The following is a 110,506-nucleotide window of genomic DNA, read 5'->3' on the forward strand; positions in this document are numbered from 1 at the left end:
GCGCCCTGGTGATCGCCCAGGCCGACGGCCCGGCCGCGGAGTCCGAGATCGAGGCGATCGGCGAGGTGCTCGGTAAGGAGGCGACCTGGGTCGAGCAGGGCGTCGACGAGGAGACCTCGGCCCGGTTGGTCGAGGCCCGCCGCCTCGCCCTGCCGTCCATCGAGACCAAGGGCTCGGTGCTGATCGAGGACATCTGCGTCCCTCGCTCGCGCCTGGCCGAGGCGTTCGTCCGCGTCGAAGAGGTCGCCCGGCGTCGCGGCGTACGCATCTACTCCTTCGCCCACGCCGGCGACGGGAACCTGCACCCCCTGATCGGCTACCCGACCGGCCCGGTCCCGAAGGAGGTCCTCGCCGCCGGCGACGACATCTTCGGCATCGCGCTCGACCTCGGCGGCACCGTCACCGCTGAGCACGGCATCGGCCTGCTCAAGCGCTCCTGGCTCGCCCGCGAGGTCGGCCCCGAGGCCCTCGGCGTGCATCGCGCGATCAAGGCCGCCCTCGATCCGCGTGGCATCCTCAACCCGGGCAAGGGCTACTGAGGCGGTTGGGATCGCGGCGGGTCAGGTACTTGCCCAACCGGCGGCTTCGGCGCTCAGGTGTCGGCAGACGTGGCCGACGGCCGGTGGTGCGCTGGCGCCGGTGACGAGCCAGAGGGTGTTGAGCGGCCCGAGCCTGGGTTCGTGGAGGCGTACGACCGTGCCGTCGGCGAGGGCTCCGTCGACCAGGTAGCGGGGTAGCACGGAGGCGCCGATGCCGGCGACGACGGCGCGGAGGATGCCGCGCAGGTCGGGCAGGACGAGCGCGGTGCGGTTGGTGGGGCGCTCGTCGAACTCGGTGAGCCAGTAGCGCCGGATGATCGGCAGGTCGGGGGAGTAGGCCGCCAGCGGTACGGCCGCGAGCGCGCGAACCGGGTCCTGTGCCAGCTCGGCGGGGTCGACCTGTCCTGCGATCGCCGGCGCCGCGACCAGAAGGAACTCCTCGTCGACCAGTGCCGCCGACCGCAGCCGCTCGTCGCCGGGGCGTACGGAGGAGACGACGAGGTCCAGGCGCTCCTCGGCCAGGTCGTCGAGGAGTGCCTGCGCGAGTCCGGTGGTCACCGAGACGTCGAGGCCGTCGCGGACGAGCGGGGCGAGGGCAGGCACGATCCGGGTGGCCATCACGTCGGCCGCGCCGCCGATCCGGATGCTCGCCGGGCCGATCGACGGCTCGGTGCCGACGGCGCCGCGCAGCTGGTCGACCAGTGGCGTGATCCGGGCGGCGAGGGCGTCGGCACGCCCGGTGGGCACCAGCCCGGTGCGGGAGCGCTCGAACAGGACCGCGCCGAGATCCTGCTCGAGCTTGCGGATCCGCGCGGTCACCGCGGGCTGGGAGAGATCGAGGCGACGGGCCGCGGCGCTGATCGAGCGCTCCCGGTAGGCGTGCGTGAACGCTTCCCAGAGGTCGAGCGAGGTCATAGAAATCATTATGACCGCCCGACGAGGTTCGGGAGTGAACCCGGCGAGGGTCGTCGTTACGTCATCACCGAACCGAACAAGAAGGAAGAACCTCATGACTCGCGTACTGATGGTCGTCTCCGCGGCCGACACCCTCGTCCTCGCCGACGGCACCGAGCACCCGACCGGCTTCTGGGCCGAGGAGGTCGCCGCCTCCCACGAGACGCTCGCCGCGGCCGGCGTCGAGATCGACATCGCCACCCCCGGCGGCAGGGCGCCGACGGTCGACGCGCTCTCGCTCAGCGAGCAGGGCGGCGTCCAGCCCGAGGACGCCGAGCGGTTCCGTGCCTACCTCGACACTCTCGAGAAGCAGCTCGCCCACCCGCTCGATCTCGCCGACATCGACCCGGCCGCGTACGACGCCGTCTACATCCCCGGCGGCCACGCCCCGATGACGGACCTGGTCGAGGACGCCTCGCTCGCCGTGCTCCTGACCGCCACCGACTCCGCCGGCCGACCGGTCGTCGCGCTCTGCCACGGCGTCGCCGGCCTCCTCGCCGCGACCGTCGAGGGAGGCTGGCTCTTCCGCGGCCGCCGGATGACCGGTTTCACCGACACCGAGGAGCAGCAGGGCGGCTACGGCGACAGCATTCCGTTCTCGGTCGAGCAGCGGATGCGTACGGCCGGCGGCATCGTCGAGACCGGTGAGCCGTGGAGCGACACCGTGATCGTCGACGGCACCCTGATCACCGGGCAGAACCCGCAGTCCAGCGTCTCGACCGCGAAGGCGCTGCTGGAGCGGCTCGCCTGAACCCAGTGGCCAGGCCCGTCAGGAGGCGACTTCGCCGTCGGTGGCGAAGTCGGCCTCCACGATGGAGCGCTCGAGCTTGCTGAGCAGCCGGGCGAGCTCGTCGCGCTCCTCCCTGGTGAGGTGATGGAGCAGCGCGTTCTCCGCGCGCAGATGGTCCTCGATCGCGCGGTTGATCACCTCGAGGCCCTGGTCGGTGAGCTGGGAGTAGACGACGCGGCGATCCTCGGCGTCGCGCTGGCGGGTGATGAGCCCGGCTGCCTCGAGGCGGTCGAGCCGGAAGGTCACGCCGGCAGAGGAGAGCAGCGAGCCACTCGCGAGATCGCGGCCGGCCTTGCGATACGGCGCGCCCGCGCGGCGCAGCGCCGCGAGGACGTCGAAGGAGGCGGAGTTGAGGTCGTGGCGGCCGAAGACCTGGGTGAGCACCGCCTGGTAGCGCAGGTAGATCCGATGCACCCTCCCGAACAGCGCGATCGGAGAGGGGTCGAGGTCGGGGCGCTCGTGCGTCCACTGGGAGACGATCGCGTCGACCGCGTCATCGCTGCCCGAGGGCTGGTTGACGCCCGATCCGGTGTGACTCATGGTCGCAGTGTACGAGCCGACTCGGGCTCCGCGAGACAGGAAGTTAACACAGAGGGGGTTGACGGAGGATCGTGACGCACCGCACACTCTTAGGACTTAACGATTAAGCACTTAGGGATTATTCCTTGTCGAGTGCTGTGAACCGAAAGTTCCCCTCACATGGTCAACATCACCCCGGTGCCGCCGGCTGTCACGGCGGAGCAGATCAGTGCCAGGCTCGAGCGACTTCCGCTCTCGCGCTGGCACGTCAAGACCCGCGTGCTCGTCGGCGTGGCCACCTTCTTCGACGGCTTCGACCAGCTGATGATCGCCTACGCGTTGCCCGTGCTCATCCCGTTCTTCGGCCTCGATCCCGGGATGATCGCCTGGACGATCGCCATCGGCGGCATCGGGATGCTGCTCGGCGCGCTGGCCGGTGGATGGTTGGCCGACCGGGTCGGCCGAGTGCCGGTCCTCATCGGGTCGCTGGTGCTGTACGCCGTGATGAGTCTGCTCATGGCGGGCACCTCCACCCTCTGGATCTTCCTGGTGCTCCGGTTCGTCCAAGGCTTCGGGCTCGGTGCGGAGGTGCCGGTCGCGGCGACGTACATCGGTGAGATCACCCGCGCCCACCGCCGCGGTCGCTTCGTACTGATCTACGAGCTGATCTTCCCGGCCGGGCTGGTGGCCTCGGCGCTGGTCGCGGCCTGGGTCGTGCCCGCCTTCGGGTGGCGATGGCTGTTCGCGCTGGGCGCCATCCCGCTGATCCTGGTGCCGTTCATGCGTCGCGTCCCGGAGTCGCCCCGCTGGCTCGCCGCCCGCGGCCGCTTGGAGGAAGCCGATCAGGCGACGCGCCGGATCGAGGCGGAGGTCGCCGCGCAGAAGGGTGAGCTGCCCGCCCCTGCGACCAGCGCGGCGTCGACGGTCCGGCAGGGCCGGGCCCGCCTCTCGGAGCTGTTCCAGGGCGTCTACCTGCGGCGCACGCTGATGTTGGCGACTGCCTGGCTCACGGCGTACTTCGTCAACTACGGCATCGCCGCCTGGCTGCCCACCATCTATGGCGAGGTCTTCCATCTCGACGTCGACACCGCACTGCGCTACAGCGTCGCCACCAGCGTCGCCGGCATCCTCGGCTGCGTCGTCATCGCGCTGACCATCGACATCGTCGGTCGCCGGGTGGCGATCACGGTCGCGATGCTGGGCAGCGCGGCAACCCTGTTCGTGCTGGCCTCGACCGGAGCGACCAGTGCCAGCACCGTCCTGCTCTGGTCGGCGGCCTCGGCGATGTGCATCTTCGCGGTCAACCTGGCGCTGTACGTCTACACCGCCGAGCTCTATCCGACCCGGATGCGGGCGCTGGGCGTCAGCGTCGGTGGGGCGTTCGGCAGGCTCGGCATCATCGTCGGCCCGCTGGTTGTCGGCGGATTGATCAGCCGCGGGTTCTCGATCGCCGACGTGTTCATCGTGATGGGTGCGGTCGCTGTCGTCGGCGCGCTCACCACGGCCGTGTTCGCGGTCGAGACGCGCGAGCGCACGTTGGAGGAGATCTCCCAGTGAGCGCTCCGGACTGGACGGACGTGGTCGTCCCGGCCGACGAGATCCTGGTGGCAGGGGAGTGGCGTCGCGGCGGTGGGTCGGGGTCGGAGAGCATCGATCCTGCCGACGGCAACGTGATCACGACGGTGCACCACGCCTCGGAGGCCGATGTCGACGAGGCGGTCACCCGCGGGGCGGAGGCTGCCGCCGCGTGGGGCAGGCGGCTCCCGCATGAGCGGGCGCGTCACCTGCACCGGATCGCCGACGGGATCGAGGGATCGGCTGAGCGTCTGGCTCGGCTGCAGACCCGTGACACCGGCAAGACGCTGACCGAGACCTCCGCCCTCGTGGCGAGCGCGGCCGGAACCTTCCGCTACATGGCCGCGGCCCTGGAGACCTTCGACGAGGAGCTGACCACGCAACGGGGCCGTTCGCTCACGATGAGCGTGCACGAGCCGATCGGCGTCATCGGCGCCATCACCCCGTGGAACTCGCCGATCGCCAGCGATGCCCAGAAGATCGCTCCCGCCCTCGCCGCCGGCAACGCGGTGGTGCTCAAGCCTGCCGAGTGGACACCCCTGGTCTCTCTCGCCCTGGGTCGCATCATCACCGACTCCGGCCTTCCGCCCGGCCTGGTCTCGGTGCTTCCCGGCCGGGGGTCGGTCGTCGGCGACGCCGTCGTGCGCCATCGTGGCGTCGGCAAGGTGTCCTTCACCGGAGGCACGACGACGGGTCGCCTCATCGCCCACGCGGCGGCCGACAAGCTGATGCCGGTGACGCTCGAGCTGGGCGGCAAGTCCCCGACCATCGTCTTCGAGGACGCCGACGTCGAGGCCGCGATCGCCGGGATCCTGTTCGGCATCTACTCCAGCTCCGGGCAGAGCTGCATCGCCGGATCGCGGTTGTTCCTGCCGTCCTTCCGCGCCGAGGAGTTCCTCGAGCGTCTGGTCAAGGCGGTCGCGCGGCTGCGCATCGGCCACGGCCTCGACCCCCTCACCCAGGTGGCGCCGCTGGTCCATCACCGGCATCGCGACAGTGTCGCGGGCCACGTCGAGCGTGCCCGTGCTGCCGGCGGTGAGGTGCTGGTCGGTGGTGAGGTTCCCGAAGGCGGCGCCTATGCCGCCGGCGCCTACTACCTGCCGACCGTCATCGCCGGTCTGGACAACTCCTCGCCCACCTGCCAGGAGGAGATCTTCGGACCGGTCCTCTCGGTTCTCACCTACGACGACGAGGACGATCTGGTCGCCCGCGCGAACGACTCGGTCTACGGGTTGGCGTGCGGCCTGTGGACCCGTGACTACCGGACCGCGTGGCGGGTCGCCCGCCGGATCGAAGCCGGGACGGTCTGGATCAACACCTACAAGCAGTTCAGCATCTCCACTCCGTTCAGCGGGATGAAGGAGAGCGGCCTCGGCACCGAGAAGGGTCGCCGCGGCATCGCGGAGTACACGCGCCAGAAGAGCCTCTACTGGGGACTCGACGAGGCGCCGCACCCCTGGGCCGGCTGACCGGGCGTCTAACCCGTGATCTGGGCCACGGTTTCCCTTGACATGAAAAAGCCTAAGCGCTTAAATATTAACTACTAAGAGAAAGGGGTCGGGATGTCGATCGCCACACTGCACTCACTGCGCAGCGTCCAGCTGCAGGTGCCGACGCTCACCGAGTCGACGGACTTCTATTCCGAGGTCTGGGGCCTGTCGGTCGTCGAGCAGGACCACGACGACGCCTGGCTGCGCGGCACGGGGGAGAACCACCACGTCCTCCAGCTGACCCGCGCGGAGCGCAACGGTCTCGGTGCGATCTCGTTCGCGGTGCGTACGCCGGCCGAGGTCGACGAGGCCGCCCGCCGGCTCGCGCTCCGTGGGATCCCGATGCTCACCGAGCCGGGCGCTCTGGACCAGGCGGGCGGCGGCTACGGCATCCGCTTCGCCGACCCGGAGGGCAGGGTGATCGAGCTCGTCGCCGACGTCCACGCCGTGAAGCCGCTCTACCGGGACCGTCCGGTCCCGATCGGGGTGACGCACGTCGTGCTCAACACGGTCGACATCGACCGCGCGGTGGCCTTCTACACCGACGTCCTCGGGATGCGCGTCTCCGACTGGTCCGAGCACCAGATGGCGTTCCTGCGCTGCAACACCGACCACCACAGCATCGCGTTCAATCAGGCAGCGTGGACCTCGGTCAACCACGTCGCCTACGAGATGCCGAGCATGGACCACTTCATGCGAGGCATCGGCTCGCTCAAGCAGCAGGGCGTCACCCCGCTGTGGGGTCCGGGCCGCCACGGCCCGGGCAACAACACCTTCTCCTACTTCGCCGACCCCGCGGGGCTCGTGTGCGAGTACACCTCCGACGTCGCCCAGGTCGTCGAGGACCAGTGGCTGTGCAAGGTCTGGCGCCGGGTCCCCGAGCTGTCGGACCTGTGGGGGACCGCGGGCCCACCGTCCAAGGACGTACGCCGCCACATGGCCGGCATCGAGGACGCGGGCGTCTTCGCCGACCGTCCCGATCTGGCCGCGTCCTACGCCCCGGCAGCCGCGCGCGAGCTGGCGGAGGTGGCCCGATGACGAAGGTCAGCATCATCGGCGCCGGCGCCATCGGCCGCCCCGTGATCGAGGCCCTGGTGGCCGGAGCGGTCGAGGACGTCGAGGTCGTGGGAGTCGTCAACGACACCCCTGTCGGCGAGTGTCCGGTGCCGCAGATCAGGCTCGCCAAGGCGATGGAGACCAGCGACGTGATCGTCGAGTGCGCTGGTCAGGCGGTCGTCTCCCGGCACGGAGCCGAGATCCTCGAGGCCGGGCGCGACCTGCTGATCACCTCGGCCGGCGCGTTGGCCGACCAGGAGCTGGTCGCCGCGCTCAGGGCTGCCGGCCCGGGGCGGATGTTCATCACCTCCGGCGCCATCGGCGGCATCGACCTGCTGGTCAGCGCCGCCAGCCACGGCGCCGTGCACCGCGCGTCCGTGACCACCACCAAGCTGCCCGCGACCCTGCTGCAGCCGTGGATGGACGACGAGACCCAGGATCGGGTCCGCGCCACCACCGCCCCGACGACGATCTTCGAGGGATCCGCTGCGGAGGCCGCGCGCTACTTCCCGCGCTCGCTCAACGTCGCGGCCACCGTCGGGCTCGCCGTCGGCGACCTTGAGCTGGTCGAGGTCCGCCTCGTCGCCGACCCCGGTGCCGAGCTGACCAGCCACGTCATCGAGGCCGATGCGGACGCGGGCAGCTACCGGTTCGAGATCCGCAACCATCCTTCGGCCGCCAACCCGCGTACCAGCGGCGTCGTCTCGCGCGCCGTGGTCCGGTCCCTGTCCATGCTCGTCGGCCGCCCGGTCGGCGCGGTCAGCATCATCTGAGGCCGCGATGACCACCACCACGCTCCGTGACACCGGGGTCCACGTCGAGGACACCGGCAGCGGCCCGACCATCCTGTGCCTGCATGGCATCGGATCCAGCTCGGCCTCGTTCGCACCCCAGGTCGCGGCGCTCGCCGGCGAGTTCCGACTGCTGGCCTGGGACGCACCCGGCTACGCCCGGTCCACCGACCCCGAGGAGGATGTCGACCTCGACGGCTTCGCCGACGCGGCGGCAGCCGTCATCGAGGAGTACGCAGCAGGTGGCCCGGTTCACGTCCTGGGCGTCTCCTGGGGCGGCGTGATCGCCGTCCGGCTGGCGTCACGCCACCCCCGGCTGGTCCGCAGCCTCGTGCTCGCCGACGCGAGCCGTGGCTCCGGCACTACACCGGAGAAGGCAGCGGCGATGCGTGGCCGGGCCGCCGAGCTCGACAGCGCGGGCAGCACCTCCTTCGCCGCCCAGCGCGGCCCGAGACTCGTCAGCGCCGAGGCTCCCGGCGAGCTCGTCGACCGGGTCGTCGCCACGATGCGCGACTCGATCCGGCTCCCCGGCTACGGCCGGGCGGCCGAGTCGATGGCCGCCACCGACCTGACGCCCGAGCTCGCCGCCATCGACATCCCGACGCTGGTGCTCTGCGGCGACCAGGACCAGGTCACCGGGATCACCGAGTCGCAGGCGCTCGCCGGTGGCATCCCCGACGCGGTCCTGGTGACGCTGCGCGGCGCCGGCCATCTGGCCAACCAGGAGTCGCCCGAGGCGTTCAACGCCTGGCTCTCCTCCTTCGTCGGGATCGTCGAGCGCCTCTACGGCTGACGACCCTGACCATCCTCGAACCCGAGAACGAACACCGCACCGAAAGGAACGATCCCATGTCGATCACCCAGCAGCCCCTCACGTACGAGACCGCCGAGAGCCTGGAGGAGTTCACCGACTCCATCATCCTGACGCGCGCCTCGCGCCACGAGGACTGGGACACCCTCGGCTTCCAGGCCAAGGCGGGCGACCAGTTCAAGCGCGCCCAGATCCGCTACGTCGGCTCCGGCGCGACCGGCAACCACGAGAACGACAACCGCACCATCAAGTCCCAGGGCTTCACCTTCTCCAACATGCTGCTGCCCCCGGGCGGCGAGGGCCCCGAGCACACCCACCACGACGCCGAGGAGGCCTTCTTCGTGCTCGAGGGCGAGGTCGAGGTCGGCGTGCACCGCGACGGCCAGGTCGTCAAGCGCACCCTCGGCTACCGCGACATGATCGTGGTGCCCGCCGGCGTGCCGCGGAGCCTGAAGAACAACGGCGACACCGACGCGCTCTTCTGCGTGATCATCGGTGCCCAGAAGCCGCAGGTCCCGACGTACCCGGAGACCTCCGCGATGCACGGCGTCACCCGGGACTGACCGATGAGTCTTGACGGTGCACCGGTTCTGGTCACGGGCGCAGGTCGCGGCCTCGGCCTGGCGATCTCGCGGCGCCTGGCCCAGACCGGTGCCCGGGTCTGGCTCGCCGACATCCGCGAGGACTGGCTGGAGGCGGCCGGAGCCGCGCTCCGCGAGGAGGGCCACGACGTCTCGACCGTTCCGGTCGACGTCACCGACCACGCGTCGGTGCGGGCGATGGTGAAGGCGACCGGGCCGGTCTACGGCCTGGTCAACAACGCCGCCCGCGCCGACGGGGTCGGCGGCAAGCCGGTCCACGAGATCGACCCCGCCGAGTGGGACTCGCTGATGGCGGTCAACCTGCGCGGTCCGTGGCTGGTCAGCCGCGAGGTCGTTCCGGGGATGATCGAGGCCGGCGGCGGCCGGGTCCTCAACATCGGCTCGGACTCGGCGCTCTACGGCTCGGCGAACCTCGCCCACTACATCTCCTCCAAGGGCGGTCTCGCCGCGCTGACCCGAGCTATGGCGCGTGACCTCGGCCCGTACGGGATCACCGTGAACACCCTGGCCGCCGGCCTGACCACCACCGAGGCCGCGCAGCAGATCCCCGAGCACCGCCACCAGCTCTACCGCGACAACCGGGCGCTGACCCGGGACCAGGAGCCCGCCGACGTCGTCGGGGCCGCGGCCTTCCTGCTCGGCCCCGAGGCCGCGTACATCACCGGCCAGCAGCTCGTCGTCGACGGCGGCTTCGTCTTCCACTGACAGGACCAACCATGGATCTCCACCTCGCCGATCGCACCGTGCTCGTCACGGGCGGCAGCTCCGGCGTCGGTCTCGCGACCGTCGCCACCCTCCTCGAGGAGGGCGCGAACCTCATCACCTGCGCCCGCCGACTCGACGTGCTCGAGAAGGCGCTCGCCGACCTCGGCGCGCCGGCCGACCGGGTGCTCGCGATGAGCTGCGACGTACGCGACACCGACCAGGTGAACGCGCTGGTCGAGGCGGGCGTGGCCCGGTTCGGCGGGATCGACGGGCTGGTCAACAACGCCGGCCAGTCCCGGATGCTCGGTCTCGACAAGGCGAGTGTCGAGGACTTCCGCGACGAGCTCGACCTCAAGTTCGGCGGTGTCCTCAACGTCACCGGCGCTGCGCTGCCGCACCTGCGCGCCTCCGACGCCGCCGCGATCGTCACGATCAACGCGGTCCTCGCCCGCCAGCCCGAGCCGCGTCTGGTCACCACCTCGGCCGCCCGTGCCGGGCTGCTCAACCTGACCAAGTCGATGGCCTCCGAGTACGCACCGGACATCCGGGTCAACAGTGTCTGCCTCGGGCTGATCGACACCGGCCAGTGGCGCCGGCGCTTTGAGGCGGACGAGCACGCGGCGTCGTACGAGGCCTTCGAACGTGAGCTCGCCGACGACCGCGGCATCTCGCTGGGCCGGTTCGGCCGGGCCCATGAGGTCGCCGCGATGGTCGTGACCCTGCTGTCCCCACGAGCGTCGTACGTCACCGGTGCCGCTCTCGACGTGTGTGGCGGCGTTGCCCGCTACCTGGCCTGAGGAGATCGAGATGACCAACCTGACCACTGCCCCCGCACCCGACGTCGTGACGTACGCCGATGGTGGCGCCCTGCTCGTCGCGGTGCTCCGCGAGGTGGGCGTCGACACCGTCTTCGGCGTCATCTCCGTGCACAACCTGCCGCTGGTCGAGGCGGTCTCGCGCGAGCTGCGGTTCGTGCCGGTCCGCCACGAGGCGAGCGCGGTCAACGCGGCCGACGGCTACGCCCGGGCCACCGGCGGCCTCGGCTGCGCGCTGACCAGCACCGGCACCGGCGCGGGCAACGCGGCCGGCTCGCTGATCGAGTCGCTGAGCTCGGCCACCTCCGTGCTGCACGTGACCGGGCAGGTCGAGTTCGCCTACCTCGGCTCCGGACGCGGCTTCATCCACGAGACCAAGGACCAGCTCGGGATGCTGCAGGCGGTCTCGCTCGACGCCGTCACGGTGCCCTCGCTCGAGGAGTCGGCCGGCATCCTGCGCGGCGCGGTCGACCGGGCCCTCGGCGGTCCTCGCCGGGCCGGCGGACCCGTGAGTGTCGAGTGGCCCATCGACCTGCAGTACCTGCCGCAGCGTGAGGTCGTCGCCCCGGCCCCCGAGGCGCCGACAGTGTCGTCGGCGCCCGCGGGCCTCGATGCGCTGACCGAGCTCGTCGCGGCGGCCGAGCGGCCGCTGATCTGGGCCGGTGGCGGCGTCGCCGGGTCCAGGGCGGCGCTCACCGAGTTCATCGACACCTGGGGCGCGGGCCTGCTGACCTCCAACTCCGGCCGCGGAGCGGTCCCCGAGGACCACCCGCTGGTGGTCGGCAACTACGGTGCCACTCCTGGCGGCGGCGAGCTGCTCGCCGAGGCCGACCTGCTGCTCAGCATCGGCACCCACTTCCGCTCCAACGAGACCCGCGACTACGACCTCACCCTCCCGGCTGTGCACGTCCAGGTCGACCTCGACCCGGCCGCGCTCGGGCGGGTCTTCCCGATCGCGGCCGGGGTGGCCGCGGACGCCCGCGATGTGCTGCCCACGATCACCAGCGCCGTGCGCGAGAGCGGCCGAGTCGCGGAGGAGTGGCGAGCCAGGGTCACCCGGGCACGCGAGGACGTACGCGCCACCCAGCGTGAGGGGCTCGGCGACCACGCCGTGCTCGCCGACGCGCTGCGCTCCGCGCTGCCGCGCCGGTCGGTGCTCGCTCGCGACGTCACCATCGCCTCCTCGTCCTGGGGCAACAGGCTCTTCGAGGTCTACGACCCCCGCGACAACGTCTTCCCGCGCGGCGGCGGCATCGGCCAGGGCCTCGGCATGGGGCTCGGTGCGGCCATGGCCCGTCCCGACGAGCCGACCGTGGTGATCGCCGGAGACGGCGGCCTGGCCGTACATCTCGGCGAGCTGCTGACCCTCGCCCAGGAGCGACCCTGGCTGGTGCTGCTGGTCTTCAACGACGGCGGCTACGGCGTGCTCCGCAACATGCAGGAGGCGCGCGGCGTCGACCGCGCCGGCGTCGACCTGACCACCCCGGACTTCGCCGGGCTCGCGGGCGCGCTCGGGCTGCCCTATCAGCGGATCGGCACCGCCGCCGAGGCCGCGCCCGAGCTCGAGCGGGCCGTCGCCCGGCGCGCACCGGTGCTGGTCGAGGTCGATCTGGCCTCCTTCGGCCCGATGCCGCGGCCGTTCACACCACCGGTCAAGGTTCCCGACCCGACCACGAGGAGGTCGTCATGAGTCTCGCCACCGAGGAGCAGGAGCTGGAGCTCCTGGTCAAGCAGATGACGCTGGAGGCCGACGGCGTACTGTCGCTGCGGCTGGTCCACCCCGACGGCGGCCCGCTGCCGGAGTGGAGTCCGGGAGCACACGTCGACCTGACCCTGAAGGGGTCGCTGGTGCGGCAGTACTCGCTGTGCGGCGATCCCGCCGACCGCGGCAGCTACCGGGTCGCGGTGCTGCGTGAGCAGGCCGCCCTCGGCGGTTCGGAGTACGTCCACGAGGGGCTGCGTCCCGGACACCGGCTGCGTGTGGTCGGTCTCCGCAACAACTTCGACTTCCTCCCCGCCAAGCGGTACGTCTTCGTCGCCGGCGGCATCGGCATCACCCCGCTGCTCGCGATGCTCACCGAGGCCGAGCGGCAGGGCACCGACTGGGAGCTCTGGTACGGCGGCCGCCGCGAGGACTCGATGGCGTTCCTCGACGAGCTGGCTTCGTACGGCGACCGGGTGCGGGTCATCCCCGAGGAGACCCACGGCCGGCTCGACCTCGCCACCGCGCTGCCGACGCCCGAGCCCGGCACGCTGGTCTACTGCTGCGGACCCGAGGGCCTGCTGGCCGCCGTCGAGGAGCACGCCGCGAGCTGGCCCGAGGGAACGCTCCAGGTCGAGCGCTTCAAGGCAAAGCAGATCGACGTCGACCCCGACGGCGAGCAGCCGATCTCCGTCGACTGCCGGCGCTCGGGCCGCGTCGTGCAGGTGCCTGCCGACGTACCGGTCATCGACGCCCTCGAGAGCGCCGGGATCACCGTCTCGAGCTCGTGCCGGGACGGCATCTGCGGCACCTGCGAGACCAAGGTGCTCGCCGGCATCCCCGACCACCGCGACTCCCTGCTCAGCGACACCGAGCAGGCGTCGGGCACCACCATGATGATCTGCGTCTCCCGGGCGCGGACCCCCGAGCTGGCGCTCGACATCTGACGCGCCACATCGACTGCACACGAGGGAGAACAGAGAAATGGGCTATCTACAGCCAGTCCAGGCGGCGGTCGCCGAGACGACCCCGTGGGAGACCAAGCTCGCCGGCGCCATCGAAGAGGTCTTCGGGGGCGGCCGGCACGACCTGCCGGGTCTCGTCGACGGGCTCAACGAGCTCGGCATCCCGGCTCCCGGTGGTGGTCAGTGGACCCCCGAGGGATTCACGACAGCGATCGCCGCGCTCGCCGCGGCGGGGAAGCAGGAGGACTGAGCCATGGGACCGATGGTGAAACGACAGCTGAGCGCGGAGCAGATCCTCGCGACCGGACTGCGCAACCAGTGGTACGCGATCTGCCCTTCCGACATGGTGCCGCAGGGCGGCGTCCATCGGGTCCGCCGGCTCGGGATCGACTGGGTGCTGTTCCGGGAGTCCGACGGCACCCTGCGGATGCTCGAGGATCGCTGCCCCCACCGGGGCGCGCCGCTCTCGCAGGGACAGCACCTCGGCAGCAAGATCGCCTGCGCCTACCACGGCGTCCAGGTCGACGGCACCGGCAAGGTCGTCTCGGTGCCCGGTCTGCCCGGCTGCAACCTGGAGGGCAAGACGCTGGTCCCCAGCCCGCCGCTGCAGGAGCTGGGCGGCGCGATCCTGGCCTACATCGGCGACGAGCAGCACCCCGACCCCGCCCCGGTCGCGCTGCCGGACCCACTGGTCGACGAGGAAGTCTCCTCGTTCCTCTGCTACGCCGAGTGGGACACTCCGTGGCGCTACGCCATGGAGAACCTGCTCGACCCGATGCACGGCGCGTTCCTGCACCGCGAGTCGCACTCGATGTTCGGCGGCGACACCGAGGCGCGGTTCCGGATCCGCGAGACCGACCGCGGGTTCTTCTTCGAGAAGACCGACCAGCGCGGGGTGAACTTCGACTGGGTCGAGTTCTGCCGCACCGGCATCGACTGGGTCGACCTGTCCATCCCGTACCCGCCGACCGCGGGCCCCGGCGGCTCGTTCGGCATCGTCGGCATGGGCACCCCGATCGACGCGGGCACCACCGCGGTGTTCTTCTGGCGCTACCGCAAGGTCAGCGGCTGGGAGCGCGACGTGTGGCGCTTCCTCTACCGCACCAGGCTTGAGGCCCGCCACTGGCACGTGCTCGAGCAGGACCGGGTCATGCTCGAGGCGATGGCCGACGACGCCGACCAGGCGGAGAACCTCTACCAGCACGACCTCGGGGTGGTCCGGCTGCGCCGGCTCTACAAGAAGCTCGCCGAGGAGCAGGCGGCAGCGCTCGCGCCTTCGCCCTCACCTGAACCGGTTCCGGCCGGGCGCGCCTGAGGCGAGCCCGGCCGGAAGGCCGTCGGTGGGGGTCAGCGGACCGGAGCACCCGGGCCGAGCGGGATGCCGAGGGCCCACCAGAGGAAGAACAGGGCGGTCCAGGCCAGGCTCATCGCGATGGCGAGCGGCAGCGTGTACGAGGCGAGGGTGCCGATGCCGGCGTCCTTGCGGTAGCGCTGCAGGAAGCCCAGGGCCATCACGAAGTAGGGGCTCATCGGGGTGATCGCGGTGGAGCCGGAGTCGGCGATCCGGAAGAGCGCCTGGGTGGTCTCCGGCGGCACCGAGAGCAGCATCAGCATCGGCACCAGTACGGGCGCGGCGATGGACCACATCGCCGAGCCGCTGGTGACCATGATGTTGACGATGCTGAGCAGCGCCAGGACGAGCAGGAAGACCACCCACACCGGGATGTTGCTGGTCTCCAGGGCCTCGGCCGAGTTGACCGCGAGCACGTCGCCGAGGTTGGACCACTCGAAGTACGCCAGGAACTGGGCGATCGCGAAGAACAGCACCAGCACCGGGGCCATCTGCTTGATCCCCTGGCCCATCAGCGCCGGCACGTCGCCGGCCTTGGTGATCGAACCGGACAGCGTGCCGTACACGGTGCCGGCGAGGCCGAAGAGCACCGCGACGATCGCGGCGATGCCGGTGAGGAACGGCGACTCGGTCAGCGACCCGTCCTCGCCGCGCAGGGGAGAGCCCGGCGGGATCACGACGGCGGCGACGACCACGATCGCGACCAACAGGCTCAGCAGGGACCAGCGGAGCGCCCGGCGCTCACGGCCGTCGAGCTCGAGGGTGCCGAAGTCGCCGTCGTCGGCGTCCTCGTCGGCGTCGAGGTCGGGCCGCTTGGAGAGGACGAGCTTGGTCATCAGGGTGATCACCGCGGCCAGCAGCACCGAGGACGCGATGTTGAAGAACCAGTTGCTGACGGGGGAGACGTACGCGCTCTCGTCGACGATCTGGGCCGCGGCGGTGGTGATGCCGGCGAAGATCGCATCGTTGGGTGTGGGGATCGGGCTGGCGTCGTACCCGCTGGCGATCGCGGTGTAGGCGACCACGATCCCGAGGATCGGGGAACGACCCACTGCCCGGAAGGCGAGGCCGCCGAGCGGGACCAGGATGATGTACGCAGCGGCCGAGGCCACGTGGGCGACGGTTCCGGTGAACGCGACGGCGAAGACCACCCAGCCGACGGGCACCCGGGAGATGCCGGTCTTCATCGCGGCGGTGAGGAACCCGGTGCGCTCGGCGACGGCGACACCCATGATGACCACGACGATGGTCGCCATCGGCGGGAACTCGGCGAAGTTGGAGACCATCGTGGAGACCGCCATCGCCAGGCCCTCGCCGCTGAGCAGGCTCTGTACGACGACCTCCTCCCCGTCGGTGGGGGAGATGACCGAGACGCCGGCGGCCGCGCAGATCGCACTGATCACGGCGAGGATCGCGGCGAGGATCCAGAAGAGCCAGAACGGGTGTGGCAGGGCGTTGCCGACGCGCTCGATCACGCCCATGGCGCGGATGATCCACGGCAGCCTGTCGCTGCCGGTGGGTGTGGTGGTGCTGGTCATGGGGGTCACCCTTCGCTGGTGAGGCGGTGGCGGGAGAAGAAGTCCCAGATCACCGTCGCGGACTCGATGGTGTGGGTGACGTGGCCGCCACCTGAGTAGATGTCACCGCCCGGCCAGACGTGGCCGCCGCCTGCGACGGCGACGTGCTGGACCTCGGCGCCGTGGTCGCACCCGGTCCACCGGGTGGTCTCGACGTCACGGTTGGTGCGCGTGGCGGAGGCGGTGCAGCCGTTGTGGTCGGCCCAGCCCTGGACCCACTCCGGGATCGCGGGCAGGTCACGGTCGGCGTCGCCCGCGTAGGGGATGGTCGCGTCGGCGACGCCGTGGATCTCCAGGATCGGCGTCGGCGGTGCCTCGGCGCAGCCGGTCCGGGTGCCCGGGTAGAGGGCGGGCGCGACCGGGGCGACGGCGGCAAACGTGTCCGGCAGCCGGCAGGCGAGCAGGGCGGCCAAGCCGGCGCCGTTGGACTTCCCGGTGGCGTAGACGCGGGACGTGTCGATGCAGTGGTCGGCCTCGATGGCGGCGAGCAGGTCGGAGGTGAAGGCGACGTCGTCGACGCCGGGCGCCTCGTACGGTGCGCCCTGCCATGCCTTGCGATAGCCCGACCCGGTGCCGATGGCTCCGTCGGGGTAGGCGACGACGGCGGGAAGGTCGGAGAGCTCGGAGTAGCCCTCGACCTCGACGCCGGTGCTGCCACGGCCGTGATAGGCGACGATCAGCGGCCAGTCCGCGCGCCGCTCGTAGCCCTCGGGCAGGCGGAGCACGTAGCTGCGCTCGATGTCGCCGCTGGTCAGCTCGTACTTCTGGCTGCTATCGGACTCCTGGTCCGTGGGCTTGGCGCAGGGCACCGGAGTGCTCTCGCCGCCTGCTTGGCCTTGACCGGAGGCGTGGGTGAGGGCGGAGGTAGCGGTCGGAACCAGGGACAGCGCGGCCACGGCCGCGACCGCGACGGCCGGGGCCAGGAGGCGGGATCGTCGTGGGGACATGGGTGCTCCTTCGGGGCAGATCGGTGCGTTTTCGGGTGTGCTGGATCGCCCGGCGACGCGGTGTGTGCGTCCCGGTCGGGTCCCGAGCTGGAGTGGGCGGGTGGCCTAGGTGTCGAGCCACTCCTTGATGAAGGCGACGATGCGGTCGGTTGCCTCGGCGAGGATGGCGCGGCCGTCCTCCGCGGTGGCGCGCCGCGGGTCGCCGAGCACGCCGCTGGGGGAGAGGCGGTCGTAGGGGAGGGCCACGGCCGGGTGGGTCACCGAGCGGGCCAGCCGGGCGAAGGGGTCGAGCTGGTCGGGCGAGGTGGTGCCCGGGACGAGCAGGTCGTGGCGTACGAGGTGGGGGGCGATGTGCAGCATCTGGGCGGTCTCGGCCTCGCCGCTGTGACCGGAGACCTCGCTCAGCTCCATGCCGGACACGGTGTCCTTCGCCAGCGCGGTCACCGGCGCCCAGGCGAGCTCCAGGTCCGGCCGGTCGCGCAGCAGCTCCTGGGCCAGGGTGCCGAGGGTGGCGTTGTTGCCTCCGTGCCCGGTCACCACGAGGAACCGGCGCCAGCCGTGGCCGGCCAGCGACTCGACGTACTCACGTACGACGGCGGCGAACAGCGCCGGACGCAGGCTCACCGTGCCGGCGAAGGCCTGATGGTGGGGCGAGACGCCGACAGGTACGCCCGGGCCGATGACGACCTTGCCGGGCAGGGCCTCGGCGACCGCGTCGGCGACGGCCTCGGCGCGGATCTGGTCGGTGGCCAGAGGCAGTCCGGCGCCGTGCTGCTCGAACGCGCCCACGGGGATCACCGCGACCGTCCCGCTCGCGGCGGCGGTCGCGGCCTCGAGGGTGGTCATCTCGGCGAGCTTCGCGGTCATCGGGTCTGTTCCGGGCCGAGGGTGGACGCGATCGCCTCGCGGATGGCGAGCAGGTGCTCGCGGGTGAGGGTGGCCGCGGCGTCGGGGTCGCCGTCGCGTACGGCCTCGACGATCCGGAGGTGGTCGGCGTGGTCACGGTCGCGGTCGGTGTAGCGGTGCCTGATCTCGATCTGGTCGCGGGCCCGCACCTGCAGCAGCGCCTCGATCGTCTCGCGCAGCAGCAGGTTGCCCGAGGCACCGGCGAGCGCGACGTGGAAGTGCAGCTCGGGCCGCTCGTCGGCGTACTGCGGCTTGAGCGAGTTGTCGGCCGAGAGCGTGAGCGCTGCCAGATCGTCGTCGGTGCGCGCCGCGGCCGCGGCCGCCGCGACCGGCGGCTCGAGCACGATCCGGGCGTCGAGGAGCTCGAGGACCGACTCGCTGCGCGACTCCGAGACATGCGGGTTGACCAGCAGGCGCCGGTTCACCCCGCCGCTCACGTAGGTGCCCGACCCGTGCCGGAAGCGGATCACGTCGGTCGCCTCGAGACGGCGCAGCGCCTCCCGGATCGTCGGCGTGGTCACCTCGAACCGCTTGGCCAGCTCGCGCGAGGAGGCCAGGGCGTCGCCCGGCTCCAGGCCCGCGGCCTCGATCATGGCGACGATGCCGTCGGCGATGCGTTCAGAGAGCGATGATGTGTTGCTGGTCACAGAAAGTGACTAAATCACTTATTGAATTGGGCGTCAAGGAGACCATCGCTTGCAGACAGCTTGCGTAAAGCAGTTATATTCTTGCGTTCATGAGTAGACGTCTTGCCGACGCAGCCGCCCGCGCCAAGGTCTCCGAGGCGACCGTGAGCCGGGTGCTCAACGGCAAGCCGGGGGTCTCGGAGGCGACCCGTGAGCGGGTGCTGACCGCGCTCGACGTGCTCGGCTACGAGCGGCCGGTGAAGCTTCGCGGCGAGCGCGCCAGGCTGGTCGGCCTGGTCCTGCCCGAGCTGCAGAACCCGATCTTCCCGGCGCTCGCCGAGGTCCTCGGCGCCCATCTCGCTCAGCAGGGGCTCACTCCGGTGCTGTGCACGCAGACCGCCGGTGGCGTGACCGAGTCGGAGTACGTCGACCTGCTCCTCGAGCAGCAGGTGGCCGGCGTCGTCTTCGCCGGCGGCGCCTACGCGCAGCGGGACGCGGACCATGCCCACTACGACCGTCTCGCCGGCCGCAACCTTCCTGTCGTGCTCATCAACGCGGCCATCGACGATCTGCCATTTCCGCGGGTGGTCTGCGACGACGCCGATGCGATGGAACAGGCGGCCGAGCACCTGATCTCGCTCGGGCACGAGCGGATCGGCCTGGTCCTGGGCCCGCGCGACCACGTTCCCTCCGAGCGCAAGCTGGCCGCCTTCCGCACTGTCTGCGACCGGACCGGCGTGCCGTTCGAGGAAGATCTGGTCGTACGCAGCCTCTACTCGCTCCAGAGCGGGCAGGCCTCCGCGGCGCGGCTGGTCGAGCAGGGTGCGACCGGCATCGTGTGCGCCAGCGACCCGCTCGCTCTGGGGGCGGTGAGGGCGGTCCGCCGGGCGCGGCTCTCGACGCCCGCCGACGTGTCGGTGATCGGCTTCGACGACTCGGCGTTCATGGCGTTCGCCGACCCGCCGCTCACCACGATCCGGCAGCCGATCGAGGCGATGGGCAGGGCGGCCGTCGACTTCCTGGTGAGCCAGATCGACGGCACGCTCGGGCCGGTCGACGAGCTGCTCTTCGAGGGCGAGCTGGTGGTCCGGCGCTCGACCGGACCCGCAAGCCAGCGCGCAAAGTCCTGAAATTAATTACGCTCTGTCAAGTTCTTGCGCACCTTCATCGGCTGGCTTTACGGTCGCTGCACGCTGTCAAGGTGACGGCGGTCACATGAACGTGTGAGTTGCTGAGAACGGAGTGCCCGTGACCGCCACGGAACCTCGACGGAGCGAGCCGGCACCGGTGGCGCTCCCGGTCTTCACCGAGCGCCCCGCCGACTGGTGGCGCTCCGCGGCGATCTACCAGATCTACCCGCGCAGCTTCGCCGACGCCAACGGCGACGGCACCGGCGACCTGGCCGGCGTACGGGCGCGTCTGACGTACCTGCGCGACCTCGGGGTGGACGCGATCTGGTTCACGCCGTGGTTTCCGTCGCCGATGGCCGACGGGGGCTACGACGTCGCCGACTACCGCGCGATCGACCCGATCTTCGGCGACCTCGCCGAGGCGGAGGCGTTGATCCAGGACGCTCTCGAGCTCGGCATCCGCACGATCATCGACATCGTCCCCAACCACGTCTCCGACCAGCACCGATGGTTCCGGGCCGCGGTCGCCGCCGGACCCGGTGCACCCGAACGGGAGCGGTTCTGGTTCCGGGACGGCCGCGGAACCGATGGCGAGCTGCCGCCCAACGACTGGACCTCGGAGTTCGGCGGCACGCCATGGACCCGGCTGACTACGCCCGACGGCGTCCCCGAGCAGTGGTACCTGCACCTCTTCTCCGCCGAGCAGCCCGACCTCAACTGGCAGCACGAGGACGTACGCCGCGAGCACGAGGAGATCCTGCGGTTCTGGTTCGACCGGGCCGTCGCCGGGATCCGGATCGACTCCGCCGCCCTGCTCGCCAAGGACCCGGCCCTCCCCGATGTCCCCGCCGACCCGCGACCGGGCGAGCACCCGTACGTCGACCGCGAGGAGCTCCAGGAGATCTACCGCGGCTGGCGCCGGATCGCGCAGGAGTACGGCACCGACCGGGCTCTGATCGGCGAGGTCTGGCTTCCCGACACCGCCCGCTTCATCCGCTACCTGCGCCCCGACGTCCTGCACGCGGCGTTCAACTTCGACTTCATGACCGCGCCGTGGGACGCCGAGGCGCTGCGTACCTCCATCGAGACGACGCTGCGCGTGCACGGCGAGGCCGATGCGCCCGCCACCTGGGTGCTCTCCAACCACGACGTCACCCGGCCGGTGACCCGCTACGGCCGTGCGGACACCGCGTTCTCGTTCGAGACCAAGCGCTTCGGCACCCCGACCGACCGGGCCCTCGGCGAACGGCGGGCGCGGGCGGCGGCGATGCTGGCGATGGGGCTGCCCGGGGCGTACTACCTCTATCAGGGCGAGGAGCTGGGCCTGGACGAGGCCGACATCCCGCCGGACCGGATCCAGGACCCGATGCACTTCCGCAGCGGCGGTGTCGACCCCGGCCGGGACGGCTGCCGGGTGCCCCTGCCGTGGAGCGGGGACCGGCCGCCGTACGGCTTCAGCCCACCGGGCGTGAAGACCTGGCTACCGCAGCCCGAGGGCTGGGCGCGGCTGACGGCGCAGGCCCAGTCGGCCGACCCCCGGTCGATGCTGTCGCTGCACCGGATGGCGCTGCTGATCAGGCGTACGCACCCCGACCTGGTCACCGGCGACTTCAGCTGGATCGACACCGACCCCGGGATCCTCGCCTTCCGCCGCGGCACCCACTTCGCCTGCGTGGTCAACCTGACCGATACCCCCGTGGAGCTGCCGAGCAGCGACCACGTCTGGCTGGCCAGCTCGCCGCTCGAGGCGGGCCGGCTCCTTCCCGATGCCGCGGTCTGGCTGCGGCCCACGACCTGAGACCCCACCACAACATCCAGGAGACAGACCATGAGAACCACTCGGTTGCGCAGCGTCGCGCTCGCCGCGGTCGCGGCTGTCGTGCTCGGCTCGCTCACCGCTTGCGGTGAGACGTCGGACGACGGCGACGGCGTCACGATCACCGTCGAGGGCTGGCGCCCCGGCGACAAGCAGGCCACGATCGACGCCGTCAAGGCGCAGGCGGCGGCCTTCAACAAGGAGCATCCCGACATCACCGTGAAGCCGGTGGAGTGGCAGTGGAACGCGCAGACGTTCCCCGCCCAGCTCGCCGGCGGGACGCTGCCGATCTCGTTCCGGGTGCCGTTCACCGACACCAAGGGTCTCGTCGAGCGCAAGCAGGTCGCCGACGTCGACGCCGAGATCCGCGAGCTGCCCTACTTCGACAAGCTCAACCCGACGGTGCTCGCCGCGGCGCAGGGCACCGACGGAAAGGTCTACGGGCTGCCCTCCGACGTCTACGCCAACGCGCTCCACTACAACCGCGACCTGTTCACGAAGGCCGGCCTCGACCCCGACAAGCCGCCGACCACCTGGGAGGAGCTGCGCGCGGCCGCCAAGCAGATCCACGACAAGACCGGTGCCACCGGGTACGCCGAGATGACCAGCTCCAACACCGGTGGCTGGATCCTCACGACCCTGACCTACGCCCTCGGCGGCCGGATGGAGACGCAGGACGGTGACACCTTCACCGCGACCGTCGACAACCCGCAGACCGAGGAAGCGCTGCAGCTGCTGCACGACATGCGCTGGGCCGACAAGTCGTTCTCCGGCAACACCTCCTACGACTGGAACAGCATCAACCAGGCGTTCGCGGCGGGGAAGGTCGCGATGTACATCAGCGGATCCGACGTCTACAACTCCCTCGTCACGACCTCGGCGATCGACCCGGAGACGTACGGGCTCACCGCGGTCCCGATGGGCGACTCGGCCGAGGCCGGCGCGCTCGGCGGAGGCTCGGTCAACGTCGTCAGCGCCAAGGCGACCGAGGCGGAGGCCGAGGCGGCCGTGGCCTGGGCGGACTTCTTCCGGGTCCGCAAGTACACCGACGAGTCCGCCGCCGTCGCCGACGCGAAGACCCAGACCGCGGCCGAGCAGCCCGTGGGGACGCCGACCTTCCCGATCTTCGACGAGGCGTCGTACACCACCTACCAGGGCTGGGTGAAGGACTACGTCAACGTGCCGTTGGAGCAGATGACCGGCTACACCTCGAGGATGTTTGACCTCACGCTGGTCGCCGAGCCGCCCGCGCAGACGCAGGCCGTGTACGGCGCGCTCGACCCGGTCGTGCAGAAGGTGCTCAGCGACGAGAACGCCGACATCCCCGCGCTGCTGAAGGATGCCGACGCCTCCGTGCAGCAGATCCTGGACAAGGGCTGAGCGTGGTCGCTGACATGTCCCGGGTGGGTGGGCCGGCCCTCGTGAGAGGGCCGGCTCGCCGGCGTACGTCCTTCGTCTCCATCGTCGCGAGCTGGTGGCGCGGCAGCGCCGCGACCCTGGTCTTCCTGCTGCCGATGCTGCTCGTCTTCGGGCTGTTCTCGTGGTGGCCGATCGCCCGGACCGTGGTGATGAGCCTGCAGGAGACCAACCTCGTCGGGCCTGCGGAGTGGGTGGGCCTGGAGAACTTCCGCACGGTGCTCTCCGACCCGCTGCTGCCGGTGGCGCTGCGCAACACGGCGGTCTTCGCGGCGATCGCGTTCGTCTTCGGCTATCCGATCCCGCTGGTCATGGCGGTGGTCTTCAGCTCGCTGCGGAAGCTGCGTGGCCTCTACGCCTGCCTGGCCTACCTGCCGGTCGTGGTGCCGCCCGCGGTGGCGGTGCTGCTGTGGAAGACCTTCTACGACGCCGGGTCCGGGGGAGTGTTCAACACGATCCTGGGCTGGGTCGGGCTCGGGCCGGTGCCGTGGCTGGAGTCGGCCGACTGGGTGCTGCCCTCGCTGGTGATGGAGGCGACCTGGGCGGCGGCCGGCGGCACGGTGATCATCTATCTCGCGGCGCTGACCACGGTGCCGCAGGAGCTTTACGACGCCGCCTCGGCCGACGGAGCGGGAGTGCTCGGCAAGGTCTGGCACGTCACCCTCCCGCACCTGCGCCCGGTGCTGCTGATCACCTTGATCCTGCAGATCATCGGCACCGCCCAGGTCTTCCTGGAGCCCTACCTCTTCACCGGCGGTGGGCCTTCGCACGCCTCGTTGACGCTGCTGCTCCTGATCTACGAGTACGCCTTCGGCAGCAGCACCACCGGCGGCGGCGACTACGGCCCGGCGACCGCGCTGAGCCTGATGATGGCGGTCGGGCTGGCGCTGCTGTCGTGGGCCTACTTCCGGCTGACTCGCGGATGGGGCGACTGATGAGCTTCGTCTCCTCCCTCGACCGGCGGCGTACGTCGGTGCGCTGGGGTCTTCGCGGCGTACAGCTGGCGACGCTCCTGGCGCTGGTGGTGGTCTGCCTCGGGCCGCTGCTGTGGCTGGCGAAGTCGGCGGTCACGCCCACCCAGGACACGCTGCGCTCGCCGATCTCGCTGTGGCCGAACGGGCCGGATCTCTCGATCCTGTCGCAGGCGTGGACCGAGCTGGGCCTGTCGGCCTACCTGGTCAACACGGTTGTCATCGCCGCCGGGTCCTGGGCCGTGCAGGTGGTGGTCGCCGCGACTGCGGGCTATGCGCTCTCGGTGCTGCGGCCGCGGTTCGGACGGATCCTCTACGGAGCCGTGCTCGCCACCATGTTCGTGCCGGTCGTGCTGCTGCTCGTCCCGCTCTACCTCACCGTGCTGAGCCTGCCGGTCGTGCACTGGTCGCTGGTCGGGACGTACGCCGGAGCCTTCCTGCCGGCCGGCGCCTCGGCGTTCAACGTGGTGATCATGAAGCGGTTCTTCGACAGCCTGCCCCGCGAGATCCTGGACGCAGCGCGGATCGACGGCGCCGGGGCGTATCGGCTCTTCTGGTCGGTGGTACTGCCGATGTCGCGACCAGTGCTCGGGGTCGTCTCGGTCTTCGCCGTGCTCGCCGCGTGGAAGGACTTCATCTGGCCGCTGATCGTGCTGCCCGACCCGGCCAAGCAGCCGATCGCGGTCAGGCTGCCCTCGATCGCGCCGACCACCGACCTCTCGGTCCTGCTGGCCGCGATGGCGATCTCCGCTGCGCTGCCGATCCTCTTCTTTCTCGCCTTCCAGCGGCTCTTCCTGCGCAGCGAGGGGTTGGAAGGAGCGGTGAAGGGATAGCGGCGGCGCGACCAGGTCGCGAGGTCACCTGGCGCCCGGGACCCGTCGCTCCGGCGACTCCGCGGCGGCGTCCCGGTTTCGGATGCCGAGGACGGCGTAGGTGCCCGCCACCGCGGCGACGACGACCAGGAGCAGCAGGCCGATGGTGTAGGAGTGGGAGGCCTCGTCGTACGTGGCGCCGAGAACGAGCGGGGGGAAGAAACCGCCCAGGCCACCGGCAGCGCCGACGATGCCGGTGACGGAGCCGACGCGAGCAGGTGGAGCGAGCTGGGCGACCCAGGTGAAGACAGCGCCGGCGCCGAGACCGAGGCACGCGGCCATCAGCACGAAGACGATGCCGGCCGGGATCTCGAGCGGAGGCTGGAGCGCCATCGCGACCGCAAGGACGGCAGCGCCGCCCAAGGCGACGGCGGTGACCAGCTTGGGCCCGAGGCGGTCGGAGAGGATGCCGCCCAGCGGGCGGCAGACGACCGCCGCGACCGCGAAGCCGGCGGTGCGGGTGCCGGCGGCGGTCAGGTCGAAGGCGTACACGTCCTTGAGGAAGGTGGGCAGGTAGGTCGAGAACGCGACGAAGCCACCGAAGGCGACCGCGTAGAGGAACGACATCTGCCAGGTGACCGGCAGCTTCGCCGCGGCGACCAGCTTGGGGACGACCGGGTCGTGGTTGGGACGCCACGAGGGTGCGTCACGCAGGGTGAACCAGACCAGCACGGCCGATGCGACCAGGGCAGCGGTGACGATCACGTGCGTGCCGACGTACCCGAACCAGGAGACGAACCGTGGGGTGAAGAAGGCCGACAGCGCCGTGCCACCCATCCCGGCACCGAAGACACCCGTGGCGAAGCCGCGCCGCGACTTCTCGTACCAGGCGTTCGCGAACGGGATGCCCACCGCGAAGGTGGTGCCGGCGATGCCGAGGAAGAACCCGAAGACGAGCAGCAGCACGTACGAGTCCAACGACCCCGCCAGCGCGACCAGCATCACGAACGGCGCCGCGGCCAGCATCAGCACCGGGAACATCACCCGGGCGCCGTATCGGTCTGCGAGGGCACCGGCGAGGATCCGGCCCACCGAGCCGACCAGCACCGGCGTGGCCACGAGCACCGATTTCTGGGTGGCCGAGAGCCCCAGCGACTCGGTGTAGGTCACCCCGAGCGGGGCGATCATGTTCCAGGCCCAGAACGAGATGGTGAAGGCCCAAGTGGCCAGGAGCAGGTTCTTCAGCTGCATCGGAACTCCTCAACGGTGCCGGTCGGAGGTGCCGACCGGTGACCAGCCGGGCCGGTCGGGGCGGCTGCGTGGGGTGGGCGCCTCATCGCGGCTGCGGTAGACGATGTAGGGCCGGAACAGGTAGTGCAGCGGCGCGGTGAACGCGTGCACCAGCCGGGTGAACGGCCACATGGTGAAGAGCAGGAGCCCCACCAGTACGTGGATGTGGAACTGCACCGGCGCGGCCGCCATCGCTGCCACGTCGGGCTGGAGGATGAACAGCGAGCGGAACCACACCGACACCGTCTCGCGGTAGTCGTGGGCGTCGTGCCCCGCTCCGATGCTGACCAGCGTGGTCCACAGGCCGAGCACGATCGCGGCCACCAGCACGACGTACATCACCTTGTCGTTGGCGGTGGTGGCCATGAAGACCGGACCCGTCGTACGCCGCCGGTAGACGAGCAGCAGGATGCCGGCGAGCGTGCAGACCCCCGCGATCGCTCCCCAGAGCAGCGCGTTGACGTGGTAGACGCCCTCGGATATCCCGACCGCCTCGGTCCATGACTTCGGGATCAGCAGGCCCGCGACGTGTCCGACGATGACGACCAGGATGCCGAAGTGGAACAGCGGCGACCCGATCCGCAGCAGCCGCGACTCGTAGAGCTGGGACGAGCGGGTCGTCCAGCCGAACCGGTCATAGCGGTAGCGCCAGATCGTCCCCGCGACCAGGATCGCGACGGAGAGATAGGGGAGTACGCCCCACAACGCGGTATCCACTAGCGGGCCCCCATCATCGTGGCTGGGCTCGTTCCTGGGCTCGTCGGGAAGGGCAGATCGATGCCGACCGACTCCCGCGGAGGCTCGGCCCGGGCCATGGCCAGAGCCTCGCGGCGGTCCTTCGCCGACGGCCCCGGAAGGGTCGCGCACACCGCGGCGAGGACATCGGCGTACGCCGAGCCGCGCTCGGTCAGGGAGAGCCGGATGAGCTCCAGCGCTGAGCGGTTCTCGATCATGAGCTCCCGTCCGCCGGCCGGATCGGCGAGCGCGGCGTACTCCAGCACCATCGGGAGATGGTCGGGCAGCTCGCCGCCGGTGTTGACGAGCCAGTCGCCCTTGGCCGACCCCTCTCGTAGCCGGGCCTTGAACGCGGCCAGCGACTCACCGCGACGCCGGGTGTCGCCGTCGCGCCAGTAGGAGAGGTGCAGGGTCTGGTGGCGGCGCAGGTCGAAGAGCTCGACGTAGACGTGCTGCAGCGCATGCGGGTCCTGTTTCGCGAGGGTGTCGACGAAGCCGCGCAGCAGTCGCACCGGCTCCGATGAGGGCTGCTCGGCGAGTGCGCTGCGCAGCAGCGGGAGCTTCGCGATCAGCTCCTCGTCGGGGTAGCCCAGGCACCAGGCGGCGACCTGGTGCACCACCCGCCAGTCGCGTCTCATGCCTCCTCCTTCGTCGGCGGGAACAGACCGTCAGGACGACCGTGGCCGTCCCAATTGAGGAGGTTGACGCGGCCGCGGAGAGTGCTGTCGGACGCGGGGGCATCGGAGGTCTGGCGCTGTTGCAGCGCGTGGAAGGTCTCCACAGAGACCGGGGTCAGCGGGCCGGAGGCTTCGCCGAGCGGCCCCGATTCGTACATCCCCGGGCCGTCGTCGTAGTCGAGCGAGCAGGCCATCTCCTCCAGCTCGTGGGCGCGCTCGGCGTGGGCGGTCGGGATCACGTAGCGCTCGGCGTACTTGGCGATACCGAGGAGGCGGTACATCTCATAGACCTCCTCCTCGCTCATGCCCACCGACGCAGGGATCGACTCGGCCGGCTCGCGACCGAGGGTGACCTCCCGCATGTACGCCCGCATCGCCGCTAGCCTGCGGAGCACCCCGGTCACCACCTCGGTGTCGCCGGCCGTGAACAGCTCGGCCAGATACTCCACCGGGATCCGCAGCGCCTCGATCGCGCCGAAGAGGGTGCCGGCGGCCTCGGCGTCGTGGCCCTGGTCACGCAGCAGGTCGACGACGGGGGAGAGCGGCGGGACGTACCAGACCATCGGCATCGTCCGGTACTCCGGGTGCAGCGGCAGCGCGACCTGGTAGTCCTTGATCAGCCGGTAGGTCGGGGAACGGCGCGCCGCGTCGAGCCAGTCCTCCGGTATCCCTTGCTCCCGGGCAGCCTTCAGCACCGACGGGTCATCGGGGTCGAGGATCACGTCGAGCTGAGCGGCGTAGAGCTCCTGCTCGTCCTCGGTCGAAGCGGCCGCGGTGACGGCGTCGGCGTCATAGAGGACCAGTCCCAGGTAGCGCAGCCGGCCGACGCAGGTCTCGGAGCAGACGGTCGGCAGCCCGACCTCGATCCGTGGGTAGCACATCGTGCACTTCTCGGCCTTGCCGGACTTGTGGTTGAAGTAGATCTTCTTGTACGGGCAGCCGGTGATGCACTGGCGCCAGCCGCGGCAGCGATCCTGGTCGACGAGCACGATGCCGTCCTCGGCGCGCTTGTAGATCGCCCCTGACGGGCAGGAGGCCATGCACGAGGGGTTGAGGCAGTGCTCGCAGATCCGGGGCAGGTAGAACATGAAGGTCTGCTCGAGCTCGGCCTTGACCTGCGCGTTCGATTCGGCCCGGAGCTTGGCGACGATCGGGTCCTTCTCGAGGTGCTCCGCGGAGCCACCGAGGTTGTCGTCCCAGTTGGCCGACCAGGTGATCTTGGTGTCGTCACCGGTGATCAGGGACTTCGGCCGGGCGACCGGGAAGTCGTCGCCGAGCGGCGCGTCGATCAAGGTCGCGTAGTCGTAGGTCCATGGCTCGTAGTAGTCGCCCAGCTCGGGCTGCACGGGTGAGGAGAAGATGGTGAGCAGCTTCTTGATCCGGCCGCCGGCCTTGAGCTCGAGCCGGCCGCGGCGGGTGAGGGTCCACCCGCCGCGCCAGCGCTCCTGGTCCTCGTAGCGGCGCGGGTAGCCCTGACCGGGCCGGGTCTCGACGTTGTTGAACCAGACGTACTCGGTGCCGGCGCGGTTGGTCCAGGCCTGCTTGCAGGTCACCGAGCAGGTGTGGCAGCCGATGCACTTGTCGAGGTTCATCACCATCGTCATCTGGGCCATCGGTCTCATCGGGTCGCTCCGCTCCGGGGCATCAGTAGGTCACTTCCTGCGATCGTCTGCGGATGGTCGAGACCAGGTCGCGCTGGTTGCCGGTCGGGCCGAGGTAGTTGAACGTGTAGGAGAGCTGGGCGTAGCCGCCGATCAGATGGGTCGGCTTGACGAGAAGCTGGGTCACGGAGTTGTGGATGCCGCCACGTCTTCCGGTCGCCTCCGAGAGGGGTACGTCGATGGTGCGCTCCTGGGCGTGGTGGACGTAGACGACCCCCTCGGGCATTCGGTGGGAGACGATCGCGCGCCCGACCAGCACGCCGTTGGCGTTGGTGGCCTCCACCCAGTCGTTGTCGCGGACGTCGATGGCGTCGGCGTCCTGCGGGGACATCCACACCGTCGGGCCGCCGCGGGAGAGGGAGAGCATCAGCAGGTTGTCCTGGTACTCGGAATGGATCGACCACTTCGAGTGCGGCGTCAGATACCTCACCGTGACCTGCGCGGACCCGTCCGCGCCGAGCCGGGGCTCGCCGAAGAGACGGTGCATGTCGAGCGGTGGCCGGTAGATCGGCAGCCCCTCGCCGAGGTCGGTGATCCAGTCGTGGTCGAGATAGAAGTGCATCCGGCCGGTCAGGGTGTGGAAGGGCTTGAGCCGCTCGATGTTGACCGTGAACGGTGCGTACCGGCGCCCGCCGGTCTCCGAGCCCGACCACTCCGGGCTGGTGATCACGGGCACCGGTGCCGACTGCGTCATCGCGAAGGTGATCCGCTTCTCCTCCGAACCCTCGGCCAGGTCGGCGAGCCGCTTGCCGACGCGGGTCTCCAGATCGCGGAAGCCCTGCACCGCGAGCTCACCGTTGGTGGTGCCGGACAGCAGCAGGATCGCCTCGGCCATCCGCTCGTCGGTATCGATCGCCGGTCGCCCGGCCGCCGGCCCGCTCGGCATCACGCCGTGCTGCCGAGCCAGCCTTCGGGTCTGTTCGGCCACCCGATAGGCCACGTTCTTCACCGTGAAGCCGAGCGTGTCGGCCAGCGGCCCGACGCTGGCCAGCTTGTCGGCGATGGCGGTGTAGTCACGCTCCACCACCTGGAACAGGGGCGTGGTGGCGTACGGGTCGAGCGGGGTCTCGCCCGGGGTGTCGTGCTGCAACGGCACGCTGACCAGGTCCTTCCGGACCCCCAGATGCGTCTTCGCGAGGTCGGAGAGCTTCCGGGCCAGGCCGTGGAACAGCTCGAAGTCGGTACGCGCCTCCCAGGGCGGGTCGATCGCCGGGGAGAAGGCGTGCACGAAGGGGTGCATGTCGGTCGAGGAGAGATCGTGCTTCTCGTACCAGGTGGCCGCCGGGAAGACGACGTCGGAGAGCAGCGTCGTCGAGGTCATCCGGAAGTCGGCGCTGACCAGCAGGTCCAGCTTTCCCTCCGGCGCCTCCTCGTGCCACGCGATCGTCTCCGGTCGCGGCGTCTCGGGTGACTCGGTGCCGAGCACGTTGTGGTGCGTGCCGAGCAGCGTACGCAGGAAGTACTCGTTGCCCTTCGCGGAGGATCCGAGCAGGTTCGATCGCCAGAGCATGAGCGTGCGCGGCCACGCGGTGGGGGCGTCGATGTCGTCGATGGCGGCTTTGAGGTCGCCCGAGGCCAGGGCGGCGTTGACGTGGGCCGGGATCTCCTCGGGCGAGGAGACCGCCGCGGCCACCTCGTCGGCGACATCGAGCGAGTTGCGGTCGAACTGCGGGTAGAACGGCATCCAGCCGCGCTTGGCGGACTGGGCGATCACGTCGGCGGTGTGCCCGCGAAGATGACCCTTGGCAAGGGGCGTGGCCAGGGAGTCGGCCGAGTAGCCGTCGGTGCGCCACTGGCCGGTGTGCATGTACCAGAACGAGGTGCCGGTCATCGTGCGCGGCGGTCGCGACCAGTCCAGCCCGTTGGCCAGCGAGATCCAGCCGGTGATCGGCCGGCACTTCTCCTGGCCGACGTAGTGCGCCCAGCCGCCGCCGTTGCGGCCCATCGCGCCGGTCAGGATCAGCAGCGCCAGGATCGACCGGTAGGTCGTGTCGCCGTGGAACCACTGGCAGATCCCGGCACCCATGATGATCATCGACCGCCCCTGCGACTGCGCCGAGTTCGTGGCCAGCTCGCGAGCGATGCGCGCGCACTTCTCGGCCGGCACCGAGGTGACCTCCTCGGCCCACGCCGGTGTGTAGGGCACGCTCGCGTCGTCGTAGCCGCTCGGCCACTCTCCCGGCAGTCCCGCCCTGGCCACGCCGTACTGGGCGAGCATGAGGTCGAAGACCGTGGTGACCAGGTGGTCGCCGACCCGGCGGGCAGGTACGCCGCGGCGCATCACCTCGCCGGAGCCGTCGGGCTGCGTGAAGGCGGGCAGGAGCACCTCGACCGGCTCGTCGCCGATCATCGTGAGCCGCGGGGTGATGCCGTCGAGATCGAGGTTCCATCTGCCCACACCGGAGTCGGCGTAGCGGAACCCCATCGACCCGTTCGGCACGACCGGCTCGCCGGTGGTGTCCATCACCACCGTCTTCCATCTCGCCTCGGGTGCATCGTCGCCGAGGTCGGTCGCGGTGAGGAACCGGCCCGGGACGTACGCCCCGTCGTGCGCCTCCAGACGCACCAGGTGCGGCAGGTCGGTGTAGGTCCGCACGTACGACTCGAAGAACGGGGTGGTCCCGTCGACGAAGAACTCCTTCAGGATGACGTGGCCCATCGCCATCGCGAGCGCCCCGTCGGTGCCCGCGTGCGGGCGGAGCCACTCGTCGGCGAACTTGGTGTTGTCGGCGTAGTCGGGGCTGACCGAGACCACCTTGGTGCCGCGGTAGCGCACCTCCGCCATCCAGTGGGCGTCGGGCGTGCGGGTCACGGGAACGTTGGAGCCCCACATCATCAGGTACGTCGCGTCCCACCAGTCACCGGACTCGGGCACGTCGGTCTGGTCCCCGAACACCTGCGGGCTGGCCACGGGAAGGTCGGCGTACCAGTCGTAGAAGCTCGTCATCACCCCGCCGATCAGCTGGGTGTAACGCGTGCCGACGCAGTGGGAGACCATCGACATCGCCGGGATCGGGGAGAAGCCGATGTTGCGGTCGGGCCCGTGGGCCTTGATCGTGTGCACCTGCGCGGCGGCGACCATCTCGGTCGCCTCCTCCCAGCCGACCCGCACGAAGCCGCCCTTGCCGCGGGCGCGCTGGTAGCTGCGTCGCTTCTCCGGTTCGGCCTGGATCGAGGCCCAGGCGTCGACCGGGTCCTTCCCCTCGGCCCGCGCCTGGCGGTAGAGGTCGACCAGTACGCCGCGGGCGTAGGGATAGCGCACTCGCGTGGGGGAGTAGGTGTACCAGGAGAACGCGGCGCCCCGGGGGCAGCCGCGGGGCTCGTACTCAGGCCGGTCCGGGCCGACGCTCGGATAGTCGGTCTCCTGGGTCTCCCAGGTGATGATGCCGTCCTTGACGTACACCTTCCACGAGCACGAGCCCGTGCAGTTGACTCCGTGGGTGGACCTGACCACCTTGTCGTGGCTCCACCGGTCCCGGTAGAACACGTCGCCCTGACGGCCGCCGCGACGGAAGACGGCCCGCCCGTCCTCGCTCTCCTCCCATCGGGTGAAGAACCTCCCTGCCTTGAGCAGGGCCTGCGACGCCGTACCCGCGATGTCGGTCACCTCTTTACCTTGCGACCGTCGGCATCGTCAGGACAAGGACTTTCGGCCCGGAACCGGCCCCCGTTGGGCGAGGCCCTCTCGTGGCGGTGTCGCCGAACATCGACTCGTACGCGACCGCTGCTGGCATCTGGCTCACGTCCTTCCACCGGCCGCGCCCTTCGCCTCTGCCAGTGGCACCAGCCTTGATTCGTACGCCTGCGCGCCGGCAGTGGCTCACGTCCCTCACCGGAGGACCTTGGTCCGATGCCGTCGCCATCCGAAGGACGCTCGCCTGTGCTGCTCGACCTACTCCCGAGCCGGTGCGATGCCTCCAGCCAAAGCGGTGTGAGGCTCGATCCGGGAGGGAGCCTGGGCGGCCAGGGCGCGGCGGAGCCGGGCGATCGGCCCTGGGCTGTCGATGCCGACCGCGCCCACCTCGATGCCGTCTCGCCGATACACGATGAACCCGGGCTCGCGCTCCTCCTCGTCGGCGGCTGTGGTCTCGCCGACGACCTGGATCCGGTGCCCGTGCCAGGTCGACCAGGCGAAGGGGACGGAGGTGAAGAGCTCGCCGGCTCCGGCGGCGTTCGCGCCGGCCACCCGACCCTGCTCGCCGGCGGCGGTCCAGTGCTCGCTGCGCTCGCCGTCGACGCACGCCACGTCGCCCGCGGCCCAGACCTCGGGTGCGCTGGTGGCGAGGCTGCGGTCGCAGAGAACCCCGCCTGAGCGTGGATCCAGGGCGACGTTGCTGCCGGCGAGCCACGCCGTCGCCGGGCGGGCGCCGATCCCCAGGACCACGGCGTCGGTCGTCAAGGTCTCGCCGGTGCTCAGCTCGACCTCGTCGACACCACGCTCGGAGGTGCGTACGCCGGACACGGTCGTCCTGGTCAGCAGCCTGACGCCGGCGTCGGCGTGCAGCCCCATCAGCAGCGCGGCCGCGAGCGGCCCGACCGCACGCTCCAGCGGACGGCCGCTCGCCTCGACGACAGTGACCTCGATGCCGCGGGCGCGGGCGGCCGAGGCGATCTCCGAGCCGATGAACCCGGCCCCGAGGATCACGACCCGGCGCGAGCGGGCCAGGGAGGCACGAACGGCGAGCGCGTCGTCGTAGCGACGCAGCACATGTACGCCGGGGAGTCCGGTCAGCCCCGGCAGGGTCGTCGTCGCGCTGCCGGTGGCGATCACGAGCGCGTCGTAGCCGAGCTCTCCGGCGCTGGTGGTCACCGTCCGGCCCTCGGTGTCGAGGCCGTGGACCCGGACCCCGGACAGATGGCGCACCCGCAGCTGCTCGACCACCTCGCTCGACCGCAGCACCGGCACACCGGGTGGCTCCTCGCTGAGGAGCGCTGCCTTCGACAGCGGCGGCCGGTCGTAGGGCGGGTGCGGCTCGTCGCCGACGATCGTGATCGGTCCGGACCAGCCGGCTCCGCGCGCACCCTCGGCCGCGCGGAGCCCGGCCAGGCCGGCACCGACGATCAGGAGATGACGGTCAGGGAGAGTGGACATGCTCACCCCTTGAAGCGGAGCGCGGAGACCGGGCAGGAGTCGATGGCGGCCCGGACGTACCCACGGTCGGACTCGGGCACGTCGGAGGTGAGGACCTCGACCAGGCCGTCGTCGCCGACCTGGAAGTAGTCGTCGGCCTGGGTCTCGCACATCCCGATGCCCTCGCAGATCGCTTTGTCCGCTTCGATGGCGCTCATCGCGCTGCCTCCTTCAGGTCGTGGTCCTTCAGCGGGATGAAGTCGACCTTCTCGCGTACGCCGCAGTCCGGGCAGCACCAGTCGTCGGGGATGTCGCGCCAGGCGGTGCCGGCCGCGAAGCCCTCGAGCTCGTTGCCGACCGCGACCTCGTAGACGTAGCCGCAGCCGGGGCAGCGGCCGGCGGCGACCTCGTCGTCGAAGCTCTGCCGGGTGATGTCGCCGAGCTCCTCGGCGGGCGCCTCGGTGGTCGGCGGCGGGAAGGTGGCGAGCAGCTTGTCGAGCCGGCCGGGGCGGACGTTGGCGAGGCGTACGTCGCCGTCGAAGTGCGCGACCACGCGCTTGTCCATCACCCGGCGCCACAGCGGCGGGACGAGGGCCAGCACGATCATCCCGGCGTAGCCGGTCGGCAGGGCCGGGGACTCCCGGTAGTCCCGCAGGGTCTGGTAGCGGCGGGTCGGGTTGGCGTGGTGGTCGCTGTGCCGCTGGAGGTGGTAGAGCAGCACGTTGGTCGCGATGTTGTTGGAGTTCCACGAGTGCATCGGCAGCACCCGCTCGTAGCGCCCCGACGTGGTCTTCTGCCGCAGCATCCCGTAGTGCTCCAGGTAGTTCACGATCTCCAGCAGGGAGAAGCCGATGACGGCCTGGAGGACGAGGTAGGGCAGGATCCCGACGCCCAGCCACAGCGTCATCGCGGTCCACAGGGCCACGCTCATCAGCCAGGCGTTGAGGACGTCGTTGCCGAGGTGGAACGGGTGGGTGCCCTTGCGGCGGTAGCGCTTGGCCTCCAGGTCCCAGGCGCTCCGGAGCGACCCGGACACGGTGCGGAACCAGAACGTGTAGAGGTTCTCGCCCATCCGGGAGGAGGCCGGGTCCTCGGGGGTCGCGACGCGGACGTGGTGGCCGCGGTTGTGCTCGATGTAGAAGTGGCCGTAGAAGCTCTGCGCGAGGGCGATCTTCGACAGCCAGCGCTCGTGGCTCTCTCGCTTGTGGCCGAGCTCGTGGGCGGTGTTGATGCCGATGCCGCCGATGAAGCCGATGGTGAGGGCCAGGCCGATCTTGTGCGCGAGCGGCCACTCCTGGGTCGCGATCAGGTACATCGCGAAGGCGAACCCGGCGTACTGGATCGGCAGGAACGCGAAGGTGATGTAGCGGTAGTAGCGGTCCTCCTCGAGCTCCTCGATGATGTCGTCGGGCGGGTTGGAGCGGTCCAGGCCGGCCGCGAAGTCGATGGCCGGGACCACGAGGAGCACCACGATCGGCCCCGTCCACAGGAACACGCCCCAGCCGGTCAGCGCGTAGCCGCCCACGGCGATGAAGGCGAAGGACGGGACCACGAGCCCGAGGAGCCACAGGTAGCGCTTCCGGTCCCGCCACGTCGTCGTGGAGCCCCGGTCGACGGTGCCGCTGGCGTCGAGTGTCATCTGCTGCCTCCTGTGAGGTCGGTTACGTCTCCTGTCAGAATGGACGTACGCAGCAGGGAAGTCTCTGGCCGATCAGGCCGAATCGCTCACGGATTACTGTGAATATTCACAGTCGTCGCCGCAGGAAGGCGTCGTGGTAGTCGAGCGCCAGGAGCAGGTCGCCGGCCCGCTCGCGCGGCGGGCGGCCGAGCAGCCGCTCGGCCTGGGCGAGGCGGTAGCGGATGGTGTTCTTGTGGATGCCGAGCCGCTCGGCGAGCCGGTCCGCGGTGTCGGCCGAGGTGAGCACCTCGCGCACGGTCTCGCGCAGGCGCTCGTGCGAGGGGTCGGCCAGGCCGCGCAGCGTGGTGCGGGTGAACCGTTCGGCGGCGGCCGGGTCGTGGGCGACCAGGACCAGGGCGGCCACGTCGTCGTAGACCGTCACCGCCTGCTGCCGCCCGGGCGCCAGCGCGACCCGCTGGGCCGCGAGAGCGTCCCGGTGCGCCGCGACGAAGCCGTCGAGACCCCCTCCACCGACACCGACGGTCACCCGCACGGAGCCGGCGTCGATGCCGGTCCGGTCGAGGGTCTCGGGCCGTTCCCCCTGGGCGATCCAGGCCCACACCTCTCGGCCGCCGGGCCGCACCAGGACCGACCGGGGGTGGCCCGGCTGGCGGGCGATCAGGCCGATCGCGGGCTCGAGCTGCTCGATGGCGTCGGCGGTGAGCGCATGCGCGACCAGCGCGACGTGCCCGGGGATGTTGATGGGGTGACCGTCGAGGGCGGCGGACAGCTCGGCGGGCGAGACGCTGCGGTCGCCGAGCGCCTGGGAGACCATCTCGAAGCGGCGAGCGTCCCCGCGCTGACGGATCCGGTCGGTCTCGGTCTGGTGGAGCAGCACCGACTGCTCGACCGAGGAGCCGAACCATGCGGTCGCCTTCGTCCAGAACCAGACCAGCAGGCCTGCCCGGTCGAGGTCGCTCGGAGCCTCCTCGACGATCTGCACCGCGAAGTCCCAGCTCGCCTCCTGGGCGCGCTGGTAGATCTTGAGCAGCAGCGGAAGACCGAGATGGCGGCGCGCGATCTCGAGCGCCACCGTGCGCGCGGTCGGGACCAGCTCGAACGGTCCTGCCGGCAGGGTGAGGCGGTCCAGGAAGGCGTACCAGTGCTCTTCGACTGCCTTCAGGAGGAGGGGCCTGAGGTCGGCCAGGTCGATCTCGCCGTCCGCGAGGATCGCATCCGCGGTCGACGCTGCCCAGCGGGCGACCTCCTCGGGCCGGCGCTGCTCGGCGGCGAACGACGTCACCCAGGCATCGAGCTCGGTCATCGCGTTCACCTCTTCTGCCCTGGGCGTCGGATGCCAGGGCAGTGTACAAATCCGGGAACCGAGGCGAGCCGCGCCGGGCGGTCAGGAGGGCATCGGCAGCACGTCGACCGGACAGTCCGCCTCACGGAGGAGGGCGCGGGTCACGCCGCCCAGGTGCGGGAACGCGTTGAGGTGCGAGGCCCGTCCGACGACGATCAACCGGGCGGTCTCGCTGGCCGCGACCAGCGCGTCCGCGGGGCCCTCGGCGAGCACCTGGCCCTCGAGCCGAGCCGGCGGGGTCCCTCCATCCTGCGCCCGGGCGCGCTGGATCAGGTCGGCCACGTACGTCTCCTCGCGCGTGGTCCATTCCCGGGTCATGGTGTGGTCGGCCAGCTCGGCGTGGAGTGCCATCAGGTCGAGGCCGTGGAGGGCCGTGACCGGCTCGTCCATCCGGCCCGCCTCGTCCAGGGCGTAGTCCAGCACGTCGTCGTCGGTCTTGTCGTGGCCGACGCCGGCGACCACTGCGGTACGTCCCTCCGCCGACCAGCCCTCGGGCACCACGGTGACGGGGCAGTGGGCGTGACCGGCGACGCGTGCGGAGACGGACCCGGTGAAGACCCTGCGGGTACGGGAGATCCGCCGGCGCTGGAGGACGACCCGGTGCGCGTTCTCGGACTCCTTGATCAGGACGTGTGCGGCATGACCGCGCAACAGCTCGCCGGAGACCTCGACCGCCTCGCCGACGACCTCGCGGGCGCGAGAGACGGCCTCGTGGAGCCGCTGCTCGGCGAGCCGCCCGACACCGGAGTCGTCGATGATCATCGACTGCGGCTGCATCGCTCCAGGGAGGCCGAGGATCGGATCTCCGAAGACGACGTTGGCCTGGAACACGTAGACCAGGCGCAGCGGGCGGCCGCAGCTCACGGCCAGCAGGGCAGCCTGCTCGATCAGCGCGGTCTCCGTCGACGGGTCGAGGATGCCGACGAGGACGGGCGCGGTGGAGACAGGGGCGGTGGGCGTGCTCATGCCATCACGCACACGTGGTCGCCGGTGAGGCCGTGGAACCCCCGGGTGCCTGCCCGGGTTGTGCGTGCCGTCGTCAGGACTCGCTTCATGGTGAGATCACTCCTCGGAGATCGGTGAGAGTTCTGGTCGGTTGATGCGCACCCGGGTGACGCCGGCGACCGTCGCCGCGGCGGTCTCGGCCAGGGCTCGCTCCTTCGGCGTCGCCGGCCCTGTCATCGCGGCGCACCCGTTGGCGACGACGACGAGCCAGTCGGGATGGCCGAGCTCGCTGACGAGCTCCGAGAGCTCCTGCTCCAACGCCTCGTCGTCCCGCGCCAGGGCGCGGGCCACGTCGCTGCGGCTGATGACGCCGACCAGGAGGTCGTCGTCGTCGAGGACCGGCAGGCTCTTCAGCGACCGCTCGGCCATGGTGTCGACGACGACGGACACCTCGGCGTTGTCGCGTACCGCGACGGTCACCGAGCTCATCACGTCCTCGACGTGTGCCGGAGGCTGATCCGTCTCGGAGGCGGGTGGGCGCACGTGCGCGCGGGGATCGGGCAGGACCCGGTCGCGGATCAGGTCGATCTCGGCCACGATTCCGCAGACCCGGCCCGCGGACGTCACCACCGGCATCGCGGTGATCCGATGGTCACGGAGCTGCGCGAGCGCCACCTTGACGGGGGTGCGCCGGCGTACCGTGACGGGGGACGTCGTCATGATCTCTCGGACGAGCATGGTCATCACCTCTGGGAGTGCTCGTAAGTCATGACACGAGCCTGACTCCGGGAGCCCTGGCGTTCATGTGCGCAAGGTCCCGGACCGGCCAGACCTTCGGCCTACCCCGTCCCTGCGTCCCGGACCTAGGTCCTTGGCTCGCGGCACCGATGACCCTGACGCGCATCGTGAACCACGGGGAGATTGGAAGCATCGCCGGACGCGCGCCGAGTCCCCGAGGAGGGAACATGACCAAGCATGACCGGATCCTGGTCGGCATCGACGGAGGAGAGGGCGGCAGGGCCGCCCTTCGCCATGCCACAGAGCAGGCCCGCCGGAGCGGGGCCGACCTGTGGCTCGTCCACGTGATCGATCTCGCCATCGCCACGGGGGTCTTCTACCCGTACGGCTACTCGGGGCTGGCGGACCAGATACGTGAGGCCGGCACCGGCATCCTGGCTCGCGCGGAGAAGGCGGTGGCCAAGCACATCGGTGCCGACCGGGTGACGACGACGCTCCGCGACGGGGGAGTGGCCGCCGAGCTCGTCCACGCGGCCGCCGACGCCGCGATGGTGGTCCTCGGCGACGAGCGCCACCTCAGCCTGGCGCGCGTCGTGACCGGATCGGTGACCGGCAAGGTCGCCTCGCGCGCGCCGGTGCCGGTCGTCGTCGTGCCGACCGCGTGGACGGCCGTCCCGGACACCCACCGGGTGGTCGTCGCCGTCGCGGACTGCGACGCCTCCACCGAGCTCGTCGCCCGGGCGCTGCGAGAGGCGGCGGACCGCGATGGCGAGCTGGTGGTCGCTCACGCCTGGGAGGTGCCGGCCGTCTACTACGAGACGACCCTGGGACAGCTGGACGCGGCGGGCTGGGAGGCGGACGCACGCCGCCGCCTGGCGAAGACCGTCGAGCGGGCACGGCGCTTGGTCCCGTACGCCGTGGGCACCGAGGTCCGGATCGAGATCCACCGGGGTCAGGCCGCCCAGGTCCTCACCCAGGCGTCGAGGGGCGCGGATCTCCTGGTCGTCGCCAGACGCGGTCGCGCCTTCCCGCTGCGCCGCCTGGGTGGCACCGGCCACGCCCTGATGCGGGAGTCTGCCTGCCCCGTCGAGGTGGTGCCGCCCGCTGTCGAGGTGCACGACGAGAGCGTCGTGATCGACCATCCCGCTGACCGGGAGCACGAGGCGGCACGGTGAGCGCGAAGAGGTGGCCCCGGAAGGAGTCGCAGCCGGCTGTTGTCGATGGCCTGATGCGCGACGGCACGATCGCGGGCATCCGCGATGCGGTACTCGTGGATCGGGAGCGCCTGGTCGAGCTGCACGACGAGCTCTCGGACCTCGGCCGCTACCGGCGCTTCTTCCACGTCGGTCACCTCGATGCTGTGCGGTTCGTCGACGACCTCCTGCCCCGGCTGGGCCGCGGCGAGGCGATCGCGAAGGTAGCCGTGGTCGACGGGCGGGTCGTGGCGCTGGCCAGCTGCACGAGGACCGAGACCGGCGGGGAGGCCGAGCTGGCCCTGGTCGTCGCGGACCGCTTCGCCGAGAACGGCCTGGCCACCCTGCTCCTCGAGCACCTGGCCGTCGCCGCGACCGAGGCGGAGGTGACGGAGTTCGTCTCCTACCTGCTGGCAGACAACGCCCCAGCCTTCGACGTCATGCGGGACTCCGGATTCGAGCTCACCGCGGTGCCCCATCAGGACACCGTCGAGGTCCGCTTCCCCGTGCGGCTCACCGAGCGCGTGCTGGAGGCGATGATCGAACGCGAGCAGGAGGCCGACGCCGCCTCCCTCGGCGCGGTGCTGCGGCCGCGGTCGGTCGCGGTGATCGGCGCCGGCCGGCGCGATGAGAACCCCGGCCACCAGGTCGTCCGCAACCTGCGGCGCGCCGGCTTCACCGGAACCGTCCACCCGATCAACCCGCACTGCGACTACCTGCTCGGCCTCAGGTGCCATCGCTCGATCCTCGAGGTCGCGCCCGTCGACCTGGCGGTCATCGCGGTGCCTGCGGCCGAGGTGCTCGAGGTCGTGCGTGAATGCGCCCGTGCCGGCGTACGCGACCTGGTGATCCTCTCCAGCGGCTTCGCCGAAGCGGGTGCGGACGGACGACGTCTTCAGGACGAGATCCTCACGGTCGCCCGCAGAGCCGGGATGCGGGTGGTGGGCCCCAACTGCCTCGGTATCGCCAACACCGACCCCGAGGTACGCCTGGACGCGACGTTCTCGCCCATGACCGTCGGTCGTGGCCGGGTGGCGATGATGGTGCAGTCCGGCGCGGTGGGTATCGCTGCGCTGCAGCGGGCCGACGACCTGGGTCTCGGTGTGTCGAGCTTCATCTCCGCCGGCAACAAGGCCGACATCAGCGGCAACGACCTGCTCATGTACGCCGCGGAGGACGACGCGACCGACGTCGTCGCGCTCTACCTGGAGTCGTTCGGCAACCCGCGCAAGTTCTCCCGGCTGGCGAGGCGCCTGGCCGTGCGCAAGCCGATCGTCGCGCTGGTCGGCGGCAGCAGCCGGACCGGCCGGCGTGCCGCGGTCGATCACACCGCCTCGGCGGTGACCTCGTCGGCCGCTGTGGAGGCGCTGTTCGAACAGTGCGGTGTGATCGGTGTGGACGGCCTCGAACAGATGCTGCAGACCACCAGCGTGCTGGCGAACCAGCCGCTGCCCGGTGGTCGCCGGGTCGGGATCGTCAGCAACGCCGGTGGCGCCGGCGTCCTCGCTGCTGACGCCTGCGAGGGTGCCGGGCTTCGACTGACTGCGCTGAGCGAGGAGACGACGGCCAGGATCCGCGAGATCGTGCCGGACGCGTCGTCGGTGCAGATGCCGATCGACCTGGGCTCGGGAATCGGCTGGGAGGCCTATGCCGAGGTGGTCTCGACGATCGCCCGCAGCGGTGAGGTGGACATGCTGATCGCGCTGCGTACGCCCCTACCCGCGCTCTCCTATGCCGCCCTCGCGCGTGCGCTGCGCACGGCGTTGCGCACGGTCCCGGGAGAGGCGAGCCCGCCGGTCACGACCGTCGCCGTCATGCTGGATCCCCACGGTCCCGGCCGGCCGATCAGCGCCGGGGAGCACCACGTGCCCGTCTTCGCGTTCCCCGAGGAGGCCGCGCGTGCCCTCGGACCGATCGTCGGGTACGCGGAGTGGCGGGCCCAGCCGCGCCGCCCCGCGGCCGAGGCCGCCTCCGGCAGCCGCGAGGTGGCTCGCGACGTCGTCGTCCGCGCGCTGCGGACGGCACCGGAGGGCTGCCGGCTGGCGGCCCCCGACGTGCGACAGCTGCTCGCTGCGTACGGGATCGGCGTGCTGCCGAGCGTGCTCGCCGACGGCGCGGAGGAGGCCGTCGACGCGGCCGAGTGGCTGGGCTACCCGGTCGTGGTCAAGCTGGCCGATCCCGAGGTCGCCCATCGCACCGACGTGGGTGGCGTACGCACCGGGCTCGGCAATCCCGACGAGGTGCGCGTCGCGGCGCACGAGGTGCTCCGGGTGCCGGGCGAACACGCCGGTCTGCTCGTCCAGCGCCAGGTCTCGGCCGGGGTCGAGCTCATCGCCGGTGTCGTGCAGGACCCGGTCTTCGGACCGCTGGTGATGGTCGGCTACGGCGGCGCGTACACCGAGCTGATCGGCGACCGCAGCTTCCGGCTCACCCCGCTCAACCGGGCCGACGCCGCCGCGGCGCTCGCGGAGCTGCGTACGGCGCCGCTGCTCGCCGGCTACCGCGGCGCGCCACCGGCCGACGCGGGCGCCGTCGAGCATCTCCTGGTCACCCTCGGTCGCCTCGCCGACGACTTCCCCGAGATCGCCGAGATCGACCTCGATCCCGTGATCGTGCACGAGCGCGGCGTCTCGGTCGTCGACGCGAAGGTCCGGCTGCACCCGGCTCCGCCGGCCACCGCCTCCGACCTGAGAAGCCTGCGCCCACCGGTCGGGCCGAGTGCGGGCACCTGATGGCGACGATGCGCGGGTGGCGGACGACCGGCGACGGTCGGCTGTCGAGCGGCGAGTTCGATGTGCCCGAGCCGGCGTCGGGGGAGGTTCTGATCGGGGTCGAGGCGTGCGCGGTGTGCCGGACGGACCTGCACGTCGTCGACGGCGACCTGCCGCGGCACCGGAGCCCGGTGGTGCCGGGCCACGAGATCGTTGGCCGGGTCCTCGCCGGGTTCGACCACGAGGCCGACGGGCCTCGCGTCGGCACTCGGGTCGGGGTGCCGTGGCTGCGCTCCACCTGTGGCCGCTGCCGATGGTGCCGTTCCGGTCGGGAGAACCTCTGCGAGCGGTCTCGCTACACCGGCTGGGACGCCGATGGCGGCTATGCCGAGTACGCCGTCGCGCCGGCCGCCTACGTCTACCGGATACCGGACGCGCTGGAGCCGTTCCAGGCCGCGCCGCTGCTGTGCGCGGGGATCATCGGCTACCGCGCGCTGCGGCGCGCGGCACTCCCTCCGGGAGGACGGCTGGGTCTGTACGGATTCGGGGCCAGTGCCCACCTGACCGCGCAGATCGCGATCCGCCAGGGCGCGGAGGTCCACGTCGTCACCCGCGGCGATCCCGCGCGCCGGCTCGCACTCGACCTCGGCGCCGTGACCGCCGTCGAGCCCGGTCGTGCGGTTCCGCCGCTCGACTCGGCGATCGTGTTCGCCCCGTCCGGAGAGGTCGTACGTGAGGCTCTCGCCGCGCTGGACGCTGCGGGAACCTGCGCCGTGGCCGGCATCCACCTCTCCGACATCCCACCGCTCGACTACCAGCACCAGCTCTTCCGCGAGCGCACGCTCACCAGCGTCACCTCGAACACCCGCGCCGACGGGGTGGAGCTCTTCAGGCTCGCCGGCCGGCTCGACGTCCGCGCCGAGGTCACGCCGTACCCGATGAGCCGGGCCGACCGGGCGCTGGCCGACCTCGCGGCAGACCGGGTGCGCGGCGTCGCGGTCCTGGACGTCACCCGCTGAGGAGGTCGTGCTGCAGCGTACGCCGGGTGGAGCCGATGGCGTCGTTGGGGAGCCGGGACCTCTCAGGCCACCTGCTGCATCAGCTGGTGGCCGAGGTCGGTGGCCCAGTCGCCGGCACGGGCCTCTTCCTCGTGGGCGAGCGGACCCTCGATGGAGGAGACGTAGAAGCTGGCCGCCGGGGGTACGTCGTAGCCGCGGCGGCGCAGCAGATGCGCCACGTGCCGGGCGGCGGAGCCGGGCAGGTGCCGCATCGAGCGCGCCCGGGTGTCGAAGGCGGCGAGGTGGACGTGCTCGGCATCCTGCACCTTCTCGAGCCACTCCCGTACGCCGCGGGACTCGACCTCCGCGGGGGCGCCCCGCAGCACCGCGTCGGCGCGCGTGTTGGGGCGGCTCATCCCGAGCGCGTGCGTCGGTGCCCCGATGACGACCAGGTCGTGGGTGCGGAGCACGTCATCGCCGGCCAGCGTCACCGGGATCACCTTGACCTCGATGCCGGCCTTCCGCAGCCCGTTGGCGACCGAGGTCGCGATGGTCGCGGTGTTGCCGAACATCGACTCGTAGACGACTGCGGCTCGCATCTGGCTCACATCCTTCCTCCGGCGCCGCGCTCCCTGCGCCCGCCATCGGAACCACCTTCCGACGGAGCCCACACGCACGGTCAGTGGCGCACGTCCCCGACCCGAGGACCTTGGTCCGATGCCGTGGACCGGAGCCGCGAGGACCCTGGAGGTATGAACACACTCGAATCACCCGTCGTGGCGGAGGGTCGCGGCGTACATCTCCGTGATGACCGACCCGAGGAGGCGTCGCCGCCCACGGTCAACCCGGTCGGGACGGGGCGGTCGTGAGCGCGGCTGCGCGAGTTCGTCGAAGGACTTTGGTCCTCGGCCTACGGGCCCGACGGGCATTGGCGAGCGCTGTCCGCGGTCGTAGATTGAACACGTGACCGAATCAGCATCGCCGGAGCGCGCCGCGGAGCCCATCCGGGTCTTCCTGCTCGACGACCACGAGGTGATCCGCCGTGGGATCAGAGACCTCCTCGAGGACGAGGACGACTTCGTTGTCGTGGGCGAGTCCGGCCTCGCGGAGGAGGCCCGGCGCAGGATCCCGGCGCTGCGGCCCGATGTCGCGATCCTGGACGGCCGGCTCCCCGACGGTTCCGGCATCGACGTGTGCCGTGACATCCGCTCCGTGGACCCGAGCATCGCCGCGCTCATCCTGACCTCGTTCGACGACGACGACGCGCTGTTCTCGGCGATCATGGCGGGTGCGGCGGGCTACCTCCTCAAGCAGGTGCGCAGCGCCGACCTGGTCGAGACCGTCCGCCAGGTCGCCGCCGGCCACTCGATGCTGGACCCCGCGGTCACCGCGCAGGTTCTCGAGCGGATCCGCAGCGGCCCGAAGACCGACTCGTCGTTCGAGAACCTGACCAACCACGAGCGCCGGATCCTGGAGCTGATCGGCGAGGGCCTGACCAACCGGCAGATCGGCAAGGAGATGCACCTGGCGGAGAAGACCGTCAAGAACTACGTCTCCTCGCTGCTCGCCAAGCTGGGCCTGGAGAGCAGGACCCAGGCCGCGATTCTGGTGACCAAGACCATGCAGGATTGATACGTTGGGGGGCGTAGCACTCATGCGGTGGGGAGGGTCGAGGTGGGGCGTACGCCACCAAGGCAACGTCGTGGGTCCGAGCCGGCGACGGACAAGACCCTGCGCGGTGCGCCACTCGATGAGCTGCTGACCGAGGTGCTCGGCCGGGTGACCGACGCCCGCGACGAGCAGGTGCGCTGGCGGCTGCTGCTCGACGCCATCGTCACGATGGGCGCGGGCCTCTCGCTCGACGACCTGCTCGAGCGGATCGTCGACGTCGCTCGGACACTCGCCGGTGCGAAGTACGCGGCCCTCGGGGTGCTGGCCAACGGCGGCGAACGCCGGCTGCGCCTGTTCATCACCCGCGGACTGACCACGGAGCAGCAGATCCTGATCGGGGACCTGCCCAGCGGTCATGGGGTGCTCGGGCTGCTGATCGACCACCCCGAGCCGGTCCGGATGGGAGACATCACCGCCCATGCGGCCTCCTACGGCTTTCCCGCGAACCACCCGCCGATGCACTCGTTCCTCGGTGTGCCCGTGCGCGTCGGGGAGAAGGTCTTCGGCAACCTCTACCTCACCGAGAAGACCGACGGCAAGGAGTTCAGCCAGCAGGACGAGAGCATCGTGGTCGCCCTGGCCGCGGCGGCCGGCGTCGCGATCGAGAACGCGCTGCTGGCCGAGGAGGCGGCCCGGCGTGGACGCTGGCTCGGCGCCCGCGCCGAGATCACCAGCGCGCTGCTGGACGACACCGACCGCGCCACCGCCCTGCAGCTCGTGGCCGACCGGGCCCGCGAGATCGCGGGCGCCGACATCTCCTGGATCCTCACCGGTTCCTCGGCCGAGCAGCTGCGGGTGGAAGTCGTCTCCGGCACGGAGGTCGACGTCGACGTCCTCAAGCAGGCTCCGTTGGGTGAGTCGGTCGCCGGGCGGGCGATCCGTGAAGGCGTACCGATGATGGTCGAGAACATCGCGGAGGCAGCGGCCGGAGGGGCCGCGGCCGACGTCATCGACCTCAGTGACGTCGGCCCTGGCGTGCTGGTGCCGTTGGGACGCACCGCCCCGTCGGAGGAGATGAACGCGGTGGGTGTTCTAGCCCTGGCCTGGCGACGTGCCAACGCCGAGGAGGCCCAGCACGTCGACCTGGCCGTCGCCGATGCGTTCGCCGGGCAGGTGGCGGTGGCCATCCGCCTCGCGCAGAACCGTGAGGAGCGCAAGCGGCTGGCCGTCTACGACGACCGCGACCGGATCGGCCGCGACCTCCACGACGTCGTGATCCAGCGGCTCTTCGTCATCGGTCTGCGGCTCCAGGGCGTGCTCAACCTCGCCGAGAACCCGAAGCTGCACGGCCGGCTCGACCAGGCCATCGAGGACATCGACGACACCATCCGTGACATCCGGCGCGCCGTCTTCGAGCTCGGCACGCCAGACCACAGCGGCGACATCCAGTCCCAGGTCACCGAGATCGTCAACCGGGCCGCGAAGTCGCTGAAGTTCCGCCCGGCGCTCTCCTTCGACGGTCCGGTGCGGCTCCGGGCCACCCCGGAGGTCACCAAGGAGGTCATCGCCGTCCTCGGCGAGGCCCTGTCGAACACCGTCCGCCACGCGCAAGCGAGCGAGGTGGAGGTCTCGCTGTCCGCCGGGACCGACCTCGTGCTGCGCGTGCGCGACGACGGGGTCGGCGTGCCCGCCGACGCGGTGGAGAGCGGGCTGGCCAACATGCGCCACCGCGCCGAGGCCCACGGCGGCAGCTGCACCGTGAAGCCGGCGCGGCCGCAGGGCACCATGGTCGAGTGGTCGGTGCCGTTGGGGTGAGCCCCGGGCTCTCCGGTCGTGGGAAGGTGCTCCCATGGACGTACGCCGCCTGCTGCCGACGTGGGCCATCGGCTACCAACGGCAATGGCTGTGGCCCGATCTGCTCGCCGGCGTGACGATCACCGCCTACCTGGTGCCTCAGGTCATGGCGTACGCCGAGCTGGCGGGCCTTCCGCCGGAGACCGGCCTGTGGGCGTGCGTGGGCGCGATGGTCGTCTACGGGCTGCTCGGCACGTCGCGGCTGCTGTCGGTCGGGCCGGAGTCGACCACGGCGCTGATGACCGCGGCCGCGATCGGGGCCATTCCGGCCGCCGCGGTCGACCCGGCCGCGTTCGCGCCGACGCTGGCGCTCGTGGTCGCCGCGATCTGCCTGGTCGGCTGGCTCGCCCGGGTGTCGGTGCTGGCGGAACTCTTCTCCAGGCCCGTGCTGGTCGGCTACATGGCGGGCATCGCGGTCCTGATGATCGTCTCGCAGCTCGACAACCTCACCGGCGTCCAGATCGAAGGCGACGGAGTGCTGGCGGAGCTCGCCAGCTTCGCCGCAAACCTGGATCAGGTCCACGTCCCCACGCTGCTCCTCGGCGGGTGCGCCGCCGCCGCGATGATCCTCGGCTCCCTGCTCGCTCCACGAGCGCCGGTCGCGCTGCTCGGCATGCTGGCCGCCACCGGGATCGTCGCCCTGCTCGGGGACGGGCACGGCCTGCAGCTGGTGGGGGAGATTCCGGTCCGGCCGCCCACCCCGGGCCTCCCGAGCCTCGACCCGGACGTCATCATCTCGATGCTCGGCCCCGCGCTCGGCGTCGCCTTCGTCGGCTACACCGACAACATCCTGACCGGGCGCGCCCTCGCGCGCCGCGACGAGCGCGTCGACGCGCGCCGGGAGCTGCTCGCGCTGGGCGGTGCCAACCTCGGTGCCACACTCATGCACGGCTTCCCCGTGAGCAGCAGCGGTAGCCGCACCGCGATCGGTCATGCCGTGGGCGGGCGCACCCAGCTGACCTCCTACTTCACCGCGGCGGTCACCGTGCTCGCCGTCGTGCTCCTGGCTCCGGTCCTGGCCGCGTTCCCGCAGGCCGCGCTCGGCGCCGTCGTCGTCTACGCCGCCACCAAGCTGGTCGACGTCGGTGAGCTGCGCCGCTTCGCCCGGTTCCGGCGCAGCGAGCTCGTCCTGGCTCTCGTCGCGACCGTGGCGGTCCTCGTCGCCGGGGTGATGTGGGGCGTACTCATCGCCGTGGGCCTCTCCGTGCTCGACCTGCTGCGCCGGGTCGCGCACCCGCACGACGCCGTCCTGGGCTACGTCCCGGGCCTGGCCGGCATGCACGACGTCGACGACTACGCCGACGCGGAGGAGGTGCCTGGGCTGCTCGTCTACCGCTACGACTCGCCTCTCTTCTTCGCCAACGCGGAGGACTTCCGCACCCGCGCGCTGGCCGCGGTCGACGGGGCGGCATGGCCGGTGGAGTGGTTCCTGCTCAACGTGGAGGCCAACGTGGAGGTCGACATCACCGCGGTCGACGCCCTCGAGGCACTGCGTACGGCCCTGGCCGAGCGCGGCGTCGTCCTCGCGATCGCCCGGATCAAGCAGGACCTGCGCGAGTCGCTGGCGCCCTCCGGGATCCTGGACCGGATCGGGGACGAGCTGCTCTTCCCGACGCTCCCGACCGCCGTCGAGGCCTATCGGCGACGCGGCGGGGTGTGACGGACCAAGGTCCCCGGATCGGGGCCCCGACGTCCCTGCTGGCCGGCGCCGGAGCGGATGAGAGTGGTGCTGGGAACGGCGGACGTGCCGCGCCCGAGAGGAGCCGACATGGCCGAGAAGACGTCATCACCACCGAGGAGCTCGTCCTCGAGCACCGGGGTCGGTTCGAGAAGGCCGTTGCCGTCCCGGCGTCCGTCGACTGAGCCGCTCCGGCCGCTCAGAGACAGGGCGTCGGCCGTGATGACTCAGCCGCTCTCCGCCTGCCCACTTCTCTTTCGGTGGACCCTGACCGTCACGGCGGCCGAGGCTGTTGGGTTCCTCGCCCCTGCCGTGGTCGGCGCTGTCACCGCGGATCTTCCCTGGTACGGCGCTCCGCCAGCGCTGCTCGCGGCGGGTGCGGTCGAGGGAGCCATCCTCGGCTGGGCGCAGGCCGCGGTGCTCCGTCGAGCGCTGCCCGCACTCCGCGGACCCCGTTGGGTGATGCTCACCGCCGTCGCGGCGGCGGTGGCGTACCTGCTGGGGACGGCGATCGCGCTCGGCTCGACGGGGCCGGGTTGGGCGGGCATCGTCGTCGCGGCCGTCTGTGGTCCTCTGCTCCTGCTGTCGATCGGCGGCGCGCAATGGCTCGAGCTGCGCCATCACGTCGCGCGCGCAGCCACCTGGATCCCGGCCACCGCCGTCGCCTGGCTTCTCGCGCTGGCCGCCTTCCTCCTCATCGCCACCCCGCTGTGGCACGAAGGGCAGCCGGTCGGGGTCAGCATCGCGATCGGTGCGGGTGCAGGAGTCGTGATGGCGTTCGTCCAGGCGGTGCTCACCGGATGGTGGCTGCTACGGCAGCTGTCTCAGGAGAGGAAGCCCCGGCGTCGACAGCGAGTGCCAAACGGGTGATGTCGTCGGGGCCTTGGTCCCGAACCGAGAGGCTCGTCGACCCTTCGCGTGGCGTCGGCGCCCGTGGAGGCTGGCTCTCATGGGACGTTGGGTGTGGAGCCTCGTGGCCGGCACGACTGCCGGCTGTGGACTGGCCGTGCTCATGACGTGGTCGGTGGCCGCGACGCTCGGATGGTGGCTGGCCATCGAGCTGGTCGCAGTCTCGGTGTGCGTGTGTCTGTGGCCCGACGGGCACCGGATCCGCTGGTCTCTGTTGTTCGTCAGATGCCTGCCGTGGCCCACGGTGCCACTCGCCGCCGGCGGCCTCGTCATGGCTCTCGGGCTGGCGACCGCGATCCTGGTGACGGCCGCCGGGCTGGCCGCGGCCTGGGAGGCCGGATGGCTCGACGGACGTGCGCACGAGGAGTGGTCGGCGAAGAGGGCGGCCAAGACAGAGCGCCGCACCCGGGTCCGTGCCGGCGGCCGGCCCGCCGCCGTGATCAGCCCCCGCGTGGTGGACGTGGTCGACCCTGTCGACGCCGTTCTGGAGGTGACCGACGAGCTGACCGACGCCGACCTCTGCCGAGCGTGGCGGTCCAGCTACGTCGCGCTCGACCGCGCCACCGAATCGAACCAGAAGCTGCGAGCCGTGCAGATTCGCGCCCTGCTCCTCGACGAGCTCGGGCGTCGCGATCCGAAAGGGCTGGAGGCCTGGTTCCGCTCTGGGGCGAGAGCGGCCGGATGGCCGGACCGCTACCTCCGTGGTGGCGTACCACCCCGCCAGCCTCGGAGCACACTCTGACCACCCGTAGCAGTTGTCATAGGGGACCTAGATCCCGGTGAACGCGGACCTTAGGCCCTCGCTTCCGGCCACCGGACGCGGTTCTGATGGAACTGGCCGATGTGGCCACGAGCCTCCGGGTCGGACTCATGGGGGAGGCCCGACCCGGATGGGCGCTCGGCGGGGCGGATCACGCATCCGCCCCGCCGGGCGGTGCACGTCCGGCCGCTCGCCAAGCCCGCGGCTTCACGGCCCACCGGCCCGACAGGGCGAGGACCTAGGGCCCCTGGGGTGCGGACCCCGTTCTCTCGTCGCGGTGGGGGCGGTGGCGATTCGCTGAAGGTGTCCGGCCCGAACCCACGGACCGGCGACACCGATGGAGGAACCATGACTTCGATCTCCACGCCCGGCTCCGCGACAGCGCTGCCCGGACAGTTCTCGACGCCGGCGGCACGGATGTTGGCGGCGCTGCGGATCGGGTTCGGGCTCACGTTCCTGTGGGCCTTCTTCGACAAGCTGCTCGCGCTGGGGTTCCACACCGGCGCGATCACCAACGAGGCCGGCACCCGCACCGGCATCGACTTCTTCGCCGAGGACGCAGCCTGGATCAACGGGGGCAGTCCCACCGAGGGCTATCTGTCCAACGTTCCCGAGAACAACTGGCTGCAGGGCATGTGGAACGACATGGCCGGCCAGTGGTGGGTCGACGGGCTGTTCATGCTCGGCCTGCTCGGAGTCGGGCTCACCCTCACGCTCGGCATCGGGATGCGGATCGGCGCCGTCGCGGGAGCGGCGATGTACCTGCTGATGTGGTTCTCGAGCTTCCCGCTGGAGCAGAACCCGATCATCGACGAGCACCTGCTCGGCGCACTCACGGTCGGCGTCCTGGCACTGACGTATGCCGGTGACACCTGGGGGTTCGGCAGGCGCTGGGCGCGGCAGCCGATCGTCGTACGTCACGGCTGGCTGCGATGAGCATCTTGTTCAGACGTGGTGGGTGACCAAAGGCCCTCGGCTCGGGCCGAGGGTCCGTGTCGAAGGACGGCCTCGGAGCGCGACGCTGGAATCATGAACGAGAGCAGAGACCTCATCCTGGCAGGAGTGGACGGCACCGAGGCCGGGCTGGCCGCCGCCCGCTACGCCGCCGCAGAGGCGGTACGGTGCGGCGCAGCGCTGCACCTGGTGTACGTGGTCGACCCCTACGCGCCACCGCTGCCGACCTGGCCGGTGGCTCCCACGGCAGCCGACTCGAGGATGGGTCAGCTCGGCCGAGCGATCCTCGCCGAGGCGGAGGAGGCGGTCGCCGACAGCGGCGCGGTGGTGAGCACGTACCTCCTGCTCGGCCTGCCGGCAGGGGTGCTGGCCCAGCAGGCCGCCAAGGCGCGCCTCGTCGTGCTCGGCGACCAGCCGCGCTCGTTGTTCGACCGGATCATCACCTCGTCCATTCTCGGCCCCGTCGCGGCGCACTCGCCGGTGCCGATGATCGTGGTCCCTGCCTCGTGGCAGCGCGGTGAGGAGTCCCGCGAGATCGTCGTCGGAATCGAGGATCCCGCCACCTCGGTCGCCCTGGTACGCCGGGGTCTGGACGTGGCGGCCGAGAGGGGTGCGCGGCTGCGGCTGCTGCACGCCTGGCACACCTTCGGGGCGTACCAGGACTACCTCACGGTCGGGAGCGAGGGGCAGGAGTGGAGCGACCGCGCGGAGCGTGAGCTGGCGGCGGTCCTCGAGACGGCCCGAGCCGAATCGGGTCCGGCGGCGGCCGAGGTCGACACCCGCGTCGAGGTCGTGCACGCACAGACCGCGTACGCCCTGGTGGAAGCGTCCCGCACCGCGGATCTGCTGATCCTGGGGCGCGGGCGGAGCTTCCTCGGCTTCGGGCATCTGGGCGGCACCGCCCGGGCGGTGCTGCGGGAGAGCAGCTGCCCGGTCGAGATCGACCCGCACGTGGCCCCGACGTTCGAGGGGGACGCCGGGGCCACGGACGGGGCCACCACATCAGACAGCAGGCCGGCTCATGCCGGACGAGCGTGATGAAGACGACTGTGTCGAAGACGAGCAAGGAGCAGGCGATGTACTTGGCAGCACGATGGTTCCCCGGGCACCTGGCCGCGATGGACCACGCCGAATGCGTGGAGCTGCTGGACCGGAGCGAGGTCGGCAGGGTCGCCTTCGACGATCCTGAGGGTCCGCTGGTCCTGCCGGTCAACCACGTCATGGTGGACGAGCGGATCGTGTTCCGCACGGCCCCGCGCACGGCGATCGCGAACCACGTCGGCACCGGGCAGGTGTCGTACCAGGTCGACGAGTTCGACAGCTACACCTCCTCGGGCTGGAGCGTGCTGGCGCGTGGGCCGGCGGAGTTCGTCGACGGGGTCTGGCTGAAGGCGCACGATCTCGAGCCGGAGCCCTGGGCGGACGGCCGGCGAACGTTGTTCGTCTGCATCACGCCCACGCAGATCACCGGCCGGCGCGTCGTCCCGGTCTGAACCGTACGTAGCAGACGACTAGAGCCGAAGGAGCCGACGTGTCGAACGCATCCATCCCTGAGGGCGCCGTCCTGGTCGGTGTCGAGAACTGGCCGGCAGCGACGGAGAGCGTGTCCTGGGCCGCCGAGCAGGCGTTCCGCGACGGCCGCGACCTGTGCCTGCTCCATGTGGTGACCGGGGCGACCCTGGACACCCCGCCCGGATTCCGGGCCGGGGCACCTTCGGAGCTCGACCAGGACCATGGCGCGGTGGTGCTGGCGACCGCTAGCCGGTACGCCGACCGTCGCCTCGACGAGCTCTCCCGCGCGCCCGATTTCTTCGGGTTCCGGCGGCCGGAGGTGCGCGTGGACCTGCAGGTCGGGCCGGTGGCATCGGCGCTGGACGCCGCCTCCAGCGCCGCGTCGCTCCTGGTGCTCGGGTCACGGGGGAGAGGGCCGATCAGCAGCCGGATCCTCGGCTCGGTCAGCAGGTCGGCGCTCGTGGACGCCCGGTGCCCGGTGGTGGTGCTCCGTCCTGGCGCCGGCGAGCTGGGCCGTGGTGTGCTCGTCGGTATCGACGGGACCAGCGACTCGATCCCTGCTCTGGAGTTCGCCTTCGCCCAGGCCGCCCAGCGCAGCCTGCCGGTCACGGTCCTCTACTGCTACCGCTCCGGCGGCGCCGATCGCTCGGACGACCGGGTGCTGGTCGCGGAGAGCGTCGCCGGGCTCCGGGAGCGCTACCCGGATCTGCACCCGCATCTGCGGATCGAGGCCGGAAGCCTCGCGCACACGCTCTCGGAGCAGTCGCCGACGATGCACATGGTCGTGGCCGGGAGCAGCAGCACCGGCGTGGCGAAGTATCTCCTGGACCACGCGCACGGCGTCGTCGCCGTGATCCCGCCGGCTCTCTCCCGAGCCGACACGTCGCCGCCCACCGCCGCGGTGTGAGCCTCAGATCTGCATCCGGAGAATCGCGCCGGGCCAGGGCTCGGCCTGCCCGGTGTCGACCGTGAAGCGTCGCTCCAGCGCGAACCCGAACCGCTCGTAGACGCCGATGAGCGCCTGGTCGTCACCGGCGTAGCAGTCGAGCCGCAGCTGCTCCACCTCACGCTGCCGGGCGATCTCGACGGCGTCGTCGACCAACATTCGGCCGACGCCCGCACCGCTGTGGGAGCGGGCGGTGACGAGCAGCTGCAGGTAGAGCTCCGGGACCGATGCGGGATCGACGTACGGCAGCGGCTGGTCGGCCAGGACGCAGACCCCGACGACGTCCCCGTCCACCTCGGCGATGCGGGCGGTGCGCTCCGAGAGCATCGTCCGGATCTGCTCGACCCGCGCCTCGATGGCCGAGAACGGCTCCGCGCCCCACTGGCCGGTGCGGCCCTGGGAGGCGAGCCAGAGCACGGCGGCGTCGAGGAGGCTCAGGGCGGCGGGAAGATCGCTGACCGACCCGGATCTGACGTGCATGGGCGGAAAACTGCCACGGCCGCGATCGCCTGTCGAACGGATTCGTGAGGCGTGCGAGTAATTGCGTCGCGCGTGAGCTCCTCCGCCCGCTATCGTTCACGGCGATGGGAACGCTGAAGTAATCGATCGGGACGCTGCGTCGAGTTTTCTCCGCAGCGGGTCCTGAGCGACCGCGTCGCCTCGTCGGCGCGCTCGAGGTCCCTTTCCGATTCTGCGTCCCCGGGCGCGAGCCACCGTGGCGGATGCCCCGCCGCGTCGAGGAGTCCTCATGTTCCCGTCTGCTTCCCTCCCTGACCGCTCCGTCCGAAGCCACCGTGTCTGTGAGCTGCGTGCGACCACGGTCCGCTTCGGCGAGCGGATCGTCCTCGACCGGGTGGACCTCGTCGTCGGCCCGGCCGACCGCCTGGCCGTCATCGGTGACAACGGCGCCGGAAAGTCGACGCTGCTCGACCTGCTCGCCGGTGTCGTGGCGCCGGTCGCCGGCGAGACCCGCGTCGTCGTCCCCGGCGGCATCGCGCACGCCTCCCAGGCGCCGCGGTTCCCGGCCGGCGCGACCGTGCAGGATGCCGTCGACCTCCTGCTCGCGGACCTCCGCGACCTGGAGTCACGTATCCGGTCCTGCTCCGATCGACTGTCCCGCGCCGACGCGGGCGAGCAGCCCCGGCTGCTCGAGGAGCTCGGCGACCTCGTCGACGCCTACGAGGCACGTGACGGCTACGGCGTCGACCGCCGTGTCGACGCCGCGCTCGACCAGCTCGGCCTGGGCGGCCTCGACCGGGAACGTACGGTCGACGGCCTCTCCGGAGGCGAGCGAGCTCGTCTCGCGCTCGCCGTTGCGCTGTCGGCCAACGCCGAGCTCCTGCTGCTCGACGAGCCGACGAACGACCTTGACGGCTCCTCGCTGGCATGGCTCGAGGACCGTCTCGACGAGCATCGTGGCGCGATCGTGGTGGTCACCCACGACCGCGCCTTCCTCGAGCGGTTCGCGGACGACATCGTGCAGGTACGCGACGCCGGGCTGCGCCGCTACGGCAACGGCTATGCCGGATTCCTGGTGGCGCGGGCGACCGAGCGACGACGCCAGGCCGAGCGGCACGAGGAGTGGAAGGCCGAGATCGCCCGCAACGAGGCACTCGTCGAGGCGAACGCGTTCCGGCTCGAGGCGATCCCGCGCAAGCTCGAGCTCGACGGGTTCGGGCACGGCGCGTTCCGGGCGCGCAGCCGCGACCACGGCGCGAGGGGCCGGATCCGGATGGCAAAGGAACGCGTCGCCAGGCTCGAGGATGCAACGACACCGGCCGCCGAGCCTTACCTCGCACTCCATGACGTACGTCGCTCAGCGGGTGCCCGGCTGAGGATGGCCGAATGGACGCTGAAGGCCGGGGACCGGTGGCTGGTCACCGGACCGAACGGGGCCGGCAAGACCACGCTCCTGCGACTGCTGGTCGGCGAGCTCGCGCCGGATTCGGGGACGATCGAGCGCGCACCGGGAGTGCGGCTCGCCTGGCTTCGCCAGGACGTCGCGGCGCCACCTGCGGGCTCGGTCGTCGGCGTGTTCGCCCGCGCCGTGGGGATCCACCGCGAGGACGCGGTCGAGCGCCTGCGGCGGTTCGGGCTGTTGCGCGAGGAGGAGATGCGCCGCCCGGTGCGGGCTCTCTCGGTCGGGCAGCGTCGCCGCCTCGACCTCGCGATCGCGCTGTCAGACCCTGGTGACGTACTGCTGCTCGACGAGCCGACCAACCACCTCGACCCCGAGCTCGTCGAGCAGCTCGAGGACGCACTCGAGGCTCATCCTGGTGCCGTCGTCACGGTGACGCACGACCGTCACTGGATCCGCCGCGCCACCGGATCGCAGCAGGTGCGTGTGCGCGGAGGAGAGGCGGAGGTGGCCGCGGTCAACCCTTGACATGAAACCAAATGGTTTCCTATTTTGGAGTCGTGGAACAGGTGTTTCGAGCCCTCGGCGACCCGACTCGGCGGGCGTTGCTGGATGCATTGCTGCAGGAGGACGGACAGACCCTGTCCTCACTGGTGAGTCGTCATGCGATGACCCGGCCTGCGGTGGCCAAGCACCTGGCGATCCTGGAGGACGCCGGCCTCGTGGTCGTCGTGCGCAAGGGGCGCGAGAAGCACCACTTCCTCAACGTCGTGCCGATCCGCGAGATCCATGACCGCTGGGTGACGAAGTACACCGAGACCTGGGCGAGCGGCCTTGCCGACCTGAAACGAGACCTGGAGCGCACGATGGAGAAAGTCTTCGAGATCTACATCCGCACCACGCCGGAGCGGCTGTGGGATGCGATCACCGACCCGCAGATCCGCGCGAAGTACCACTTCGGCGCGGGTGTCCACTCCGACTGGACCCCGGGATCCGGCTTCACCATGGTCCACCCGGGGGCGGAGCAGCCCCTCGCCGAAGGCGAGAACCTCGTCGTCGAGCCGCCGAGGCGACTCGTGCAGTCGATGCGCACCCTCTGGTCCGAGGCGGCCGAGGAGCAGGGCACCACGCGGGTGACCTGGGAGATCGAGCCCGTCGGCGACTCCTGCCGCCTCACCGTCACCCATGACCAGCTGAGCGGCGACGCGCCCCCGGAGCTCTACGGCGGCTGGCCGATGATCCTGTCCGGTCTCAAGACGTGGCTGGAGACGGGGGAGACCCTGACCACCCCGGGATCGCAGATGTACGGCCCGAGCTGACCTGAGACCGATGTCATCGAATCGAGAGGAACCCTCATGAGCACCATCACCGACATCCGCACCGTCGGCATCACCACCGCCGACCAGGACAAGGCCATCACCTTCTACCGCGACACCCTGGGCTTCGAGGTGCGACTCGACGTCGACGGACCGACCCGCTGGGTCGAGGTCGCGCCGGCCGGGGCCGACGTCTCCGTCGCCCTCGTCGCCGGCGACCGCGAGGCGGGGACGGTCACCGAGACCGGCATCCGGTTCAACGTCCCCGACGCGGCCGCCGAGCGCGAGTCGCTCAGCTCTCGCGGCGTGAGCGTCGGCGAGCTGCTGCGCTGGCCGGGCGTACCGCCGATGTTCACCTTCGACGATCCCGACGGGAACCGCTTCGTGATCCTCGAGCAGACCGCCGCCGCGGCGTCATGACCGGTCGGTGTTCGGGGCGGTCTCGCCCGTTCGAGCGGTGTTGCTCAGGTAGCCCGCGGTGAGCGCGACCATCTCCTCGAGCACGGCCTCGCGCGGGTAGGGCGGCCGGTCGAGCACCCAGCGCAGGGCGATGTTCTCCATCGCCACCACCAGCACCCACGCTGTGATCTGCGGGTCGGGGCGGGTCATCCCGACCGGCCCGGCCCGCAGATAGGCGGCGGTGAGGTCGCGTACGCGGTTGACGAGCGCCGCGTGGCGGTCGCGGTTGCGGGAGGCGGGGAGCTCTTCGGTCAGGACGCGCAGCAGGGCCGGATCCTGCTCCAGCCCGGCGAGGAGTGCGTCGGCGACCGACCGGATCGCCGGTGTGCCGACGGTGCTCGTCTGGAGTGCCAGCGCCGAGGCGGTGCGCTCGGAGACGTCGTCCCAGTAGCGGCTGATCACGATGTCGAGGATCGAGGCCTTGTCGGAGAAGTACTGGTAGAGCGAGCCGGGGCTGATGCCGGCGGCGACCGCGACGCGGTTGGTCGAGAACGTCTCGTAGCCGTCCTCGACCAGCACCTGGCGTCCGGCCTCCAGGATGCGCTCGACCGTCGCCCTCGAGCGAGCCTGGGTGGGTGTCTTGCGCATGCCCTTACGTTAGGCAGAACGCGAATTGAAAGCGAGCTCTGGCTCGCATCACGCTGGAGGTATGACCACACTCGCGCAGCAAGGCACCCACCCCACCGGATTCCCCACACGTTTTCGCGAAGGCGAGGCGCGCAGCCGCCGTCTCGGGCGGCCGTTGCGCCTCCTGGGCCGCATCGACGAGGTCGACGAGGACCTGATGGAGCGGATCGGGCGGGCGTTCGGCGAGCGGGACGAGGCCGGCGCGCGGCTGGCGGAGGCGATCCGGATGCGAGCCGGGACTCCGGGCAAGGTCACGATGACCCAGCTGCGTACGGCACTGGAGCACGGTGTCGCGGCGGTGGAGTCCCCACCTCCGGCGCTCGCCGACTTCTTCGCGCAGGTCGAGTCCACCCCGGACTGGGTCGACTGGGACCTCGTCGACGAGGGCGGCCGGGTGTTCACCCGACTCGGCCAGAATGCGGCCGACGTGCTGCTGCAGCTCTCGCTCATCAGCGGCTACCGGTTCGGAGGTCCACCGGACCTGCTCGTGGCCACCGGCGGCCTGACCGGCAGCACCACCCGGCGGCGCCTGGCCGAGACCCAGCACTGGGCGGTGAGCCTGCGCGAGCTCGGCGGGCTGCGGCCACCGGGGCCGGGATCGGCCTCGGGTGAGGCGTGGCGGCTCACGGTCCACGTACGTGCGATGCATGCGCTGGTCAACGCCGGGTTCGAACCCAGGTGGGACACCGGTAGGTGGGGGCTGCCGATCAACCAGGCCGATCAGGCGGCCACGCTGGGCCTGTTCGACGGCGTGCTCATCATCGGGTGCCGGGCGCTCGGAGTGCCGGTCTCCAGGCGGGACGCCCGGGCGCTGATGCATCTGTGGAAGTACGTCGGCTGGCTGATGGGCGTCGACGAGGACTTCCTCGTCGACGACGAGTGGGAGCGGCACCGGATCAACTACCACGTGCTGCTCTCGCAGGCGGCGATCTCCGAGGCCGGCCCGCAGCTGGCGCAGGCGGCGGTCGAGGTCCAGCGGGAGCGCCGCTATCCGGGCTGGCCGGGTCCGCTGCAGCGGATGCGTGGCTGGTACGAGCGGGAGCGGCTCCTCTCGATGCTGACCGTCTTCCTCGGGACCAGGTCGATGCAGGAGCTCGGCCTTCCGAAGAGGCTGCCGTGGGCGCACGCCTACCTGCTGCCGGTGAACGTGCTCAGATACCGGGTCCTCGGACGGACCGAGGAGGGCCGGGCTCGCCTGGAGCGGCGAGGCGAGCGAAATGCCGACTCGCTGCTGGCCAGCTACTTCGGCTCCGGGCGCGCGGCGGTCGGCGACCTCCCGGAGTGATTGCGTCAGTCGCGGGTGGCGCCGGGAGCAGTGAGGGCGGCCTGGACGGTGCCGTCGATCAGGGCGGCGGCCTCGGCCGCCTTGATCTCGCCCCGGTAGACGGCGCCGGAGGCGGCGTGGAGGACGCTCTGGAGCAGGGTCAGCTGCCACTCGAGCGGCTGGTCGTCGCGGAAGCTGCCGTCGCGGCGCCCGCGCTCCATGAGCGGCTTCCAGCGGTCGATCAGCCCGAGGTGGACCGCCTGGAACTGCTCGAGGGGCATGCTCTGCTCGGCGGCGACGATCAGCGCGCCGTACTGCTGGGTCAGTCGCCACGACGCCTCGAGGAGGCGGTTGAGAGCGGCACGGGGATCGCCATCGAGGTCGACCGCACCGAGCGCCTCGTCGGACTGCTGGATCGCACGTTCGACGACCTGGGTCACCAGGGTCGCCCGGGACTCGAAGTGACCGTAGAGCGTGACCCGGCCGACGCCTGCTGCCTTGGCGATGTCGGCGACGCTGACGTCGGGATCGCGGGCGAGGCAGGCGGTGGCCGCGTCCATGATCGACTCGATGTTCTTACGTGCGTCGGCGCGCTTGAGGGTCGTCACGGCCGGGAACCTCCCACGAGATGTTGAGCATCAGGGTATCGGCTGCCGTGCAGCCGGCCACGCGCACATCACCTTGGCGCGGACCGTGGCGCCGAGCCGTCGATAGAACCGGATTGCGGCGTCGTTGTCGGGTTGTACGCCCCAGGTGATCGTCAGGCCGCCGGCACGCCTCGCCAGCGCGGTCATCAGCAGCCGGCCGACACCGGCGTCGCGATGGCCGGGTCGGACGTAGAGGTCGTCGAGGGCGATGATGTCGCTGCCCGACCACAGGTGCAGGCGGCGTACGGCTGAGACGTAGCCGACCGGCTGCCGGTCGATCTCGGCGAGCAGCACGATGATGTCGGGGCGCTCGAGGTAGCCGGCCCACTGCCCGGCGGTCACGGTGACGGAGCCGGACTGGGCCTGGTGGGCGGCGATCTCTCCGATGAGCGTACGCACGGTCTCGGCGTCGTCCGGGGTCGCTTCGCGTACGACGACGTCCGGGTGGGTGCTCATGCTGGTTCCTGGTCCGTCGCTGCGTGGGCGTGGTGGGCGTGGCTCCCGGAGTACTCGCCGGGGCGCGCGAGCATCGCCACGAGCATGAAGAGCAGCATGAGTACGTGACCGAGCAGCATCAGGCCACCGGCGTCGATGAGCCCGAGCCAGAGGAAGGGAAAGAGGACCACGAAGCCGGCGTACATCGCCGCCGACATCTCGACGATCGGCCTCGGTCCGTGTCCGCGGAAGCGCATCCAGGCAGCCATCGGGATCACCATCGTGGTGGCCATGACCAGCGAGTCGACGTCGGCGCGGTGCACCCACGCGCTCTCCGGTGCTCCGCCGACGGCGAGCAGCCAGAGCGGGTAGAGCAGCATCATCCCAACGGCCATCGCGATGACCATCTGGAGGTAGTGGAGCGCGAACGAGAGCGCGCGGGGTCTGGGGCGGTGGGTCGTGGTCATGACTGGGTCTCCTGGTGAGTCTCTTGGGAATCAGCGGTGGGTGACTGACGGCCGGGGATCAGCACCCCGGCGAGGACGGCGGCGAGAGCTGCGATCACGGCCGCGACCAGGTAGGCCCTCTCGAAGCCGTCGGTGGTGCCGTCGACGAGGCTCGCCGCGGCGACGCCGGACATGACCGCCGCGCCGAGCGAGGCGCCGAGCTCGTGGAAGGTGCTCAGGATGCCGGAGGCGACGCCCGCGAGCTGCGGCTCGACCTGGCTCAGCGCGGTCGCGGCCGCGACCACGAAGAGGACGCCGAGGCCGGCGGAGCCGATGCTGACCGCGACCACGGTGGACAGGGTGCTCATGCTGATCGCGGGTACGACGAGCCCGGCGGCGGCGATGAGCAGCCCAGCGATCCCGAGGGTGCGAGCGCCGATGCGGCCGATGAGCCTGCCGGCCAGCTGCGCGCCGACCATCGTCGCGGCGGCGACAGGGAGGAACAGCAGCCCGGTCGCGAGCGGCCCGTGCCCGGCGGCGCTCTGCAGGTAGAACGTCCCGAGGAAGAAGACCGCCACCATCAACCCGGTCGCGACGAACAGCACGAAGGTGCCGGACAGGACCGGTCGCCGGGTGACCAGGGCAGGGTCGATCAAGGGATGACGCGTACGTCGCAACCAGCCGGCCAGGACGGCGTATCCGGCGATCCCGGCGACGACCAGCAGGATGGTGCGGCTCGACGTCCAGCCCTCGTCGCCGGCCTCGATGAAGCCGAGGATCAGCAGCCCGGTGGAGGCGGTGACGATCAGTGCGCCGACGAGGTCGAGACGTACGTCGCCTCCCCAGGCCGGCAGCGGCGGGAGCTGCCGGGCCAGGAGGACCGCCACGACGACGCCGACCGGGACGTTGATCAGGAACACCCACTCCCAGCCCGGCCCGGCGGTCAGCGCACCACCGAGGAGCACGCCGATCGCCGCGCCGCCGGCGCCGAGCGCCGACCAGACCCCGAGCGCGCGGTTGCGCTCCTCGCCGTCGAAGAGCCGGACCACGATGGAGAGGGCAGCGGGGGAGAGCATCGCGGCCCCGACCCCCTGTGCGACCCGTCCGCCGATCGCCAGCTCCGCGCTGGTCGCGAAGCCGGTGGCCAGCGAGGCGACGGTGAAGGTGGCGAGCCCCGCGAGGACCACGGGCTTCGGGCCGAACAGGTCGGCAGCCCGGCCGCCGAGCAGCATCAGCCCGCCGAACGCGAGCGTGTAGGCACTCACCACCCAGGTCAGCGCATCGCGACCCAGGCCGAGGTCGGCGCCCATGTGCGGCAGCGCGATCGCCACCACGGTGACGTCGAGGATCAGCATGAGCTGCGCCAGCCCCAGCAAGCCGAGCAGCCGCCATCGGCGCGGATCGGGAGAGTGGGCGACGGCAGCGTCGGGGTGGGTGTCTGAGGTCATGGCGCGCCTCCTGAGGGCACAAGTCGAACATCGATGTACGAGATATTAACTCGAACATCGATGTTCGACAACGGGGTTTCTCGGAGCGCCGCCCCTTGCACGGTCCTGAGGTCGCGCCCATGGTGGGTACAGCGACCATCGAGAGAAGGGCCAGGAGCATGTCTTCACACACCTACCGCGTCACCGAGATCGTCGGGACCTCAGACGAAGGACTGGAGCAGGCGATCCGCAACGGCGTCGGCCGAGCGAGCAAGACGCTGCGGCACCTGGACTGGTTCGAGGTCACCGAGATCCGCGGACACGTCGATGACGACGACATCCAGCACTTCCAGGTCGGGCTGAAGGTCGGCTTCCGGATGGAGGACGACTGACGGCCACCGGGTCTACGCCTGAGGGCTCCTCGGCATGAACGCAGGCCAGGCGGCGTGGTCGATGGCGAGCCAGGGCTCGGCGGCGACTCCGCGGGGCGTGGCGTCCACGATCGCGCGCACCTCGCGGTTGAGATGCGGCTGATCGGAGTAGCCGGCGCGCGCCGCGGCCTCGGCGGGCGGGGTGCCGCCGGCGAGGAGTCGGGCGGCGCGGTCGAAGCGGACGAGGCGGGCGGCGTGCTTGGGGGAGAGGCCGACCTGGGCGCGGAACCGGGACCACAGCCGCTGCCGCGACCAGCCGGTCTCCGCCGCGAGCGTGCTGATGTCGGTCCGGCCGTGGTGGAGATGGGTCTGGTGCCAGGCGTACGCGACCTCGCGGTCGACCCTCCGCCGACCGTCGAGGCGGCTGCCGAGGAAGCCGGACATCACCGCGAACCGCTCGTCCCACGACGTGGTGCGCCGCAGGTGGTCGCCGAGGCGTCTCGCGCTCGGTCCCAGGACATCGTCCAGCCCGGCGAAGGTGCCAGTGAGGCCGGCGGTGTCGAGAAGCTCGGTGGCGAGCACCGGCGACAGGCGCACCTGCAGGCACTCGCCCGCGCCTGCGCCCCGCACGGTCACGCCGCCGGGCAGCAGCCCGACCGCGACGCTTCCTGGCATCCGTACGCCGTGGTCGTCATCGACCGCCTAGGCCTGGTCGCCGAGGTCGAAGAGCAGGGTGACCGCCGGGTGGGCGACCATCGCGATGGCCGCCGGACCGGTCCCGCGATAGCGGAAGCCGGCCATGTGGACGCCAGGGATCGGCGCGGCACCGAGCGAACTCCGGGGGATGGTGACATCCACCTGCGACCAGTCCATGGCTTCAGGCTAGATCGGAACCCAAGGCTGACATTCGTCCAAGACGGCGCAGGCGGCGGCAGGCGATCGTGACGACCATGACTACGTACGAACAGCCGACCACCCACGGTGTCCACCTGCTTCGAGACGGCACGGAGACGGCGCCGCCCGTACTGCTCATCCATGGCTCCGGGGCCACGGGATCGACCTGGCAGCCGATGGTGGCGCCGCTGGCGGATCGGTTCCAGGTCCTCCGGGTCGACCTGCCGGGCTGCGGAAGGTCGAGCGCGGCGGCGACCTACGCCGTGCCCGACCAGGCCGAGCGGGTCGCCGCGGTGCTGGACGAGCTCGGCCTCGAGGACGTGGCGGTCGTCGGCCACTCGAGCGGCGGATATGTCGCCACGGCGCTGGCCGAGCGGCGTCCGGAGCTGGTCGGATCGCTGGCGCTGATCAGCACCGGACCGAGCATGGCGGCGCTGCTTCCGGAGCCGGCCCTGGTCAAGCTGCTGACCGGCGCGGTGCTCGGCGCGCTGGTGTGGCCGCTGCGGACGAACACGCTGCTCCGGAAGGGGATCGCCGCCACCGCCGCCCGGCCGGTGACGATCAGCGACGAGGTGGTCGACGACCTGAGGAGAACGTCGTTCAAGACGTTCCGGGCGATCATGCGGGCGAACCGCGACTACATCGACGAACTGAGCATCCCGCAGCGGCTCGCGAGGCTGGACCGGAAGCCGTTGGTGGTCTTCGGCGATGCCGATCCACGATGGGATCCTGCATCCGCGCACGACTACGACATCGTGCCCGGTTCGCGGGTGGCGTACCTCGCCGGCGTCGGACACCTCGCGATGCTGGAGGCGCCGGAGGAGACGGCCCGGCTGCTGCTCGACTTCCTCGGCTGAGCTCGGCTCACGGGAGCGCGGGGTCGCGGGGGAGCACGCCCGGTCCCTCGCGGAGCTCGAAGACGAGCTGCGTCTCGGTCTGCCGTACGACCCGGTGGACCGTGACGTGCTGGAGGACGAAGTCGCGCAGCGCCTCGGCGTCCTCGACGGCGACGTGGAGGTGGAAGTCGTCGGCGCCGGCGACGTGGAAGGCCTGGATCACGCCGGGGGTCGTGGCCAGATCGTCGTAGAGCTTCTCGACGTGCTCCTTGCTGTGGCTGCCGAGCCGCACCTTGATGACGGCCTGCAGCGGGTAGCCGAGGGAACGGACGTCGACGTCGAGACGGCGGCCGTTGATGACGCCGCTGTCGCGCAGGGCGCGCAGCCGGTAGGCGCAGGTCGACTCGGCGAGACCGAGGCGCGATGCGAGGGCCTTGTTGGTGAGCTCGGGGTTGGTGCCGAGCTCGCCCAGGATGCGGCGGTCGATGGAGTCGAGGGCGGTTGCGGAGGGTTGTTCTTTCGCCAACGGTGACTCCCTGGGACGCGGGCTGAGTTGCTCGAAGATGTCAGTATCTGGCATTCGCTGGGATCTTCGGCAATCGATATGGCCTGATCTTGTGGTTCCCGCCAGCATCGCACCATGCCGATCGCGAACCACCACCTCGACTCACTCGCCGTCCACGCCGGCCGGGACGACCTGGCGATGCTCGGCGTCCACGCCCTGCCACTGGACCTGTCCTCGACCAACCCGCTCCCCGACATCGAGCGCGGGGGAGCCTCCTACGAGGCCATGGCGACCGGTGGCCAGCCGCTGTCCGATGGCGGGTACGTCTACCAGCGGCTGTGGAACCCCACCGTCGCGCGCTTCGAGTCGGCGCTGGCCCAGCTCGAGCGCGCGGAGACGTCGGTCGCGTACGCCTCGGGCATGGCGGCCATGACCGCCGCGATCATCGCGAGCACGTCCTTCAGCGGCAAGCGCCACATCGTCGCCGTCCGGCCGCTGTACGGCGGCACCGACCACCTGCTCGCCTCCGGACTCCTGGGTGTGGAGGCGACGTTCTGTGCCGAGCACGAGGTCGCCGCGGCGGTTCGGCCTGACACGGCGCTGGTGGTGCTGGAGACCCCGGCCAACCCGACTCTCGACCTCGTCGACATCGCCTCTGTCGTGGCGGCTGCTGGTGAGGTACCGGTGCTCGTGGACAACACCTTCGCCACCCCGATCCTGCAGAACCCGCTCGAGCTGGGCGCGGCGATGTCGCTGCACAGCGCCACCAAGTACATCGGCGGTCACGGCGACGTCGTCGGCGGCGTGATCGCGTGCGACGAGGAGACGGCCGTGCTGTTGCGTCAGGTCCGCGCAGTCACCGGCGGCCTTCTCCATCCCCTCGGCGCCTACCTCCTCCACCGCGGCCTCGCCACCCTCCCGACCCGCGTCCGCGCCCAGCAGGCTGGCGCGGTCGAGATCGCGGAGTGGCTGCAGTCCCATCGGGCGGTCGAGCGGGTCTACTTCCCCGGCCGGGACGACGATCGCGGCCTGGTCGGCAAGCAGATGACCGGCCCCGGCGCCATGATCGCGATCGCCCTGCGCGGCGGATACGACGCCGCCGCCCGCCTCACCTCGTCGGTGCAGCTCTTCACCCACGCCGTCTCGCTCGGCGGCGTCGACTCCCTCATCCAGCACCCCGCCGGCCTCACCCACCGCCCGGTCGCCGCCCACGCCAAGCCCTCAGCGAACCTCGTACGCCTCTCGATCGGCCTCGAGAGCCCAGAAGACCTGATGGCCGACCTCGACGCCGGGCTCTCGGGCGTGTCCACCTGACGTTCGACCGAGGCTGTCTGGCCGAATTCGTAGCGAACGGGTGTCACCGGAAAGAACGCTGCGCCGCCGCGGTGAGTGGGGCTACGACACCGTCGAGGCGGGATTCGTGCTCAGCACTCGTTGCGCGACGGCGGTGGTCGCCTCGACGCCGAGGAACCCGACGACGCGGGTGACCCGATCGATGTCGAGCGGGAGCAGACCAGGGGTACCGGGGACGTCCGGGGTGAGCCGGAGGTCGAGGTCGTCGCGGCAGGTCATCATCCGCAGGTTGAAGTCGTAGCGCTCCCGGGCGCCGGGCGCGGACAGAGCGCGGACGACGCGCGCGCCGATGCGGCGTACGCCGGTCTCGGCCGCCCACGCGTCGAGGACCTCGGTCACCTTCCGCCCGTCGTTGTCCGAGATGTCGGACCAGACACCGTCCATGGGGCCGACTTGGTCCAACAGGGCCGCCGCGGTCTTCTCGCCGATGCCGCTGACACCGGGGAGGTTGTCGCTGGCGTCACCGCGGAGGGCGGCGTACTCCAGATAGCGAGAGGCCGGCACGCCGTACATCGCATACAGCCGGGCGGGGTTGAGCAGGGGAGAGCCGTTGATCCCGCCGTTGATCAGCCGCAGGACCTGGGTGTGCTCGCTGATCAGCGCGAACGCGTCGCGGTCGGAGGTGATGACGACGCAGTCCCAGCCGTTGCGGCCGGCCCACGCGGCGCCGGAGGCATTGACGTCGTCGGCCTCGAGACCTGGGGGAGTGAGGGTCGCGAGCCCGAGGGCGTCGAGCATCGCGCCGGCGCGGCCGAGCTGCTCGACCAGCATCGGGTCCTTCTCAGCGCGGCCGGCCTTGTAGTCGGGATAGGCGTCCCGGCGTACGGAGGCGGTGCGGTCGTCGAGGCCGAAGAGCACCGCGTCGGGAGCGAAGGCGTCGATCGAGTCGAGGATCTGCCGCAGCATGCCGTGCAGCGCCCAGGCGGGCCGGCCGGCACGGTCGATCATGCGGGTATGCGCCCGGGCATGATGGTTGCGGTGCAGGAGCGACGGGGCGTCGACGACGAGCAGGAGGCGGCGCGAGCCGGTCACGCGTTCCTGCCCAGCCGCCAGCCACCCTCCGGCAGCTCGAGCGCCGACTCCGGACCCCAGGACCCCTGCGGGTAGCTCTCCACGTCGGGCCGGTGCTCGAGGACCGGCTGGCAGATCTCCCACAGCCGCTCGACCTCGCGCGCGCTGGTGAACAGGGTCCGGTCGCCGTTCATGACGTCGAGGATCAGTCGCTCGTACGCCTCCAGCGGCCCGGCGTCCGGCGCGTCCCCCGCGAGGTCGAGGCGGAAGACGCCCTCGGTCAGCGCCATGCCGGGGCCGGGCCGCTTGGCGCGTACGTCGATCTCGATCCGGGGGTCGTCGCTGAGCTCGATCACCAGCTCGTTGGGCTCCGAGGAGCCGGAGTCGGCCGGCTGCAGCCACCGGTGCCGTGGGTCGATGAACCGGATCGTGATCGTCCGCCGCCCGGCCGCGAGCGCCTTGCCGGTGCGCAGGTAGAACGGCACCCCGCGCCAGCGGTCGTTGTCGATCCACGCCTCGATGGCGACGTACGTCTCCACATCGGAGTCGGCGGCGACATCGGGCTCCTCGCGGTAGCCCTCGTACTGCCCGAAGACCACGCGCTCGGGATCCAGCGGCCGCACGGCCGCGAAGGCGGCGGCCTTCGCCGCGCGGATCGCGCCTTCGCGGAACGCGTGCGGATCCTCCATCGCCACGAACCCGAGCAGCTGGCACAGGTGGGTGGTGACCATGTCGCGCAGGCAGCCGGTGCCCTCGTAGAAGCTGCCGCGCCCCTTGACGGTGAGCTTCTCCGGTACGTCGATCTGCACCGACTCGATGCTGTGCCGGTTCCAGGCGGGCTCGAAGAGGCCGTTGGCGAAGCGCAGCGCCAGCAGGTTCTGCACCGCCTCCTTCCCGATGAAGTGGTCGATCCGGAAGATCTGCTTCTCGTCGAACGCCTCGCTGAGCACCGCGTCGAGCTCGCGCGCCGAGGCCAGGTCGGTCCCGAACGGCTTCTCCGCGACCAGCCGGCTGCGGACGTTGAGCTGCTCGCGGTCGAGCATCGCGACCATCGGCTCCACAGCCTGCGGCGGCACGGAAAGATAGAGAAGGCGCTGTACGTCGCCCAGGGTCTGCCCGCTCTCGAGCGCGAGCCTGTCCTCGGCCTCGTGCACCGCCTCGGCCAGTGCCTTGCCGTCCTCGGCGGAGGAGGCGACGAAACGGATCCGCTCCAGCAGCGGCCGAGCCACGGTCTCGTCGACCTCCCCGACGAACTCCTTCAGCGCCTGGTGCACGTGACTGCGGAAGTCCTCATCAGTGCCCGGCGAGCGCCGCCCGCTGCCGATGATCGCGAGCTGATCCGGGAGCCGCTTCGCCAGCGCGAGCCGATACAGCCCGGGGAACAGCTTGCGCGCGGCCAGATCGCCGGTCGCGCCGAAGAGAACGAGTACGTGCGGGGCTGGTTTGGTGGACACATCCTTAGTCAACCACTCGCGGTGGTATTGCCAGGGAACTCGCGCTACCAGCGTGCGTACAGCAGTGAAGCCCACGGGGGGATCGCGAAAGCGCAGCGACATTTTACTATCGGGATGTTTAGAACCCGACGGAGTGGGTAGAACCACTCTGAGGCGCCTCGACGGGGTGTCGTGTATTGGAAACCGCGGGAAAGGCAATGATCGATGAGTGACTTCGGGGCAACATACGACGAGATGACCGGCACCGCCGACAAGCTCGACCAGGGCAAGGACACGATCGAGTCGGCGCTGGACGAGTGCCAGGGCTATGTCGACGAGCTCGTTCAGGACGGGTTCAAGACGGAGAAGGCGTCCGGTAAGTTCCAGGACGGCTACACGGAGATGACGACCGGTCTGAAGGACGCCATTGCTGGTGTCGAGGACATGGCTCAGGCTCTGCGTGACATGGCCACGGCGATCCAGGACCTCGACAGCCAGCTCGCCGGCGGCTGAGAGCCTGACTCTCCGGCTGGTGGGGACGTGAACCGTCTCCACCAGCCTCCCTGACCATTGCGAGGCCGCCAGGCGGCCTCGGCGTGATGTAGACCAGCAAAGGACCTGGAGGCGAACTTCGTGGCAGACGTGTTGATTCCGTTCGACCGGATGGAGGAACTGAGCAACGCGCTCGGTCTGATCATCACCGAGTTCAAAGAAGCTGGCTCGCGCACGGGCGAACTGGAGAGTGCCATTCGTACGCCGCTTCCAGGCTGGACTGCGTTGAGGGATCGAGCAAGCGACTTCGAGTCGAAGTGGGACGACAAGCGTGAAACGTTGCGCGAGAAGCTCGAAGAGATGAAGAAGCGGGTAGACGAGAATCGTCAGGCTTGGGCCGACTTGGATGCCGAGCTCGCGCAGATGCAGGAGGGCACCTGATGACCGAGAACGACCCCAAGTACCGTCGGCCCTCCATGCCGGACACACATGGCGGGCGAGAGCTGCTGAAGATCGATGGCGACGCCGGAGACATCGGCACCAGGGCCGACGCGATCATCGACCTCGGCGAGAAGATGTCGACCGCGGCTGACACGCTGCAGCTGTTCGCCGACGGCGATCTCGGTATCGGCGACTCCTTGGAGAAGATCCGCGAACAGGCCAAGGAGGTCTACGCAGACCTGCGCACCGCGGGCCAGCGCTACACCCCGAGCGGCGAGGCGCTGAAGGCGTACTCGCAAGCACTCGAGACCGTTCAAGACGCGACCGACAGCCTCGTCACCAACGCCGAGACCGCCTGGGAATCGGTCAACACCACCTCATTCGCGCTACTCGAGGTCCAGCAGGCGCAGGAACAGCACGACCAGGAGGCCGAGAACAAGCCCGTAGGCGAGGGCGACGGCGAGTCCGAAGCCCAACGGCCCGACGCTTCGGGTGAGCAGGCAGCCTTCGACTCGGCAGTCTCGGACTGGGAAAGCTACTGGGGCGGCTACGACGCCCCGGTGTCTACCTGGGAGGACGCGTACGGCGTCGCTCGCGACGATCTCGAAGAGGTCAACGAGAACGGCGTCGAGGACGGGTTCTGGGACGACGCGATGCCCTTCGTCGAGGGGGCCTTGAAGGTGCTCCAGGTGGTCGGCTTCGTGGCGCTCATCATCGCGATCTGCCTTACCGGCCCCATCGCCGCGATCGCCGCGGTGATCGGGATCGTCGCGGGTGTGTTGACCCTCGCCTTGGAAGCGTCGAAGTTCTTGGGCGATCGTGGTTCGTGGCGAGGTATGGCGCTCGCGGCACTTGGCGTGGTTCCCTTCGGGAAGTTTGCCAGTCTGGGCAAACTCGCTGACGGGCTCTCATCTCTCAAGTTCTCCCGGCTCGCCGGTTCAGCAAGGACGTGGGGACGTGCCTTGGACAACTCCGCCATGAGTAAGTTCGGAGTTGATTCGGCGGACTGGATGGTGCGTCATGGGTTGAACACGCGCAACATGCTGCGCACCTTTACTCTGGCGACGGATGTCAGGCCCAATACGTACAGCCAGGTATTGCACGGCTTGTGCGGCTTCAAGCCAGGCCAGGTGCCGACGTCGACCGCGGATGCGATTGCAGGCACGTTCCAGGGTGTGGGCACCTCGATTTCCAACATCGTCGGTATGGGCGATCTAGTGACGGGCGGCTGATGGGTATCGCAGACGGACTTCGAGCTGAGCTCTTTGGGGCCACAGCAAAGACGCCACCGTTCGGGATGCTCTTGCCTGAAGGGTGGGTAGCCAGACCGGCTGATATGGAATCGCTGGGCGCTCAGGCTCAGTCAGCGCTTGCGCGAGTGCCGGGTGCAGACGGGGCTCGCCTACGCGCGAGCGTCGACTCCGTGATCGCCCAGGCGGGGACAACCCCGGAGTCACACGAGCGACTGATCGCCTGGATCAGCCAACAGGACGTGTCGGTAGATGACTTCGCTCCGATGAGTCTGGCGCTGGCCTGGTTGGAGGCACCCCCAGGAACGTCCATGACGTCCCTGGCCAAGCAACTCGTGAGCGGTCGCGGCGCGGGCCCTCTTGACGAAGGTGGCTCGATCCTCCGGTGGGTGGACCGCGAAGATCTTCTTGTCGACGGTGGTGTGGTGCACACCGTCCAGCCCACGTACCTGATCCGTGTTCCTCACGCCCCGGAGACCGCGCTCGTCATCCGCGCCACGATCCTTGATGGCGCGGAGGGCAACCACATCGATGAAGAGGGGATCGCGGCCATGACCCTTCTCAGCGACAGCATCGTTGCGACGTTCCGATGGAAGCGCCATGGCTGAGTTCACGATCCAGCCCGATCCTGCGCTCTGGCACGAAGTGCCCGGTCCGTCCGGAGAAGCGCAGTTCGTCGAAGACCGCTCGGCGGGACTCGTGGGCGACAGCGAACAGGTTGCTGCGACGATGGCCAAACTTGCGGTCGCTGCTCGCGCCACGACCGCGGATCTCACATTGTTGTTGCAGGAGCCGCGGTCCTCGCTGTACGCAGTGGCGACCTTCTCGCTCTACACCGACAAGGAACCAGCTGGGTCCATACAGGAAGCGTTGGACCTCGTCACTGGAGGCGAGGTTGGATCGTGGGAACCGACCATCGTCCCGGTCGAACTGGGCCGAGTACGCGGGTTTCGAGTCTCAGAGCTCTATCCGGCTGAGGTCGAAAGTGGTGTGGAATCGGATGCGACCGCATTGCACCTCACTCAGACGACATACGTCGTCTCGATCGCCGGAAACCTGGGGACGGTCTCGCTCTCTCCGGCCTCGTCTCCCGCCGCTGGTATGGTTCTGGCCCTTGTCGAGCCGGTGATATCGACCTGGGAGGTCACAGCTTGAACGACAGCAGCGACAAGGCCGTAAGGTCGAGGATCGATGACGCGGTATCTGCCACACCCGAGATCGATCTGACTGCATCTCGGATGGACGAGGTCGTCCTGAACGCAACGGGCAACGATGGAATCGTCGATGACCTCTTCGTTGCGGCGAAGAAGACAAGACAGTCCATGGAGCATGGAACTCATGCACACGAAGACGGACCGTTCCTTGGTTGTGTGGGCCTGCTTGCGTTGGTGACAGCGGCTGCTGCGGCGGGCGGGATCTTCGGCAGGTTCGGTCAGTCGCCCGGGTGGTCGTGGATGCCTCCAGTCCTCTCGCCGATGGTCGCTGTGCTGCTAGTCGTACTCGCCGCCGCGTCGTTTCGTCGCCCAGCGCGCCAGAGCTCGGCGAGGATGGGCACGTTCGCGCTCGTACTTGTCGTTGTCGCTGGTGGCGTCACGCTGTTTCTGCCTGGCGTAAAGCTGTGGGAGCAGGTGTCGATCGTGATCTCGGTGGTGGTTACAGGTGCTGCAGTCGTGTGGATGCACGTCGGCCGGGCGCGCAATGCCGAGGCGGCGCGGGATCGCGATCTTGCTTTCCTCCGTGCACGTCGTGAGGCGCGTGCGTCCCTCGCGGAGGAGCGGGTTCGAGCGACGCAGGAACTTGAGGAGCGATTGCGACGAGAGCAGGTCGACTTCGTCTATCTCGAGAGCCTCTGGGCACATGCCGCGGAGCGTGCTCAACGACGCGGCGTAACCGGAATCGACCGGGTGCCAGGCCCTATCGGTGCCTCGAAGCTGGCCTCGATCCTTGACATACCTCGCGACCACCGCGACGAAGCGGACGAGTTGACGGAGGCTGGCTGGGAAGCCAAACGCGATCCTCGTTGACTCCTGGTTCCCGGCATGCGCCGGCTGGGCATCAGCCAGAGGCGACGCCAGGACTCTCCGGTGTAGTGGGAACTCCTCCAGATGGCGGTGTCGCTTGAGCAGTGGTCGACCAGATGGCCGAGAGGTGATGAAGAACGCCGTCCGCGGTGTTGCCGCCGATGACCTCAGTGGCGGCAGCGAGGACTTCCGGGGCGGCGTTGGCGACGGCGTACGCCTGATCCGCTGCCCCGAACATGGGCAGGTCGTTGAGGTTGTCGCCGTAGGCAATGACTTGGTCGACGTCCAGGTAGTCGCGCAGCCAGGCGACGGCGTGGGCCTTGGTGGCGCGCGCAGCGCTGAGCTCGAGGTAGGTGTCCTGCGGATGGTGCGTGTCGATCTGCGCAATGAGCGAGAGCCTGCCGTCGGTGGCCGCCGCGATGTCGACGGTCAGCGCCGCGATGGCCGATGCCTCTCCGATGATCGTGGCGTAGAAGATGCCGTCGCGGGGGAGACGGGCCCAGTCCGTGGCCGGCCGAAACCGTCGGTCCCCGACCCTGTCTGCGAGAAAGCGGCGCATCCCTTCGGACTCTTCGCCCTCGACCCACGTCGCCCGCTCGGCTGTTGGCGTGCCGCTGTAGACGATCGGAGGAACCCGATGCTTCTCGCAGAGCCGGATCACGGTGTCCAGGTCGTCCTCCGCCCTGCGCTCCTCGTTGAGTATCGCGCCGGTGTGCGGGTCGAGCTGGAACGCACCGCCGGAGACGGTGACCGGGATCCGCAGGTCGAGCCCATCGGTGACACGGGTCGCGGAGACGTACGAGCGGGCGGTTGCGTACGTGAACAGCAGGCCGTTGGCGACGAGCTCGTTGATGCCGTCACGCGTTGATGGCGAGAGCACGGCGCCGGGGCCGAGGAGCGTGCCGTCGAGGTCGCTGAGGATCAGGGCGTTCATAGGCTCCCGTTTCTCGTCGGAGTACTTCGAGGCCGTTGGGGCCCGAACGTCGAGGCGAGTACTTCGCGGCGGGACGGTGCGCTAGCCTGCATGTCGGATCGGTCTATGAATGGATGCGTTCGTCGGCGCGCCATAGGAAGTGGAGATCGGCGAGATCGATTTCTCGGCGATCCTTTAGGAAGTCGGCGTAATTAGCGACGAGCCCTCCGGATGCTAGAACTAGACCTGGGACCACGAGGGGAGCGAAGGTAAGCAGCCCAACTGTCGTTAGAATGCCTCCAGCGGTTACTGCTACGGCGGAACGCGCACCGAGCAGGCGGGTTGACCTCTTCATCCTGAGTTCAAGCGCAGCCACTGCTGGCGTGAGAACGTCATCCACGACCGAGGCGCCCACGTGCTGCGCATCTTCGCTAGGGAGAGCCTTTAGGCGCTCCTCGATCGTACGTACCAAGGCTCCACGAAATACTTCGAACTCCTCTGGTTCATCGCGCCGAAGAACCAAGAGTTGATCCACGGTCGCGCCTTCGATTGCTGGAAGGCGAAGAGTCAGAGCGACGTCGGCCACTGACCTATCCGACGATCCTCTGAGGTCATAGTATTTGCCTTCCTTGAGCGCGGACTGTCCGAGTGCGCCACGAACGTCGCGAGAGAGCCAGACGCTACGGGTGAGGCCAGCTACGACCCTTTTTGCCTGGACGCGGGCGATATATGGACCGATGCGTGAGCGAGGCATTCGGCGTTCAAGAGTTCCTGTTGTTGTGGTGCTGATGAGGGGGTGTTGGAAGGTGTATCGTAGGCCTGAGCGCGTCTCCCTGAGGCTTAGTTCGAAACCCTTTGAGAGTTCACGCGTGAGTTCATCGACTGCTGCGTCAGTCGGAGGCATGCCCGCCTCGGCTGCGTGCTGGTTCATATGGTCGGTGCACAGTTGTGCTTTACGTCTGAACGTAAATAGTTCCTCGGCCCCGATGCTGCGAATATGAAGGGCTGCTGCGACGTGATTAGCAACCATCTTTCGGTGGAGCTGTCGATCACCTTGGGCCGTGCGAACAATGAACTCGTTGGGGTCGAGCCCGCTTACAATAATTCGGTCGAAGTAGCACCAAGATCGATACACGAGGTCGTCGACGGTCTGTTTTAGACACTCGGCCATTCCGCAGCCCAATACACCTGACAAATCTAGGCCCGTGCCTGCCACGAGTGAACGGCCGGCGCCAATTGGCTCTGGCGCGTGACTCCGCGCCACGTCCGCGGCGATGATTATCCGCTCGTATCCAGCAGGGGTACGAAGCACATCGTCGAGGGCGCCGAGGTCGGATATCCCCTCTTCGTCTAGCCAGTCAAGCAACCAATACGTTGCCATTCAACCTCCCGTGAAGTCAGCTCCTTCGCAAACCATCCCGGTGATGATATCCCCCACGCCAATGTAAGTATGTGCATCTTCTGGGGTCCATCGCGCCTTGCCATGACGGAGCATCTGATGAGGAGCGTGTAGGTCTTCGGGATGCTGTTTGGCTGCTCGTGTACCTCAAACTATGTATCGCCGGAAACCGGCCTGCTCGGGTGAACGCGTCCGGGGGATGGTGGACAGATGGACGCATCGCAGCAGACGGCGGACGAAGTCGCTGAGCGACTCTTCGGGTCACTCCTCGGCACGGTCGAGACGGTCTCGGTCTTCATCGGAGACCGACTGGGGTGGTATCGGTCGCTGGCGGACGAGGGGCCGGCGAGTGCGATCGAGCTGGCGGGACGTACGGGGACCCAGGTCCGGTACGCACGGGAGTGGCTGGAGCAGCAGGCGGTGGTGGGGCTGTTGGTGGTCGAAGCCGACGGCGAGCCGGACGAGCGGCGGTTCGCGATTCCAGAGAGCACCGCTGAGGTGATGACGGATACGAGCAGCTTGGCCTATCTGGCGCCCATCGCCCGGATGTTCGGGGCGGTGGGGCCGGCGCTGCCGCAGCTGATGGAGGCGTACCGGAACGGTGGTGGGGTCAGCTGGGATGAGCTCGGGAACGATGCGAGGCAGTCGCAGGCTGATGCGAACCGGCCGTGGTACGAGAAGCAGCTCGGGCCGGCACTGGCAGGCGTGCCCGAAGTCCACGACGTCCTCGCCACGAAGGGATGTCGGGTTCTCGACGTGGGCTGTGGCGGGGGATGGTCGAGCATCGCGCTGGCTCGCGCCTACCCCGATGCCACCGTGCTGGGCATCGACATCGACCAGCCTTCGGTCGACATGGCCGTCGCGAACGCACGCGAGGCAGGGGTCGAGGACCGGGTGAGGTTCGTCTGCCAGGACGCGGCCACCCTTGACGAGGGGACGGTCGACGTGGCCTTCGCCTTCGAGTGCGTGCACGACATGCCTCGGCCGGTCGAGGTGCTCAGCGCGGTGCGGAGGACGCTTGTGCCCGGCGGATCTATGGTGGTGATGGACGAGGCCGTGGCGGAGAGCTTCGCGCCGGACGGCGACGAGCTGGAGCGGCTCATGTACGGGTTCAGCCTCCTGGTCTGTCTGCCGGACGGGCTCTCGTCGCCGCCGAGCGTCGGGACCGGGACGGTGATGCGGCCCTCGACGCTGCAGGGCTACGGCGAGGCCGCGGGGTTCAGCAGGTTCGAGGTCCTCCCGGTCGAGGGGTTCGGGTTCTGGCGGTTCTACCGGCTCTTCTGATCCGTCGTGGCGACGAGCTGATCTCATGGCGCTTGCGGTGTGCCAGCTCTTCGACGCTCGGTCCGACCGGCTGGTGCGTGAGCTCTGGGCGCGGTTGGAGGAGGCCGGAGTCCGCACCATGGCGAGCCACACCCACGGCCACCACCACCCGCACCTCTCGTTCGCGGTCCTGCGGACGTGGGAGCTCCGTTCGGTGCGCGACACGCTCGACGGGCTTCCGGAGGGCGAACCGTTCCACTGCGCCAGTCATGGCTCACTGATCTTTCCGCGTGGCCGGGTGGCCCTGGCGCCCTCGTTCTCAGCCACGGTGGCGATGCGGCAGGACCGTGTCGCGCGAGCGCTCCTCGAGTCCGGAGCAGACCTGCACAAGCACTACCGGCCCGGTCTGTGGTTGCCGCACGTGTCGGTGGCCACTCGTGCCTCGGCGGACCAGCTTCCGGTGATCGTCAACGCCGTCGCCGATGTCCTTCCGCTCGAGCTGCATGCGGTTCGTACCGCCTTGGTGGACAGCAGCAGCGGCCTGATCTGGCGGCTGCCCCGGATGCTCTGACCGGCTCTCCTGACCGCATCCAGGCAGATCGGGCCTTGCGGGTCGGCGTACCGTGGCTCGGGAACCAGCAGCTCGCGCGAGGCGGCCCCATGAAGATCGCATTGTCCCGGGTCGTCGGCGCGGTCCTCGGCGCGCTCGTGCTCGGCGGGTGCGGCACCGAGACCCCCTCGGGGAAGAGCACACCGCCGGCACCGTCGAGCTCCCCGCCGGCCGCGAAATCCCCCACCGCATCCCCGACGGCGTCACCGAGCACAACCGAACCCGCGCCTCTGTCCTCCGACGGCCGGCCGATGCGCGGGGAGCTGTCCATCCCGGCGATCGGTCTGACCGACCTCGAGGTCGTGCCCTACCGCGGCTGGACCGACGACGCCCCGGGCACCGAGATCCAGAACAACGGCGTCGCGGCCAGCCCGTACGGCCCGCGCGGCGGCACCGGGCCGGGAGGGATCGGCAACTACCAGGTGACCGCCCACCGGCTCTCCTCGACGCGAGCGTTCCTCAGGCTGCCCGAGCTCGAACGAGGCGACCGGGTCCGGGTGCGGACCGAGGAGGCGACGTACGTCTATCGCATAACCGGCACCCGGGAGACCTCGTTCCGGTCGGCGGCGTCGCTGCGCGCGCAGCGCGCCGCCGTCCCCGGCAAACCCGGCCAGGAGCCCACCCGCGCGATGATCACGTTGTCGACGTGCGCCACTCCTGAGGATCACGCGGCCGGCAACTACTGGTCCGACGAGTTCGACAATCCCGAGCACCGCATCGACAAGATCGGGGTCCTCGTGGCCGTGCGGTGAGGGCCGGCGTCACTGACGGTCCAGGTCCCGACGCTGATGCATTCGCCCTCCCGCGTCGAGCTCGATGACGGTGTCGATGCCGATCCGCTCCAGGAACCCGAAGTCGTGGCTGACCACGAGCAGGGCGCCGCGGTAGGCGTCGAGAGCCTCGGCGAGCTGCTCGACGCTGGTGATGTCGAGGTTGTTGGTCGGCTCGTCGAGGATCAGCAGCTGGGCGGGCGGGTCGGCCAGGAGGAGGCGGGCGAGCGAGACGCGGAAGCGCTCGCCACCCGAGAGCGTACGCACCGGGCGGTCCACGCTGTCGCCGCGCAGGAGGAGCCGGGCGAGCTGGTTGCGGACGGTGCCGGGCGGCAGCTCCGGCGCCACGCTGCGTACGTTCTCCATCGCGCTCGCCTCGTCGTCGAGTCCGTCGAGACGCTGGGGGAGGAGACCGACCAGGTCGGTGAGGAGGCGGCCGCGCGGGCGGCCTTCCACAGGCTCGGATCCCTGCACGAGATGCGCGAGAAGCGTCGACTTCCCGGAGCCGTTCGCGCCGATGAGCGCGACCCGCTCCGGACCCTGGATCACGACGGTCCGGCCCTCGTCCTCCAGCTCCGCGATCCGGCGGCCGCGCGGCACGCCGGGATCGGGGAGGGTGAGGTGGATGTGCTCCTCGTTGCGTACGCGAGCACCGGCAGCGTCGGCGGCGGCCTGGGCGGCCTTCACCTTGTCGTCGAGCGTCGAGCGGAGAGAGCCGGCGGACGCCTGGGCCTTGCTGGCACGGTTGCCGGCCAGGATCTTCGGGATCCCGCCGTCCTTCTGGGTCTTCTTCGCGGTCCGCTCGCGCCGGGCGAGCTTCGTCTCCGCCTCGATGCGCTGCCGCTTCTCGACCTTGAGCGCCTGCTGGGCGGATCGAGCGGCCTGAAGTGCGGCCGCCTGCTCCTGCTCCTGGTGCTCCTTCCAGGCGCTGTACGGTCCGCCGTACGTGCTCAGCGTGCCGCCGAACAGCTCGGTGGTGCTGTCCATGTGGTCGAGCAGCTCGAGGTCGTGGCTGACGACCACCAGCGTCCCCGGCCACTGGTCGACGAACTCGGCGAGCTTGGCTCGGGTGGCTCGGTCGAGGTTGTTCGTGGGCTCGTCGAGCAGCGTGATCGGGGTGCGGCGGATGCGGAGGCCGGTGATCGCGATCAACATGCCCTCACCGCCGGAGATCTCGGCGACGCGACGGTCGAGGTCGGCCGCGGAGAAGCCGATCTGGTCGAGGGCCTCGTCGGCACGGGACTCGATGTCCCAGTCGTCGCCGATCGCGTCGAAGTGTCGTTGGTCGACCTCGCCGGCCTCGATAGCCCGGATCGCGGCGAGGATGCCGTCGATGCCGAGCAGGTCGGCGATCGTCGTCTCCTGCCGCAGCGTGAGCGTCTGCGGCAGGTAGCCGACCTCACCCGCGGCGTCGATGTGGCCGGACGTCGGGGTGAGCTCGCCGGCGATGAGGCGGAGCAGGGTGGACTTGCCGGCGCCGTTGCGACCGATCAGACCGGTCCGGTCGGTGCCGAAGGTGCCGTTGACCCGTTCGAGCGCGACGGTGCCGTCGGGCCACTCGAAGGTCAGGTCGCGCAGGGTGATGGCAGAAGGAGTGGACATGGCTGTGTTCTCTCGTCTCTTCCGTCGAGCGCCGACTGGGCGCGACGGGAATCAGGTACGTGTCGACAGAAACGCGAACGTGCCGGAGAGCCACACGCGTCGACGCCCGGGGAAGGGCGGACGCGCGTGTACGTCGAGAGTGATCGTTCACCGATGCGGAATCCCCGCACGGGCGAAGCCACCGGCAGTCCGGTGGCTAGATCTTGTCCACTTCGATCAGCTCCACGCCTTCACTTTAACAGCCGTACGGTCCCGCTCACCCGACGAACCCTTCCTGCTCCGCCTCCACGAACCACGGTGCTCGACGAAGGACGGGCAGCACATCATCGCGCACGTCCAGGAGCACCAGCTCGGTCTCGTCGGAGGCGAGGTCGTCGCGCAGCGAGCGGAGGGTGTTGAGCAGCGGGACGGTGACGTGGGTGAGGGTGGAGATGTCGAGGGTGACCGTCCGGGGTGCGGCGGCCTGCACCAGCTCGAGCGCCGCGTCGTAGGTCGCCTGGGCGTTGCCGGTGTAGAGGTCGCCGGTGAGCAGAAGGTGAAGCACCCCCGCAGGAGCCGAGGGGCGCTCGAGAAGGCGTACCCGCGGCTGGTTCACCGCGCGGATGACCAGCAGCAGCGTGAGACCGACGCCGACCGCGACGCCGAGGAGCATCCCGCCGGTCAGGCCGACGGCCGCGACGGCCAGAGCGACCCAGAGCTCTGCCCGGTCGACAGCGGCGTACGTCCCGAGCTCCCGTGGATCGAGCAGCCCGGCCACCGCCACCAGCACCACGGCGGCGAGGATCGTCTGTGGCAGATCGGCCAGCAGAGGCGCCAACGCGAGCGCGACGAGCAGCGCCAGACCGACCGTGACCAGCCCGGAGAGCTGGGTGCGAGCACCGGAGCGGAGGTTCACGGCCGACTGCGAGAACCCGCCCGCCGGCGGGAGCGACTGGGTGAGCCCACCGGCCAGGGCGCCGATGCCGGTGGCGACCAGCTCGCGGTCCACGTCGATGGCAGGTTCGTGGCGACGCCGGTTGGTCCGCGCCACCAGCACCGTCTCCAGGAACGACATGAGTGCGATGGCGATCGCGCCGGGGAGCAGCCCGATCACGTCGTCGACGACTGGCAGGCTCAGCGTCGGCAGCCCGGTTGGCACCGGGTCGATGAGCGCGAGTCCACGGTCCTCCACACCGCTGAGCGCCACGAGCACGATGCCCGCCGCGACGACGACGAGCGGTCCCGGCACGGCCGGGGCCAGCCGGCGGAGCACCAGGAGCAGCACGATCGCGGCGATCCCGACCACCGCGGTGACCGCGGAGAGCTCAGGGAGCTCACGGGCGACCGCGACGAGCTCCTCGACGAAGCCTTCCGCCTCCGGGTCTGTCGCCAGGCCGAGCAGAGCCGGCAGCTGGCTGGCGACGACGGTGAGACCCACGCCGAGCCGGATACCGGTCATGGTGGCGGGGGAGATGCTCTCGACCAGCGCGCCCAGCCGGGCCAGCCGCATGATCAGCAGGCACACGCCGACCAGGAAGGTCAGCGTGAACGCGGCCCGCATGAGCTCGTCGGGGTCGCGCTCGGGCAGCGTGGCCAGCGAGCTGGCCACCAGGACGGAGATGGTCGACGTCGTCGAGACGCTCAGCGCGCGTGAGCCACCGAGCAGGGCGTACGCCGCCATCGGCAGCAAGCACGTGTAGAGCCCGACGCTGGCCGGCATCCCCGCGATCGTGGCGTACGCCATGGCCTGGGGGATCACGACCGTCCCCGTCGCCAGCCCGGCGAGCACGTCACCGCGCAGCCACGAGCGGTCGTAGCCGCGCATCGTCGGGATCAGCCACGTCTTCACGGCCCCACTCCATCGTGACCGGGTGGTCCGGCAGGTCACCCGAGTCGGGGGAGGTCGCCCGCTGGAGGGCTTGCCTAGCCTCCGAGCACATACACGAGGAGGTTCTCCATGTCCGACAAGCCCAACATCCTGATCATCTGGGGCGACGACATCGGCATCAGCAACCTGAGCTGCTACAGCGACGGGCTGATGGGCTACCGCACACCGAACATCGACCGGATCGCAGCCGAGGGCATCCGATTCACCGACTCCTACGGTGAGCAGAGCTGTACGGCGGGGCGCGCGGCGTTCATCACCGGGCAGAACCCCTACCGCACCGGGCTGACCAAGGTCGGGATGCCGGGAGCGGACCTCGGTCTGCGTGCGGAGGACCCGACCATCGCGACGGCGCTGAAGTCCCTGGGCTACGCGACCGGGCAGTTCGGCAAGAACCACTTCGGAGACCGCGACGAGTTCCTCCCGACCGCGCACGGCTTCGACGAGTTCTTCGGCAACCTCTACCACCTCAACGCCGAGGAGGAGCCGGAGCAGTACGACTACCCGCGCGAGGACGAGTTCCCCAACTTCCGCAAGAGGTTCGGACCGCGCGGAGTCATCCACTCGTGGGCCAACGACGACGGCACCCAGCGCATCGAGGACACCGGCCCGCTCACCAAGGAGCGGATGAAGACGATCGACGACGAGGTCGTCCCCGAGGCCATGCGGTTCATGCGCGACGCCAGCTCGAACGACACCCCGTTCTTCGTGTGGCTCAACACCACCCACATGCACTTCCGGACCCACATCAAGGACGGCAGCCGCGGCAAGGCCGGACGGTGGCAGTCCGAGTACCACGACACGATGGTCGACCACGACGAGCTGGTCGGGTCGGTCCTCGACTTCCTCGACGAGAACGGTCTGGCCGAGAACACGATCGTCATGTACTCGACCGACAACGGCCCGCACATGAACAGCTGGCCCGACGCGGGCATGACCCCGTTCCGCAACGAGAAGAACTCCAACTGGGAGGGCGCCTACCGGGTCCCGGCCATGGTCCGCTGGCCCGGTCGCATCCCCGCGGGGGAGGTACGCAACGGGATCGTCAGCCACAACGACTGGTTCGTCACGCTGCTCGCCGCCGCCGGCGACACCGACGTCGCCGAGCGGCTCAGGACCGGGACCGAGCTGGCCGGCACGACGTACAAGGTGCACCTGGACGGCCACAACCAGCTCGACTACTTCACCGGCGAGGCCGAGGAGAGCCCGCGCAAGCACTTCTTCTACGTCACCGACGACGGCGACCTCGCGGGCATGCGGTTCGACAACTGGAAGTTCATCTTCCTCGAGCAGCGTCGGACCGGAACGCTGGAGATCTGGCTGGACCCGCTGGTCGAGCTGCGGGCACCCAAGATCTACAACCTGCGTCTGGACCCGTTCGAGAAGGCCGAGGGCACGTCGAACACCTACTTCGACTGGATGCTCGACCACGTCTGGCTGCTCATCCCGGCACAGACGTACGTCGCGGAGATGCTGGCCTCGCTGATCGAGTTCCCGCCGCGGCAGACGCCGGCGACGTTCAGCGTCGACCAGGTGATGGAGAAGCTCAAGGCCGGCATGTCGAGCAGCTGATGACCAGCCAGCCCCTCACCAGACAGCCCAGCTCCGGGCAGCCCAGCTCCAGGCAGCCCAGCGCCAGGCACCCGGTCGTGGACCTGCCCGGCGGCACCTTCACGATGGGGTCCGACGACCACTATCCGGAGGAGGCCCCGACCCACCGCGTGCGGGTCGGGGCGTTCTCGATCGACGCGCACCAGGTCACCAACGAGCAGTTCGCGAGATTCGTGCGCAAGACCCGCTACGTCACCGTCGCAGAGCGGCCGGTCGACCCTGCGGACTTCCCGGACGCGCCGCCGGAGAACCTGCAGCCGGGCTCGCTCGTCTTCACTCCGACCCCCGGCCCGGTTGACCTGCGGCACGTCAGCCAGTGGTGGACCTGGACGCCGGGTGCGTGCTGGTCGGCGCCGGAGGGGCCGGGCAGCTCGGTCAAACGCCGGCCCGACCACCCGGTCGTCCACGTCGCTCTCGAGGACGCGCTCGCGTACGCCTCTTGGGCAGGCGGCGACCTGCCCACCGAGGCCGAGTGGGAGTACGCCGCCCGCGGCGGTCTCGAAGGAGCGGCCTTCACCTGGGGCGACGAGCCGCGCCCGCAGGGCCGGATCATGGCCAACACCTGGGACGGTCCCGACTTCCCGTGGCGGCACACCCGGGAGAGCGGCTTCTCCCGCACGTCCCCGGTAGGCAGCTTCCCGGCCAACGGCTTCGGGCTCTTCGACATGGCCGGCAACGTATGGGAGTGGACCAGCGACTGGTGGACCGACCGGCACCCCGACGAGGTCGCGAAGCCGTGCTGCGTACCCGTCAACCCGCGCGGTGGCGACGCCGAGCAGAGCTTCGACCCCGCGCAGCCCCAGTTCCGGATCGCCCGCAAGGTCGTCAAGGGCGGCTCGCACCTGTGCGCCGACACGTACTGCCTGCGCTACCGGCCCGCGGCACGTCGTCCGCAGATGGTCGACACCGGCACCAGCCACCTGGGCTTCCGATGCGTACGACGCCCCGAGACCCAGCAACCAAAGGAGACACCGTGAACGACCAGCAGTTGCCGTCCTGGCGTCCGGGTGCCACCCGCGACGCCGTCATGGCCTTCCTCGACGCGGCCGAGGAGGTGCCCGTGGCCGACCGGATGGCGTGCTTCGACAACGACGGCACCCTGTGGTGCGAGCGCCCCACGTACGTCCAGTTCGACTTCTTCGTCGACGCCCTGCGCACCAGCGTTGCGGCCGACCCGTCGGTGAAGGAGCAGCCGGAGTTCGCGGCCCTGCTCTCGGGTGACCAGCAGGCGATCGGAGACATCGGGCTGGAGCGGATCGCGGTGGCCCTCACCGGCCTCTTCGTCGGCCTCTCGCCCCAGGACTTCACCGCGCGGACCCGCGAGTTCATGGCTCGCGCCGACCACCCGACCCTCGGGCGGCCGCATCGGAGCTGCACCTACCTACCGATGCTCGAGCTCATCGCCGAGCTGCGGCGCCGTGACTTCTCGGTCACCGTCGTGACCGGGGGAGGGACCGAGTTCGTCCGCGCCATCAGCCAGGACCTCTACGGAGTGCCGCCCGAGGCGGTGGTCGGCACGCTCATCGAGTACGACTACGCCCCGGACCCGCCGCGGCTGAGCCGGTCCGCACGCCTGGTCGGTGCCGCCAACGAGGGCACAGCCAAGGTGTCGAACATCCAGACCCAGCTGGGACGGCGCCCGATCCTCGCCGTCGGCAACTCCGGCGGCGACCGGGAGATGCTGGAGTGGGCGGCGGCCGGCGACGGCCCGACGCTCGCGCTGCTCGTCGACCACGACGACGCCGAGCGCGAGTTCTCCTACGTCAGCACCGCACAGACCTTCACCGAGCCCGAGCCGATCACCGCGGTCGGTGCCCGGCTCGGCTGGACCGTGATCAGCATGGCCCGCGACTGGGAGACGATCTTCGACTGAACCGCCGAGTCGGCTCGTCCTGACCACGATCCCCGCCGAGTCGGCTCGTCAAGACGAGCCGACTCGGCGGGGAGCTCTGTCAGTCGGGGATCGTGACGACCTCGATGACGTCGATGTCATCGGCACGCAGCGCGTGCAGGACACCCTGCAGCGCCTCCTGGTCGGGGACCTCGCCGGTGAGCGTCGACTGCTCGTGATGCGCCTGGACGGCCAGCTGCGGGAACGCCTTCTGGAGCTCGCGGGAGAGCTCACCGTTCACCCTGATCAGGACCCTCGTCATGGTCTTCCTCGACTGCTCACGTACCGCACGCTACGAATCACTTCAGCACCAGGGTTCACCGAATTCGGGTGATGCTGTCCGCACGCAGCGCCGGGATCGTCGATGACGAACGCAGTCAACGACAGCAAGGACGTGAGATGGCGACCCTGACGGTATGGAAGTACGACACGACCGACGGCGCAGACCAAGCTGTGAAGAAGCTCGAGGAGCTGGTCAGGCAGGATCTCATCATCCTCGAGGACGCCGCGACCGTGCACTGGGAGGTCGGCAAGAACAAGCCGAAGACCAAGCAGCTGACCAGCACCAAGGCCATGGGCGCGATGAGCGGCACGTTCTGGGGCATGCTCTTCGGACTCATCTTCTTCGTCCCGCTTCTGGGTGCAGCGGTCGGCGCCGCGACCGGCGCCCTGACCGGATCGCTGACCGACGTGGGCATCGACGACACCTTCATCAACAAGGTCCGCGACCAGGTCACCCCCGGCACCTCGGCACTGTTCCTGATGACCTCCGACGCGGTGGTCGACAAGGTGCACGAGGCGATGAAGGGCCACGAGGGGGAGCTGATCTTCACCAACCTCAGCAGTGAGCAGGAGAACGCGCTGCGCGAGGTCTTCGCCGAGTGACGTCATGGCCAGCCTGACCGCGTGGGTCTACGACCGGATCATGGGCGCTTCAGACGCCGAGGTCTGGCTCCAGGACCTGCAGGAGCGTGGTGCGCTCACGGTCCACGACGCCATCACGCTCACCTGGTTCCCGGGAGCGGAGGAGCCGCAGATCGGCCATCTTCGCCACCGTACGACGGGCGCCGCAGCCAAGGGCTCGTTGCTCGGAGGTCTTCTCGGGATCCTCGTGTTCAACCCGGTCGCGGGCGCCGTTGTGGGGGCGGCGTCCGCGGCCGCGGTTCAACGGCTGAGGCAGGCCGGCATCGGCGACGAGCTGCTCACCGAGGTCACCGGCCACCTCGGGCCCGGCAAGTCCGCACTCGTCGTGCTGAGCAGCGACGGGGACCCGGACGCGGTCGCCGCGGCGATGAAGCACGGAAACCCGACGCTCGTCTACGCCGAGCTGGACGACGCGGTCGCCGAGGAGCTCAAGGACATCCTCCGCGCCGAGACCACAGAACCGACTGACGACGGAGACTGATCATGGCGATGAACCAACCTCCCACCCGACGACTGCAGCCCACGGTGAACGCCGGCCGGCTCTGGGCCGGCGGTGCCGCGGCCGCAGTCGTGGCCGCGCTGCTCGCGGTCGCCGGCATCGTGATCGCCCGTGGCATCTTCGACGTACCCATCCTCGCCCCCGAGGGCGACGGGGTCTGGGGAGACGCCTCGACATGGTGGTACGCCGTCTGGGCAGCGATCGCCGGGCTGCTGGCCACGGCCGTCGCCCACATCCTCCTCCTGACCACACCGCAGCCGCGGACTTTCTTCGGGTGGATCGTCGGCCTGGCCACCGTCATCGCGGCGCTGTGGCCGTTCACCTCCGACGCGGGGCTGGACACCAAGCTCGTCACGATGCTGATCAACCTGGTGATCGGGATCGCCATCGGGTCCCTGGTCTCGACGGTCGCGCGGAGCGCGACCGTCCCCGAGATCCGGTGACGTCTCGCGGGCGGTCTCAGATCAGGCCGCGCCCGCGTGCCTCGCGCACCGCTGCCGAGCGGGTGTTGACCCCGAGCTTCTGGTAGATCGAGCGTACGTGGGTCTTCACGGTGTTCTCGCTGACTCCTTCGGCCTCCGCGATCTCGGGGATCGTCAGCCGCGAGGGGAGGTCGTGGAGCACGTCGACCTCGCGCGCGCTCAGCAGCGTGTCGATCACCCCCGTGGCGGGGTCGGCCTGCTCGGCGTGACGGGCGAGCAGAGCCGCGACGAAGCCCTCGGCCGGACCGAACCGTGAGCGGTTCCTCGACAGCAGCGGCTCCAGATGTGGCCACACGTCGATGAACGGCCGGCGGAAGTTGTTGGGGACCGCCCACTCGAGCGCCTTCCTGAGTACGTCGAACGCGCGGACGTTGTTGCCCATGGACGACTCCAGGGCCGCTGCCAGCACCTGCGCGTATACGACGGTCGTCGGTACGTGTGCCGCGCGGGTCCCGTCGAGTACCGGCTCGAGCTCGGTCAGCGCGTCGCGGGTCCGTCCGGCGGCTGCGAGTGTCTGCGCCTCCGGAATCGTGCTCTCGGCGCTGCCGGGCATCTGGTCGCGCACACGTGCCGCGATCTCTCCAGCCCAGGTCTCGTTGCCGATGGCGAGGGCCATCCTGATCTCCTGGGGCGTGCTGGCACTGATCGCCGCAGGAGAGACATGGTGAGCGGCGTCGAGCAGCGAGAGCCGCCGGAAGGTCTCGGCGGCTGCGGCGCGGTCTGGACCTGTCGTGGCCTCGAAGGTCGCCAGTGCGTGCATGCCGCGTATGCCGAGCCCGACCTCGGCGTCGTTCACCCCGTCCAGCGCTCGCATGCCGAGCTCGGCGTACTCCAGCTGTCCCCGGCCGTCGCCCGTCTGGAAGGCGGTCCACGCGGCGACGAGGTAGGAGTGGGCGAGCCGCGGCGAGTCTCGCCATCCATGCTGGGTGGCGAACGCGATGGCCTGGTCGGACCAGTCGAGGGCGGCCTGGAAGTCGCACATCGCGCCGGTCATCCCGGACAGCTGCGACATGGTCTCGAGCACGACCTGGTCGTAGCGACGGCTGCGGGCCAGCACCAGCGCCTGCTCGAGGTCGTCGATGGCTCCGCGGTAGTCACCGGCGCGCATCCGGGCGGGTCCGCGCTGGGAGAGGAGGACCAGGTTGACGTCGCTGTCTCCCGTCGTGGCGATGTCGAGGATCGCGCTGTCCTGCAGGGCCGCGACGACGTCGCCCCCGGCGAGGGCCCGCTGGACGACAGCCGCGGCGAGCATCGCTGCGTACGTCGGGTCGGACGGCGGATCGTCGACCGACGCCGCACTCAGCGCATCGTCGGCCGCAGGGAGGTCGTTCACGTCCAGCGCCGCCAGGGCGGCGATGACCGCGACCCGATGGTCGGTGACGGGCGAATCGCGGGATGCGATGGCCTCGCGCACGAGATCGCCGCGGCCGGACAGGACCATCTGGAGCCCGTTCGCGCGGAGCATGCCGACGAGCAGGGCCTCGTCACCAGCCCGAGTCGCGTGCCGCAGCGCGGTCGCTGGTTCGCCGTGTGAGTCCAGCCAGACGGCGGTGGCCCGGTGCTGGCGGGCCGGCGCCTCGACGTCGCGTCGGGCCAGAGCGGCGAGCAGGCAGCTCCGCAGCAAGGCGTGGTAGCGATACCACGCCGAGTCGCCCGACTGGCTGACGAGCGCGTTCGCCGCGCACAGCCGGTCGAGCAGGGCACCGGCGTCGGGTCTGCCGGAGAGGTGGGCAGCCAGATCGATGGACAGGTGGTGGGGCGCGCAGGTGGCGTAGAGGAACTCGACCAGCTCCGGGTCGAGCCGGTGGACGACCTCGGTCAGGACGTACTCGATCACCGTGCGGACATCGCCGTCGAAGGCCGCGACGACCTCGGCGGGGTCGTCGCCACCGACCATGGCCGCGAGCACCGCCATCCGCAGCGCGGCGGCCCAGCCCTCGGTCAGGCCGACGAGATTCGAGATCGCGTCGGCCGTCATCGGGAGGCCGCCGGCCGCGAACAGCTCCAGCGCCTCGACGTCGGTGAAGGCGAGATCCTTGCCGCGTACGTCCGAGAGGGACCCGTCGAGCCGCAGCCGGTGGAGCGTGAGCGAAGGCTCGGACCGACACGCCATCACCAGCCCCACCTCGGGCGGCAGCTCGGCGAGGAGGATGTCGAGCCCGCGCAGGACCTCGGCGTCGTGGAGTAGATGTACGTCGTCCAGCACGATCCAGCGCACACCGGCGACCAGGAGCGACTCGACCACCTTCGTGACGAACCTCGGCTCGGTCCCCTGCGCGGGCGGGGTCAACCCGTCGAGCTGCTCGGTCCTTCCGGGCAGTCCGGCCAGGACCAGCGCCTCGATCAGCGCCGACCAGAACTCGTAGGGCCTGTCGTCCTGCTCGTGCAGCGACAACCAGGCCACCGGTTCATCGCGGGCGGCGGCACGGGTGGCCCAGTCGGCCACGAGCATGCTCTTCCCGTAGCCCGCGGGCGCGCAGACCAGAGTGAACCGGCTCTGCCCGACGGCATCCTCGACCAACCGGGCTCGGCTGACGAACTTGGGCAGTATCCGGGGAACGTGCAGCCTCGTAGCCGCCACGTAGGCACGAGAACCGGTGTTCAACATCCGCAAACGAACGCTCCTCGCATCTCCGACAAGTCTTTATCCGCAACCATCCAATCAGCGGCTCTTCGGCAAAGTAAGGAGCAAAGGGCCTATATACCCGGCCCCAGATACGCCCAGTCGGGTGGTCGCGCTCACCCCTATCGGGTGATACGGGCGGGCCACACGGGCTAGACCATGGTTGGGTGAGCCCCAGGACACAGAGCCCGGAAGAGCCGGCCACGGGCTGGCCACCGCAGTTCAGGGTCCTGGCGGTCCTGATCGGATCCGCTGCGGTGGTGATCCTCGTGGCCGGGCTGCAGGCAGCCAGCAGCATCCTCGGACCGCTGTTCCTCGCGATGGTGCTGACCATCGTCATCCACCCGGCCCGGAACTGGCTGGCGCGGCGCCTCCCGGCCGGTGTCGCCACCACCCTCTCCATCATCGCGGTCATCGTCGGCGTCGTTGGTCTGGGCGTGTGCGTGCTCCTCGCGGTGGCTCGCTTCGCGACCTTGCTCAGCACCTACAGCGGTGTCGCCGCGGAGCAGGTCGAGGAGCTGACCGACTGGCTCACCAAGGTCGGTATCGGCACTGACGAGGTGCTCAAGATCGTCGAGTCGTTCGACCTCTCGAACCTGCTGTCCGTCGTCTCCGGTGCTCTGAACGGGATGTTCGGGGTGCTGTCCACGATCGTCTTCATCCTGGCCCTGTGCCTGTTCATGGCCATCGACGCGACGGCGCTGCCGCGCCAGCTCGCCTCGATCAGCCGCCGGCGCCCGGGCCTCGTGGGTGCCCTGTCCTCGTTCGCGGTCGGGACGCGTCGCTACCTGCTCGTCTCGACGGTCTTCGGCCTGATCGTCGCCGCCCTCGACACGCTGGCCCTCTACCTGCTGGGCGTGCCGGCGCCGTTGGTGTGGGGACTGCTCGCGTTCCTGACCAACTACATCCCGAACATCGGCTTCGTCATCGGCCTGATCCCACCGGCGATCCTGGCGCTGCTGGACGAGGACCTCTCGCTGATGCTCGCGGTCATCGCCGTCTACTGCCTCCTGAACGTGGTGATCCAGTCGGTGATCCAGCCGAAGGTCGTCGGTGAGGCGGTGGGTCTCTCGGTGACCCTGACGTTCCTGTCACTGATCTTCTGGTCCTGGGTCATGGGTCCGATCGGTGCCGTGATGGCGGTCCCGTTCAGCCTGTTCGTGCGCGCGGTCTTCGTGGAGGCCGATCCGGACAAGAGCTGGCTGATGCCGCTGATCGCGGGAAGCGCCCCGGTGGAGCTACTCGGGGATGGTGACGATCTCGATGACGTCGACCCCCAAAGAGCTCAGTAGGTCCAGCACCCCCTGCAGCTCCTTGGCGTCCGCGAGGTCACCGACCAGGGTCGTCGTCGCAGGCTGCGTGGCCCGGGTCAGGTGCGGAAACGTCTCGAGGACGTCGTCCGACACCGACGAGCCCACCCGGATGAGGATCCGGGTCATGAGCGCATCACGCCGATCAGGTGTCCGTTCACGTTGGCTCCAGAGAGTGGCCTTGGACGGTGGTCTCATCAAGGTAAGCGGGCCGGCGCCCGGAGCGGTCACCGGAAACGGGCGAGGGTGAGCCCTCGTGCCCCGGGGAACACTGCTCACGTGAACGTGGCTGCCCTGCGGGGCCGGGTGGAGGCCCTGGTCGCCCACGTCCCTCTGCTGCGGAAGCTGGCCACAGAGATCATTCGGATCGAGTTCATCGACCGGTGCATGCTGATCGCCGCCCAGGCGCTCCTGGCCATGGTGCCGATGCTGGTCGTGCTCGCGGCCTTCCTGCCTCACCTCACCGAAGCCGCGCTGCAACAGGTCTCGCATGTCACCGGCCTCGGCGACGAGGCCGTCCAGCAGGTCTCCGGAGAGGTGGATCTGGACCAGGTGCGTTCCGAGACCGGTGCGGTGGGCCTGGCGATCACGATCGTGTCGGCGACGTCCTTCGGCCGTGCCGTGCAGCGGACGCTCGAGCGGGTCTGGGAGCAGGAGCACGTCGGAGGCGTGCGCGGAGCCGGTCGCTGCCTGCTCTGGGTCGCCGTCTGGCTGGCCTGTCTCGGGCTGGTCAACGCGGTCGTCAACCTGATCACCGACCCTGGGGACCTGCTCCGGCCGCTGCTCCAGGCCGTGGGCGCGATCGCCGTGTGGTGGGGGACCGGCTGGGTGCTGCTGTTCGGACGCACCCGAGGATGGCTGCTGCTCCCGGGCGCGGTGCTGACCGGTGTCGTGCAGGTCCTCTACAGCCGGGGCTCGGCGTGGCTGATGCCTGTGTACGTCGAGTCGAACGCCGAGCAGTTCGGCATGCTGGGCGTGATCCTTGCGCTCTCGACCTGGCTGATCGGCTTCGGCGGGATCATCGTCGGCGGTGCGCTGCTCGGGCGGCTGCTCGTCGAGGACCCGGTCATCACCTGGTTCGTGCAGCGGGTGCGTGCGTTTCTCACCCGGAGAAGGTGAGGCCGGCGGAGCCGGCCTGCGCTGAAGTCGGGCCATGGGCGAAGCAATAGGCGAGTCTCTGCCGATCGCCGTGGGAGTGCTCGTCAGCCCCATGCCGATCGTCGCACTGGTACTCATGCTGGTCAGCGGCCACGCCAGCTCCAATGGGGCGGCCTTCGTCGCCGGGTGGCTGGCGGGCATCTTCGTGCTCGGAACGCTCGTCGCCCTGCTCGTCGGTGCGGCCGGATCGGGAGAGGCGGAGACCCCGACCTGGGCGGCCCTGCTGAAGGTCGTCCTCGGAGCGTTGCTCCTCCTGCTCGCCGTACGCAGCTGGCAGGGCAGGCCCGAAGAGGGAGAGACCGCGCCGACCCCGTCGTGGATGGCGGCGCTGGACGAGTTCAACGCGTTCAAGGCGTTCGGCACAGGCGTACTCCTCGGATCGGTCAACCCCAAGAACCTGCTGCTCGTGGTCTCGGCCGCCAGCACGATCGCGACGGCGACGGCGGTGACCAGCGAGCGGATCGTGGCGATGGCCGTCTTCACCTTCGTCGCCAGCCTGGGCGTGCTGGTGCCGTTCGGCATCTACCTGCTGGCCGGTGAGCGCGCAGCCCGGCTCTTGGAGGGCATCAAAGCCTGGATGATCGCCAACAACGCGACCATCATGACGGTTCTCCTCGTCGTGCTCGGGGTCAAGATGGTCGGCGACGGAGTGGGGTCGCTCTGATGGACACATCCACCTGGGTCGCGAGCCTCGTCAGCGCAGCACTCGTCGCCGCCCACATCACCGTCTGTGTGGTGGCCCTGGGCGTGATCCCCGGCGGCCGGAAGCCGTCCACCGGCCTGGCCTGGCTGTTCCTCATCCTGGCGCTGCCCGCGTTCGGTCTGCTCGCGTTCCTGCTCTTCGGGAGCACCAGTGTGGGCCGCAAGCGCCGGGCATGGCAGCGGCAGGTCAACGACCTGGTCAGTGCCGAGATCAGGTACGACCCGGCGGCACAGACGGCTCCGGCAGGCCCCTCGGTCGGCGCCGTGCGGCTCAACGAGCGCCTGGGATCGCTGCCCATGACCGGGGACAACCGGGTCGAGGTCCACCCCGACTACGCCCGGACGTTCGCGGCGATGACCGAGGCCGTACGCGGCGCGAAGTGGTTCGTGCACGTCGAGTTCTACATCTCGGCCTGGGACGAGGACACCAGCGACTTCTTCGACGCACTTGTCGACGCCGTCGCCCGCGGGGTGGAGGTACGCTTCCTCTTCGACCACCTCGGTTCGCGCGGCATCCCCGGCCACCAGGACATGCTGTCGCGGCTCGAGGGTTCCGGCATCAAATGGGCGCCGATGCTGCCCGTCCGGCCACTGCGCGGTGAGCTCCGCCGTCCGGACCTGCGCAACCACCGCAAGATCCTCGTCGTCGACGGCGTGGTGGCGTTCGCGGGCTCCCAGAACCTCATCGAGCCCGGCTACAACAAGCCGAAGAACCACAAGGCGGGTCGCAAGTGGGTCGACCTGATGATCCGGATCGAGGGGCCTGCGGTGCGGGACCTGGCGGTCGTCTTCGCGACCGACTGGTACGCCGAGACCGCCGAGAGCATCCGGGACCTGCTCCTGCCGCGCGAGCCCCTGGAGCTCCAGCGGACGGAACGCGCCGCCGAGAACGTGGCATGCCAGGTCGTACCGAGCGGTCCCGGTTTCGTGACCGAGAACAACCTGCGCCTGTTCAACACCCTGATCTACGGCGCGCACTCGCGGATCTGCCTGGTCAGCCCCTACTTCGTGCCGGACGAGTCGCTTCTCTACGCCGTCACGACCGCCGCTCAGCGGGGTGTTCAGGTCGAGTTGTTCGTGAACGAGGGCGCCGACCAGTTCATGGTCTTCCACGCTCAGCGCTCCTACTACGCCGACCTCCTCGACGCCGGCGTCCGGATCCGGCTCTACCCGGCGCCGTACGTCCTCCACACCAAGTTCTTCACCGTCGACGACACGATCGCCGTCGTCGGGTCCTCGAACATGGACTACCGCTCCTTCGCGCTCAACTACGAGGTCATCGTGCAGATCGAGAGCGAGCAGGTGGTCGACAACCTGCAGGGCGTGCTCGACGACTACCGGGAGAGGTCGAGCGAGCTCAGCATCGAGGCGTGGGCGCGGCGCGGGCACATGGCCGCGTACGTCGACAACGTCATGCGCCTGACGGCGGCTCTTCAGTAGCCCGCTCCTGAGTCGCCGCCGCGAGGGCGGCCTCGACCGTGGGGTAGACCAGCGGCGGGCCGTCCTCGGCGGCCTCGCTCAGGACGTCGCGTACCTGGCCCACATCGCCGGCGAGCGTCAGGCCGGCGCCGAGACGCTGTAGGTCGGCACGCAGCTGGGTCAGCATCTCGGTGGCGGTGACGTCGATCGACGGTGTCGCCCGGCCGTCCAGCACGACCAGTCGAAGGTCCGGCACGTCGGTGGCGAGCTCACGGACCCGCTCGCGTACGAAGTCGGCGTTGACGAACAGCAGGGGAGCCTCGACCCTGACCACCAGGACACCCGGGACCCCTGCGTACGCCGGATTGCGACTCTGGTCGACCCACAGCCCCGGGTGCGCGGACGCACTGTCGTCATCGGTGCCCTCGACCGGGGCCAGCGGCGCGATGTGCGGCCGCGAGGTCCGCGCGATGAGCAGGACGACCGAGGCGGCGATACCGATCACGAGACCGGGCAGGGTGTCGAAGACGAGCACGCCGATCAGCGCCGCGACGGCGCCGACGAAGTCGGCGCGGGCGCTGATCTGGTAGATCTTGGTGACCTGTCCGGTCCGGACCCGCCACAGCCGGCGCAGTGCGGAGATGTCGACGAGCTCGATCACCGCGGCGATCACGATCGCCGCGAGGGTGGCCTCGGGAAGGTCGGCGAAGAGCTTCGTCATGAACAGCAGGGTGAGCAGCGTCAGCACTGCGGCGGTCACCGCCGAGAGCTGCGACTTCGCTCCGGCCGAGCCGTTGACGGCGGTCTTGGACAGCGAGCCGTTGACCACCATGCCGCTGGCCAGGCCGGCGCCCAGGTTGGAGACGCCCAGACCGAGCAGCTCGCGGTTCGGGTCGATGTCGTAGCCGCTCTTGGCTGCGTACGTCTTCGCGGCGCCCAGGCCCTCGGCGAACCCGACGAGCATCACGCCGACGGCGGCCGCGAGAAGGTCGCGGAAGTCGGGAGCCGACACGTCCGGGAGCCCGATGGCGGGCAGGCCGGCGTCGATGTGGCCCACGATGGCGAGCCCGAGTTCGTCGAGGCCGAGCAGGGCGGTGAGCCCGATGCAGACCAGCGCCACGATCAGGGAGGCGGGAAGGAGCGGTACCAGCCGCCGCAGGGCGAGCAGGACGGCGAGGCTGCCCACCCCGATGGCGATGGTCAGCGCGTCGACGTCACCGAGCTGGCGCAGCAGGTCCCAGGCCTTCTCGAAGAAGTTGCCCGAGCCCTTCTCCACGCCCACCAGCGACGGTAGCTGTCCGATGATGATCGTCAGCGCGAGCCCGATGATGAAGCCTCGTAGGACCGGCTCGCTGATGAACGCTGCCAGGAATCCCAGGCGCAGCAGGCCGGCGATGAGCGCGACGATCCCGGTCGCGATGGCCAGCCCGACGGTGAGCGCGACGACGTCGGCTCCATCGGACGCGAAGTCCGCCACGATCCCGGCCGAGAGCGCTGCGGTGGCCGACATCGGCGCGACGATCAGATGGCGCGAGGAGCCGAGCAGGCTGTAGAGCACCAGCGCCGGCACGGCGGCGTAGAGGCCCACGACCGGCGGCACGCCGGCGATGGTGGCGTACGCCAACGACTCCGGTACGAGCACCGCCCAGACCGTGAGCCCGGCGAGGATGTCGGACCTGATCCAGGACGGCGAGTAGCCGCTGAAGGACGGAGCGATGAGTCTGGCCACGATCGGTGAGGCTGCTATGCCGGGGTCCGTTCTCGGATCGCCCGGAAGGGGTGAGCCTCCGGTCACCCGGTCCAAGTCACCCGATGCGGGTGATCAGCACGGGCGCGGAGCGACCTAGCGTCGGAACCGTCCTGCCGCCCCGGCAGGCGTACGAACGGTGGGAGGCACGATGGAACGCGGCCCGGTCGAGATCCTGTTCCTTTCGATGTCGGAGGACGTCGAGCTCGGCGACCTCGCGGCGGTACTGCGACAACCGGTCGAGAGCGGAGTGATCCGGATCATCGACTGCGTGCTGATGTCCAAGGACGCCGGCGGCAGCTTCCGGGCGCTCGACCTGGAAGAGGCCGAGGGTCTGCCCGCAGAGCTGGCCGGGCTCCAGATCGATGCCAACGACCTGCTCAGCGACTCCGACATCGAGACGTTCGCCACCGCCCTCGAGCCCGGCCGGGCCGGTCTCGCGGTCGTCTACGAGCAGGTCTGGGCGCGGGAGGCCGTCAGTCAGATCCGCAACGTCGGTGCCGAGGTCGAGCTGTTCCTGCGCGTGCCGCCCGAGGACGTCGACGTCGCCTTCGCATCCGCCGCCCGCTAGAGAGGAGACACGCCATGTTGCGCAGACGTATGGGCCGGCCCGGTCTCATCGGTGCCGCCGCACGTACGGCCGTCATCGCCGGCACCGCCACCGCCACGTCGAACGCCGTCAACCGCCGACAGGCGGCCAAGGCCCAGGAACAGGCCGAGGCACAGGCCTACGAGCAACAGCAGTACGCCGCGGCCCAGCCGCCTCCACAGCCAGCTGCGCCGCCCGCTGCGGCGCCCGCTGCGGCGCCGGCGCAGGGCGACCTGATCGGGCAGCTGACCCAGCTGGGTGAGCTGCACAGCCAAGGAGTGCTCAGCGACGAGGAGTTCGCAGCCGCAAAGCAGCAGCTGCTCGGCTGACGGACATCGAGAGCGGGGAGGACATGTCGACCGGAACGCTGACCGTGTGGAGGTTCGACACACCTGAGGGCGCCGAGGAGACCATGCACGCGTTGGAGGGGCTGGCTGACGAGGGCCTCATCGACCTCCACGACGCTGCGGCGCTCTCCTGGCCGTCGAGCACCACGAAGCTGAGGACGGCCGAGCTGCATCCGGCCACGGACGCGGGCGGGGGAGCGTTGGGCGGGTCCTTCTGGGGGCTTCTGCTCGGCTTCATCTTCTTCGTGCCGCTGCTCGGCGCCGCCCTGGGCACCGCCACCGGGCTGATCTCGGACGCGCTGAGCGCCGTCGGGATCGACGACGGCTTCATCAACCGGGTCAGGGACCGGGTCACCCCCGGGACCTCGGCCCTGTTCGTGCTGACCACGGACAGCGTCGTCGACTCGGTCAGGGACGCCCTCGGAGGGCGACTTCCGTCCGACCCGATCTTCACCGACCTGACCGATGGCCAGGAAACAGCACTGCGCGACGTCTTCGGCGTCGGAGGATCGCCCGTTGCGGGTGAGCCCGCCGGGGCTGAAGCGGCCTAACTTCACGTCCACTGAAGCGGTCGACGAGAAAACCGCTCACGACCACAGGGAGTACTCATCATGAGCACCACCACACCACGAGGCGGAGGCTACGACACTCCGGTCAAGACCGCCTTTGCCTTCTCCGGTGCGATCTTCGCAGGCACCATCCTCACGACCGTAGGCATCTTCCAGATCCTGTCCGGCATCGCTGCCGTGGCCGAGGACACGGTCTACGTGAAGGGCGTCGACTACGTCTACCAGTTCGATCTCACCGCCTGGGGATGGATCCACATCGTCCTGGGGGCGATCGCGGTAGCCGTCGGCATCGGCTTGCTCCTCGGACAGACGTGGGCCCGCATCTCCGGCATCGTGATCGCGGTCATCGGCTCGGTCTCCGCGTTCGCGTTCATGCCCTACTACCCGTGGTGGGCACTCGCGATGCTGGCGCTCTACATCTTCGTCATCTGGTCGCTCGCTCAGCTGATGTCGAGCGGAGACGAGCTCTGACATGGCCACCTCCGACATCCCGGGCCACGACGTCGCCGGCTCGGAGCCTCCGGGACCCGACGTACGGAGCTCGGGTGCCGGACCGGATCCGAGCCCGGCCACGCCGGCCCAGGAGCGTCGCGTCGGCTCCGGGTCGGTGTTCGAGGGCCTCGGGGACTACTGGGGCCTGGTCCTGACCTACGGGCTGGTCACCACCGCACTCGGCATCATCCTGGCGGTCTGGCCGAAGCAGACGCTCGTCGTCGTCGCGGTGATCATCGCGATCCAGATCATCGTGTCGGGAGTGTTCCGCATCATCGCCGCGGTGGCCGGCAGCTCCATGGAAGGCGGCCTGCGAGCGGTCGTCGGCTTCTCGGGGGCGCTGGCCATCGTCGTCGGCCTGCTCTTCCTGCGTGACCCGGTCCAGACGCTGCTCATCGTCACCATCCTGCTCGGGGTCTGGTGGGTCATAGGAGGCATCGTCGACATCATCGGCGCCGTCCTCCGGCCGACCCCTGGGCGACGTATGTGGGACATCACCGCCGGGGCCATCACGGTCCTCGCCGGTGCCGTGCTGCTCATCAACCCGAAGCTGTCGCTCGGTGCGCTCCTGGTGATCTCCTGCGTGTGGCTGATCGTCGTCGGCATCATCGCCGTCGTGATGGCCTTCCGGCTGCGTTCCGAGGCCAAGAGCTGAGGTTCGGACCCGGCCGAGAGCGAACTCGATCGCCTCGGCCGGGTCCGACCTGAGATCGCGCGGAGATCGTCAGATGAGGTTCAGGCTCCGCGCCACGGCCAACGCCTGACTGCGCCGTGAGGCGCCGAGCTTGGCGTACAGGCTGCTGACGTGGGTCTTCACCGTGTTCTCGGAGACGTAGAGCGCGGCACTGATGTCGGCGTACGTCGATCCGCGTGCGAGCTCACGAAGGACGTCCCGCTCCCTGGCGCTCAGGCCCGGGAGCGGCCCGGCCGCCTCGTCGACCGCCTCGGTCGGACGGGGCGTGCCCTGGTCGAAGTACGTCGTCAGGCTGGACATGTCCGCGATGCCGGCCGAGATCCGGCTGACCCAGCGATGCGGCCGGAGCGCGGGCAACCGTCCCAGCATGGTCTGCACGGGAGTCCCCTGTCGGGTCCAGCCGAGGAACGGGAGCGCGTTCTGGCGCACCTCGGTCTCGATCGCGACCTGCTGGAGATGTTCGGCCGCCGCGTCCACGTCCCCCAGCTCGTGGAGCAGCTCCGCGCGCCCGACGAGCGCGACGCCTCGGGTCATCGGCTGGGACCACCTCGCCTGCTGGGCGGCGGTGTCGAAGTGGTCGGCGGCGAGTCGCCGATTCCCGTCGAGGTCGGCGAGCAGCGCTCGGGCCAGGGCAGCCTCGCCGTTCATCCCGCGCTCGGTGAGCTCGGCCTCCACGGACTTCAGTGAACGCCGGTCGGTCGCCAGCGCGGCCAGCTCGGCCTGGTTGAGCAGCAGGGTGACCTGCAGGTGGTCCGGCAGCCGGAAGGCCCCGGGCAGGTCCAGCGGCTCGCCGAGGATCTGGCGGGCGCGTACGACCGAGTGGCCGGACAGGGTGACATGTGCCTCCCGGAGCCGCATCCAGAACCGGGTGCACAGGTCCGCGGGATGGAGCTTCGCGTCCGGGATGGATGCCAGCTCGAGCCAGGGGAGCCGTGCGTTGCGCGCCAGGGCTGCGGCCAGCGCCGTCCGGGTGCGGGTGAAGTCGCTACGGGAGCCGTGCGGCCGGCCTCGGTCGGCTCGCTCGAGCAGGGTGGCGGCCTCGTCCGCGATCTCTCCGCAGGCCGCCTCGCGACCCAGCATGTATTCGGTCATCGCCAGCTGGCTGGAGGCGTCGGCCCCGACCGCCGGCATGTCCCAGGTGCGGGCCAGCCCGATCGCCGAGGTGAGGCTCTGCTCCGCCTCCAGCAGCTGACCGAGCCAACTCTGGGTGATGCCGAGCTCGGTGAGCAGCTGCGGCAGGACGTCGGCCTCGCCGCCGGTGCCGTGCCTGCCCCGGACAACCTCGGCGGCCCGGTCGGCTGCGGCCCGCAGTGGCTCGAGGCCGAGTCGTGCCCGCATCAGCCCGATGCAGGCGAGCTCCTCCTCCGACATCGCCGCCGGCACAGCCAGACAGCGGTCGAGCCAGTGCTCTGCCTCGGGTACGTCGCCGTCGAGCCAGGCCTCGACCGCGAGCGCGAACCAGGCCCTCGGGGTGGTCTCGACGTGCTCGGCGAGGTTGCGTGCGAAGGGAGCGAGGCGGTCGCCGTCACCGCGCATCGCCGTCTTGACGCCGTCGTCGGCGAGCACGGCCGCCATCTCCTCGTGGGCGCCGACGGCTTCGAGCCGCCGCAGCGCGCCCGGCGCCTCGCCGCGCGTCCGGTCGATCCGGACAGCGCGCACCACGGTCGACTGCGCCCGGGCGACGTCGACCCCGCCGGCGACCAGCCGGCGACGTACGACCTCGGCGAGCAGCGGGTGGATGCGGTAGGCCTCCTCGCCGTGGGCATCGGGGACGAGCGGGACCGCGCGGGTCACCAGCAGCCCGGTGCTCTCCAGATCGGTCAGCGTCTCCCCGGCGCTCGGATCCTGGGAGAGATGGGCGGCGGTCCTGGCGGTCACGACCGTCTCGGCAGACGTGCACAGCAGCAGATGCCTCGCGCGTGCGGACAGCGAGGCGAACACCTCGCTCGCCACCCGGTCACCGAGACCGACGGTTCCGTCCTCGAAAGCGGTCTCGCCCGCCCTGCCCGGAGGGCTGGCGTGGACCGACCGGGCCGCGAGGACGACGGCGGCGCACCAGCCGCGGGCCTGCTGGACGATGGCGTCGATGACGGGCCTGGAATCGGTGCGGGCGTGCTCGACGATGAGCGCCTCGGCCTCGACGTCGCTCAGCTGCAGCACGTTGCCTCGCACGACCGAGAAGTTGCCCAGCAGCTCCGGCACCAGCCTGGTGAAGGGCAGGTCCCAACGGCTGATCATCACCAGGCGCATGGAGTCGGGATCGTCGTTGAGCCGCTCGTTGAGCATCCGGTGCGTGGCCGCGCGAAGCAGGTGTGCGTCGTCGATGACGATGCGACGGGGCGTGCCCTCTGCGGCCTCGTCGATCATGCCGGAGAGCTGATCGGGGGTCATCGTGCCGTCGGCGTCCACCCAGCGCTGTGCGCGTGGAGGGCCATCGCCGCTCTGTTGCCGCAGCCATCCGGCGACCCCCAGGGTCTTGCCGGCGCCGGCGGGGGCGATGAGCAGCGTGATCGCGGCATCGGCGGAGCGGTCGAGGTCGGCCCACAGCGAGCGGCGTGGCACGTAGACCCTCGGGAGGCGCGGCCACGGGGCGCTGGCGGCGCCGTCTCCGTCCCTCGGTGTGGGTATCACCACCGTTGCCGCCTCAGGGCGTGGCATCGGTGCGGGTCCTGCTGTCGGGTCTGTAGCGGGCGCCGGCCTGCTGTGCTGCACAACCCCTCCCCTCGGTCAGAGCTCAGATGCCACGCCGGCGTCGTGCGCTCGTTTGGGGGAGTGTGCTGAAGAGCGGCACCGCGCCGTCGGTGAGCCAGGCGTAGTCGTTCGGACGTCCCGCGATGCTTCTCAAAGTAAATGGCGAAAGACCGCGAAGGATCACCTATTTCAGGTGACCGGGAGTCAGATCAACTTCGGGAACGTCAGGAGTACGACTGCCAGCAGCACGAAGCCCACGCCGCCGAGGCAGAGCAGCGTCCACTGGGCGCTGCGGCGGCGCATGCGCTCGGAGAGGGCTGTGAAGAAGAGCACGGTTGCGAATCCGATGGTCAGGACGGTGTAGTTGTCGCCGCGCTGGTTGTTGCGGAGCGCCTGGGCGAACTTGCCGTCGGCCTTGCGGTCGGCGGCGCCGGCCTGAACGGACTCGGGGATGACGTACTCCTCCATATCGAACGGCGTGGCGGGAGCGTCGGGATCCTTGAGCGGCCGGGCGTCGAGCCAGGCCGGGAAGACCGTTGCCAGCGGCTCGGGGAAGCGCGCCTGGAGGAACTCGCTGAGCTCGGGGTCGCCGCTCTGGTAGGCCGCGAGCCACTGCGTGAACAGGGCGACCTGGACCGACAGCTTGCGGTTGGCCGTGGACTCGAACCGCGCGGCCGCGATCCGGTTCGTCGATGCCTGCGAGAAGGAGATCGACATGGCGCCGCTCCACTTGCTGGCCTGGAAGCCGGTCCAGGCGGTCAGGATCGCCGTCACCGACAGCAGCAGGATCGCGATCAGCTCGCGCCAGTCCGTACGCGAGTGCTCAGGGGCCGCAGTGGTCGTCACGATCCCAGGGTGCATACGCCGGGAGGTGTCGGTGATCGCCGGAAAGGGGTGAACGAGCCGATCCGTGCGATCAGCGAGGTCTAGAGGGCCATCTGGTCCGGTGGCCAGTCGCCCTCGTGCGGGTCGCGGTGGGTGCGCCCGGCCGAGGCCCGCTCCTGGTCGCTGGGCTCCTCGTCCTCCTGGGCCACCCAGGCGACGGCATCCTCGTAGGCTTCCCGGGTGGCCTCCCAGATCACCGCGGTGCCCTGGTAGACGGAGCCTGCCGAGCCGAGGGTGTCGTCGGTCTGCAGCTGTCGCACCAGCCGTTCGTTGTCGGTGACGATCACCAGCCTGCTGCCGAGCTCGCCGAGCCCGGCGGCGTACGTCCCCAGCACCTCCAGCAGCGTGGCGCCGGCGTCGTCCGCGCCGCGCAGCCGCAGGATCACCACCGACCTGCGGGAGGCCGGCGTCAGGTCGGGCATCTGCGAGCGCAGCGAGCTGGCGGTGGCGAAGAAGATCGGCCCGTACGGCTGGAGCACCACGACCTCGCGTTCGCCGAGGCTCCTCGGAGGGTTGGTCTCGATGACCCGGTCGTCGGCCCCCATCACCAGCCGGCGCGTCACCAGGCGCGAGGACTGGCCGATCACGAAGAGCAGCACCGACAGCCCGACCCCGACCAGCACGGCGTACTGCAACGGCATCAGCAGGGTGAGCACCAGCGTCGTCAGCATCACCGTCAGCGGCACCGGCCCGGTCTGGCCGACCGCGATCAGCTTGGCCGGCTTGACGGTGCTGACACCGACCACGATCAGCAGTCCGGCGAGGGCCGGCATGGCGACGAGCTCGACGACGCCGGCGAAGAGGACGATGACGGCGGCCATCACGGCGGCCGCGGCGAGGAGCGCGAACCGGTTCCGGGCGCCCGCGCCGACGACCAGCGAGGTGGCCGACATCGACCCGCCCACGGGTACGCCGCGGAAGAGGCCGGAGGCGATGTTGCCCGCTCCCTGACCGATGAAGTCGCGCGAGGGACGGGTGGTGCCGTCCGGGTTCGGGAATCCCGCCGAGACCCCGGCCCCCTGGACCAGCCCGACGAACGCGAGCGCGGCGGCAGGAAGCAGCAGATCGATCGTGGCCGACAGGTCGGGGAACACCGGAAGAGGCAGCGAGCCGGGGACCTCGGCGACGTCGGCGACCAGCGCGACGGTGTCGCTGCCCAGCGCGTTGAGCAGGGCGGCCAGCGCGGAGCCGGCGGCGACCGCCACCACCAGGCCGGTGGCCCCCAGGCGGGTGCGCTCCAGGACGAGGATGCCGGCGACGGTGGTCAGGCCGACCAGCAGAGACGCGAGGTCGACCCGGTGAAGGTGCAGGAGCAGATCCAGCGCCGCGGTGACGCGGTTGCCTCCCTGGGAGTCGTAGCCGGTGAAGTTGTCGAGCTGGCCGAGCACGATGCTGATCCCGACCGCGGAGATGAACCCCGTCATCACCGACTTGGACACGAAGCGCAGCAGCCGGCCCAGGCCGAGCGCGCCGGCGACGATCATGATCACGCCGGTGAGGATCGAGAGGGTGGCGAGTGCTCGCACCGGGTCGTCGTAGGCGTCGAGGTCCACGTCGGCGACGATGATCGCCATCGCTCCCGTGCCCTGGATCGCCATCGCGGCGGTCCCGGTGAACAGCGCCCCTCCGGCGAGCCCGAACAGGTAGCCGTAGAGCCCCGCGACCGGGTTCACCCCGGCGAGGAGACCGCTGGCGAGGCCGTCCGGGACCGACTCGATGCCGAGCACGGCGCCGGCAGCGGCATCGCGCCGGGCCGTACGCCGATCGAAGAGGTGGCGAGGCAGAGTGATCCGCTCGCGCAGCCAGGTCAGCACCGCACCATCGCAGCGCCACCGGCGCGCGGCCGCCTCACCTGACTCGGGTGAGGCGGTTACCTCGAACTTACGAACCGAAACGGGTTCCGTATTCCAGGCGTAACCAGTCCGAAACGGCTGGGCCGAAGGCTTGTTGCCGTGACCAAGCCCCTCCACGACGCCCACCGCCACATCGGCCGGCTGCCGGCGTACCCGTTCTACGGAGGCCCGGCGATCACCGCCGACGTCACCGCGCGCGGCACCGTGAAGGAGCTGGTCGCCGACCTCGACGCCGATCGGATCGAGCGGGCGCTGGTGCTGCCCAACTACGGCGTGCCCGACCCGGACGCGGCCTTCGACCTCAACGCCCTGGCGATCGAGGCGGCCCAGAGCGACGACCGGATCCGGTGCGGCCTGTGGGTCTCGCCCAAGGCCACCGACTCCGCCCGCAACGACGCAGCCCTCGCCCTCGCCGGCGAGGAGGGCGTGGCCGCGCTCAAGACGAGCTTCCTGCTCGGCGGCCATCCCACCGACCCGGAGTGCCTCGAGCAGCTCGACAAGGTCTTCGCCACCGCCCGGGCACACGACCTCACCGTCCACGTGCACACCTCGCCCGGCGCCGCCTCCGACGTCGACCAGATCGGCACGCTCGTGGAGCGCTACGCCCGGGACGTACGTCTCCATCTCGTGCATCTGGGCGGCGGGATGAGCGGTCATATGAAGCTCATCGGCGGCCGGCTCTTCGACTGGATCGAGGCCGGGATGCAGGTCTACACCGACACCAGTTGGGCGATCGGCTTCGCGCCGTCCTGGCTGGTCCAGGAGATCGAGCGTCGCGGCGTCGGGCACGACCGCATCCTCTTCGCCACCGACGCGCCCTGGGGCGACTTCGCCGGCGAGCATGCCCGGCTCGCCGCCGCGGCCGGTGACGGCGAGCTCGCCGACGCCTTCTTCCACCACAACTTCTCAGCCCTCTACGGCTGAGACCGGCAGCCCGACTGCCGGCCACTCGTCAAGGACGACGAGCTCGCCCCCACCACCCGCATCGCCCCTTCCACCTCTCATGGAGACCCCAGTGACCACTGACACCGCTGACATCGACGCCCAGATCGCCGAGAACATGGCCAAGTCGCTCGGCGAGATCCCGCACCCCTCGCAGCAGCCGGGCACCAACATCTACGGCTCGACCAAGATCTTCCCCGACTACCAGGCCGAGGACGGGGAGACCTACTTCACCCTCGTCCACGGCATCCCGCACGAGTCCTCCGTCAGCTTCGTCGCCGTCCTGCAGGCGACCCGAGCGCTGCGCAAGGGCTTCGAGTCCGCCATCTACTTCTACGGTCCCGGGACGCTGGCATGCATGGCCTCCCGTGGCTTCCCGACGATGGGCGACGCCGGGTTCCCCGGAGAGCTCAACACCAACGGCGCCATCGAGACGTTCATCAAGGAGGGCGGCACCGTCTTCTGCTGCCGCTTCGGGATGGGACTCCACGGCCTGCGCGAGGAGGACCTGATCGAGGGCGTCGTGCCCTCGCACCCGCTCGACGTCCAGGACGCACTGATCCACTACGCCCGCAAGGGCGCCATCATCAACTCGACCTACAACCTCTGAGGGCCCGGCCATGACCTCGCCGATCTCGTCCAGCACCCGCGTCGACGTCGCCATCCAGGGGATCCGCCTGCTCGACGCCCCCGTCGCCCGCCGCTCCGGCGCGGGGCCGAGCGACGACGGCCACGTCCTCCTGGACGGGGTCGGCGCGGCCATCCCGCTCAACCCCCGCAGCCCCTATTCCGTACGCGGCGGCAAGCTGCTCCTCGACGGCGCCGACACCGGTCTCGGGGTCGAGGCCGTCGCCCGGCCCCGCTTCTACGATCTGGTGACCGCCGACGGCGTCTCCTACGACAAGATCGCCCGCCTGCACTCGGCCAACGTGCTCGCCACCACCGTCGTGCAGACCTGTGCGCGCTACGACGTGGAGGAGCGCTGCCGGTTCTGTGCGATCGAGGAGTCGCTGCGCCAGGGCTCGACGATCGCGGTCAAGCAGCCTGCCCAGCTCGCCGAGGTGGCCAAGGCCGCGGTCGAGCTCGACGGGGTCACTCAGATGGTGATGACCACCGGGACGTCCCGGGGCCGTGACCGTGGGGCGACCCATCTGGCGCGCTGCGTGCGCGCGGTGCGCGAGGCGGTCCCCGACCTCCCGATCCAGGTGCAGTGCGAGCCTCCTGGCGACCTCGCCTCGATCCAGGAGCTGTACGACGCCGGTGCCCGCTCGATCGGCATCCACGTCGAGTCCCTCGACGAGTCGGCCCGGCTGCGCTGGATGCCGGGCAAGGGCGCGGTGCCGATGAGCGAATACCAGGCAGCCTGGGCCGAGGCGGTCCGGGTGTTCGGCTGGAACCAGGTCTCGACCTACCTCCTGGTCGGTCTCGGCGAGGATCCCGACGAGCTCGTCGCCGGCTGCGAGGAGCTCATCGCGATGGGCGTCTATCCCTTCGTCGTGCCGTACCGCCCGCTGGCGGGCACGCTCGCGAAGGTCGTCGACGGCGTGGAGGCGCCGCCGCACGCCGACGTCTACCGGGTGACCTCGCGGGTCGCCGCGCTCCTGCGCCGGGCCGGCATGGCCGGCGCCGACCAGGCCGCCGGCTGCGCCTCGTGCGGCGCCTGCTCGGCGCTCGGTGCCTGTGGCGAGGAGTCGGCATGACGGAGCTCCTCGACGACGTCATCCTCACCGGTGCCGTACGCCGCTCGCCGAGCCTGGAGGGCTACACCGTGTTCCGGGCCGAGACCGCGGGCGACCTGGAGGCGTACCTCCGGCTTCGCCGGGAGGTCTTCGTCACCGAGCAGGGCCTCTTCGCGGGCTCCGACGTCGACGACGTCGACGACGACCCCCGCCGGATCGTGCTGCTCGCCCGCTCGGACGACGGTGAGATCCTGGGCGGCGTACGTCTCCATCCGGCCCGTCACCCGGCCCAGCCTCGTGATGTGGGCTGGTGGCGGGGGAGCCGGCTGGCGGTCAAGCAGGACGCGCGCCAGCTTCTCGGCGTCGGTGCCGCGCTCGTCCGGGCGGCCTGCGCCGCGGCCGAACAGGCGGGTGCGCTCCGCTTCGAGGCCACCGTCCAGTCCCGGAACGAGGCGCTGTTCCGCAGGCTCGGCTGGATCCCGCGCGAGCGAGTCCATCTCCACGACATGACCCATGTCGTGATGGAGTGGCCGGTCCGGCGCATCCAGCAGCTCTCCGAGGCCACCAAGGCGCCGCTGGGCGACCTGGTCGGTGCCCTGGTGGGTCACTCGACGCCCGGATTCCGGGGTGACGACGGGGCTCCGGTCCCGGGCAGCGACCTGGTCGCGGCCTGCGACGCGATCCTTCCCGCGATGGTCGAACGCGACCCGGAGTGGGCCGGATGGTGCGCGGTCCTCGTCAACGTCAACGACCTCTCCGCGATGGGCGCGGCGCCGGTCGGGCTGCTCGACGCCATCGGAGCCCGCGACGCGTCCTTCGCCCGCCGGATCGTGCGCGGTCTGGCCGAGGCCGCGCAGGCGTGGGGCGTACCGGTCCTCGGCGGGCACACCCAGCTCGGCGTCCCGGCCGCGCTCTCGGTGACCGCCTTGGGACGCGCCGAGCGGCCGGTCCCGGGCGGTGGGGGAGCGCCCGGTGATCTCCTCAGGCTGAGCGCGGACCTGGGCGGAGGATGGCGGCCCGGCTACCGCGGCCGTCAGTGGGACTCGTCCTCGCACCGCACCTCGGCCGAGCTGCGGGCGCTGTCCGGTCTCGTGCCCTCGCTGGCCGCGACAGCGGCCAAGGACGTCAGCATGGCCGGGATGGTCGGCACCGCGGGGATGCTGGCCGAGGCCAGCGGCTGCCGCGCGATCATCGACGTCGCCACCGTCCCCACCCCGTCCACCGCCTCGACCGCGGACTGGCTCACCTGCTTCCCGGGCTTCGCGATGCTCACCGCGGAGGCGCCCGGCCGCACCGAGGTGCGGCCCGAGCTGCCCGGCTTCGTCTCCTCCGCCGTCTGCGGCGAGCTCGTCCCCGGCACAGGCGTCGGCCTGCGCTGGCCCGACGGCACCGTCACCGACGCCATCGACCACACCGTCACCGGACTAGGACCAGCGACATGACCACCCGCACCCAACCCGGCAGCGCCGTGGCCGCCGTCTGCGCCGGCTTCGGCCGGGACGTGGACGAGAACCTCGCCCAGATCGGCAGCCTCATCGAGGAAGCCCGACAGGCCGGCGTCGGTCTGCTCGCCCTCCCCGAGGCCTGCCTCGGCGGCTACCTCTCCGTGCTCGGGGCGGGCCGCGACGGCAGCCACGACGAGACGCCCGAGGACCTTCCTCCCGTCATGGACATCGACGGACCGGAGCTCGCGCGGGTCGCCGCGCTGGCCGGTGACATGACCGTGGTCGTCGGCCTGTGCGAGTCCGACGGCGCCGACCGCTACAACACCGCCGCCGTCGTCACCGGCGACGGCGTGCTGGGCGCCCACCGCAAGGTGCACCAGCCGCTCGGCGAGAACCTCTACTACGCCGCCGGGGACGGGTTCGGCTGCGTGGACACACCGGCCGGCCGGATCGGCACCATGATCTGCTACGACAAGGCGTTCCCCGAGGGGGCGCGGGCGCTGGCCGTCGACGGCGCCGAGGTGATCGCCTGCATCTCGGCCTGGCCGGCCTCACGCACCGCCACCAGCGCCTCGATCGAGGACGACCGGTGGACGAAGCGGTTCAACCTCTTCGACGCCGCCCGCGCGCTCGAGAACCAGGTGGTCTGGCTCGCCTCCAACCAGCACGGGACCTTCGGCAAGCTCCGCTTCGTCGCCAACGCGAAGGTGGTCGGGCCGGGTGGCGACATCCTGGCGACCACCGGCGTCGAGGCCGGCATGGCGGTGGCCGAGCTCGACGTGCCCAGCGCACTGGCGACGGCGCGCCGGGCGATGTTCCACCTCCGCGACCGCCGGCCCGAGGCGTATCCCTCCACGCTGGCGACCGCCGAGCCGCTCTCCCCGGTGGGTGAGGGACATGCCTGAGATGACCTTCACCGTGCGGTGGCCCGACGGGCGGGTCGAGGACTGCTACTCACCCTCGTTGGTGGTGCACGACCACCTGACGGTCGGCGGGACGTACGCGGTCGAGGACTTCCTCGACCGGAGCCTCACCGCCCTGGCCACCGCCTCCGAGCGGGTCCGGGTGAAATTCGGCTTCGCGTGCACCAGCGCGATGGCGACCTCCGATCAGCTGCGGGCCTCCGCCGCCGCGTACGAGTTCGGCCAGCGCGTCACCGTCCTCGCCATGCACCCGCCTCTTCCCGTCGCACCGAACCCGCAGGAGTCCCGATGACCACGCACCGTGCCACTGTCGCGATCGTCGGGGGCGGTCAGGCCGGCCTGGCCGCGAGCTGGTTCCTCGTCCGTGACGGCGTGGACCATGTGGTCCTCGAGGCAGGCACCGCCGGGCACGAGTGGGCCGACACCCGCTGGGACAACTTCACCCTGGTCACGCCCAACTGGCACTGCCGCCTACCCGGCTACGAGTACGCCGGGCCCGACCCGGACGGCTTCATGACCCGCGACGAGGTGGTGAGGTGGCTCGCCGGCTACGCGCCGACCTTCGGCCCGCCGCTGCGCGAGCACACCCGGGTGACGTCGCTGACCCAGCGCGCGGGAGGCGGCTTCCTGGTCGAGGCCGAAGGCCCGGACGGCGCCGAGGCCTGGGAGGTCGAGCACGTCGTGGTCGCGACCGGCGGCTACCACGTACCGGTCATCCCGGCCTGGGCGCCTGCGCTCGACCCCGCCATCGACCAGCTGCACTCGGCCGACTACAAGTCCGCCTCGCGGCTCCGCCCGGGCGCGGTGCTGGTGGTCGGCTCGGGCCAGTCCGGTGCGCAGATCGCCGAGGACCTGCACCTGGAGGGCGGCCAGGTGCATCTCGCGATCGGCGACGCGCCCCGGGTCGCCCGGTTTCACCGCGGCCGCGACTGCATGACCTGGCTGGCCGAGATGGGGCTCTACGACACCCCGGTCACGAGCTACCCGGGCGGCCTGGCCGCACGGGAGAAGACCAACCACTACGTCACCGGCCGTGACGGCGGACGCGACATCGACCTGCGCCAGTTCGCGGCCGAGGGCATGCGGCTCTACGGCCGGCTCGCCTCCGGGGCCGGGACCGACCTCGTGCTCGAGCCGACGCTGCGGGAGGCACTCGGCTCCGCCGACGACGTCTACCGTTCGATCTGCCGCGACATCGACGCCTACATCGCCTCCCGCGACCTCGACGTCCCACCCGCAGAGCCCTATCGCCCGGTCTGGGAGCCGGAGGCGGATCCCACCGCCCTCGACCTCGCCGCGGCCGGCGTCTCGACGGTGATCTGGGCGATCGGCTACCGGCCCGACTACCGATGGGTCCGGGTCGGTGTCTTCGACGGCACCGGGCGACCGACCCACACCCGAGGCGTCACCGCGGTCCCCGGGCTCTCCTTCCTC

General features: G+C 70.3%; 109 protein-coding genes (2 of these 109 only partly in view). 69 read left to right on the top strand and 40 right to left on the bottom strand.

Annotated features, from left to right (window positions below; translation table 11 throughout):
- Positions 1–539, top strand: partial view of an FAD-binding oxidoreductase gene (locus ABTX24_RS01985; RefSeq protein ID WP_350837059.1) — the 3' end only. 820 nt of this gene lie to the left of the window's left edge; 539 of the gene's 1,359 nt are visible here — the last part of the coding sequence; the start codon falls outside the window, past its left edge; it ends in the stop codon at positions 537–539.
- A gap of 21 nt (positions 540–560) precedes the next feature.
- Here ABTX24_RS01985 and ABTX24_RS01990 read toward each other — a convergent pair whose 3' ends face one another.
- On the bottom strand, positions 561–1,454 hold the full coding sequence (locus ABTX24_RS01990) for a LysR family transcriptional regulator (RefSeq protein WP_350837061.1): 894 nt from the start codon (positions 1,452–1,454) through the stop codon (positions 561–563).
- Between the two features lie 94 nt (positions 1,455–1,548).
- Between ABTX24_RS01990 and ABTX24_RS01995 the strand changes: the two genes are divergently transcribed.
- Positions 1,549–2,244 (top strand): type 1 glutamine amidotransferase domain-containing protein, encoded by a 696-nt coding sequence (locus tag ABTX24_RS01995; RefSeq protein WP_350837063.1) that lies wholly within the window; start codon positions 1,549–1,551, stop codon positions 2,242–2,244.
- Between the two features lie 18 nt (positions 2,245–2,262).
- Here the strand turns inward: ABTX24_RS01995 and ABTX24_RS02000 are convergent, their stop codons facing one another.
- Complete coding sequence (locus ABTX24_RS02000; RefSeq protein WP_350837065.1) at positions 2,263–2,823, bottom strand: MarR family winged helix-turn-helix transcriptional regulator; 561 nt, start codon at positions 2,821–2,823, stop codon at positions 2,263–2,265.
- A gap of 159 nt (positions 2,824–2,982) precedes the next feature.
- On the opposite strand from ABTX24_RS02000, the gene ABTX24_RS02005 reads away from it, so the two are divergent.
- The 12 genes from ABTX24_RS02005 to ABTX24_RS02060 all read left to right on the top strand — a co-directional run bounded on the left by ABTX24_RS02005 (position 2,983) and on the right by ABTX24_RS02060 (position 14,629).
- Positions 2,983–4,359: an MFS transporter gene (locus tag ABTX24_RS02005; protein WP_350837067.1), complete on the top strand. Its 1,377-nt coding sequence runs from the start codon at positions 2,983–2,985 to the stop codon at positions 4,357–4,359.
- Complete coding sequence (locus ABTX24_RS02010; protein ID WP_350837069.1) at positions 4,356–5,846, top strand: aldehyde dehydrogenase; 1,491 nt, start codon at positions 4,356–4,358, stop codon at positions 5,844–5,846. Before ABTX24_RS02005 ends, ABTX24_RS02010 begins: the two co-directional genes overlap by 4 nt.
- A 93-nt stretch (positions 5,847–5,939) precedes the next feature.
- Entirely contained in the window at positions 5,940–6,905 is a 966-nt protein-coding gene (locus tag ABTX24_RS02015; protein ID WP_350837071.1) for a VOC family protein, read from the top strand.
- On the top strand, positions 6,902–7,696 hold the full coding sequence (locus ABTX24_RS02020; protein WP_350837073.1) for an aspartate dehydrogenase domain-containing protein: 795 nt from the start codon (positions 6,902–6,904) through the stop codon (positions 7,694–7,696). Before ABTX24_RS02015 ends, ABTX24_RS02020 begins: the two co-directional genes overlap by 4 nt.
- 7 nt (positions 7,697–7,703) lie before the next feature.
- Positions 7,704–8,507 (top strand): alpha/beta fold hydrolase, encoded by an 804-nt coding sequence (locus ABTX24_RS02025; protein WP_350837075.1) that lies wholly within the window; start codon positions 7,704–7,706, stop codon positions 8,505–8,507.
- Between the two features lie 56 nt (positions 8,508–8,563).
- Complete coding sequence (locus ABTX24_RS02030) at positions 8,564–9,088, top strand: cupin domain-containing protein (RefSeq protein ID WP_328531127.1); 525 nt, start codon at positions 8,564–8,566, stop codon at positions 9,086–9,088.
- A gap of 3 nt (positions 9,089–9,091) precedes the next feature.
- Positions 9,092–9,832 carry a 3-oxoacyl-ACP reductase family protein gene (locus tag ABTX24_RS02035; protein ID WP_350837077.1) on the top strand — a complete coding sequence of 247 codons (741 nt, stop codon included), beginning with the start codon at positions 9,092–9,094 and terminating at the stop codon, positions 9,830–9,832.
- 11 nt (positions 9,833–9,843) lie between these two features.
- Complete coding sequence (locus ABTX24_RS02040) at positions 9,844–10,629, top strand: SDR family oxidoreductase (RefSeq protein WP_350837079.1); 786 nt, start codon at positions 9,844–9,846, stop codon at positions 10,627–10,629.
- A 10-nt stretch (positions 10,630–10,639) separates the two neighbouring features.
- Complete coding sequence (locus ABTX24_RS02045) at positions 10,640–12,337, top strand: thiamine pyrophosphate-binding protein (protein WP_350837081.1); 1,698 nt, start codon at positions 10,640–10,642, stop codon at positions 12,335–12,337.
- Positions 12,334–13,296 carry a PDR/VanB family oxidoreductase gene (locus ABTX24_RS02050; RefSeq protein WP_350837083.1) on the top strand — a complete coding sequence of 321 codons (963 nt, stop codon included), beginning with the start codon at positions 12,334–12,336 and terminating at the stop codon, positions 13,294–13,296. Before ABTX24_RS02045 ends, ABTX24_RS02050 begins: the two co-directional genes overlap by 4 nt.
- A 37-nt stretch (positions 13,297–13,333) precedes the next feature.
- Positions 13,334–13,564 carry a recombinase-like helix-turn-helix domain-containing protein gene (locus ABTX24_RS02055; protein ID WP_350837085.1) on the top strand — a complete coding sequence of 77 codons (231 nt, stop codon included), beginning with the start codon at positions 13,334–13,336 and terminating at the stop codon, positions 13,562–13,564.
- 3 nt (positions 13,565–13,567) lie between these two features.
- Positions 13,568–14,629, top strand: a complete 1,062-nt coding sequence (locus tag ABTX24_RS02060) for a Rieske 2Fe-2S domain-containing protein (protein WP_350837087.1) — start codon at positions 13,568–13,570, stop codon at positions 14,627–14,629.
- Between the two features lie 32 nt (positions 14,630–14,661).
- Here ABTX24_RS02060 and ABTX24_RS02065 read toward each other — a convergent pair whose 3' ends face one another.
- From ABTX24_RS02065 to ABTX24_RS02080, 4 genes are all read right to left on the bottom strand, one after another.
- Entirely contained in the window at positions 14,662–16,203 is a 1,542-nt protein-coding gene (locus ABTX24_RS02065) for an AbgT family transporter (protein ID WP_350837089.1), read from the bottom strand.
- Between the two features lie 5 nt (positions 16,204–16,208).
- Positions 16,209–17,189, bottom strand: a complete 981-nt coding sequence (locus ABTX24_RS02070) for a CE1 family esterase (protein WP_350837091.1) — start codon at positions 17,187–17,189, stop codon at positions 16,209–16,211.
- A gap of 105 nt (positions 17,190–17,294) precedes the next feature.
- Positions 17,295–18,056 (bottom strand): creatininase family protein, encoded by a 762-nt coding sequence (locus ABTX24_RS02075; protein WP_350837093.1) that lies wholly within the window; start codon positions 18,054–18,056, stop codon positions 17,295–17,297.
- The gene (locus ABTX24_RS02080; protein ID WP_350837095.1) at positions 18,053–18,742 is read right to left on the bottom strand and encodes a FadR/GntR family transcriptional regulator; all 690 of its coding nucleotides are present in this window, start codon (positions 18,740–18,742) and stop codon (positions 18,053–18,055) included. The genes ABTX24_RS02075 and ABTX24_RS02080 overlap by 4 nt, the downstream gene beginning before the upstream one ends.
- Before the next feature lie 89 nt (positions 18,743–18,831).
- Here ABTX24_RS02080 and ABTX24_RS02085 point away from each other — a divergent pair, with 89 nt between their 5' ends.
- From ABTX24_RS02085 to ABTX24_RS02105, 5 genes are all read left to right on the top strand, one after another.
- Complete coding sequence (locus tag ABTX24_RS02085) at positions 18,832–19,851, top strand: LacI family DNA-binding transcriptional regulator (protein ID WP_350717072.1); 1,020 nt, start codon at positions 18,832–18,834, stop codon at positions 19,849–19,851.
- 118 nt (positions 19,852–19,969) lie between these two features.
- The gene (locus ABTX24_RS02090; protein WP_350837097.1) at positions 19,970–21,649 is read left to right on the top strand and encodes a glycoside hydrolase family 13 protein; all 1,680 of its coding nucleotides are present in this window, start codon (positions 19,970–19,972) and stop codon (positions 21,647–21,649) included.
- A gap of 30 nt (positions 21,650–21,679) precedes the next feature.
- Positions 21,680–23,047, top strand: a complete 1,368-nt coding sequence (locus ABTX24_RS02095; RefSeq protein ID WP_350837099.1) for an ABC transporter substrate-binding protein — start codon at positions 21,680–21,682, stop codon at positions 23,045–23,047.
- A gap of 41 nt (positions 23,048–23,088) precedes the next feature.
- Complete coding sequence (locus ABTX24_RS02100; RefSeq protein ID WP_350837101.1) at positions 23,089–24,018, top strand: carbohydrate ABC transporter permease; 930 nt, start codon at positions 23,089–23,091, stop codon at positions 24,016–24,018.
- Positions 24,018–24,887 carry a carbohydrate ABC transporter permease gene (locus ABTX24_RS02105; protein ID WP_350837102.1) on the top strand — a complete coding sequence of 290 codons (870 nt, stop codon included), beginning with the start codon at positions 24,018–24,020 and terminating at the stop codon, positions 24,885–24,887. The genes ABTX24_RS02100 and ABTX24_RS02105 overlap by 1 nt, the downstream gene beginning before the upstream one ends.
- Positions 24,888–24,911: 24 nt before the next feature.
- Here ABTX24_RS02105 and ABTX24_RS02110 read toward each other — a convergent pair whose 3' ends face one another.
- The 11 genes from ABTX24_RS02110 to ABTX24_RS02160 form a co-directional block, all read right to left on the bottom strand.
- A complete protein-coding gene (locus ABTX24_RS02110) occupies positions 24,912–26,117 on the bottom strand; it encodes an MFS transporter (RefSeq protein WP_350837104.1) in 1,206 nt (401 codons plus the stop codon).
- 9 nt (positions 26,118–26,126) lie between these two features.
- Positions 26,127–26,873: a respiratory nitrate reductase subunit gamma gene (gene narI, locus ABTX24_RS02115; protein WP_350837106.1), complete on the bottom strand. Its 747-nt coding sequence runs from the start codon at positions 26,871–26,873 to the stop codon at positions 26,127–26,129.
- Positions 26,873–27,529, bottom strand: a complete 657-nt coding sequence (gene narJ, locus ABTX24_RS02120; RefSeq protein WP_350837108.1) for a nitrate reductase molybdenum cofactor assembly chaperone — start codon at positions 27,527–27,529, stop codon at positions 26,873–26,875. Before narJ ends, narI begins: the two co-directional genes overlap by 1 nt.
- Positions 27,526–29,190, bottom strand: a complete 1,665-nt coding sequence (gene narH, locus ABTX24_RS02125) for a nitrate reductase subunit beta (protein ID WP_350837110.1) — start codon at positions 29,188–29,190, stop codon at positions 27,526–27,528. Before narH ends, narJ begins: the two co-directional genes overlap by 4 nt.
- Before the next feature lie 22 nt (positions 29,191–29,212).
- Positions 29,213–32,836 carry a nitrate reductase subunit alpha gene (locus tag ABTX24_RS02130; RefSeq protein WP_350837112.1) on the bottom strand — a complete coding sequence of 1,208 codons (3,624 nt, stop codon included), beginning with the start codon at positions 32,834–32,836 and terminating at the stop codon, positions 29,213–29,215.
- A 285-nt stretch (positions 32,837–33,121) separates the two neighbouring features.
- Positions 33,122–34,321 (bottom strand): NAD(P)/FAD-dependent oxidoreductase, encoded by a 1,200-nt coding sequence (locus ABTX24_RS02135; protein ID WP_350837114.1) that lies wholly within the window; start codon positions 34,319–34,321, stop codon positions 33,122–33,124.
- 2 nt (positions 34,322–34,323) lie between these two features.
- Positions 34,324–34,518: a ferredoxin gene (locus ABTX24_RS02140; RefSeq protein ID WP_350717053.1), complete on the bottom strand. Its 195-nt coding sequence runs from the start codon at positions 34,516–34,518 to the stop codon at positions 34,324–34,326.
- Positions 34,515–35,939 (bottom strand): fatty acid desaturase, encoded by a 1,425-nt coding sequence (locus tag ABTX24_RS02145; RefSeq protein ID WP_350837116.1) that lies wholly within the window; start codon positions 35,937–35,939, stop codon positions 34,515–34,517. Before ABTX24_RS02145 ends, ABTX24_RS02140 begins: the two co-directional genes overlap by 4 nt.
- A gap of 106 nt (positions 35,940–36,045) precedes the next feature.
- Positions 36,046–37,242, bottom strand: a complete 1,197-nt coding sequence (locus ABTX24_RS02150; RefSeq protein WP_350837118.1) for a helix-turn-helix domain-containing protein — start codon at positions 37,240–37,242, stop codon at positions 36,046–36,048.
- 81 nt (positions 37,243–37,323) lie between these two features.
- Positions 37,324–38,247, bottom strand: a complete 924-nt coding sequence (locus ABTX24_RS02155) for a universal stress protein (protein WP_350837120.1) — start codon at positions 38,245–38,247, stop codon at positions 37,324–37,326.
- A 96-nt stretch (positions 38,248–38,343) separates the two neighbouring features.
- Complete coding sequence (locus tag ABTX24_RS02160; protein ID WP_160023983.1) at positions 38,344–38,964, bottom strand: CBS domain-containing protein; 621 nt, start codon at positions 38,962–38,964, stop codon at positions 38,344–38,346.
- A gap of 227 nt (positions 38,965–39,191) precedes the next feature.
- Between ABTX24_RS02160 and ABTX24_RS02165 the strand changes: the two genes are divergently transcribed.
- From ABTX24_RS02165 to ABTX24_RS02175, 3 genes are read left to right on the top strand one after another with little or no spacing between them, the layout of a single operon-like run.
- Positions 39,192–40,139, top strand: coding sequence for a universal stress protein (locus ABTX24_RS02165; protein ID WP_350837122.1), 948 nt, complete (start codon positions 39,192–39,194; stop codon positions 40,137–40,139).
- Positions 40,136–42,889 (top strand): bifunctional acetate--CoA ligase family protein/GNAT family N-acetyltransferase, encoded by a 2,754-nt coding sequence (locus ABTX24_RS02170; protein ID WP_350837123.1) that lies wholly within the window; start codon positions 40,136–40,138, stop codon positions 42,887–42,889. Before ABTX24_RS02165 ends, ABTX24_RS02170 begins: the two co-directional genes overlap by 4 nt.
- On the top strand, positions 42,889–43,887 hold the full coding sequence (locus tag ABTX24_RS02175; protein WP_350837124.1) for a zinc-binding alcohol dehydrogenase family protein: 999 nt from the start codon (positions 42,889–42,891) through the stop codon (positions 43,885–43,887). Before ABTX24_RS02170 ends, ABTX24_RS02175 begins: the two co-directional genes overlap by 1 nt.
- A gap of 62 nt (positions 43,888–43,949) precedes the next feature.
- Here the strand turns inward: ABTX24_RS02175 and ABTX24_RS02180 are convergent, their stop codons facing one another.
- On the bottom strand, positions 43,950–44,465 hold the full coding sequence (locus tag ABTX24_RS02180; RefSeq protein WP_350837126.1) for a flavodoxin family protein: 516 nt from the start codon (positions 44,463–44,465) through the stop codon (positions 43,950–43,952).
- 364 nt (positions 44,466–44,829) lie between these two features.
- On the opposite strand from ABTX24_RS02180, the gene ABTX24_RS02185 reads away from it, so the two are divergent.
- The 9 genes from ABTX24_RS02185 (at position 44,830) to ABTX24_RS02225 (ending at position 54,051) form a co-directional block, all read left to right on the top strand.
- Positions 44,830–45,498 (top strand): response regulator, encoded by a 669-nt coding sequence (locus tag ABTX24_RS02185; protein ID WP_350837128.1) that lies wholly within the window; start codon positions 44,830–44,832, stop codon positions 45,496–45,498.
- Between the two features lie 27 nt (positions 45,499–45,525).
- Positions 45,526–47,292, top strand: a complete 1,767-nt coding sequence (locus ABTX24_RS02190) for a sensor histidine kinase (RefSeq protein WP_350837130.1) — start codon at positions 45,526–45,528, stop codon at positions 47,290–47,292.
- Positions 47,293–47,326: 34 nt separating this feature from the next.
- Positions 47,327–48,991 carry a SulP family inorganic anion transporter gene (locus ABTX24_RS02195; protein ID WP_350837132.1) on the top strand — a complete coding sequence of 555 codons (1,665 nt, stop codon included), beginning with the start codon at positions 47,327–47,329 and terminating at the stop codon, positions 48,989–48,991.
- A 240-nt stretch (positions 48,992–49,231) separates the two neighbouring features.
- A complete protein-coding gene (locus ABTX24_RS02200) occupies positions 49,232–49,879 on the top strand; it encodes a hypothetical protein (protein WP_160028919.1) in 648 nt (215 codons plus the stop codon).
- Positions 49,880–49,958: 79 nt separating this feature from the next.
- Positions 49,959–50,660: a hypothetical protein gene (locus ABTX24_RS02205; protein WP_160023977.1), complete on the top strand. Its 702-nt coding sequence runs from the start codon at positions 49,959–49,961 to the stop codon at positions 50,658–50,660.
- Positions 50,661–51,026: 366 nt separating this feature from the next.
- On the top strand, positions 51,027–51,614 hold the full coding sequence (locus tag ABTX24_RS02210) for a hypothetical protein (protein WP_160023976.1): 588 nt from the start codon (positions 51,027–51,029) through the stop codon (positions 51,612–51,614).
- A gap of 93 nt (positions 51,615–51,707) precedes the next feature.
- Positions 51,708–52,670, top strand: a complete 963-nt coding sequence (locus tag ABTX24_RS02215; protein WP_350837135.1) for a universal stress protein — start codon at positions 51,708–51,710, stop codon at positions 52,668–52,670.
- Positions 52,670–53,125 carry a pyridoxamine 5'-phosphate oxidase family protein gene (locus ABTX24_RS02220; RefSeq protein ID WP_160023974.1) on the top strand — a complete coding sequence of 152 codons (456 nt, stop codon included), beginning with the start codon at positions 52,670–52,672 and terminating at the stop codon, positions 53,123–53,125. Before ABTX24_RS02215 ends, ABTX24_RS02220 begins: the two co-directional genes overlap by 1 nt.
- Positions 53,126–53,163: 38 nt before the next feature.
- Complete coding sequence (locus tag ABTX24_RS02225) at positions 53,164–54,051, top strand: universal stress protein (protein ID WP_350837137.1); 888 nt, start codon at positions 53,164–53,166, stop codon at positions 54,049–54,051.
- Positions 54,052–54,054: 3 nt separating this feature from the next.
- On the opposite strand, the gene ABTX24_RS02230 is transcribed toward ABTX24_RS02225, so the two are convergent.
- A complete protein-coding gene (locus ABTX24_RS02230) occupies positions 54,055–54,570 on the bottom strand; it encodes a GNAT family N-acetyltransferase (protein ID WP_350837139.1) in 516 nt (171 codons plus the stop codon).
- A 268-nt stretch (positions 54,571–54,838) separates the two neighbouring features.
- Between ABTX24_RS02230 and ABTX24_RS02235 the strand changes: the two genes are divergently transcribed.
- From ABTX24_RS02235 to ABTX24_RS02245, 3 genes are read left to right on the top strand one after another with little or no spacing between them, the layout of a single operon-like run.
- Complete coding sequence (locus ABTX24_RS02235) at positions 54,839–56,476, top strand: ABC-F family ATP-binding cassette domain-containing protein (protein ID WP_350837141.1); 1,638 nt, start codon at positions 54,839–54,841, stop codon at positions 56,474–56,476.
- 32 nt (positions 56,477–56,508) lie between these two features.
- Entirely contained in the window at positions 56,509–57,267 is a 759-nt protein-coding gene (locus tag ABTX24_RS02240) for an ArsR/SmtB family transcription factor (protein ID WP_350837143.1), read from the top strand.
- Between the two features lie 36 nt (positions 57,268–57,303).
- Complete coding sequence (locus tag ABTX24_RS02245; protein ID WP_160023969.1) at positions 57,304–57,684, top strand: VOC family protein; 381 nt, start codon at positions 57,304–57,306, stop codon at positions 57,682–57,684.
- Here ABTX24_RS02245 and ABTX24_RS02250 read toward each other — a convergent pair.
- Positions 57,679–58,311, bottom strand: coding sequence for a TetR/AcrR family transcriptional regulator (locus ABTX24_RS02250; protein WP_350837145.1), 633 nt, complete (start codon positions 58,309–58,311; stop codon positions 57,679–57,681). The two genes, ABTX24_RS02245 and ABTX24_RS02250, sit on opposite strands and share 6 nt — an antisense overlap.
- 61 nt (positions 58,312–58,372) lie before the next feature.
- On the opposite strand from ABTX24_RS02250, the gene ABTX24_RS02255 reads away from it, so the two are divergent.
- On the top strand, positions 58,373–59,635 hold the full coding sequence (locus ABTX24_RS02255) for an oxygenase MpaB family protein (RefSeq protein ID WP_350837147.1): 1,263 nt from the start codon (positions 58,373–58,375) through the stop codon (positions 59,633–59,635).
- A gap of 5 nt (positions 59,636–59,640) precedes the next feature.
- Here ABTX24_RS02255 and ABTX24_RS02260 read toward each other — a convergent pair whose 3' ends face one another.
- The 4 genes from ABTX24_RS02260 to ABTX24_RS02275 are packed head-to-tail and all read right to left on the bottom strand — an operon-like array spanning position 59,641 to position 62,590.
- Complete coding sequence (locus tag ABTX24_RS02260; RefSeq protein ID WP_350837149.1) at positions 59,641–60,222, bottom strand: TetR/AcrR family transcriptional regulator; 582 nt, start codon at positions 60,220–60,222, stop codon at positions 59,641–59,643.
- Positions 60,223–60,252: 30 nt separating this feature from the next.
- Entirely contained in the window at positions 60,253–60,717 is a 465-nt protein-coding gene (locus ABTX24_RS02265) for a GNAT family N-acetyltransferase (RefSeq protein WP_350837151.1), read from the bottom strand.
- On the bottom strand, positions 60,714–61,163 hold the full coding sequence (locus tag ABTX24_RS02270) for a hypothetical protein (RefSeq protein ID WP_350837152.1): 450 nt from the start codon (positions 61,161–61,163) through the stop codon (positions 60,714–60,716). The genes ABTX24_RS02265 and ABTX24_RS02270 overlap by 4 nt, the downstream gene beginning before the upstream one ends.
- A complete protein-coding gene (locus tag ABTX24_RS02275; RefSeq protein WP_350837154.1) occupies positions 61,160–62,590 on the bottom strand; it encodes an MFS transporter in 1,431 nt (476 codons plus the stop codon). The genes ABTX24_RS02270 and ABTX24_RS02275 overlap by 4 nt, the downstream gene beginning before the upstream one ends.
- Before the next feature lie 158 nt (positions 62,591–62,748).
- Here ABTX24_RS02275 and ABTX24_RS02280 point away from each other — a divergent pair, with 158 nt between their 5' ends.
- Positions 62,749–62,961 carry a dodecin gene (locus tag ABTX24_RS02280; RefSeq protein WP_350716960.1) on the top strand — a complete coding sequence of 71 codons (213 nt, stop codon included), beginning with the start codon at positions 62,749–62,751 and terminating at the stop codon, positions 62,959–62,961.
- A gap of 12 nt (positions 62,962–62,973) precedes the next feature.
- On the opposite strand, the gene ABTX24_RS02285 is transcribed toward ABTX24_RS02280, so the two are convergent.
- Complete coding sequence (locus tag ABTX24_RS02285; protein WP_350837156.1) at positions 62,974–63,615, bottom strand: AraC family transcriptional regulator; 642 nt, start codon at positions 63,613–63,615, stop codon at positions 62,974–62,976.
- A 27-nt stretch (positions 63,616–63,642) separates the two neighbouring features.
- On the bottom strand, positions 63,643–63,813 hold the full coding sequence (locus tag ABTX24_RS02290) for a hypothetical protein (protein ID WP_350837158.1): 171 nt from the start codon (positions 63,811–63,813) through the stop codon (positions 63,643–63,645).
- A gap of 77 nt (positions 63,814–63,890) precedes the next feature.
- Between ABTX24_RS02290 and ABTX24_RS02295 the strand changes: the two genes are divergently transcribed.
- Positions 63,891–64,691: an alpha/beta fold hydrolase gene (locus tag ABTX24_RS02295; RefSeq protein WP_350837160.1), complete on the top strand. Its 801-nt coding sequence runs from the start codon at positions 63,891–63,893 to the stop codon at positions 64,689–64,691.
- Positions 64,692–64,698: 7 nt separating this feature from the next.
- Here ABTX24_RS02295 and ABTX24_RS02300 read toward each other — a convergent pair whose 3' ends face one another.
- A complete protein-coding gene (locus tag ABTX24_RS02300) occupies positions 64,699–65,196 on the bottom strand; it encodes an Lrp/AsnC family transcriptional regulator (RefSeq protein ID WP_350837162.1) in 498 nt (165 codons plus the stop codon).
- 114 nt (positions 65,197–65,310) lie between these two features.
- Here ABTX24_RS02300 and ABTX24_RS02305 point away from each other — a divergent pair, with 114 nt between their 5' ends.
- On the top strand, positions 65,311–66,489 hold the full coding sequence (locus ABTX24_RS02305) for a trans-sulfuration enzyme family protein (RefSeq protein ID WP_350837164.1): 1,179 nt from the start codon (positions 65,311–65,313) through the stop codon (positions 66,487–66,489).
- Between the two features lie 81 nt (positions 66,490–66,570).
- On the opposite strand, the gene ABTX24_RS02310 is transcribed toward ABTX24_RS02305, so the two are convergent.
- A complete protein-coding gene (locus ABTX24_RS02310) occupies positions 66,571–67,560 on the bottom strand; it encodes a 5'-3' exonuclease (protein WP_350837166.1) in 990 nt (329 codons plus the stop codon).
- Complete coding sequence (zwf, locus tag ABTX24_RS02315) at positions 67,557–68,993, bottom strand: glucose-6-phosphate dehydrogenase (protein ID WP_350837168.1); 1,437 nt, start codon at positions 68,991–68,993, stop codon at positions 67,557–67,559. Before zwf ends, ABTX24_RS02310 begins: the two co-directional genes overlap by 4 nt.
- Positions 68,994–69,197: 204 nt before the next feature.
- Here zwf and ABTX24_RS02320 point away from each other — a divergent pair, with 204 nt between their 5' ends.
- The 6 genes from ABTX24_RS02320 (at position 69,198) to ABTX24_RS02345 (ending at position 73,179) form a co-directional block, all read left to right on the top strand.
- Complete coding sequence (locus ABTX24_RS02320; protein ID WP_008356172.1) at positions 69,198–69,485, top strand: WXG100 family type VII secretion target; 288 nt, start codon at positions 69,198–69,200, stop codon at positions 69,483–69,485.
- Between the two features lie 120 nt (positions 69,486–69,605).
- Positions 69,606–69,905, top strand: coding sequence for a flagellar protein FlgN (locus ABTX24_RS02325; protein ID WP_160023958.1), 300 nt, complete (start codon positions 69,606–69,608; stop codon positions 69,903–69,905).
- Positions 69,905–71,137, top strand: coding sequence for a BAR domain-containing protein (locus tag ABTX24_RS02330; RefSeq protein ID WP_160023957.1), 1,233 nt, complete (start codon positions 69,905–69,907; stop codon positions 71,135–71,137). Before ABTX24_RS02325 ends, ABTX24_RS02330 begins: the two co-directional genes overlap by 1 nt.
- A 191-nt stretch (positions 71,138–71,328) precedes the next feature.
- Positions 71,329–71,763, top strand: coding sequence for a hypothetical protein (locus ABTX24_RS02335; protein WP_160023956.1), 435 nt, complete (start codon positions 71,329–71,331; stop codon positions 71,761–71,763).
- Entirely contained in the window at positions 71,756–72,310 is a 555-nt protein-coding gene (locus ABTX24_RS02340) for a hypothetical protein (RefSeq protein WP_350837171.1), read from the top strand. The genes ABTX24_RS02335 and ABTX24_RS02340 overlap by 8 nt, the downstream gene beginning before the upstream one ends.
- Positions 72,307–73,179: a hypothetical protein gene (locus ABTX24_RS02345; protein ID WP_160023954.1), complete on the top strand. Its 873-nt coding sequence runs from the start codon at positions 72,307–72,309 to the stop codon at positions 73,177–73,179. Before ABTX24_RS02340 ends, ABTX24_RS02345 begins: the two co-directional genes overlap by 4 nt.
- Before the next feature lie 31 nt (positions 73,180–73,210).
- Here the strand turns inward: ABTX24_RS02345 and ABTX24_RS02350 are convergent, their stop codons facing one another.
- Together ABTX24_RS02350 and ABTX24_RS02355 are read right to left on the bottom strand one after the other, a co-directional pair.
- Positions 73,211–74,110 carry an HAD family hydrolase gene (locus ABTX24_RS02350; RefSeq protein ID WP_160023953.1) on the bottom strand — a complete coding sequence of 300 codons (900 nt, stop codon included), beginning with the start codon at positions 74,108–74,110 and terminating at the stop codon, positions 73,211–73,213.
- A 103-nt stretch (positions 74,111–74,213) separates the two neighbouring features.
- Entirely contained in the window at positions 74,214–75,470 is a 1,257-nt protein-coding gene (locus ABTX24_RS02355) for a hypothetical protein (RefSeq protein ID WP_160023952.1), read from the bottom strand.
- 228 nt (positions 75,471–75,698) lie between these two features.
- On the opposite strand from ABTX24_RS02355, the gene ABTX24_RS02360 reads away from it, so the two are divergent.
- The 3 genes from ABTX24_RS02360 (at position 75,699) to ABTX24_RS02370 (ending at position 78,113) form a co-directional block, all read left to right on the top strand.
- The gene (locus ABTX24_RS02360) at positions 75,699–76,772 is read left to right on the top strand and encodes a class I SAM-dependent methyltransferase (RefSeq protein WP_350837174.1); all 1,074 of its coding nucleotides are present in this window, start codon (positions 75,699–75,701) and stop codon (positions 76,770–76,772) included.
- A 25-nt stretch (positions 76,773–76,797) separates the two neighbouring features.
- Entirely contained in the window at positions 76,798–77,322 is a 525-nt protein-coding gene (locus ABTX24_RS02365) for a 2'-5' RNA ligase family protein (protein WP_350837176.1), read from the top strand.
- An 89-nt stretch (positions 77,323–77,411) separates the two neighbouring features.
- Positions 77,412–78,113 (top strand): class E sortase, encoded by a 702-nt coding sequence (locus ABTX24_RS02370; protein ID WP_350837178.1) that lies wholly within the window; start codon positions 77,412–77,414, stop codon positions 78,111–78,113.
- Between the two features lie 9 nt (positions 78,114–78,122).
- Here ABTX24_RS02370 and ABTX24_RS02375 read toward each other — a convergent pair whose 3' ends face one another.
- Both ABTX24_RS02375 and ABTX24_RS02380 read right to left on the bottom strand, forming a co-directional pair.
- Positions 78,123–79,733 carry an ABC-F family ATP-binding cassette domain-containing protein gene (locus ABTX24_RS02375; RefSeq protein WP_350837180.1) on the bottom strand — a complete coding sequence of 537 codons (1,611 nt, stop codon included), beginning with the start codon at positions 79,731–79,733 and terminating at the stop codon, positions 78,123–78,125.
- A 256-nt stretch (positions 79,734–79,989) separates the two neighbouring features.
- Entirely contained in the window at positions 79,990–81,561 is a 1,572-nt protein-coding gene (locus ABTX24_RS02380) for a SulP family inorganic anion transporter (RefSeq protein ID WP_350837182.1), read from the bottom strand.
- A gap of 108 nt (positions 81,562–81,669) precedes the next feature.
- Between ABTX24_RS02380 and ABTX24_RS02385 the strand changes: the two genes are divergently transcribed.
- Genes ABTX24_RS02385 through ABTX24_RS02395 form a run of 3 tightly spaced genes read left to right on the top strand, consistent with a single transcriptional unit; the run spans position 81,670 to position 85,081 of the window.
- A complete protein-coding gene (locus tag ABTX24_RS02385; protein ID WP_350837184.1) occupies positions 81,670–83,169 on the top strand; it encodes an arylsulfatase in 1,500 nt (499 codons plus the stop codon).
- Positions 83,169–84,185 carry a formylglycine-generating enzyme family protein gene (locus tag ABTX24_RS02390; RefSeq protein WP_350837186.1) on the top strand — a complete coding sequence of 339 codons (1,017 nt, stop codon included), beginning with the start codon at positions 83,169–83,171 and terminating at the stop codon, positions 84,183–84,185. The genes ABTX24_RS02385 and ABTX24_RS02390 overlap by 1 nt, the downstream gene beginning before the upstream one ends.
- Positions 84,182–85,081 carry an HAD family hydrolase gene (locus tag ABTX24_RS02395; protein WP_350837188.1) on the top strand — a complete coding sequence of 300 codons (900 nt, stop codon included), beginning with the start codon at positions 84,182–84,184 and terminating at the stop codon, positions 85,079–85,081. The genes ABTX24_RS02390 and ABTX24_RS02395 overlap by 4 nt, the downstream gene beginning before the upstream one ends.
- A gap of 79 nt (positions 85,082–85,160) precedes the next feature.
- Here the strand turns inward: ABTX24_RS02395 and ABTX24_RS02400 are convergent, their stop codons facing one another.
- Positions 85,161–85,361, bottom strand: a complete 201-nt coding sequence (locus ABTX24_RS02400; RefSeq protein ID WP_160023944.1) for a DUF8691 family protein — start codon at positions 85,359–85,361, stop codon at positions 85,161–85,163.
- A gap of 137 nt (positions 85,362–85,498) precedes the next feature.
- Here ABTX24_RS02400 and ABTX24_RS02405 point away from each other — a divergent pair, with 137 nt between their 5' ends.
- Genes ABTX24_RS02405 through ABTX24_RS02415 form a run of 3 tightly spaced genes read left to right on the top strand, consistent with a single transcriptional unit; the run spans position 85,499 to position 86,965 of the window.
- A complete protein-coding gene (locus tag ABTX24_RS02405) occupies positions 85,499–85,984 on the top strand; it encodes a DUF1269 domain-containing protein (protein ID WP_160023943.1) in 486 nt (161 codons plus the stop codon).
- A gap of 4 nt (positions 85,985–85,988) precedes the next feature.
- Positions 85,989–86,504, top strand: coding sequence for a DUF1269 domain-containing protein (locus tag ABTX24_RS02410; protein WP_160023942.1), 516 nt, complete (start codon positions 85,989–85,991; stop codon positions 86,502–86,504).
- 2 nt (positions 86,505–86,506) lie between these two features.
- Positions 86,507–86,965: a DUF6069 family protein gene (locus ABTX24_RS02415; protein WP_350837190.1), complete on the top strand. Its 459-nt coding sequence runs from the start codon at positions 86,507–86,509 to the stop codon at positions 86,963–86,965.
- A 16-nt stretch (positions 86,966–86,981) separates the two neighbouring features.
- On the opposite strand, the gene ABTX24_RS02420 is transcribed toward ABTX24_RS02415, so the two are convergent.
- Positions 86,982–89,585, bottom strand: coding sequence for a winged helix-turn-helix domain-containing protein (locus ABTX24_RS02420; RefSeq protein ID WP_350837192.1), 2,604 nt, complete (start codon positions 89,583–89,585; stop codon positions 86,982–86,984).
- A 209-nt stretch (positions 89,586–89,794) separates the two neighbouring features.
- Here ABTX24_RS02420 and ABTX24_RS02425 point away from each other — a divergent pair, with 209 nt between their 5' ends.
- Complete coding sequence (locus tag ABTX24_RS02425) at positions 89,795–90,919, top strand: AI-2E family transporter (RefSeq protein WP_350837194.1); 1,125 nt, start codon at positions 89,795–89,797, stop codon at positions 90,917–90,919.
- On the opposite strand, the gene ABTX24_RS02430 is transcribed toward ABTX24_RS02425, so the two are convergent.
- A complete protein-coding gene (locus ABTX24_RS02430) occupies positions 90,866–91,066 on the bottom strand; it encodes a DUF8691 family protein (RefSeq protein WP_160023938.1) in 201 nt (66 codons plus the stop codon). The genes ABTX24_RS02425 and ABTX24_RS02430 overlap by 54 nt on opposite strands.
- A gap of 150 nt (positions 91,067–91,216) precedes the next feature.
- Here ABTX24_RS02430 and ABTX24_RS02435 point away from each other — a divergent pair, with 150 nt between their 5' ends.
- Genes ABTX24_RS02435 through cls form a run of 3 tightly spaced genes read left to right on the top strand, consistent with a single transcriptional unit; the run spans position 91,217 to position 94,237 of the window.
- Positions 91,217–92,056 (top strand): YhjD/YihY/BrkB family envelope integrity protein, encoded by an 840-nt coding sequence (locus ABTX24_RS02435; protein ID WP_350837196.1) that lies wholly within the window; start codon positions 91,217–91,219, stop codon positions 92,054–92,056.
- Between the two features lie 34 nt (positions 92,057–92,090).
- Positions 92,091–92,759, top strand: a complete 669-nt coding sequence (locus tag ABTX24_RS02440; RefSeq protein ID WP_350837198.1) for a GAP family protein — start codon at positions 92,091–92,093, stop codon at positions 92,757–92,759.
- The gene (gene cls / locus ABTX24_RS02445; protein ID WP_160023935.1) at positions 92,759–94,237 is read left to right on the top strand and encodes a cardiolipin synthase; all 1,479 of its coding nucleotides are present in this window, start codon (positions 92,759–92,761) and stop codon (positions 94,235–94,237) included. The genes ABTX24_RS02440 and cls overlap by 1 nt, the downstream gene beginning before the upstream one ends.
- Here the strand turns inward: cls and ABTX24_RS02450 are convergent.
- On the bottom strand, positions 94,209–95,945 hold the full coding sequence (locus tag ABTX24_RS02450; RefSeq protein ID WP_350837200.1) for a SulP family inorganic anion transporter: 1,737 nt from the start codon (positions 95,943–95,945) through the stop codon (positions 94,209–94,211). The two genes, cls and ABTX24_RS02450, sit on opposite strands and share 29 nt — an antisense overlap.
- Positions 95,946–96,114: 169 nt before the next feature.
- On the opposite strand from ABTX24_RS02450, the gene ABTX24_RS02455 reads away from it, so the two are divergent.
- Genes ABTX24_RS02455 through ABTX24_RS02475 form a run of 5 tightly spaced genes read left to right on the top strand, consistent with a single transcriptional unit; the run spans position 96,115 to position 98,615 of the window.
- Positions 96,115–96,534, top strand: a complete 420-nt coding sequence (locus ABTX24_RS02455) for a DUF6325 family protein (RefSeq protein WP_160023933.1) — start codon at positions 96,115–96,117, stop codon at positions 96,532–96,534.
- 14 nt (positions 96,535–96,548) lie between these two features.
- Complete coding sequence (locus ABTX24_RS02460) at positions 96,549–96,881, top strand: SHOCT domain-containing protein (RefSeq protein WP_350837202.1); 333 nt, start codon at positions 96,549–96,551, stop codon at positions 96,879–96,881.
- A gap of 23 nt (positions 96,882–96,904) precedes the next feature.
- Positions 96,905–97,450 (top strand): DUF1269 domain-containing protein, encoded by a 546-nt coding sequence (locus tag ABTX24_RS02465; protein ID WP_350837204.1) that lies wholly within the window; start codon positions 96,905–96,907, stop codon positions 97,448–97,450.
- A gap of 60 nt (positions 97,451–97,510) precedes the next feature.
- A complete protein-coding gene (locus ABTX24_RS02470) occupies positions 97,511–97,939 on the top strand; it encodes a DUF7144 family membrane protein (protein WP_201451038.1) in 429 nt (142 codons plus the stop codon).
- Between the two features lies 1 nt (position 97,940).
- The gene (locus tag ABTX24_RS02475; protein ID WP_350837206.1) at positions 97,941–98,615 is read left to right on the top strand and encodes an HdeD family acid-resistance protein; all 675 of its coding nucleotides are present in this window, start codon (positions 97,941–97,943) and stop codon (positions 98,613–98,615) included.
- A 69-nt stretch (positions 98,616–98,684) separates the two neighbouring features.
- Here the strand turns inward: ABTX24_RS02475 and ABTX24_RS02480 are convergent, their stop codons facing one another.
- From ABTX24_RS02480 to ABTX24_RS02490, 3 genes are all read right to left on the bottom strand, one after another.
- Complete coding sequence (locus ABTX24_RS02480; protein ID WP_350837208.1) at positions 98,685–101,312, bottom strand: helix-turn-helix transcriptional regulator; 2,628 nt, start codon at positions 101,310–101,312, stop codon at positions 98,685–98,687.
- 237 nt (positions 101,313–101,549) lie between these two features.
- Positions 101,550–102,191, bottom strand: a complete 642-nt coding sequence (locus tag ABTX24_RS02485; protein ID WP_350837210.1) for a hypothetical protein — start codon at positions 102,189–102,191, stop codon at positions 101,550–101,552.
- Positions 102,192–102,271: 80 nt separating this feature from the next.
- The gene (locus tag ABTX24_RS02490) at positions 102,272–104,044 is read right to left on the bottom strand and encodes a SulP family inorganic anion transporter (protein ID WP_350837212.1); all 1,773 of its coding nucleotides are present in this window, start codon (positions 104,042–104,044) and stop codon (positions 102,272–102,274) included.
- Between the two features lie 138 nt (positions 104,045–104,182).
- On the opposite strand from ABTX24_RS02490, the gene ABTX24_RS02495 reads away from it, so the two are divergent.
- The 7 genes from ABTX24_RS02495 to ABTX24_RS02525 all read left to right on the top strand — a co-directional run.
- A complete protein-coding gene (locus tag ABTX24_RS02495; protein ID WP_350837214.1) occupies positions 104,183–105,007 on the top strand; it encodes an amidohydrolase family protein in 825 nt (274 codons plus the stop codon).
- A 91-nt stretch (positions 105,008–105,098) separates the two neighbouring features.
- Complete coding sequence (locus ABTX24_RS02500) at positions 105,099–105,635, top strand: MSMEG_0572/Sll0783 family nitrogen starvation response protein (RefSeq protein WP_201451036.1); 537 nt, start codon at positions 105,099–105,101, stop codon at positions 105,633–105,635.
- A gap of 10 nt (positions 105,636–105,645) precedes the next feature.
- The gene (locus tag ABTX24_RS02505; RefSeq protein WP_350837216.1) at positions 105,646–106,725 is read left to right on the top strand and encodes an MSMEG_0568 family radical SAM protein; all 1,080 of its coding nucleotides are present in this window, start codon (positions 105,646–105,648) and stop codon (positions 106,723–106,725) included.
- Positions 106,722–108,146 (top strand): MSMEG_0567/sll0787 family protein, encoded by a 1,425-nt coding sequence (locus tag ABTX24_RS02510; protein WP_350837218.1) that lies wholly within the window; start codon positions 106,722–106,724, stop codon positions 108,144–108,146. The genes ABTX24_RS02505 and ABTX24_RS02510 overlap by 4 nt, the downstream gene beginning before the upstream one ends.
- Positions 108,143–109,054 (top strand): carbon-nitrogen hydrolase family protein, encoded by a 912-nt coding sequence (locus ABTX24_RS02515; protein WP_350837220.1) that lies wholly within the window; start codon positions 108,143–108,145, stop codon positions 109,052–109,054. Before ABTX24_RS02510 ends, ABTX24_RS02515 begins: the two co-directional genes overlap by 4 nt.
- Positions 109,047–109,364 carry an MSMEG_0570 family nitrogen starvation response protein gene (locus tag ABTX24_RS02520; protein ID WP_160023923.1) on the top strand — a complete coding sequence of 106 codons (318 nt, stop codon included), beginning with the start codon at positions 109,047–109,049 and terminating at the stop codon, positions 109,362–109,364. Before ABTX24_RS02515 ends, ABTX24_RS02520 begins: the two co-directional genes overlap by 8 nt.
- Positions 109,361–110,506: the 5' portion of an MSMEG_0569 family flavin-dependent oxidoreductase gene (locus ABTX24_RS02525; RefSeq protein ID WP_350837222.1), read on the top strand. Its footprint extends 174 nt past the window's final position; 1,146 of the gene's 1,320 nt are visible here — the first part of the coding sequence; its start codon is at positions 109,361–109,363; its stop codon lies off the right edge, out of view. The genes ABTX24_RS02520 and ABTX24_RS02525 overlap by 4 nt, the downstream gene beginning before the upstream one ends.

The organism is Nocardioides sp. NPDC127514 (genome assembly GCF_040302125.1).
GTDB lineage: Bacteria > Actinomycetota > Actinomycetes > Propionibacteriales > Nocardioidaceae > Nocardioides.

Excerpts from the sequence above, each read along its gene's own strand:
- ABTX24_RS01990 (WP_350837061.1), bottom strand. The coding sequence starts at position 1,454 with ATGACCTCGCTCGACCTCTGGGAAGCGTTCACGCACGCCTACCGGGAG.
- ABTX24_RS01995 (WP_350837063.1), top strand. The coding sequence starts at position 1,549 with ATGACTCGCGTACTGATGGTCGTCTCCGCGGCCGACACCCTCGTCCTC.
- ABTX24_RS02000 (WP_350837065.1), bottom strand. The coding sequence starts at position 2,823 with ATGAGTCACACCGGATCGGGCGTCAACCAGCCCTCGGGCAGCGATGAC.
- ABTX24_RS02005 (WP_350837067.1), top strand. The coding sequence starts at position 2,983 with ATGGTCAACATCACCCCGGTGCCGCCGGCTGTCACGGCGGAGCAGATC.
- ABTX24_RS02015 (WP_350837071.1), top strand. The coding sequence starts at position 5,940 with ATGTCGATCGCCACACTGCACTCACTGCGCAGCGTCCAGCTGCAGGTG.
- ABTX24_RS02020 (WP_350837073.1), top strand. The coding sequence starts at position 6,902 with ATGACGAAGGTCAGCATCATCGGCGCCGGCGCCATCGGCCGCCCCGTG.
- ABTX24_RS02025 (WP_350837075.1), top strand. The coding sequence starts at position 7,704 with ATGACCACCACCACGCTCCGTGACACCGGGGTCCACGTCGAGGACACC.
- ABTX24_RS02030 (WP_328531127.1), top strand. The coding sequence starts at position 8,564 with ATGTCGATCACCCAGCAGCCCCTCACGTACGAGACCGCCGAGAGCCTG.
- ABTX24_RS02035 (WP_350837077.1), top strand. The coding sequence starts at position 9,092 with ATGAGTCTTGACGGTGCACCGGTTCTGGTCACGGGCGCAGGTCGCGGC.
- ABTX24_RS02040 (WP_350837079.1), top strand. The coding sequence starts at position 9,844 with ATGGATCTCCACCTCGCCGATCGCACCGTGCTCGTCACGGGCGGCAGC.
- ABTX24_RS02045 (WP_350837081.1), top strand. The coding sequence starts at position 10,640 with ATGACCAACCTGACCACTGCCCCCGCACCCGACGTCGTGACGTACGCC.
- ABTX24_RS02050 (WP_350837083.1), top strand. The coding sequence starts at position 12,334 with ATGAGTCTCGCCACCGAGGAGCAGGAGCTGGAGCTCCTGGTCAAGCAG.
- ABTX24_RS02055 (WP_350837085.1), top strand. The coding sequence starts at position 13,334 with ATGGGCTATCTACAGCCAGTCCAGGCGGCGGTCGCCGAGACGACCCCG.
- ABTX24_RS02060 (WP_350837087.1), top strand. The coding sequence starts at position 13,568 with ATGGGACCGATGGTGAAACGACAGCTGAGCGCGGAGCAGATCCTCGCG.
- ABTX24_RS02065 (WP_350837089.1), bottom strand. The coding sequence starts at position 16,203 with ATGACCAGCACCACCACACCCACCGGCAGCGACAGGCTGCCGTGGATC.
- ABTX24_RS02070 (WP_350837091.1), bottom strand. The coding sequence starts at position 17,189 with ATGTCCCCACGACGATCCCGCCTCCTGGCCCCGGCCGTCGCGGTCGCG.
- ABTX24_RS02075 (WP_350837093.1), bottom strand. The coding sequence starts at position 18,056 with ATGACCGCGAAGCTCGCCGAGATGACCACCCTCGAGGCCGCGACCGCC.
- ABTX24_RS02085 (WP_350717072.1), top strand. The coding sequence starts at position 18,832 with ATGAGTAGACGTCTTGCCGACGCAGCCGCCCGCGCCAAGGTCTCCGAG.
- ABTX24_RS02095 (WP_350837099.1), top strand. The coding sequence starts at position 21,680 with ATGAGAACCACTCGGTTGCGCAGCGTCGCGCTCGCCGCGGTCGCGGCT.
- ABTX24_RS02105 (WP_350837102.1), top strand. The coding sequence starts at position 24,018 with ATGAGCTTCGTCTCCTCCCTCGACCGGCGGCGTACGTCGGTGCGCTGG.
- ABTX24_RS02110 (WP_350837104.1), bottom strand. The coding sequence starts at position 26,117 with ATGCAGCTGAAGAACCTGCTCCTGGCCACTTGGGCCTTCACCATCTCG.
- narJ (WP_350837108.1), bottom strand. The coding sequence starts at position 27,529 with ATGAGACGCGACTGGCGGGTGGTGCACCAGGTCGCCGCCTGGTGCCTG.
- narH (WP_350837110.1), bottom strand. The coding sequence starts at position 29,190 with ATGAGACCGATGGCCCAGATGACGATGGTGATGAACCTCGACAAGTGC.
- ABTX24_RS02135 (WP_350837114.1), bottom strand. The coding sequence starts at position 34,321 with ATGTCCACTCTCCCTGACCGTCATCTCCTGATCGTCGGTGCCGGCCTG.
- ABTX24_RS02140 (WP_350717053.1), bottom strand. The coding sequence starts at position 34,518 with ATGAGCGCCATCGAAGCGGACAAAGCGATCTGCGAGGGCATCGGGATG.
- ABTX24_RS02145 (WP_350837116.1), bottom strand. The coding sequence starts at position 35,939 with ATGACACTCGACGCCAGCGGCACCGTCGACCGGGGCTCCACGACGACG.
- ABTX24_RS02150 (WP_350837118.1), bottom strand. The coding sequence starts at position 37,242 with ATGACCGAGCTCGATGCCTGGGTGACGTCGTTCGCCGCCGAGCAGCGC.
- ABTX24_RS02155 (WP_350837120.1), bottom strand. The coding sequence starts at position 38,247 with ATGAGCACGCCCACCGCCCCTGTCTCCACCGCGCCCGTCCTCGTCGGC.
- ABTX24_RS02160 (WP_160023983.1), bottom strand. The coding sequence starts at position 38,964 with ATGCTCGTCCGAGAGATCATGACGACGTCCCCCGTCACGGTACGCCGG.
- ABTX24_RS02165 (WP_350837122.1), top strand. The coding sequence starts at position 39,192 with ATGACCAAGCATGACCGGATCCTGGTCGGCATCGACGGAGGAGAGGGC.
- ABTX24_RS02175 (WP_350837124.1), top strand. The coding sequence starts at position 42,889 with ATGGCGACGATGCGCGGGTGGCGGACGACCGGCGACGGTCGGCTGTCG.
- ABTX24_RS02180 (WP_350837126.1), bottom strand. The coding sequence starts at position 44,465 with ATGCGAGCCGCAGTCGTCTACGAGTCGATGTTCGGCAACACCGCGACC.
- ABTX24_RS02195 (WP_350837132.1), top strand. The coding sequence starts at position 47,327 with ATGGACGTACGCCGCCTGCTGCCGACGTGGGCCATCGGCTACCAACGG.
- ABTX24_RS02200 (WP_160028919.1), top strand. The coding sequence starts at position 49,232 with ATGACTCAGCCGCTCTCCGCCTGCCCACTTCTCTTTCGGTGGACCCTG.
- ABTX24_RS02205 (WP_160023977.1), top strand. The coding sequence starts at position 49,959 with ATGGGACGTTGGGTGTGGAGCCTCGTGGCCGGCACGACTGCCGGCTGT.
- ABTX24_RS02210 (WP_160023976.1), top strand. The coding sequence starts at position 51,027 with ATGACTTCGATCTCCACGCCCGGCTCCGCGACAGCGCTGCCCGGACAG.
- ABTX24_RS02215 (WP_350837135.1), top strand. The coding sequence starts at position 51,708 with ATGAACGAGAGCAGAGACCTCATCCTGGCAGGAGTGGACGGCACCGAG.
- ABTX24_RS02220 (WP_160023974.1), top strand. The coding sequence starts at position 52,670 with ATGAAGACGACTGTGTCGAAGACGAGCAAGGAGCAGGCGATGTACTTG.
- ABTX24_RS02230 (WP_350837139.1), bottom strand. The coding sequence starts at position 54,570 with ATGCACGTCAGATCCGGGTCGGTCAGCGATCTTCCCGCCGCCCTGAGC.
- ABTX24_RS02235 (WP_350837141.1), top strand. The coding sequence starts at position 54,839 with ATGTTCCCGTCTGCTTCCCTCCCTGACCGCTCCGTCCGAAGCCACCGT.
- ABTX24_RS02245 (WP_160023969.1), top strand. The coding sequence starts at position 57,304 with ATGAGCACCATCACCGACATCCGCACCGTCGGCATCACCACCGCCGAC.
- ABTX24_RS02250 (WP_350837145.1), bottom strand. The coding sequence starts at position 58,311 with ATGCGCAAGACACCCACCCAGGCTCGCTCGAGGGCGACGGTCGAGCGC.
- ABTX24_RS02255 (WP_350837147.1), top strand. The coding sequence starts at position 58,373 with ATGACCACACTCGCGCAGCAAGGCACCCACCCCACCGGATTCCCCACA.
- ABTX24_RS02265 (WP_350837151.1), bottom strand. The coding sequence starts at position 60,717 with ATGAGCACCCACCCGGACGTCGTCGTACGCGAAGCGACCCCGGACGAC.
- ABTX24_RS02270 (WP_350837152.1), bottom strand. The coding sequence starts at position 61,163 with ATGACCACGACCCACCGCCCCAGACCCCGCGCGCTCTCGTTCGCGCTC.
- ABTX24_RS02275 (WP_350837154.1), bottom strand. The coding sequence starts at position 62,590 with ATGACCTCAGACACCCACCCCGACGCTGCCGTCGCCCACTCTCCCGAT.
- ABTX24_RS02280 (WP_350716960.1), top strand. The coding sequence starts at position 62,749 with ATGTCTTCACACACCTACCGCGTCACCGAGATCGTCGGGACCTCAGAC.
- ABTX24_RS02285 (WP_350837156.1), bottom strand. The coding sequence starts at position 63,615 with ATGCCAGGAAGCGTCGCGGTCGGGCTGCTGCCCGGCGGCGTGACCGTG.
- ABTX24_RS02290 (WP_350837158.1), bottom strand. The coding sequence starts at position 63,813 with ATGGACTGGTCGCAGGTGGATGTCACCATCCCCCGGAGTTCGCTCGGT.
- ABTX24_RS02295 (WP_350837160.1), top strand. The coding sequence starts at position 63,891 with ATGACTACGTACGAACAGCCGACCACCCACGGTGTCCACCTGCTTCGA.
- ABTX24_RS02305 (WP_350837164.1), top strand. The coding sequence starts at position 65,311 with ATGCCGATCGCGAACCACCACCTCGACTCACTCGCCGTCCACGCCGGC.
- ABTX24_RS02320 (WP_008356172.1), top strand. The coding sequence starts at position 69,198 with ATGAGTGACTTCGGGGCAACATACGACGAGATGACCGGCACCGCCGAC.
- ABTX24_RS02330 (WP_160023957.1), top strand. The coding sequence starts at position 69,905 with ATGACCGAGAACGACCCCAAGTACCGTCGGCCCTCCATGCCGGACACA.
- ABTX24_RS02340 (WP_350837171.1), top strand. The coding sequence starts at position 71,756 with ATGGCTGAGTTCACGATCCAGCCCGATCCTGCGCTCTGGCACGAAGTG.
- ABTX24_RS02350 (WP_160023953.1), bottom strand. The coding sequence starts at position 74,110 with ATGAACGCCCTGATCCTCAGCGACCTCGACGGCACGCTCCTCGGCCCC.
- ABTX24_RS02355 (WP_160023952.1), bottom strand. The coding sequence starts at position 75,470 with ATGGCAACGTATTGGTTGCTTGACTGGCTAGACGAAGAGGGGATATCC.
- ABTX24_RS02360 (WP_350837174.1), top strand. The coding sequence starts at position 75,699 with ATGGACGCATCGCAGCAGACGGCGGACGAAGTCGCTGAGCGACTCTTC.
- ABTX24_RS02365 (WP_350837176.1), top strand. The coding sequence starts at position 76,798 with ATGGCGCTTGCGGTGTGCCAGCTCTTCGACGCTCGGTCCGACCGGCTG.
- ABTX24_RS02370 (WP_350837178.1), top strand. The coding sequence starts at position 77,412 with ATGAAGATCGCATTGTCCCGGGTCGTCGGCGCGGTCCTCGGCGCGCTC.
- ABTX24_RS02375 (WP_350837180.1), bottom strand. The coding sequence starts at position 79,733 with ATGTCCACTCCTTCTGCCATCACCCTGCGCGACCTGACCTTCGAGTGG.
- ABTX24_RS02385 (WP_350837184.1), top strand. The coding sequence starts at position 81,670 with ATGTCCGACAAGCCCAACATCCTGATCATCTGGGGCGACGACATCGGC.
- ABTX24_RS02390 (WP_350837186.1), top strand. The coding sequence starts at position 83,169 with ATGACCAGCCAGCCCCTCACCAGACAGCCCAGCTCCGGGCAGCCCAGC.
- ABTX24_RS02400 (WP_160023944.1), bottom strand. The coding sequence starts at position 85,361 with ATGACGAGGGTCCTGATCAGGGTGAACGGTGAGCTCTCCCGCGAGCTC.
- ABTX24_RS02405 (WP_160023943.1), top strand. The coding sequence starts at position 85,499 with ATGGCGACCCTGACGGTATGGAAGTACGACACGACCGACGGCGCAGAC.
- ABTX24_RS02410 (WP_160023942.1), top strand. The coding sequence starts at position 85,989 with ATGGCCAGCCTGACCGCGTGGGTCTACGACCGGATCATGGGCGCTTCA.
- ABTX24_RS02415 (WP_350837190.1), top strand. The coding sequence starts at position 86,507 with ATGGCGATGAACCAACCTCCCACCCGACGACTGCAGCCCACGGTGAAC.
- ABTX24_RS02430 (WP_160023938.1), bottom strand. The coding sequence starts at position 91,066 with ATGACCCGGATCCTCATCCGGGTGGGCTCGTCGGTGTCGGACGACGTC.
- ABTX24_RS02440 (WP_350837198.1), top strand. The coding sequence starts at position 92,091 with ATGGGCGAAGCAATAGGCGAGTCTCTGCCGATCGCCGTGGGAGTGCTC.
- cls (WP_160023935.1), top strand. The coding sequence starts at position 92,759 with ATGGACACATCCACCTGGGTCGCGAGCCTCGTCAGCGCAGCACTCGTC.
- ABTX24_RS02455 (WP_160023933.1), top strand. The coding sequence starts at position 96,115 with ATGGAACGCGGCCCGGTCGAGATCCTGTTCCTTTCGATGTCGGAGGAC.
- ABTX24_RS02460 (WP_350837202.1), top strand. The coding sequence starts at position 96,549 with ATGTTGCGCAGACGTATGGGCCGGCCCGGTCTCATCGGTGCCGCCGCA.
- ABTX24_RS02465 (WP_350837204.1), top strand. The coding sequence starts at position 96,905 with ATGTCGACCGGAACGCTGACCGTGTGGAGGTTCGACACACCTGAGGGC.
- ABTX24_RS02470 (WP_201451038.1), top strand. The coding sequence starts at position 97,511 with ATGAGCACCACCACACCACGAGGCGGAGGCTACGACACTCCGGTCAAG.
- ABTX24_RS02475 (WP_350837206.1), top strand. The coding sequence starts at position 97,941 with ATGGCCACCTCCGACATCCCGGGCCACGACGTCGCCGGCTCGGAGCCT.
- ABTX24_RS02480 (WP_350837208.1), bottom strand. The coding sequence starts at position 101,312 with ATGCCACGCCCTGAGGCGGCAACGGTGGTGATACCCACACCGAGGGAC.
- ABTX24_RS02505 (WP_350837216.1), top strand. The coding sequence starts at position 105,646 with ATGACCTCGCCGATCTCGTCCAGCACCCGCGTCGACGTCGCCATCCAG.
- ABTX24_RS02510 (WP_350837218.1), top strand. The coding sequence starts at position 106,722 with ATGACGGAGCTCCTCGACGACGTCATCCTCACCGGTGCCGTACGCCGC.
- ABTX24_RS02515 (WP_350837220.1), top strand. The coding sequence starts at position 108,143 with ATGACCACCCGCACCCAACCCGGCAGCGCCGTGGCCGCCGTCTGCGCC.
- ABTX24_RS02520 (WP_160023923.1), top strand. The coding sequence starts at position 109,047 with ATGCCTGAGATGACCTTCACCGTGCGGTGGCCCGACGGGCGGGTCGAG.